Source organism: Actinocorallia herbida, assembly GCF_003751225.1.
GTDB lineage: Bacteria > Actinomycetota > Actinomycetes > Streptosporangiales > Streptosporangiaceae > Actinocorallia > Actinocorallia herbida.
The window spans coordinates 4,759,699-4,873,134 of sequence record NZ_RJKE01000001.1 but is presented as its reverse complement, the minus strand read 5'-3'; the positions used below and the strand labels follow the sequence as shown (position 1 = coordinate 4,873,134).

109 protein-coding genes (2 of these 109 cut by a window edge) are annotated in these 113,436 nt (G+C 71.7%); 52 read left to right on the top strand and 57 right to left on the bottom strand.

Translation table 11 applies throughout. From position 1 onward, the window contains the following. From EDD29_RS22445 to EDD29_RS22430, 4 genes are all read left to right on the top strand, one after another. A protein-coding gene (locus tag EDD29_RS22445; protein WP_123666308.1) for a helix-turn-helix transcriptional regulator crosses the window boundary here: on the top strand, positions 1-204 show its 3' portion. It extends 2,559 nt beyond the left edge of the window; the window shows 204 of its 2,763 coding nt (coding positions 2,560-2,763); its start codon lies beyond the left edge, outside the window; the stop codon is at positions 202-204. A 329-nt stretch (positions 205-533) separates the two neighbouring features. Continuing rightward, on the top strand, positions 534-1,019 hold the full coding sequence (locus tag EDD29_RS22440) for an RICIN domain-containing protein (protein WP_170201511.1): 486 nt from the start codon (positions 534-536) through the stop codon (positions 1,017-1,019). Positions 1,020-1,207: 188 nt separating this feature from the next. Continuing rightward, entirely contained in the window at positions 1,208-1,753 is a 546-nt protein-coding gene (locus EDD29_RS22435; protein WP_148086054.1) for a hypothetical protein, read from the top strand. Positions 1,754-1,779: 26 nt separating this feature from the next. Continuing rightward, positions 1,780-2,604 carry a hypothetical protein gene (locus tag EDD29_RS22430; RefSeq protein ID WP_148086053.1) on the top strand — a complete coding sequence of 275 codons (825 nt, stop codon included), beginning with the start codon at positions 1,780-1,782 and terminating at the stop codon, positions 2,602-2,604. 52 nt (positions 2,605-2,656) lie between these two features. On the opposite strand, the gene EDD29_RS22425 is transcribed toward EDD29_RS22430, so the two are convergent. Together EDD29_RS22425 and EDD29_RS22420 are read right to left on the bottom strand one after the other, a co-directional pair. After that, the gene (locus tag EDD29_RS22425) at positions 2,657-3,487 is read right to left on the bottom strand and encodes an SAM-dependent methyltransferase (protein WP_123666304.1); all 831 of its coding nucleotides are present in this window, start codon (positions 3,485-3,487) and stop codon (positions 2,657-2,659) included. Positions 3,488-3,593: 106 nt separating this feature from the next. Further along, complete coding sequence (locus EDD29_RS22420; protein WP_123666303.1) at positions 3,594-3,953, bottom strand: DUF6578 domain-containing protein; 360 nt, start codon at positions 3,951-3,953, stop codon at positions 3,594-3,596. Between the two features lie 204 nt (positions 3,954-4,157). On the opposite strand from EDD29_RS22420, the gene EDD29_RS22415 reads away from it, so the two are divergent. Next, a complete protein-coding gene (locus EDD29_RS22415) occupies positions 4,158-4,637 on the top strand; it encodes a hypothetical protein (RefSeq protein WP_148086052.1) in 480 nt (159 codons plus the stop codon). On the opposite strand, the gene EDD29_RS22410 is transcribed toward EDD29_RS22415, so the two are convergent. The 4 genes from EDD29_RS22410 to EDD29_RS22395 form a co-directional block, all read right to left on the bottom strand. Next, the gene (locus EDD29_RS22410) at positions 4,627-5,430 is read right to left on the bottom strand and encodes an ABC transporter permease (protein ID WP_123666301.1); all 804 of its coding nucleotides are present in this window, start codon (positions 5,428-5,430) and stop codon (positions 4,627-4,629) included. The two genes, EDD29_RS22415 and EDD29_RS22410, sit on opposite strands and share 11 nt — an antisense overlap. Continuing rightward, positions 5,430-6,401, bottom strand: a complete 972-nt coding sequence (locus tag EDD29_RS22405; protein ID WP_123666300.1) for an ATP-binding cassette domain-containing protein — start codon at positions 6,399-6,401, stop codon at positions 5,430-5,432. Before EDD29_RS22405 ends, EDD29_RS22410 begins: the two co-directional genes overlap by 1 nt. Positions 6,402-6,497: 96 nt before the next feature. Further along, the gene (locus tag EDD29_RS22400; RefSeq protein ID WP_123666299.1) at positions 6,498-6,872 is read right to left on the bottom strand and encodes a DUF1048 domain-containing protein; all 375 of its coding nucleotides are present in this window, start codon (positions 6,870-6,872) and stop codon (positions 6,498-6,500) included. A gap of 2 nt (positions 6,873-6,874) precedes the next feature. Continuing rightward, positions 6,875-7,204, bottom strand: coding sequence for a PadR family transcriptional regulator (locus EDD29_RS22395; RefSeq protein ID WP_123666298.1), 330 nt, complete (start codon positions 7,202-7,204; stop codon positions 6,875-6,877). Positions 7,205-7,383: 179 nt separating this feature from the next. Between EDD29_RS22395 and EDD29_RS22390 the strand changes: the two genes are divergently transcribed. Then, a complete protein-coding gene (locus tag EDD29_RS22390; RefSeq protein WP_123666297.1) occupies positions 7,384-8,010 on the top strand; it encodes a TetR/AcrR family transcriptional regulator in 627 nt (208 codons plus the stop codon). Positions 8,011-8,023: 13 nt separating this feature from the next. Here the strand turns inward: EDD29_RS22390 and EDD29_RS22385 are convergent, their stop codons facing one another. Then, entirely contained in the window at positions 8,024-8,824 is an 801-nt protein-coding gene (locus EDD29_RS22385) for an SDR family NAD(P)-dependent oxidoreductase (protein ID WP_123670619.1), read from the bottom strand. Between the two features lie 110 nt (positions 8,825-8,934). Further along, complete coding sequence (locus EDD29_RS22380) at positions 8,935-9,477, bottom strand: TetR/AcrR family transcriptional regulator (protein ID WP_211359837.1); 543 nt, start codon at positions 9,475-9,477, stop codon at positions 8,935-8,937. Between the two features lie 133 nt (positions 9,478-9,610). On the opposite strand from EDD29_RS22380, the gene EDD29_RS22375 reads away from it, so the two are divergent. The 4 genes from EDD29_RS22375 (at position 9,611) to EDD29_RS22360 (ending at position 14,650) form a co-directional block, all read left to right on the top strand. Further along, on the top strand, positions 9,611-11,053 hold the full coding sequence (locus EDD29_RS22375; RefSeq protein ID WP_123666296.1) for an aldehyde dehydrogenase: 1,443 nt from the start codon (positions 9,611-9,613) through the stop codon (positions 11,051-11,053). 100 nt (positions 11,054-11,153) lie between these two features. Then, complete coding sequence (locus EDD29_RS22370; RefSeq protein WP_123666295.1) at positions 11,154-12,680, top strand: MDR family MFS transporter; 1,527 nt, start codon at positions 11,154-11,156, stop codon at positions 12,678-12,680. 147 nt (positions 12,681-12,827) lie between these two features. Beyond that, positions 12,828-13,415, top strand: coding sequence for a TetR/AcrR family transcriptional regulator (locus tag EDD29_RS22365; protein ID WP_170201510.1), 588 nt, complete (start codon positions 12,828-12,830; stop codon positions 13,413-13,415). Then, positions 13,412-14,650 (top strand): cytochrome P450, encoded by a 1,239-nt coding sequence (locus EDD29_RS22360; protein WP_123666293.1) that lies wholly within the window; start codon positions 13,412-13,414, stop codon positions 14,648-14,650. The genes EDD29_RS22365 and EDD29_RS22360 overlap by 4 nt, the downstream gene beginning before the upstream one ends. Positions 14,651-14,683: 33 nt before the next feature. Here EDD29_RS22360 and EDD29_RS22355 read toward each other — a convergent pair whose 3' ends face one another. The 5 genes from EDD29_RS22355 to EDD29_RS22335 all read right to left on the bottom strand — a co-directional run bounded on the left by EDD29_RS22355 (position 14,684) and on the right by EDD29_RS22335 (position 18,779). Then, positions 14,684-14,878, bottom strand: coding sequence for a helix-turn-helix transcriptional regulator (locus EDD29_RS22355; RefSeq protein ID WP_123666292.1), 195 nt, complete (start codon positions 14,876-14,878; stop codon positions 14,684-14,686). Next, positions 14,875-15,273: a hypothetical protein gene (locus EDD29_RS22350; protein WP_123666291.1), complete on the bottom strand. Its 399-nt coding sequence runs from the start codon at positions 15,271-15,273 to the stop codon at positions 14,875-14,877. Before EDD29_RS22350 ends, EDD29_RS22355 begins: the two co-directional genes overlap by 4 nt. 99 nt (positions 15,274-15,372) lie before the next feature. Then, entirely contained in the window at positions 15,373-16,152 is a 780-nt protein-coding gene (locus EDD29_RS22345; RefSeq protein WP_123666290.1) for a hypothetical protein, read from the bottom strand. A 357-nt stretch (positions 16,153-16,509) separates the two neighbouring features. Next, on the bottom strand, positions 16,510-16,683 hold the full coding sequence (locus EDD29_RS22340) for a CstA-like transporter-associated (seleno)protein (RefSeq protein WP_123666289.1): 174 nt from the start codon (positions 16,681-16,683) through the stop codon (positions 16,510-16,512). Further along, positions 16,680-18,779, bottom strand: coding sequence for a carbon starvation CstA family protein (locus EDD29_RS22335; RefSeq protein ID WP_246052930.1), 2,100 nt, complete (start codon positions 18,777-18,779; stop codon positions 16,680-16,682). The genes EDD29_RS22340 and EDD29_RS22335 overlap by 4 nt, the downstream gene beginning before the upstream one ends. A 184-nt stretch (positions 18,780-18,963) precedes the next feature. On the opposite strand from EDD29_RS22335, the gene EDD29_RS22330 reads away from it, so the two are divergent. Next, the gene (locus tag EDD29_RS22330) at positions 18,964-19,467 is read left to right on the top strand and encodes a SigE family RNA polymerase sigma factor (protein WP_123666287.1); all 504 of its coding nucleotides are present in this window, start codon (positions 18,964-18,966) and stop codon (positions 19,465-19,467) included. A gap of 1 nt (position 19,468) precedes the next feature. After that, positions 19,469-20,506 (top strand): hypothetical protein, encoded by a 1,038-nt coding sequence (locus EDD29_RS22325; RefSeq protein ID WP_123666286.1) that lies wholly within the window; start codon positions 19,469-19,471, stop codon positions 20,504-20,506. A gap of 74 nt (positions 20,507-20,580) precedes the next feature. Here EDD29_RS22325 and EDD29_RS22320 read toward each other — a convergent pair whose 3' ends face one another. Both EDD29_RS22320 and EDD29_RS22315 read right to left on the bottom strand, forming a co-directional pair. Beyond that, the gene (locus tag EDD29_RS22320; RefSeq protein ID WP_211359836.1) at positions 20,581-21,783 is read right to left on the bottom strand and encodes an MFS transporter; all 1,203 of its coding nucleotides are present in this window, start codon (positions 21,781-21,783) and stop codon (positions 20,581-20,583) included. A gap of 76 nt (positions 21,784-21,859) precedes the next feature. Beyond that, positions 21,860-22,348 carry an RrF2 family transcriptional regulator gene (locus tag EDD29_RS22315; RefSeq protein WP_123666284.1) on the bottom strand — a complete coding sequence of 163 codons (489 nt, stop codon included), beginning with the start codon at positions 22,346-22,348 and terminating at the stop codon, positions 21,860-21,862. Between the two features lie 106 nt (positions 22,349-22,454). Between EDD29_RS22315 and EDD29_RS22310 the strand changes: the two genes are divergently transcribed. Next, a complete protein-coding gene (locus EDD29_RS22310; protein ID WP_246052928.1) occupies positions 22,455-23,672 on the top strand; it encodes a sulfite oxidase in 1,218 nt (405 codons plus the stop codon). 43 nt (positions 23,673-23,715) lie between these two features. Here EDD29_RS22310 and EDD29_RS22305 read toward each other — a convergent pair whose 3' ends face one another. Then, complete coding sequence (locus EDD29_RS22305; RefSeq protein WP_211359835.1) at positions 23,716-24,735, bottom strand: Lrp/AsnC family transcriptional regulator; 1,020 nt, start codon at positions 24,733-24,735, stop codon at positions 23,716-23,718. Between the two features lie 134 nt (positions 24,736-24,869). Between EDD29_RS22305 and EDD29_RS22300 the strand changes: the two genes are divergently transcribed. From EDD29_RS22300 to EDD29_RS22290, 3 genes are read left to right on the top strand one after another with little or no spacing between them, the layout of a single operon-like run. Beyond that, the gene (locus EDD29_RS22300; RefSeq protein WP_123666282.1) at positions 24,870-26,228 is read left to right on the top strand and encodes a type III PLP-dependent enzyme domain-containing protein; all 1,359 of its coding nucleotides are present in this window, start codon (positions 24,870-24,872) and stop codon (positions 26,226-26,228) included. After that, complete coding sequence (locus tag EDD29_RS22295) at positions 26,219-27,625, top strand: Na+/H+ antiporter NhaC family protein (RefSeq protein WP_123666281.1); 1,407 nt, start codon at positions 26,219-26,221, stop codon at positions 27,623-27,625. Before EDD29_RS22300 ends, EDD29_RS22295 begins: the two co-directional genes overlap by 10 nt. Before the next feature lie 17 nt (positions 27,626-27,642). Continuing rightward, entirely contained in the window at positions 27,643-29,202 is a 1,560-nt protein-coding gene (locus tag EDD29_RS22290) for an N-acyl-D-amino-acid deacylase family protein (RefSeq protein ID WP_123666280.1), read from the top strand. 116 nt (positions 29,203-29,318) lie between these two features. On the opposite strand, the gene EDD29_RS22285 is transcribed toward EDD29_RS22290, so the two are convergent. After that, a complete protein-coding gene (locus tag EDD29_RS22285) occupies positions 29,319-29,534 on the bottom strand; it encodes an MFS transporter (protein ID WP_211359834.1) in 216 nt (71 codons plus the stop codon). Positions 29,535-29,571: 37 nt separating this feature from the next. On the opposite strand from EDD29_RS22285, the gene EDD29_RS48005 reads away from it, so the two are divergent. Further along, positions 29,572-30,165, top strand: coding sequence for a pentapeptide repeat-containing protein (locus EDD29_RS48005; protein ID WP_211360327.1), 594 nt, complete (start codon positions 29,572-29,574; stop codon positions 30,163-30,165). A 198-nt stretch (positions 30,166-30,363) separates the two neighbouring features. On the opposite strand, the gene EDD29_RS22270 is transcribed toward EDD29_RS48005, so the two are convergent. Then, positions 30,364-30,579: a hypothetical protein gene (locus tag EDD29_RS22270; protein WP_211359833.1), complete on the bottom strand. Its 216-nt coding sequence runs from the start codon at positions 30,577-30,579 to the stop codon at positions 30,364-30,366. 193 nt (positions 30,580-30,772) lie between these two features. On the opposite strand from EDD29_RS22270, the gene EDD29_RS22265 reads away from it, so the two are divergent. The 4 genes from EDD29_RS22265 to EDD29_RS22255 all read left to right on the top strand — a co-directional run bounded on the left by EDD29_RS22265 (position 30,773) and on the right by EDD29_RS22255 (position 33,714). Then, a complete protein-coding gene (locus tag EDD29_RS22265) occupies positions 30,773-31,696 on the top strand; it encodes a hypothetical protein (protein ID WP_148086051.1) in 924 nt (307 codons plus the stop codon). Between the two features lie 12 nt (positions 31,697-31,708). Next, entirely contained in the window at positions 31,709-32,548 is an 840-nt protein-coding gene (locus EDD29_RS22260) for a recombinase family protein (protein WP_211359832.1), read from the top strand. A gap of 284 nt (positions 32,549-32,832) precedes the next feature. After that, positions 32,833-33,024, top strand: coding sequence for a hypothetical protein (locus EDD29_RS44965; RefSeq protein WP_148086050.1), 192 nt, complete (start codon positions 32,833-32,835; stop codon positions 33,022-33,024). 3 nt (positions 33,025-33,027) lie between these two features. Beyond that, positions 33,028-33,714, top strand: a complete 687-nt coding sequence (locus tag EDD29_RS22255; RefSeq protein ID WP_123666276.1) for a Crp/Fnr family transcriptional regulator — start codon at positions 33,028-33,030, stop codon at positions 33,712-33,714. Positions 33,715-34,148: 434 nt separating this feature from the next. Here the strand turns inward: EDD29_RS22255 and EDD29_RS22250 are convergent, their stop codons facing one another. Beyond that, a complete protein-coding gene (locus EDD29_RS22250) occupies positions 34,149-34,667 on the bottom strand; it encodes a hypothetical protein (protein WP_123666275.1) in 519 nt (172 codons plus the stop codon). An 87-nt stretch (positions 34,668-34,754) separates the two neighbouring features. Continuing rightward, the gene (locus tag EDD29_RS22245; protein ID WP_123666274.1) at positions 34,755-35,348 is read right to left on the bottom strand and encodes a TetR/AcrR family transcriptional regulator; all 594 of its coding nucleotides are present in this window, start codon (positions 35,346-35,348) and stop codon (positions 34,755-34,757) included. Positions 35,349-35,435: 87 nt separating this feature from the next. On the opposite strand from EDD29_RS22245, the gene EDD29_RS22240 reads away from it, so the two are divergent. Beyond that, positions 35,436-36,560 (top strand): alkane 1-monooxygenase, encoded by a 1,125-nt coding sequence (locus EDD29_RS22240; protein WP_123666273.1) that lies wholly within the window; start codon positions 35,436-35,438, stop codon positions 36,558-36,560. Between the two features lie 33 nt (positions 36,561-36,593). Here the strand turns inward: EDD29_RS22240 and EDD29_RS22235 are convergent, their stop codons facing one another. From EDD29_RS22235 to EDD29_RS22225, 3 genes are read right to left on the bottom strand one after another with little or no spacing between them, the layout of a single operon-like run. After that, a complete protein-coding gene (locus EDD29_RS22235) occupies positions 36,594-37,388 on the bottom strand; it encodes a hypothetical protein (protein ID WP_123666272.1) in 795 nt (264 codons plus the stop codon). Beyond that, a complete protein-coding gene (locus EDD29_RS22230; RefSeq protein WP_123666271.1) occupies positions 37,385-37,948 on the bottom strand; it encodes a hypothetical protein in 564 nt (187 codons plus the stop codon). Before EDD29_RS22230 ends, EDD29_RS22235 begins: the two co-directional genes overlap by 4 nt. Continuing rightward, positions 37,935-38,729: a hypothetical protein gene (locus EDD29_RS22225; protein WP_123666270.1), complete on the bottom strand. Its 795-nt coding sequence runs from the start codon at positions 38,727-38,729 to the stop codon at positions 37,935-37,937. The genes EDD29_RS22230 and EDD29_RS22225 overlap by 14 nt, the downstream gene beginning before the upstream one ends. Before the next feature lie 150 nt (positions 38,730-38,879). On the opposite strand from EDD29_RS22225, the gene EDD29_RS44960 reads away from it, so the two are divergent. Further along, positions 38,880-39,206 (top strand): hypothetical protein, encoded by a 327-nt coding sequence (locus tag EDD29_RS44960; protein WP_148086049.1) that lies wholly within the window; start codon positions 38,880-38,882, stop codon positions 39,204-39,206. 2 nt (positions 39,207-39,208) lie between these two features. Then, entirely contained in the window at positions 39,209-40,369 is a 1,161-nt protein-coding gene (locus EDD29_RS22220) for a radical SAM protein (RefSeq protein WP_170201509.1), read from the top strand. A 49-nt stretch (positions 40,370-40,418) separates the two neighbouring features. Here the strand turns inward: EDD29_RS22220 and EDD29_RS22215 are convergent, their stop codons facing one another. From EDD29_RS22215 to EDD29_RS22195, 5 genes are all read right to left on the bottom strand, one after another. Next, positions 40,419-41,894 (bottom strand): APC family permease, encoded by a 1,476-nt coding sequence (locus tag EDD29_RS22215; protein WP_123666268.1) that lies wholly within the window; start codon positions 41,892-41,894, stop codon positions 40,419-40,421. Positions 41,895-42,016: 122 nt separating this feature from the next. Continuing rightward, positions 42,017-42,631, bottom strand: a complete 615-nt coding sequence (locus EDD29_RS22210) for a TetR/AcrR family transcriptional regulator (protein ID WP_123666267.1) — start codon at positions 42,629-42,631, stop codon at positions 42,017-42,019. A gap of 138 nt (positions 42,632-42,769) precedes the next feature. After that, entirely contained in the window at positions 42,770-43,606 is an 837-nt protein-coding gene (locus EDD29_RS22205; protein ID WP_123666266.1) for an NAD(P)H-binding protein, read from the bottom strand. A gap of 27 nt (positions 43,607-43,633) precedes the next feature. Continuing rightward, on the bottom strand, positions 43,634-44,527 hold the full coding sequence (locus EDD29_RS22200; RefSeq protein WP_123666265.1) for an RNA polymerase sigma-70 factor: 894 nt from the start codon (positions 44,525-44,527) through the stop codon (positions 43,634-43,636). Positions 44,528-44,560: 33 nt separating this feature from the next. After that, on the bottom strand, positions 44,561-45,766 hold the full coding sequence (locus EDD29_RS22195) for an NAD(P)/FAD-dependent oxidoreductase (RefSeq protein WP_123666264.1): 1,206 nt from the start codon (positions 45,764-45,766) through the stop codon (positions 44,561-44,563). Between the two features lie 232 nt (positions 45,767-45,998). Here EDD29_RS22195 and EDD29_RS22190 point away from each other — a divergent pair, with 232 nt between their 5' ends. The 9 genes from EDD29_RS22190 (at position 45,999) to EDD29_RS22150 (ending at position 55,830) form a co-directional block, all read left to right on the top strand. Continuing rightward, positions 45,999-47,291, top strand: coding sequence for a flavin-containing monooxygenase (locus EDD29_RS22190; protein WP_123666263.1), 1,293 nt, complete (start codon positions 45,999-46,001; stop codon positions 47,289-47,291). Next, entirely contained in the window at positions 47,288-47,728 is a 441-nt protein-coding gene (locus tag EDD29_RS22185) for a RidA family protein (RefSeq protein WP_246052926.1), read from the top strand. The genes EDD29_RS22190 and EDD29_RS22185 overlap by 4 nt, the downstream gene beginning before the upstream one ends. Further along, positions 47,725-48,393: a DUF1028 domain-containing protein gene (locus EDD29_RS22180; protein ID WP_123666262.1), complete on the top strand. Its 669-nt coding sequence runs from the start codon at positions 47,725-47,727 to the stop codon at positions 48,391-48,393. The genes EDD29_RS22185 and EDD29_RS22180 overlap by 4 nt, the downstream gene beginning before the upstream one ends. Then, positions 48,393-49,529, top strand: a complete 1,137-nt coding sequence (locus tag EDD29_RS22175) for a M20 family metallopeptidase (protein ID WP_123666261.1) — start codon at positions 48,393-48,395, stop codon at positions 49,527-49,529. The genes EDD29_RS22180 and EDD29_RS22175 overlap by 1 nt, the downstream gene beginning before the upstream one ends. Positions 49,530-49,649: 120 nt before the next feature. Beyond that, on the top strand, positions 49,650-50,597 hold the full coding sequence (locus tag EDD29_RS22170) for a LysR family transcriptional regulator (protein ID WP_123666260.1): 948 nt from the start codon (positions 49,650-49,652) through the stop codon (positions 50,595-50,597). Positions 50,598-50,794: 197 nt separating this feature from the next. Beyond that, positions 50,795-52,198 (top strand): purine-cytosine permease family protein, encoded by a 1,404-nt coding sequence (locus EDD29_RS22165; protein ID WP_123666259.1) that lies wholly within the window; start codon positions 50,795-50,797, stop codon positions 52,196-52,198. Beyond that, entirely contained in the window at positions 52,195-53,685 is a 1,491-nt protein-coding gene (locus tag EDD29_RS22160) for an aldehyde dehydrogenase (RefSeq protein ID WP_123666258.1), read from the top strand. Before EDD29_RS22165 ends, EDD29_RS22160 begins: the two co-directional genes overlap by 4 nt. Next, the gene (locus EDD29_RS22155) at positions 53,678-55,249 is read left to right on the top strand and encodes a GMC family oxidoreductase (protein WP_123666257.1); all 1,572 of its coding nucleotides are present in this window, start codon (positions 53,678-53,680) and stop codon (positions 55,247-55,249) included. The genes EDD29_RS22160 and EDD29_RS22155 overlap by 8 nt, the downstream gene beginning before the upstream one ends. Positions 55,250-55,551: 302 nt before the next feature. Continuing rightward, complete coding sequence (locus EDD29_RS22150; RefSeq protein WP_123666256.1) at positions 55,552-55,830, top strand: hypothetical protein; 279 nt, start codon at positions 55,552-55,554, stop codon at positions 55,828-55,830. Between the two features lie 87 nt (positions 55,831-55,917). Here EDD29_RS22150 and EDD29_RS22145 read toward each other — a convergent pair whose 3' ends face one another. The 4 genes from EDD29_RS22145 to EDD29_RS22130 all read right to left on the bottom strand — a co-directional run bounded on the left by EDD29_RS22145 (position 55,918) and on the right by EDD29_RS22130 (position 60,539). Further along, positions 55,918-57,894, bottom strand: coding sequence for a hypothetical protein (locus EDD29_RS22145; protein ID WP_123666255.1), 1,977 nt, complete (start codon positions 57,892-57,894; stop codon positions 55,918-55,920). A 67-nt stretch (positions 57,895-57,961) separates the two neighbouring features. Continuing rightward, positions 57,962-58,648: a DUF2306 domain-containing protein gene (locus EDD29_RS22140; RefSeq protein ID WP_123666254.1), complete on the bottom strand. Its 687-nt coding sequence runs from the start codon at positions 58,646-58,648 to the stop codon at positions 57,962-57,964. 101 nt (positions 58,649-58,749) lie between these two features. Next, the gene (locus EDD29_RS22135) at positions 58,750-59,412 is read right to left on the bottom strand and encodes a response regulator (protein ID WP_123666253.1); all 663 of its coding nucleotides are present in this window, start codon (positions 59,410-59,412) and stop codon (positions 58,750-58,752) included. Beyond that, positions 59,409-60,539 carry a sensor histidine kinase gene (locus EDD29_RS22130; protein ID WP_246052924.1) on the bottom strand — a complete coding sequence of 377 codons (1,131 nt, stop codon included), beginning with the start codon at positions 60,537-60,539 and terminating at the stop codon, positions 59,409-59,411. The genes EDD29_RS22135 and EDD29_RS22130 overlap by 4 nt, the downstream gene beginning before the upstream one ends. Before the next feature lie 225 nt (positions 60,540-60,764). Here EDD29_RS22130 and EDD29_RS22125 point away from each other — a divergent pair, with 225 nt between their 5' ends. Then, a complete protein-coding gene (locus EDD29_RS22125; RefSeq protein WP_123666251.1) occupies positions 60,765-61,178 on the top strand; it encodes a nuclear transport factor 2 family protein in 414 nt (137 codons plus the stop codon). A 194-nt stretch (positions 61,179-61,372) separates the two neighbouring features. Here EDD29_RS22125 and EDD29_RS22120 read toward each other — a convergent pair whose 3' ends face one another. Then, positions 61,373-62,116 carry a VOC family protein gene (locus EDD29_RS22120; RefSeq protein ID WP_425454982.1) on the bottom strand — a complete coding sequence of 248 codons (744 nt, stop codon included), beginning with the start codon at positions 62,114-62,116 and terminating at the stop codon, positions 61,373-61,375. 316 nt (positions 62,117-62,432) lie between these two features. Between EDD29_RS22120 and EDD29_RS22115 the strand changes: the two genes are divergently transcribed. From EDD29_RS22115 to EDD29_RS22100, 4 genes are all read left to right on the top strand, one after another. After that, positions 62,433-64,388, top strand: a complete 1,956-nt coding sequence (locus tag EDD29_RS22115; RefSeq protein ID WP_123666250.1) for a primary-amine oxidase — start codon at positions 62,433-62,435, stop codon at positions 64,386-64,388. A gap of 40 nt (positions 64,389-64,428) precedes the next feature. Beyond that, the gene (locus tag EDD29_RS22110; RefSeq protein WP_123666249.1) at positions 64,429-66,072 is read left to right on the top strand and encodes an amidohydrolase; all 1,644 of its coding nucleotides are present in this window, start codon (positions 64,429-64,431) and stop codon (positions 66,070-66,072) included. 68 nt (positions 66,073-66,140) lie between these two features. Beyond that, positions 66,141-66,623 (top strand): hypothetical protein, encoded by a 483-nt coding sequence (locus EDD29_RS47760; RefSeq protein ID WP_123666248.1) that lies wholly within the window; start codon positions 66,141-66,143, stop codon positions 66,621-66,623. 25 nt (positions 66,624-66,648) lie between these two features. Beyond that, complete coding sequence (locus EDD29_RS22100) at positions 66,649-67,047, top strand: VOC family protein (protein WP_123666247.1); 399 nt, start codon at positions 66,649-66,651, stop codon at positions 67,045-67,047. Between the two features lie 213 nt (positions 67,048-67,260). Here EDD29_RS22100 and EDD29_RS22095 read toward each other — a convergent pair whose 3' ends face one another. Further along, positions 67,261-68,286, bottom strand: coding sequence for an alcohol dehydrogenase catalytic domain-containing protein (locus tag EDD29_RS22095; protein WP_123666246.1), 1,026 nt, complete (start codon positions 68,284-68,286; stop codon positions 67,261-67,263). Positions 68,287-68,762: 476 nt separating this feature from the next. Here EDD29_RS22095 and EDD29_RS22090 point away from each other — a divergent pair, with 476 nt between their 5' ends. Both EDD29_RS22090 and EDD29_RS22085 read left to right on the top strand, forming a co-directional pair. Further along, positions 68,763-70,223 carry a flavin-containing monooxygenase gene (locus EDD29_RS22090; protein WP_211359830.1) on the top strand — a complete coding sequence of 487 codons (1,461 nt, stop codon included), beginning with the start codon at positions 68,763-68,765 and terminating at the stop codon, positions 70,221-70,223. A gap of 4 nt (positions 70,224-70,227) precedes the next feature. After that, complete coding sequence (locus EDD29_RS22085) at positions 70,228-70,806, top strand: TetR/AcrR family transcriptional regulator (RefSeq protein ID WP_123666245.1); 579 nt, start codon at positions 70,228-70,230, stop codon at positions 70,804-70,806. Positions 70,807-70,827: 21 nt separating this feature from the next. Here EDD29_RS22085 and EDD29_RS22080 read toward each other — a convergent pair whose 3' ends face one another. From EDD29_RS22080 to EDD29_RS22065, 4 genes are all read right to left on the bottom strand, one after another. Next, positions 70,828-71,430 carry a TetR/AcrR family transcriptional regulator gene (locus EDD29_RS22080; protein ID WP_170201508.1) on the bottom strand — a complete coding sequence of 201 codons (603 nt, stop codon included), beginning with the start codon at positions 71,428-71,430 and terminating at the stop codon, positions 70,828-70,830. 144 nt (positions 71,431-71,574) lie between these two features. Further along, the gene (locus EDD29_RS22075; protein ID WP_123666243.1) at positions 71,575-72,390 is read right to left on the bottom strand and encodes a crotonase/enoyl-CoA hydratase family protein; all 816 of its coding nucleotides are present in this window, start codon (positions 72,388-72,390) and stop codon (positions 71,575-71,577) included. Beyond that, on the bottom strand, positions 72,383-73,990 hold the full coding sequence (locus EDD29_RS22070) for a class I adenylate-forming enzyme family protein (protein WP_123666242.1): 1,608 nt from the start codon (positions 73,988-73,990) through the stop codon (positions 72,383-72,385). Before EDD29_RS22070 ends, EDD29_RS22075 begins: the two co-directional genes overlap by 8 nt. Before the next feature lie 78 nt (positions 73,991-74,068). Then, the gene (locus EDD29_RS22065; RefSeq protein WP_148086048.1) at positions 74,069-74,659 is read right to left on the bottom strand and encodes a TetR/AcrR family transcriptional regulator; all 591 of its coding nucleotides are present in this window, start codon (positions 74,657-74,659) and stop codon (positions 74,069-74,071) included. Positions 74,660-74,686: 27 nt separating this feature from the next. Here EDD29_RS22065 and EDD29_RS22060 point away from each other — a divergent pair, with 27 nt between their 5' ends. The 3 genes from EDD29_RS22060 to EDD29_RS22050 all read left to right on the top strand — a co-directional run bounded on the left by EDD29_RS22060 (position 74,687) and on the right by EDD29_RS22050 (position 79,449). Beyond that, the gene (locus tag EDD29_RS22060; RefSeq protein WP_211359829.1) at positions 74,687-77,086 is read left to right on the top strand and encodes a PEP/pyruvate-binding domain-containing protein; all 2,400 of its coding nucleotides are present in this window, start codon (positions 74,687-74,689) and stop codon (positions 77,084-77,086) included. Between the two features lie 90 nt (positions 77,087-77,176). Further along, entirely contained in the window at positions 77,177-77,860 is a 684-nt protein-coding gene (locus EDD29_RS22055; protein ID WP_123666239.1) for a hypothetical protein, read from the top strand. Positions 77,861-78,195: 335 nt separating this feature from the next. Continuing rightward, positions 78,196-79,449, top strand: coding sequence for a PAS domain-containing sensor histidine kinase (locus EDD29_RS22050; RefSeq protein WP_170201506.1), 1,254 nt, complete (start codon positions 78,196-78,198; stop codon positions 79,447-79,449). On the opposite strand, the gene EDD29_RS22045 is transcribed toward EDD29_RS22050, so the two are convergent. Beyond that, positions 79,430-79,732: a DUF1905 domain-containing protein gene (locus EDD29_RS22045; RefSeq protein ID WP_123666237.1), complete on the bottom strand. Its 303-nt coding sequence runs from the start codon at positions 79,730-79,732 to the stop codon at positions 79,430-79,432. The two genes, EDD29_RS22050 and EDD29_RS22045, sit on opposite strands and share 20 nt — an antisense overlap. 40 nt (positions 79,733-79,772) lie before the next feature. Beyond that, positions 79,773-80,168 (bottom strand): DUF5997 family protein, encoded by a 396-nt coding sequence (locus EDD29_RS22040; protein WP_123666236.1) that lies wholly within the window; start codon positions 80,166-80,168, stop codon positions 79,773-79,775. A gap of 54 nt (positions 80,169-80,222) precedes the next feature. On the opposite strand from EDD29_RS22040, the gene EDD29_RS22035 reads away from it, so the two are divergent. The 3 genes from EDD29_RS22035 (at position 80,223) to EDD29_RS22025 (ending at position 82,716) form a co-directional block, all read left to right on the top strand. Continuing rightward, positions 80,223-80,888, top strand: a complete 666-nt coding sequence (locus EDD29_RS22035; protein WP_246052922.1) for a LysR family substrate-binding domain-containing protein — start codon at positions 80,223-80,225, stop codon at positions 80,886-80,888. Between the two features lie 119 nt (positions 80,889-81,007). After that, the gene (gdhA, locus tag EDD29_RS22030) at positions 81,008-82,354 is read left to right on the top strand and encodes an NADP-specific glutamate dehydrogenase (RefSeq protein WP_123666235.1); all 1,347 of its coding nucleotides are present in this window, start codon (positions 81,008-81,010) and stop codon (positions 82,352-82,354) included. Positions 82,355-82,503: 149 nt separating this feature from the next. After that, positions 82,504-82,716: a hypothetical protein gene (locus tag EDD29_RS22025; protein ID WP_123666234.1), complete on the top strand. Its 213-nt coding sequence runs from the start codon at positions 82,504-82,506 to the stop codon at positions 82,714-82,716. 61 nt (positions 82,717-82,777) lie between these two features. Here EDD29_RS22025 and EDD29_RS22020 read toward each other — a convergent pair whose 3' ends face one another. From EDD29_RS22020 to EDD29_RS21965, 12 genes are all read right to left on the bottom strand, one after another. Then, positions 82,778-83,266, bottom strand: coding sequence for a hypothetical protein (locus EDD29_RS22020; protein ID WP_123666233.1), 489 nt, complete (start codon positions 83,264-83,266; stop codon positions 82,778-82,780). A gap of 97 nt (positions 83,267-83,363) precedes the next feature. Beyond that, a complete protein-coding gene (locus EDD29_RS22015) occupies positions 83,364-84,131 on the bottom strand; it encodes a dienelactone hydrolase family protein (RefSeq protein ID WP_123666232.1) in 768 nt (255 codons plus the stop codon). Positions 84,132-84,272: 141 nt separating this feature from the next. Further along, positions 84,273-84,791 (bottom strand): pentapeptide repeat-containing protein, encoded by a 519-nt coding sequence (locus EDD29_RS22010; protein ID WP_123666231.1) that lies wholly within the window; start codon positions 84,789-84,791, stop codon positions 84,273-84,275. 39 nt (positions 84,792-84,830) lie between these two features. Further along, complete coding sequence (locus tag EDD29_RS22005) at positions 84,831-86,549, bottom strand: cation:proton antiporter (RefSeq protein ID WP_123666230.1); 1,719 nt, start codon at positions 86,547-86,549, stop codon at positions 84,831-84,833. A 223-nt stretch (positions 86,550-86,772) separates the two neighbouring features. Beyond that, the gene (locus EDD29_RS22000) at positions 86,773-87,387 is read right to left on the bottom strand and encodes a hypothetical protein (protein ID WP_148086047.1); all 615 of its coding nucleotides are present in this window, start codon (positions 87,385-87,387) and stop codon (positions 86,773-86,775) included. 179 nt (positions 87,388-87,566) lie between these two features. Next, positions 87,567-89,243 carry an alanine racemase gene (locus tag EDD29_RS21995; RefSeq protein ID WP_123666228.1) on the bottom strand — a complete coding sequence of 559 codons (1,677 nt, stop codon included), beginning with the start codon at positions 89,241-89,243 and terminating at the stop codon, positions 87,567-87,569. 90 nt (positions 89,244-89,333) lie between these two features. Continuing rightward, the gene (locus tag EDD29_RS21990) at positions 89,334-90,044 is read right to left on the bottom strand and encodes a hypothetical protein (protein WP_123666227.1); all 711 of its coding nucleotides are present in this window, start codon (positions 90,042-90,044) and stop codon (positions 89,334-89,336) included. A gap of 173 nt (positions 90,045-90,217) precedes the next feature. Continuing rightward, on the bottom strand, positions 90,218-90,862 hold the full coding sequence (locus EDD29_RS21985) for a response regulator (protein WP_123670613.1): 645 nt from the start codon (positions 90,860-90,862) through the stop codon (positions 90,218-90,220). A gap of 69 nt (positions 90,863-90,931) precedes the next feature. Next, positions 90,932-92,170, bottom strand: coding sequence for a sensor histidine kinase (locus EDD29_RS21980; RefSeq protein ID WP_123666226.1), 1,239 nt, complete (start codon positions 92,168-92,170; stop codon positions 90,932-90,934). A gap of 219 nt (positions 92,171-92,389) precedes the next feature. Further along, complete coding sequence (locus EDD29_RS21975; RefSeq protein WP_246052920.1) at positions 92,390-93,391, bottom strand: fatty acid desaturase family protein; 1,002 nt, start codon at positions 93,389-93,391, stop codon at positions 92,390-92,392. A 214-nt stretch (positions 93,392-93,605) separates the two neighbouring features. After that, positions 93,606-94,352, bottom strand: a complete 747-nt coding sequence (locus EDD29_RS21970; protein ID WP_123666225.1) for a hypothetical protein — start codon at positions 94,350-94,352, stop codon at positions 93,606-93,608. A 203-nt stretch (positions 94,353-94,555) separates the two neighbouring features. Next, the gene (locus tag EDD29_RS21965; protein WP_123666224.1) at positions 94,556-94,969 is read right to left on the bottom strand and encodes a PaaI family thioesterase; all 414 of its coding nucleotides are present in this window, start codon (positions 94,967-94,969) and stop codon (positions 94,556-94,558) included. A 76-nt stretch (positions 94,970-95,045) separates the two neighbouring features. Between EDD29_RS21965 and EDD29_RS21960 the strand changes: the two genes are divergently transcribed. After that, positions 95,046-95,474 (top strand): MarR family winged helix-turn-helix transcriptional regulator, encoded by a 429-nt coding sequence (locus EDD29_RS21960; RefSeq protein WP_123666223.1) that lies wholly within the window; start codon positions 95,046-95,048, stop codon positions 95,472-95,474. A 318-nt stretch (positions 95,475-95,792) separates the two neighbouring features. Here the strand turns inward: EDD29_RS21960 and EDD29_RS21955 are convergent, their stop codons facing one another. Continuing rightward, the gene (locus EDD29_RS21955) at positions 95,793-96,359 is read right to left on the bottom strand and encodes a CGNR zinc finger domain-containing protein (protein WP_123666222.1); all 567 of its coding nucleotides are present in this window, start codon (positions 96,357-96,359) and stop codon (positions 95,793-95,795) included. A gap of 138 nt (positions 96,360-96,497) precedes the next feature. Between EDD29_RS21955 and EDD29_RS21950 the strand changes: the two genes are divergently transcribed. Then, positions 96,498-96,926, top strand: a complete 429-nt coding sequence (locus tag EDD29_RS21950; protein WP_123666221.1) for a hypothetical protein — start codon at positions 96,498-96,500, stop codon at positions 96,924-96,926. Positions 96,927-97,100: 174 nt separating this feature from the next. Here the strand turns inward: EDD29_RS21950 and EDD29_RS21945 are convergent, their stop codons facing one another. The 3 genes from EDD29_RS21945 to EDD29_RS21935 all read right to left on the bottom strand — a co-directional run bounded on the left by EDD29_RS21945 (position 97,101) and on the right by EDD29_RS21935 (position 100,453). Further along, a complete protein-coding gene (locus EDD29_RS21945) occupies positions 97,101-97,901 on the bottom strand; it encodes a hypothetical protein (RefSeq protein ID WP_123666220.1) in 801 nt (266 codons plus the stop codon). A 345-nt stretch (positions 97,902-98,246) separates the two neighbouring features. Further along, on the bottom strand, positions 98,247-98,852 hold the full coding sequence (locus tag EDD29_RS21940; RefSeq protein WP_123666219.1) for a hypothetical protein: 606 nt from the start codon (positions 98,850-98,852) through the stop codon (positions 98,247-98,249). A gap of 404 nt (positions 98,853-99,256) precedes the next feature. Beyond that, positions 99,257-100,453 (bottom strand): glycoside hydrolase family 26 protein, encoded by a 1,197-nt coding sequence (locus EDD29_RS21935; RefSeq protein ID WP_148086046.1) that lies wholly within the window; start codon positions 100,451-100,453, stop codon positions 99,257-99,259. 410 nt (positions 100,454-100,863) lie between these two features. On the opposite strand from EDD29_RS21935, the gene EDD29_RS21930 reads away from it, so the two are divergent. Next, positions 100,864-103,311 (top strand): lamin tail domain-containing protein, encoded by a 2,448-nt coding sequence (locus EDD29_RS21930; protein WP_246052918.1) that lies wholly within the window; start codon positions 100,864-100,866, stop codon positions 103,309-103,311. 100 nt (positions 103,312-103,411) lie between these two features. On the opposite strand, the gene EDD29_RS21925 is transcribed toward EDD29_RS21930, so the two are convergent. After that, positions 103,412-104,197, bottom strand: a complete 786-nt coding sequence (locus EDD29_RS21925; protein ID WP_123666216.1) for a serine hydrolase domain-containing protein — start codon at positions 104,195-104,197, stop codon at positions 103,412-103,414. A gap of 799 nt (positions 104,198-104,996) precedes the next feature. On the opposite strand from EDD29_RS21925, the gene EDD29_RS21920 reads away from it, so the two are divergent. The 3 genes in view from EDD29_RS21920 to EDD29_RS21910 are tightly spaced (at most 17 nt apart) and all read left to right on the top strand, a layout consistent with a single transcriptional unit that may run on beyond the window. Then, on the top strand, positions 104,997-112,946 hold the full coding sequence (locus EDD29_RS21920) for an Ig-like domain-containing protein (RefSeq protein WP_123666215.1): 7,950 nt from the start codon (positions 104,997-104,999) through the stop codon (positions 112,944-112,946). After that, complete coding sequence (locus EDD29_RS21915) at positions 112,943-113,374, top strand: hypothetical protein (RefSeq protein ID WP_123666214.1); 432 nt, start codon at positions 112,943-112,945, stop codon at positions 113,372-113,374. The genes EDD29_RS21920 and EDD29_RS21915 overlap by 4 nt, the downstream gene beginning before the upstream one ends. A 17-nt stretch (positions 113,375-113,391) precedes the next feature. Then, positions 113,392-113,436 carry the 5' portion of a hypothetical protein gene (locus tag EDD29_RS21910; protein WP_123666213.1) on the top strand. 279 nt of this gene lie beyond the right edge of the window, so only the first 45 of its 324 coding nucleotides appear in the window; its start codon is at positions 113,392-113,394; its stop codon lies off the right edge, out of view.

Genomic DNA, 113,436 nt, shown 5'->3' with positions numbered 1-113,436 from the left:
CAGCGCACCGTCGACCTCCGCGAGGCCCTCACCGCCCAGGAGACCCAGATCGCCCGCCTCGCCGCCGACGGCAAGACCAACTCCGAGATCGGCGCCGAACTCTTCATCAGCCCCCGCACCGTCGAATGGCACCTCCACAAGGTCTTCACCAAACTCGAAGTCAACTCCCGCAACAAACTGCGCAACGCCCTGACCCCCACCTGAGCATCCTTCACGCCGGATCTCGTCCTGCTCACCGTGGTCCTGCCCCATCCGGAGCGGGACGGCGACCACCGCACCGACGACCGCCTCGCCCTGATCCCGTCCCTGCGCGCCCCGCGCCGACCGTCGGCGGCGCCGCGAAACGGTCCCAAGACCCGTGTCCCGGTCGCCTGGGGACGAGAGCCCTGGCCGGAGAGGCGGGCGCTCCGCCGGACCGGGACCTGGCACCCTGGCAGGCCGCTTCCGCCCCTCATTAGCCTTTCGCCATCTGAGGAAATGGGGAAGGAACAATGGCCGCAAGGCGCAATTCTCGGCGTTCGATCGTGCGACGCGTGCTGCTCGTCCTCTCGATGGTCGTCGGCACTCTGACGGTGTTCTCCGCGACGAGCACACCGGCTTCCGCCGAGGCCGCGTACAACTTCGTGATCAAGAATTACGCGACCGGAGACTGCCTCGTCCGCCCCCAGAAAGTGAGCGACCACGTCTACCTCGCCCCTTGCAGCGGCAGCCCCAACGAGCGCTGGGGCTCGAGGTGCAGCGACTGGCTCTGTTACGGCATGCAGTTCTACAACCTTGCCAACGGCAAGTGCCTGACCGGCGCGAGCCCGGCGCCCGGCGCCTCCGTGGGTCTGTTCACCTGCTCGACCCTCGGCGCCAGGGAGGTCTGGTGGGGCCAGGTGTCCGACACCCTCCAGGCCTTCCGCTTCGCGAACTCCCACCAGAGCGACCAGTGCCTGGCACAGATCAGCAGCGCCAACGTCGCCCTCGAACCCTGCAGCCTCTCCACCACCCAGTTCTGGACCATTCTCTTCCCCTAGGCCCTCGCATCTCGTTGACGGATAACGGGAGCCCGCCTGGTCGGCCGACGGGCTCGGAGGCGGGACGCGTTCGGGCAGGCATGGCGTCCCCCCTCCAGGTCGTTCGGGTGGTCTTGGCATACTGGATCTTGGTGTGTTCGTCGGGATCGGGGGGTCCGGTGAATTCGGCTCGGTGTGTGCTGCTCGCCTTGGTGTTCCTGATCGCGGCGTGCGGTGGTGAGAGCGGGCTCGGCGATCAGCTGCCGACGGGCGACACCTCCGTCGGGGGAGAGAGGGGTCCGATCTATCAGGCCCTGCGGGCGAAGAACTGCGACAGGGCGCAAGAGTTGTTGGACGCCGCCGATGAGGACTTCCCCAACAAGGACCTGTACCTGGCCGGGATCGCGAACTGCAAGGGGAACCGCAAGAAGGCCAGGGCGTACATGAAGAAGTACCGGGAGCAGCACGATATGCCGGGTGCTCCGGAGGGCAGTCCTGTCCCGACGGACTCCGGCAATCCTTCCGAACAGTTCGGCGACGTCTGGTACGAGTGCTATCTGATCAAGGAAGTAGAGGGGGGATCGGCCGAGGAGTGTGCTGAGCCTCCGCCGGAGACGAGTCCCGGGAGAGACGAGAAGACGTCGCCGGAGAAAGGGACGCGTTCGGCCGAGCCGACGCGGACCGAGGAGCCGACGACGATGGATCCGTCTCCGGAGCCGGACTCGTCCCCGCCGCCCGAGCCTCAGCCGTCCTGATGGGCGACGAAGGGCCGGAAGGCTCGATGACGCGCTGGCTCCTCGCCTTGGTGGGCAACGCGACGATGATCACGGCGCTGCTGGTGTACTTCGGCTGGCAGCGCAACGAAGCGATGTACAAGGCGCTCGGTTTCGACGAGAGCATCCTCGGCCTGTCCACCCGGGACTACCTGCTGCGCAGCATCAATCCCGCCCTGACGCTGGTGCTGATCATCGGCATGGGCGGTCTGCTCTTCCTCGGCCTGGACCGCTGGTCGAGCCGCGCGCTCGGCGCTCCGGGCAGCCGACGGGCCCGGCTCGCCCTGGCCCTGTGCTGCGCGGCCGTGCTGATCGTCGTCGCCTCCCGGCTCGTCAGGCGCGTTCCCGTTCTCTCGGACGGCACCCTGGTATACGCGCTCTTTCCTCTGGGCCTGGGCCTCGGGGTGTTCATGGTGTTCTGTGCCGCCCGCCCCTACCTGGCCGCCGAGGACGCCCACCTCGTTCCTCCCGCCTTCTTCGTCTGGCTCATCGTCGCCGCGACACTGTTCTGGGCGACGTCCAACTACGCGGCGGCCGAAGGCCGTGCCGCCGCCGCCGACGTGGAGCCCGGAAGCCTGACCGGCGTCACCGTCTACAGCCCTTACCGCCTTGAGCTGGGCGCCGACGAGGTCGCCGAGAAGGTCCTCGAATCGGAGCCCACCACCGCAAAGGAACCCCGCGCCTACCTCTACCGCTACACCGGGCTCCGTCTCCTGGAGCGCATCGGCGACCGCTACTTCCTCATCTCCGATGCCTGGATCTTCAACGACCGGCAGACCCTCACCGTCCTGTCCGACGAGGATCCCATTCGCCTGGAGTTCACCCCCCGCTGACGGCGGAGTTCGCCCCACGGGGAAGCCGTCCGCCTTCCTCGGGCCCCGGCGGTCAGGGCTTGCGGGCCACGCCGCCGACGGACCAGGAGGCGTCGGGGTGGGGAGTGGAGCCGGCGAGGTGGGGGCGCCACTGGGAGAGGGGGACGACGCCGGGGTCGATGAGGTCGAGTCCGTCGAAGTAGCGGGCGACCTCGGTGCCGCTGCGGACCTGGTTGCGGCGTCCGTCGAGCAGGCCGTCCCGGTTGAAGAGTTCGATCATGTCCGAGGTGGTGGCCTCGCAGGGATCGCGCACGACGTGCGCGATCACCAGGTGGCCGCCCGGAGCCAGCCGGTCGGCGAGGCGCGCGGCGACCGAGGCCGCCACCTCGTCGGAGTAGACGGCGAGGACCGCGCGCACGACGAACGCCGTCGGCCGCCGCAGGTCGAGGAAACCGGCCAGGTCGGGGTGGTCGAGCATCGCGTCGGGGTCGCGGGGATCGGCCCGCAGGACGCGCACGACGGGGCGGCCCGCCAGGGAGCGTTTGCCGTCGTTGGCCACGATCGCCTGCCCGTAGAGCGCCGCGACGGGATCCTCGTCCACGCACACCACGCGGCCCGGCACGCCGAGCCCTTCGAGTACCTGGTGGATGCTCCCGTGGACGGGCAGACCGCACCCCACGTCCACGAACTGGTCGACGCCCTGGCCCACGAGATATGCGACGGCCCGGTGCAGGAACCCGTTCAGCTCCGCGGTCATCAGCGGCACCTCGGGCATGATCGCCAGGAGTTCGTCACCCAGGGCCCGGTCGACGGCGAAGTTGTCCTTCCCGCCCACCAGATAGTCCATGACCCGCGCGAAGTTCGGCACCGTCGGGTCGATGGGACCGGGTACGCGCTCACTCATCTCGGCATCGTAGACCGAACCGCCCCGACATACCGCGCATCCTGCACAGACGGTCGTCGACCCCCGCCCACCGGCCCCCAGCAGCGGGCACTCGCCGCCACCTGGGTCATGCGGTCAGGCGGATGAGGTAACCGGTGAAGCGGTCCTGCCGGGCGGCGGGGGCCGACTCGAAGCGCCGTGCCTTGGGGATCGGGGTGCGGGTGGCGGAGCCGGCGACGGGCACGAACGTCCTGCCGCCGGGTGCCTCGGGGGCGAAGCGGACGTGGACGGCGTCGATCGCGCGCACGGTCCCGGTCACCTCGCTCGTCGCCGCGACCTCGTGGTGGTCCTCGTATGCGTCCGCGTCAAGGCCCGGATACACCTCGTACCTCCCCATGGCGAGCGTCCAGGTGACCCGGTCGCCCACCTGGAAAGGCTCCCCGCAGCACTCCATCTGCCAGTCGTCCATCCACACGTCGACTTCCATCCACGGATTCTCCCACGCACGCCGTCGCGGCGCCCCGGAGCCTCCGTGACGATCCCGGCACCGGCCGGGTCCTGTGCGGGTGGGTCGCGTATCGGGGCCGTAGGAAATCGGGGGTTCGGTGTCGCGGGGGTGTCAAGGGACGGGTTTCGGCGTCGGATGCGGAGTTGTCTTGGCGGTGCCGGTCGAGGGGAGAGGGTGGTGCCGATGTCGAGCAGGACGCCGTGGTGGGGGGAGTGCCCGCCGGGATTCGCGTTCGCCGCGGGTTGTGCGGCGGCGGTCGGCGGGTGCCTTCTCGCCGCGGTCCTCGATCGGACGCCCGACGGAAGGCTCGTCGTGCTGGCGCTCTGCCTCGGGGGCACCGCCGCGGCCGTCCGCCACCTTCCGGCCCTCCTCGCGACGGCCGTGGTCGGCTGGCTCTGCCACCTGGGGTTCCTCGTGGAGACGGGCGGCGAACTGGTCTGGCACGGGGGTGTGGACGGGTGGCGGCTCGGCGTGCTGGTCGCGGCCGTCGTCCTCGGGTCCGCGCCGTGGCTGATCGCGAACGCGGCCCGCTCCACGAGGTCGTTCCGGGCGGGCACGGGGGAACCCGACGCCGCCGAAGGCGTGCCCGGCCCGTCGAAGGCGCCCCTCCGGCGCTGGTCGGCGGAGGGGCGCCTCGGCGGTGGGCCGGTGGTCAGGCGCTGACGGCCTTCTTGTAGAGGCGGGTCGCGAGGGGGACGAACAGGAGGAGCATGACGGCGATCCAGAGCAGGGACGCCGGGACGGCGTGCCGAAGGGGCCAGGCGTCGGACGTCCGCGCCGCGGCGCCGGTGTTGCCGAAGAGTTCGCGGGCGGCCTGGGTGAAGGTGGAGACGGGGTTCCACTCCGCGACGACGCGCAGTGGCGCGGGGAGGCCGGCGCTGTCGATGAAGGCGCTGGAGACGAAGACCAGGGGGAGCGAGACCAGGTTGGCGATGCTGCTGAAGCTCTCGGGGGTGCGCAGGACCAGCGCCACGGTCGCGCTGAGCCAGGAGAAGGCGTAGGCGAAGAGCAGCAGGAGGACGAAGCCGAGGACGGCCTCCAGGGGAGAGGTGTGCACTCGCCATCCGACGACCAGGCCCATCACCGCCATGACGGTGAGGCTCGCGAGGTTCAGCAGCAGATCGCCGGCGGTCTGGCCGATCAACACCGCGGACGGGGCCATGGGCAGCGAGCGGAAGCGGTCGAAGATCCCCTTCTGCAGGTCGAGGGTGAGGGTGTACCCGGTGATCTGGGCGCTGATGATGACGGCCTGGACGAAGATGCCCGGGAGCAGGTACTCACGGTAGGAGACGCCCGGGACGTCGATGGCGCTGCCGAAGACGTAGGCGAACAGCAGCACGAGCACGACGGGCAGCGTGATGGTGCCGACGAGGACCTCCGGGGACCGCCGGATCTTCAGGGTGTTGCGCTTGGTGATGGTCCAGCCGTCGACGATCGGGAGGGCGAGCGCGTTCATCAGGAGGCCTCCTTGACCTGTGGGGCGGCGCCGGACGTCCGATGTCCGGTCAGGGTGAGGTAGACGTCGTCGAGGGTGGGCCGCCGCAGCCCGGCGTCCCGCACGCGGACCCCGGCGTCGGCCAGCCGGCCGAGGATCAGGCGGAGCGACTCGGGGCCGTCGGTGACCGAGATGACGAGCTTCAACGACTCGGGCACGGTCCGGAGGGTGCCGACGGGGAACCGTTCGAGGGCCTGCCGCGCGGTGTCCAGGTCGGCGGCGCCGGCCACGGTCAGCTCGATGCGGTTGCCGCCGACCTGGTCCTTGAGCTCGTCGGGGGTGCCACCGGCGATGGCCCGGCCTTGGTCGACGACCAGGACGCGGTCGGCCAGGTGGTCGGCCTCCTCCATGTACTGGGTGGTGAGCAGGAGGGTGGTGCCGCCGGAGACGAGTTCGGAGATGGTGTCCCACAGTGCAGCCCGCGCTCTCGGGTCCAGGCCGGTGGTCGGTTCGTCCAGGAACAGGACGGGCGGGTCGGCGACCAGCGCGCCCGCGAGGTCGATGCGGCGGCGCATGCCTCCGGAGTAGCCCTTGACGGGGCGGTCGGCGGCCTCGGTGAGGTCGAACCGCTCCAGCAGTTCGCTCGCGCGGGCCTTACTGCGCCTGGCGCCCAGGTGGTACAGGCGGCCGACCATCTCCAGGTTCTCCGCGCCCGTCAGATGCTCGTCGACCGCCGCGTACTGGCCGGACAGGCCGATGCGCGAGCGCAGCCGGGCGGCGTCGCGGACGACGTCGCATCCGGCGACGGTGGCGCGGCCCGCGTCGGGTCGCAGCAGGGTCGTCAGGACCCTGACGGTCGTGGTCTTCCCCGCGCCGTTCGGGCCGAGCAGGGCCAGCACCGTGCCTTGCGGGACGGCGAAGCTCAGCCCGTCGAGGGCGTTCACCTCGCCGTACCTCTTGACCAGTCCTTCGGCCGTGATCGCGTCACTCATGGGGGCTCCCTGCTGTGATGGGGGGTCGCTGTGATGGGGGGGTCGGAGACGGAGCCCGCCGCGGCGTCGCCGGTCTCGGGCCGTGTTCGTCGGGTTCTACTTCTGGGGGTCTTCGCCGGCCGCGGCCGCGATGGCGTCGGTCAGGCGCTTGCGCGCACGGGCGGGGGCGTAGCCGCCCTCCGTGTAGTTCCTGGCGAACGCCTCGACGAACTCGACGGGGTCCTCGCCGACGATCGCGCGGATCGGCGTGTCGTCTGCCGCGGCCTGCTCGAACAGGTCGGCGAGGTCCTCGAACGTCGCGGCGTTGCGGTCGGCGTCGGTCGGCACGAAGTGCATCAGGTAGCGCTCGATCGCGTCGACCGCCGCGCGGTGGTTCTCGGGAAGCTGCTCCTTGCGGGCCTTGTACGCCCTCCAGCGCTTCTTGGGGCCGATCACCTTGGCGATGAAGCCGCTCTTCTCGGCATCGGACATGGTCACTCGCCTCCTTCGCGGAGCTGTTCGAGCCGTGCTGTGAGGAAGCTCCAGGTCCTCCAGAACTCTTCGAGGGATTCCCGTCCCTGGGCGTTGAGGGAGTACACCTTGCGCGGCGGACCCTTCTCAGAGGGGACCTTCGCCACGTCGACGAAGCCGCGCTGCTCGATCCTGACCAGCAGGGCGTAGATGGTGCCCTCGGCGATGTCGGAGAAGCCCTGATCGCGCAGCGACGCGGTGATCTCGTAGCCGTAAGCGGGCCGCCCGGACAGGATCGCCAGGACGATGCCCTCCAGCGTGCCTTTGAGCATCTCCGTCAGCTGTTTGCCCATGGCGCACCTCCCTTCTAGCTATTCGGTGTTGCTGACTACCGGTACATAGTAACAATGAATACCGGTACTTAGCAACACCGAATAATGCCGCCGCCGTGGCCCGGCCGGAGCGGCTCGGGGCGTGCGGGCGGCCGGTCCGAGAGATGGGCCGGTGTCCAACGGCCCGTATGATGCGGCGCATGAGCGCTGTACAGCCCGGTCGTCGGCGCAACGCCGCGGCGACCCGGGAGGCGATCCTCGACGCCGCGGTCGTCGAGTTCACCGAGCAGGGGTACGCACGGGCCGGCGTGCGGCAGATCGCCGAGCGGGCCGGCGTGACGGCGATGATGATCAATCGCTACTTCGGCCAGAAGGAGGGCCTCTTCGCCGAAGCCGTCGACCGGTCCTTCGCCCCGCCGACCGTCGTCGGCGACGACCGCCGCGACCTGGCGCGCGACATCGCGCGGCGGCTCGCCGCGCGCACCGCCCCCGGCGCCGAGCGGCTCGACCCGTTCCTGCTCATGCTCCGCTCGGCCGCCGATCCCGAGGCCGCGGCGATCCTCCGGCGGGGGGTCGAGACCCACGTGGGCGCCCGGCTCACCGGGCTGCTCGACGGACCCGACGCGGAGGTCCGCGCCGAGCTCATGCTCGCGCTCGCCGCCGGGACCTGGCTGCTGCGCTCGGTGGTGGGCACCGGCGCCCTCGCCGACGCCGACGCCGACCTGCTGGCCGACCTGCTGGCCGACATGCTCGAACCGGTGGGCCGGGGAACCGGCGCCGCCCCGGACGACCGCGACGACGGCGTCCGGGGCGGCACGGCGGAGTAGCGGCGCCCGGCCATCAGAAGGCCGAGCGGACCGTCCCGCCGTCCACGCGGATCGTCGCTCCGCTGATGTACTGCGCGTGGTCGCCGCACAGGTACGCGACCGCCGCGGCGATCTCGTCCGGCTCGCCGAACCGTTCCTGGTCGTTGGGCACCAGGGCCTCCACGGCGTTGCGGTGCACCTCCTCCCAGGTCCGCCCCCATCCGCGGGCGGGGGCGAGCTCCATGACGAGCTCCTGCACCGCCTCGACGACGATCGCGCCGGGCGAGACGACGTTCGAGGTGACGCCGGTGCCCTTGAGTTCGCGGGCGAGCGACACCGCGAGGTTGTGCCGGGCCGCCAGCGTCGCGTTGTACTGCGGGTGGGTGTTCATCGGCTGGGAGGCGAGGCCGCCGCCGATGGTGACGACCCTGCCCCAGCCGCGCTCGCGCATCGCCGGGACGAGGAGCCGGATCATCCGGACGCCCGAGACGACGTTGATGTCGTAGGCGTCACGCCACTCGTCGGGCGTCGCCTCGGTCCACGTCAGATGCCGGTAGAAGCCCGCGTTGTTGACGAGGATGTCGATGGGACCGTGCGCGGTCGCCGCGCGTGCCGCCTCCGCGGCCCCCTCGTCGTTCGCCAGGTCGCCCAGTGCGATGTCGGCGACCCCGCCCGCCGCGCGGATCTCCCGCGCGGTCCTTTCCGCCCGGTCCCGGTCCCGCCCGTGGACGACGACGGCCGCCCCTTCGGCGGCCAGCATCTTCGCCGTCGCCGCGCCGAGCCCGGAGGTGGACCCGGTGACCAGGGCCCGCTTGTCGGTGAGCTTGAGATCCATCTTGTGCTTCTTCCCACGGATTCCGTCCGCGCCCTGATCGGCGCGGGCGGGTTTCATCCATAAGTATACAGCTGTAGACAAATCGGCCGGATTCCGGGCGGCGAGTCCGGTCAGATGCGGCCGAGACCGTGGAGCAGGGTCTCCACCACGATGTCGGCTGCCGGGCCGGGGTCGAGGTCGGGCATCCGCCGGGCCACCAGGTGCATCAGTTCGGGCAGCAGTGTCGCGGCCCAGCCGTCGGGGAGGCCGGCGCGCAGTAGGCCCTCGTCCTCGGCCCGGCGCAGGAAGGCGTCGACCTCGGCGACCGACGCGTCGCGCCGGGTGCGGCTGGCATCGTCGGCGAGCATGCGGGCGAGGTCGACGGGCCAGGTGCGGTTCACGTCGATGACGTTCTCGACGTAGCGGTGCAGTGCGACCGGGACGGGGGCCTCGCGCAGGCGGGCGTCGGCGATGGCCCGCTCGACGGCGTCCAGCCGGGCCTCGTAGATGGCGGACAGCAGCTCCTCCCGGGAGGAGAAGCGCCGGTAGACGGTGCGCCGGTCGACGCCGGCCTCGGCGGCGATGGCGGCGATGCTCACGCCCGGATCCGCGGCCAGCATGCGGGCCCCGGTGGTGAGGACGGTCTGGATGTTGCGTGCGGCGTCTGCTCTCACAGGCGACAGCCTACCCGCAAGTGCTGCTCGATCGAGTCTCATGGTGTTGTCATCGTCACATGAATGTGTCATCAAGGAATCTAAGTGCTACCTTGATGAGACAGATAGCCGAACGATCTGAACGGGACAGCACATGATCACCTATGACCGGCTCTTCATCGCGGGGACCTGGACCGAACCGAGTGACGCGGACCTGCTGGACATCCGGTCGCCGCACGACGGCACGCTGCTCGGCCGGGCCGCCCAAGCCGGGACCGCGGACGTCGACCGCGCGATCGCCGCCGCCCGCGCCTCCTTCGACGAGGGCGTCTGGCGGGAGACCCCGCCCTTGGAGCGCGTCGTGGTCCTGCGGCGCTTCAACGCGCTGCGCGAGCGGAACGCGGACCGGATCGCCGGGCTGATCGCCGCGGAGAACGGCTCGGCGGGATGGTTCACCCGCGCCGGCCAGCCCGGCCTGACCCGGCAGGCCGAGGCCTACCTCAAGGCGGCGGAGGAGTTCGCCTGGGAGCAGACCCTGATCCCGTCGGATCCGGCCTCGACGGTGCGCAGCGTCGTCCGCCGCGAGGCGATCGGCGTCGTCGCCGCCGTGATCCCGTGGAACTCGCCCTTCTCCTCCGCGACGTCGAAGATCATTCCGGCGCTGCTCGCCGGCAACTCGGTGGTCCTGAAGGTCTCCCCGGAGAACTCCCTGAGCATGGGGCTTCTCGCCGAACTCGTGGCGGAGGCGGGCCTGCCGGAAGGCGTGATCAGCGTGCTGCCCGCGGACCGGGAGGTCAGCGAGTACCTGATCGCCCACCCGGACGTCGACAAGATCGCCTTCACCGGCTCGACCCGTGCGGGCCGGCGCGTCGCCGCGATCGCCGGCGAGCAGCTCAAGCGGGTCAGCCTGGAGCTGGGGGGCAAGTCCGCCGCCGTCATCCTCCCCGACGCCGACCTCCACGCGGCGGTGCAGGGGCTGAAGTTCGCCGCCCTCCTCAACAACGGTGAGTCCTGCATCGCGCAGACCCGCATCCTGGCCCCGCGCGACCGCTACGAAGAGGTGGTCGCCGAGCTCAAGACGCTCGTCGCCTCCCTCAAGGTCGGCGATCCCCGCGATCCGGACACCTTCATCGGCCCGATGATCCGCCCCGACCAGCAGCAGCGGGTGCGCGAGTACATCGAGATCGGCATCGAGGAAGGGGCCCGCCTCGTCACCGGCGGACCCCAGATCCCGGAGGGGCTGGAGAAGGGCAACTACGTCACGCCGACCCTCTTCGCCGACGTCGACACCTCGATGCGCATCGCCCAGGAGGAGATCTTCGGCCCGGTCCTCGTCGTGATCGCCTACGACGACGAGGACGACGCCGTCCGCATCGCCAACGACTCCGAGTACGGCCTGTCCGGCGGAGTCTGGTCCGCCGACGAGGAGCACGCCCTCGACGTGGCCCGGCGCATCCGTACCGGCACGGTCACCGTCAACGGCGCGTCCGTCGGCTTCGACGGGCCCTTCGGCGGCGTCAAGGCCAGCGGCATCGGCCGCGAATACGGCGCCGTCGGCCTCGGCGGCTACACCGAGTACAAGACGATCACCGTCTGATCCGCGCTCCGCCTCCGGCATCCCGGGACGACCTCCCCCACCCGCCGCGCGAGCCCGGCCGGCCCGCCCGCACGGGACCCCCGAAAGGACGGCTTTCCCCATGTTCAAGACCCGACGCTCCCCGGAACCCGAGGCCCGCGGCGTCGCCGCCGCCATGACCGCGCTGGTCCTCGTGGTGCTGCTCGCCACCCTCGACCAGACCATCGTCGCGACCGCCCTGCCGCGCATCGCCGCGGACCTCGACGGTTTCGACGGCATCGCCTGGATCAGCGCCGCCTACCTGCTCGCCTCGACCGCGGTCACCCCGCTGTGGGGCAAGCTCGGCGACATGTTCGGCCGCAAGACCCTCTACCTGGTCTCCACCACGGTCTTCCTCATCGCGTCCGCGGCCTGCGGCCTGGCGCAGGGTCTGCCGGAGCTCATCGGCGCCCGCGTCCTGCAGGGGCTGGGCGGCGGCGGCATGATCGTCCTCACCTTCGCCCTGGTCGGCGACATCGTGGCCGCGGAGGAACGCGGCCGCTACCAGGCGATGTTCGGATCCGTGTACGGCGTGGCGAGCATCGTCGGCCCGCTGCTCGGCGGGGTGTTCACCGATCGGCTCTCCTGGCGCTGGGCCTTCCTGGTCAACCTTCCCGTCGGCGTCATCGCCCTCGTCATCGCCGTCCGCGTCCTCCCCGCCGCCGGCGGCGGCGTCAAGGCCCGCATCGACTACGCGGGCGCCACGGTGCTCGCCGCGATCGCCACCGGCCTCGTGCTGGTCACCTCCTTCGGCGGCCGCTGGGGCTGGGGCTCGCCCGCCATCGTGGGCCTGGTCCTCGCCACCGTCGCGCTCGCCGCGCTTCTGGTGCCCGTCGAGCGGCGCGCCGCCGCGCCGGTCCTGCCGATCGCCCTGCTGAGCTCCCGCACCGTGGTCTTCTCCGCGCTGATCGGCTTCGTCGCCAACGCCGCGATGTTCAGCGTCCTGGTGTACCTGCCCACCTACCTGCAGATCGTCGACGGCGTCTCGGCGACCCTCTCCGGCGTCCACATGCTGCCGCTGGTCGCGGGTCTCGTCCTCAGCCAGTCCCTGGCAGGGCGCTGGGCGGCGCAGGTCGAACGGCTGCGGCCGATCCTGGTCTCCGGGCTGCTGATCAACCTCGCCGGGCTGCTCCTGCTGTCGACCCTCGGCGCCGCCACCGGAACCGTCGTCCTGGGCGGCTACTTCCTGCTCACCGGCATCGGCATCGGCATGGTCCCCATGGTCGTGCTGACCGCGGTCCAGAACTCCGTGCCCGCCGCCGACATCGGCGCCGCGAGCGCCGTGGTCACCTTCGCCCGGTCCATCGGCGCGGCCTTCGGCGTCGCAGTCTTCGGGGCGCTGCTCACCAGCGGCTTCGCCGCCCGCACCGCGGACCTGCCCCGCCTCGGCGGCTTCGACCCGGCCCGCCCGGAGTCCATCGCCCGGCTCTCCGCCGACGCCCGAGCCGTCGCCCTCGACGCGTTCGCCCACGCCACCGGCGCCGGCTTCCTCTGGCTGGCCCCTGCCCTCGCCGCGGGCACCGTCCTCGCCCTGCTCCTCAAGCGCCCCCGCCCCGCCCCCGCCCAGGAGCCGACCCGCCCGGCCGAGGCCCGCCCGGCCGTCTCCTGACGACGACGCCCCGGGCTCCCGGTTCGCGGAAACACCCGGTCCAGCGACCTGCTGGGCCGGGATCCTCGCGATTTTCAAAGAGACGCTTGCGTCTATTTGGAGGGAGGCGTACCGTCGGGTCATCCAAGTGATTGATTGGAGAACCCGGTGGCCGATGGGACGCGTACGCGGATCCTGGATGAGGCGCTTCGGCTGTTCGCCGAGCGCGGCTACGCCGGGACGTCCGTCGCGGCGATCGAGGCGGCCGCCGGACTGTCACCTCACTCCGGCTCCCTTTACACGCATTTCGGGTCCAAGGAACAGGTGATGGCCGCGGCGGTCGAGCGCGCCATCGCCACCGCGGAGAGGGGCTTCGCGCTCGCTCCGATGCTCTCCCTGGGCAATCTGGAGGCCGAGCTGACGCTTCTGGCGCGCGGCTCGCTGCTGCTGCTGAACGACTGGCGCGACCTGATCCGGGTGATGGCCAAGGAGTGCGAGCAGTTCCCGGCCGTGATGGAGGACGCCCGCGAACGCTTGTTCGCCCGGTCGCACGAGTTCCTCGCCGGCTGGCTGGCGGGAAAGGCGCCCGGGCCCGGCCCGGACTTCGAGGCCGTCACCACGATCTGGCTCGGCGCCATCGAGAACTACTGGATCGTCACGCACATCCACGGCGCTCGGCCGTTCGGCATGGACGACGACCGCTATGTACGGCAATGGGTTTCCACGCTGATGACCGCGATCGGAGCACCGCCATGACCGCGTTCGATCTGAACGACCCCGACTTCATCGCCAATCCCTACCCCGTCTACGCCTGGCTCCGCGACGTCGCGCCCGTCCACTACGGCACCACCAACGACCTCTGGCTCGTCAGCCGGCACGACGACGTCCTGGCCGTGCTCCGCGACGCGCGGCGCTTCTCCTCCGACCTCGGGAACGCCGACGACAACCCGTTCAACCCGGCGCTGCGGTCCCCGCGCGCACTCTCCCGGCTGCTCGACCGCCTCCCGCCCGCCCGGACCCTGCTGACCAGCGACCCGCCGGACCACACCCAGCTGCGCCGCAAGGTCGCCAAGGCCTTCACCCCGCGCCGGATCGCCGCACTGGAACCCCGCATCAGGCAGATCGCCGAACAGCTCGTCGACGACCTCGACGGCGACCTCGTGCGCGACCTGGCCTCCCCGCTGCCGACCATCGTCATCGCCGAGATGATGGGCATTCCCGCCGCCCGCCGCGACGACTTCAAACGCTGGTCGGACGAGCTCGTCGACGGTCTGCTCACCGGCGGCAGCAGGCTCAAGATGGCGAGAAGCGCGATCGCCATCTCCTGGTTCTTCGCGCGGACCGTCCGTAGCAGGCGACGCAGTCCGGGCGACGACCTCATCAGCCTCCTCACCACCCGCGACCAGGACGGCGACGCCCTCACCCTCGGCGAGCTCGTCAACTTCTGCATCCTGCTGCTCGTCGCCGGCAACGAGACCACCACCAACCTGATCTCCAACGCCATGCTCGCCCTGTTCGACCGCCCCGACCTGTGGCGCAGGCTCGGCGAGGACCCCGGCCTCGCCTCCGCCGCGGTGGAGGAGACCCTGCGCTACGACGGTCCGGCCCAGGGACTGCTCCGCATCACCACCACCGAGGTGGTGATCGGCGACGTCACGATCCCGCAGGGCGCGCGCGTCCTGCCCCTGCTCGGCGCGGCCAACCGCGACCCCCGCCACTGGGCCGACCCCGACGCCTTCCGCCTCGACCGCCCCTCCAACGACCACATCGCGTTCGGCTCGGGCATCCACTACTGCATCGGCACCGCCCTGGCCCGCCTCGAAGCCCGCGTCACCCTCGAGACCCTCGCCCGCCGCCACCCCCACCTGGCCCCCGCCGGCCCCCCGACCCGCATCCAGAGCCCGGTACTCCGCGGCCTGCGCACCCTCCCCGTCACCGTCCGGCCCGCCACCGTCCCCGCGCACCCGGTCGCGACGGCCCAGCCCGGCTGACCCGGTCCCGCGAAGGGCGAGCGGGCCCGCGCGTCACTGCTCGTCGAGGAAGAGTTCTTCGATCGTCAGGGCGAAGAGCCGGGCGAGGCGGAAGGCGAGGGGAAGGCTGGGGTCGAACTTCCCCGTCTCGATGGCGTTGATCGTCTGCCTGGACACGGCGGCCCGCTGGGCCAGCTCGGCCTGCGTCCAACCGCGTTCGGCGCGAAGGTCCGTGATGCGGTTCCTCATCGGTAGCGGATCTTACCGATGAGGAACGAGATCAAGAAGACGGCTCCCATGAGCGCGGGAAGGACGGCGACGTCGACGCCGCGGGCGACGAGGCCCGCGGTGTCGGCGACGATGTAGGCGAATCCGACGACCCACGCCACGCCGAGGGTGATCGCCAGCGCGTCCTGCAGGAGCTTGCGCTGCAGTTCGTCGACGGTGTGCAGAAAGCGCGTGAAGACGACGATCCAGCCGATGCCGACGGCGAGATTGACGGCGACGGCGGCCCAGCTCGTCACGTGCGCAGGCGGGTCCCACAGGAGCCGGGGGCCGAACTTGGCGAGGGCGAGGCTCGCCGCCCAGGCGCACGTCCAGAGCGCGAGCCGGGCGGTCGCCTTGATCTCGTTGAGTACTTGCACGGGTGCCTCCGCCGACGCGATGTCAAGTGTGCTTGACACGGTAGGCACCGCCTCTCGGTGGTGTCAAGCGTGCTTGACATCGAGCGGTACCGGTCCGGCTCACCAGCCGCCTTCGAGGAAGGCGAGGAAGGCGGGGGACGGATCGGCGGCGGTGCCCGTGTTGGCGACGGCGACGACGACCAGGGCCGCCGCCAGGAGAGCCGCGAGGATCCCGAAGGTTCCGAGCACGCGCCTGGCCGATCGAGCCGAGCGCTCGGTGCGCGCCGTCGCGCGCCACAGCAGGGCGCCGCCGAGGAGGAGGGCCGCCGCGACGACGGCGGCGATCACCGCCATCACCGCGTGGTAGCGGGCGAAGTCCTCGATCATCAGGTCCAGGGCGGGCGGGTGGGGTCCGCCCGGCGCCGCGGCCAGGTTCCGCCGGGCCTCGGCGAGCGTCCCGTCGGCCGGCAGCATCGGCAGCAGCGACGCGAAAGGCGTGATCGCGCCCTGGACGTTGGCCATGACCGTCACCAGTGCGAACACCGCGAGCCCGGCGGCGGCGCCGCCACCCGAGGCGAGCGCCGCTCGCCGCCCCCTTCCGGATCCGCCGCTTCGCGCGTACGCCCTCCAGAGCCGGACGGCGAGCAGGCCGAACACGGCGAGGAGCATGCCCGCGAGCGCCGCCTTGGCCACGTGATACCGCGCCCAGTACTCGATGACGCTCGCCAGCCCCGCCGCCGGCTCCCGTCGCCCGGACGCCCAGTACCCGTCGAACGACGCCGACATCGCCTCGACGAGTTCCGCCCGCCCCCCGAACCCGGTCCCCGTCCCCACCCCGGCCAGGACCCGGGGCGCGACGACGAACGCCCACGCCGACGCCACCGCCACAAGCGCGAGCACCCAGGGGCGTCCCGCGGACCGTGCCGAAGCCACTCGACCCGACATCGAACCTCCACTGTGCGAACCATGACCTCAGCGGATCCTCCCGCCCACCCGCCCGCTCGCACATCGCCGCAGAAAACGATCCGGGCCTGGTTCCCGAGCATGACCCGTCCCGCCCCCCTCACCCCCGGCGCCTACCCGCCCGCCCCGGCCGGACGTCCGGGCGGCATCCGACGGCCTAGGACGCGGCGCCATGGAGATGGGGATGACCGGGTTCGGGAGCTCGTGCGGCGGTTCGTTGCGGTAGGGATGGGGGGATGGGACGACGCGGCCTTCGAGCGCCGCCTGGTGGCCCGCGACCGCGTCGGGGGCGCGTCAGCAGCAGCCGGAGGGCGGGCGGGAGTCGCTGCGGAGGTGCCAGAAGCGCTTCTCCGACAGGACGGGCTCGTCGGGGTGGGCGGCGGCGCGGTGTTCCAGGTAGTGCTCGTAGGCGCGGTCGCCGGTGAACTCGCGGAGCAGACGCCAGAAGGTGCGGAGCTGGGGCGTCACGGGGCGGTCTTCATGTGTTCGCGTTCGGTGCGGGTGGGGAGCAGGCCGGAGGGGGCCCACAGGTCGGAGGCGACATAGGGGTCCTCGGTCGTCGTCGTGGTGCGGCGGCGCAGCGCGGTGAGCCAGACCCGGACGGCGTCGGCGAGGACGACGATGACGACGAGGGCGAAGAAGGCCGCGAGGACGCCGTCGACCGTGGAGTTCAGGACGACCTGTTCCATCGCGTCGACGGACCCGGCGCTGCCGAGCGAGGTCTTCCCCGCGTCGAGCGCGTCCTGGTAGAGGTCGCGCTGGGCGAAGAAGCCGATCCGCGGGTCGCCGGACAGGACCTTCTGCCAGACCGCGGTGAGCGTCACCGCGACGTCCCAGGCGAGCGGGACCAGCGTCACCCACGCGTGCCGGGCGCGGCCCGACTTGATGAGCAGTGTCGTGCAGACGATCAGGGCGATCGCGGCGAGCAGCTGGTTGGCGATGCCGAACAGGGGGAACAGCTGGTTGATGCCGCCGAGGGGGTCCTTGACGCCCGCCCACAGGAACCAGCCCCAGGCGGCGACGACGACCGCGCTCGACAGGTACACCCCGGGCTTCCAGCTCACGTCGCCGAACCTCCGCCACACGTTGCCCACGGTGTCCTGGAGCATGAACCTGCCGATGCGGGTGCCCGCGTCGACCGTCGTCAGGATGAACAGGGCCTCGAACATCACCGCGAAGTGGTACCAGAACGCCTTGGCGCCGCCGACCGAGGCGAAGATGTCCGCGATCCCGACCGCGAGGGTGGGCGCGCCGCCCGTCCGGGCGACGAGGGTCGTCTCGCCGACGGACTCCGCGGCCCGCGCCAGCTGCTCGGGGGAGATGGTGAACCCGACGCCCGCGACGGCCTGGGACGCCGACTCCAGGGTGGGCCCGAGGACCGAGGCGGGCATGTTCATCGCGAAGTACAGCCCAGGGTCGATGACGCACGCGGCGATGAGCGCCATCACCGCGACGAAGGACTCGGTGAGCATGCCGCCGTATCCGATGACCCGGACCTGGGACTCCTTCTCCAGGAGCTTCGGGGTGGTGCCGCTGGAGACCAGCGCGTGGAAGCCCGACAGCGCGCCGCACGCGATGGTGATGAAGACGAACGGGAACAGCGCCCCGGCGACGACAGGGCCGTCACCCGTCCGGGCGAAGGACGTGAACGCCTCGGTGCGCAGATCCGGCAGGGCCACGAGGATGCCCGCCGCGAGCATCGCGACGACGCCGATCTTCATGAACGCGCTGAGGTAGTCGCGGGGCGCGAGCAGCATCCAGACCGGCAGCACCGACGCGACGAACCCGTACCCGACGAGGGCGAACGTCAGCGTCTCGGGCGACCAGGTGAACGCGTCGGCCCAACGGGAGTCGGCCACCAGGCTCCCGGCGGCCACCGCCAGGACGAGCAGGACCGCGCCGAAGGCGGAGGCCCGCAGGACCCGGCCGTAGCGCAGGTACCGCAGGTAGAAGCCCATGAGCAGGGCGATGGGGATCGTCATCGTGATGGAGAAGGCGCCCCAGGGGGAGTGCGCGAGGGCGTTCACGACGACGAGGGCCAGCACCGCCAGCAGGATGACCATGATGGACAGGGCGCCGACGAGCGCGGCGACGCCCCCGACGGGCCCGATCTCGTCCTTGGCCATCTGGCCGAGGCTGCGCCCGCCGCGCCGCATCGAGAAGAACAGCACCACGAGGTCCTGGACGGCACCGGCGAAGACGACCCCGACGATGATCCACAGCGTCCCGGGCAGATACCCCCACTGCGCGGCGAGGACCGGCCCGACCAGCGGCCCCGCCCCCGCGATGGCCGCGAAGTGGTGGCCGAACAGCACCCGCCGGTCGGTCGGGTGGAAGTCGATCCCGTTGTTCTTCGACTCGGCGGGCGTGGCCCGGGTGTCGTCCGGCCGCAGCACCCGATAGGTGACGAACCGGGCATAAAACCGATAGGCGATCGCGTACGACGCGAGCGCCGCGAACAGGATCCAGGCCGCGGACACCCGCTCCCCCCGCGCGACCGCGAGCACCGTCCACGCCAGCGCCCCGCCCGCCCCGACCAGAACCCAGACGGCCTTCTCCCGCACCACGAACCTCCCCCGAGCCTGCCACCGCCCGCCATGACATCACACGAAGCGACATCGCGATCACGGATCGAGAAGGTTGGCCAAGCCCGCCCCGGACGACGCGCCGTCCCCGTCCGGTCCGGGCAACCTTTCGGCGGACCTCGGCTGTCTTTAGTCACGGAGTCCTGAGGAAGGCGGCTGACAGATGCGGGAACCCCCCGAATACGCGACCTACGTACGGGCGCGTTCGCCAAGGCTGCTGCACATCGCGTACCTGCTCTGCCGAGACCGGGCGCTGGCCGAGGACCTGCTCCAGACGGCCCTGGCGAAAGCCTGGACGGCCTGGCGGCGGATCGAGAACGACCCCGATCCGTACGTCTACCGGATCATGGTCAACACGCACAGTTCCTGGACCCGGCGGCGCTGGCGGGGCGAGATCCCCGTGGCCGAGCCGCTTCCGTTCACGCAGTCGCCGGACACGACGGGCGACGCCGACGACCGGGCGTTCCTCTGGGCCGCGCTCGGCCGGCTGCCCCGGGGCCAGCGGACCGTGCTGGTGCTCCGCTTCTTCGAGGATCTGACCGAAGCCCAGGTCGCGGGCATCCTCGGCTGCTCGGCCGGAACCGTGAAGAGCCAGGCCAGCAAGGCCCTCGCCAAGCTCCGGATCGACCCGGAGATCGTCGAGACCGTCGCGAACAGGAGCCTTTGAGATGTCACCCAGCATGCGGGATCTCCGCGCGGTCATGGAGGACGCGGGGGACGGGATGGACCATCCCGCCGACCGTCTCGACCTGGTCCGGCGACGAGTCGGGCGCAGTCGCCGTCGCCGTCTGGCGGCAGGGGCCGCCGCGGTCGCCCTCGGCGTCGGCGCCGTGTTCGCGTTCCTGCCCTCTTCCGAGGGGACGACGTCGCAGTTCGTCCAGCCGGGCCCGACCCCGCCGCTGAGCGGCCGCCCCGTCACCGGTCTTCCCGAGAGCGCGGAGGGCATGAGGCTGGTGACCGCCGTCAAGTACGACGTGCTCAACCGGCCCGCGCACCTGACGTTCACCCCGACCGGCCCGACCTCGCTGATCATCTTCCGCTGCGACCAGCCGGGCGCGGTCTACCAGCGGGGAGTCGGCGCGGTGGGGTGCGGCTCCCCTCCGACGCCCGACACGCCCCCGACCGAGCCCAACGGCGGCTCCAGCTACCACGACACCACGGCCGGAGTGCCCGTCTCGATGGATCTGTTCGCCACCGGAGAGGGTGTCAGGTCCGATATCTCCGACGCGGACTCCGCCGACCGCTACCTGGCGGGAGCCGCGCGGGAGAACGGGGGCTGGACCGTGGCGGTCTACAGCGGGACCTGCACCAGCCCGCACTGTCAGTCCGTTGAGGAGTTCAAGGAGCACCCCGGTCCGCGGGAGCCCGAGGACCCCGCCGCGGGCCGGGAACCGCTCTCGACGCGCACCGGCACCGCCGACTCCCGCCGAACCCCGGTGCGGACGGAGGGCCACGGCGTCGACCTCCACCTGGTCTGCGCCGAAGGCGCCGCCTGGGCCGTCACCTGGCTCGACGGCAGGATCTCCCGGCCGATCCCGTGCGAGGCGGCCGAATCGTCCGGCGTCCACTGGTCGGCGGGACCCGGGCGGCTGGAGATCGCGGTCTTCCCGGCTTCAGCGAACCCGACCGCGAACAAGGCCGCGATCGCACGCCTGATGAAGCACCCCGACCCGATGGGCGCGTGGACCCTCAAGGTCTACGAATGATCCCCTGACCTTCACCTGGGCTTGGGACGGCGCCCGCGCACCCGGCGGCGCCGTCCCGGCGTTCGCCACCGCGCTCACCCGTGGTGCTTGGTCTTCTGTAGGTGGAGCAGGGCGAGGAGGGCGAGGAGGGCGGCGGCGGCGGTCGCCCAGGGCACTCCCGCGGGCAGGATGAGGCCTCCGAGGAGGGTGCCGAGGCCGATGCCGAGGTAGATCGCGGAGGCGTTGAGGCCGACGACGAGGGGTGTCTCGTGCGGGGCCAGGGCGATGAGGCGATGCTGTTGCGGCGGGGTCTGGCACCAGCTGCTCGCGCCCCAGACCAGCATGAGCAGACCGGTGAGGGCGGGCCACTCGGTCCCGGTCGCGGCGGCCCAGGAGAGGACTCCGAGTCCTGCCGCCATGGCGAGGTATCCGGCGGTGAGGACGTGGATCGAGCTCCACCGATCGGTGGCGAAGCCGGCCGCGAGGTTGCCGATCACCGCGCCCAGCCCGTAGAGGAACAGCATCCAGACGATCATCGACGGCGAGGTGCCCACGGCGCCGAGGACCGGCACGCTGTACGCGTAGACGACGTAGCTCGCCGCCATGCCGAAGACGGTCAACGGCAGCACGGCCGGCACGCCGGGACGGCGCAGCACGGCGAGTCGAGCACGCAGCGGAGTCCGCGGACTCCCCGGCAGGCTCGGCATGCTCAGGCGCAGCGCGACGGCGACGGCGAGGCAGACCGCGCCGACCAGGCCCAGGGCGGCCTGCCAGCCCATGGCTCGTGCGGCGAGGCCGCCCAGCGGGATGCCCAGCGCCGTCGCGGCGGTCAGGCCGCCGATCACCACTGCCAGTGCGCGCGCCCGTTCCTGCGGTCTGACGAGTGCCGCGGCCACCGCGCCGGCCGCCGGTGTGTACGCGGCCGCGCCGAACGCCGCGATGACCCGCGAGCCCAGGAAGAAGGCGAAGTCCGGCGCGACCGCCGAGCCCACGTTGGCCAGGCCGAGGACGACGAGCGCCGAGACGAGCAGGAGGCGCCGCGGAACGTGCGCGGTCGCCGTCGCGAGGGTCGGCGAGAGCACGGCGTACGCGACCGCGAACACGGTGATCGACTGTCCGGCCGCGCTCGGTGTGACGTGAAGGGAACTCGCGATTGAGGGCAGGAAGCCGGCCGTGACGAAGGCGTCGGTGCCGACCGCGAACGTGCCGAGCGCGAGCACCGCCGTCGATGACAGCCCGCGGACGCCCTGGCCGTCGGCCTCGGTCGGCGAGCTATTCGGGATATTTTTCATCCTCATTCAGGTCCTGTGTTCGGTCGTTTCGGCGCAGTGGTCTCTCGGCAGGCGCGCCTGCCGGCGTTCGGTGTGCGCCCGGTCAGGGCAGCGGCCGGCTCATCTCCCGGTAACGCCGCCTGGTGCGCTCCGCGCTCGCCTCGGGGCTGGCCGACATCAGGTCGGCGATCGTCTGCGCCGCGAGCTCCCGGCGCCACGCGAGTTCGGCGCGCAGCATCGCGGCGGACACGCCGCAGGGCCGGCGGAACTCGTCACCGCCGCCGAGACCGCCCACCCCGCTCTGCCGGATCTCCGTGCAGCGGAACAACTCGTCGGCGCCTTCGAGGGCGGTGACGACGTCCATCAGCGTGATGCTCTCCGGCCTGCGCGCGAGAGCGAAACCACCCTGGACCCCCGGCGTGGATTCGAGGATCCCCGCCCGGGTCAGTGCCTGAAGCTGCTTCTTGAGGTACTCCGTCGGCACGTCGAACCACGCGGCCAGCCTGCCGGTCGACACCGGCCCTTCTCCTTCGAGCCACGCGAGCGTCAGGCAGCAGTGCACTCCCCACTCGACCCCGGAGCTCATTCTCATAACCAGGATATTAGATGTCCCGATTGGCGATGGCAACCCGGGTGCAAACCGATTTAATCGACCTTATTGGTTGACATCTGTCCCGCCGGTGCTCATGATCGCGGGCATGGACCTGACCGATGAGGGTGTGTACGAACGGGTGCGGGCCGGGCAGTTCGCGGAACTGTCGCGGCGCGGGATGCTGAAGGGGTCGGTCGCCTCGGCGGCCGCGCTGACGGCGGTCGGCGGCACGGCGACGGCGGCACGGGCCGACGGGCCGATCGTGAAGCCGCTGCCGCCCGAATGGTTCACGGCGTTCGGCACCAACGCCGAGATGAAGTGGGACGCCGTGCGCGGACTCGGCTTCCTCACCCCGAACGAGCGCTTCTTCGTCCGCAACCACGTCTCGACCCCGCTCATCGACGCGGCGGCGTGGCGGCTGCGGATCTGGGGCAGCGGCGTCCGGACCCCGCTCGAGCTGGGCCTGGCCGAGCTGCGCGCGCTCAAGGGCGAGTCTCTCGTCGCCTCGATCGAGTGCACCGGCAACGGCCGCAGCTTCTACACCTCCCAGCAGGGCCAGACCGTCTCCGGCACCGGGTGGAAGCTCGGCGCGGTCGGGGTGGCGCGCTGGCGCGGCGTCCGGCTCTCGACGCTGCTGCGCCGGGCCGGGCTCACCCACGACGCGGTCGACGTGCTGCCCTCCGGCCTCGACCCCGACTACATCGACAAGGGCGTGAACCTCGGCAAGGTCCGCCGTCCGCTCTCGGTGCAGAAGGCGCTGAAGGACGTCCTGGTCGCGTACGAGATGAACGGGCAGCCGCTGCCTCCGGACCATGGGTTCCCCGTGCGGCTCGTCGTGCCCGGCTGGGTCGGCAGCGCGTCGATCAAGTGGCTCGGCGACCTCCAGGTCGCGAACGAGCCGCTGTTCTCGCCCTGGAACACGAGCTTCTACCGGATGTTCGGCGAGACCTACCCGCCCGAGGGCAGCGCCCCGCTCACCGTGATGAACGTCAAGAGCGCGTTCGAACTGCCGTGGAACGCGACCCTGACCGCGGGCCGCACCGAGGTGCTGCACGGCAGGTCCTGGTCCGGCGCGGGCCGCATCGCCCGGGTCGAGATCAGCGTCGACGGAGCCACCTGGGAGCGGGCCGAACTCGAACGGTCCCACAGCTCCGCCGCCTGGCAGCGGTGGCGTTTCCGCTGGCGCCGCCCCGCCGCCGGCGCCTACGCCCTGCGCGCCCGCGCCACCGACGAGCACGGCAACGTCCAGCCCGACGTCAGCCCGCACAACACCCTCGGCTACCAGTTCGGCGCCGTGGTCCGCCACCCCGTCACCGTCGCCTGACCGGGCGCCCGCGCCGGCCGGGGAGGCCCCGGCCGGCGCGGCGTCACCAGGTGAGCGGGCCGGTGTTGGGCGGGGTGGCGCCGACGGCGCGGCCGTCGGGGTCCAGGAGGCGGCCCATCTGCTTGAGGGTGCGCAGGCACACCGCCCGGTCGGCGAGGACGGCGCCGGGGGCGCGTTCGGTCAGCTGGGCCTCCAGGCGGGGCAGGTCCTCCACGCTGCGGAGCCAGACCACGAGCAGGAGGTTGCGCGGTCCGGTCAGGGCGCAGGCCGAGCGCACATCGGGCAGGGTGGCCAGCGCGCGCCCCGCGGAGTCGAGGTCGCGAGGGGCGGCGGAGGCGCGCAGCACCGCGGTCACGGGCCAGCCCGTGACCGACTGGGCCACCTCGCAGCGCGGCCGGAGCATGCCGGTGGCCAGAAGGCGCTTCAGGCGGCGGCGCGCGGTCGGCTCGCTGATCGACGCCCGGTCGGCCAGGGCGGCGTAGGTCATCCGGCCGTCCTCGTGCAGCAGCCGGTACAGCTCGCGGTCGATCTCGTCGACGGCGACGGGCGTGGGCGGGGCGGCGGGGGAGGGGGACCCGAGTGCCTGCCGCTGGGACGGCTCCAGGCTCCGCAGCCGCCACCGGCTCGCCTCGCCGTACGCGGCGGTGCGCAACTCCGCGCGGACCGACCGCACTCCGGGCAGCGGTTCGACGAGGTGCTCCAGGGCCCCGGCGAGTTCCGCGGGGGACAGCAGCCCGAGCACGACGAGCAGGGCGTGCTCGCCGGTCAGCCGGTAGACGTAGCGGACCTCCGCGCGGGCCGACAGGGCCACCGCGACGGGCTCGGCCGCGCCCGGCTCGCAGGAGATCTCGACGTACGCCATGCAGTAGCCGCCGTGGAGGGCGGGCCCCAGCACGCAGGTCACCCAGGCGAGGCCCGCGCGGTGCAGCCGGTCCCAGCGGCGGGCCGCCGTGGACGGGTCGACGCCCAGGGCGCGGCCGAGGGCCGACCAGTCGGCGCGGGGCGTCACCTGGAGCGCGTTGATCAGGGCGAGGTCGATCTCGTCGACGGATTCCGGCGGCACGGACCCACTGTGACAGAGCCGTATCGGGAAAGTGAAGCCGGAGATTGCGGATCCCTGCATTTTCGCCGACCAATCCCCGACCGGGTCGAGTCTTGCGCGCAATCGCACAAGCAACGCCGAGGGAGCGCACCACCGTGCAGGCCACCACCGCCGTCCCCCATCCCGCGACCGACCCGAGCCGCCGGGACCGCGTCCTGCGGGCGGCCGTCCGGGCCGGGCTCATCGGGCCCGACCATCCCACCGCGGGTTTCCTCGACGTCGACGGCCTGCTCACCACGGTCGCCGATCTCAAGGCCGCCTTCGGCGACGCCCCGGTCCTGCACGCCTTCGCCGCCAAGTCGACCCCGCTCGTTCCGGTCCTGCGGCTCCTGGCCGAGGCCGGGCTCGGCTGTGAGGTCGCCAGCCCCGGCGAACTCGCCCTGGCCGTCGCCGCGGGATTCGCCCCCGACCGGATCGTGCTGGACTCGCCCGTCAAGACCCGCGCGGAACTGGCCCGCGCCCTCGCCCTCGGCGTCGCGATCAACGCCGACAACCTCGCCGAACTGGCCCGCGTCGACGCGCTGCTGACCGCCGTCCCGTCGGCCTCGGTGCTCGGCCTGCGCCTCAACCCGCAGGTCGGCGCGGGCACGATCGCCGCGATGAGCACGGCGTCGCGGACGTCCAAGTTCGGCGTCCCGATGACCGACCCCGGCGCCCGCCAGGCCGTCATCGACGCCTTCGACGCCTACCCGTGGCTCACCCGGCTGCACGTCCACGTCGGCTCCCAGGGCTGCCCGCCCGAGCTGATCACCGCGGGCGTCGGCGCGGCCTACGACCTGGCCGAGGAGATCAACGCCCGCGCCGGGACCCGCCGCGTCACCGGCCTCGACATCGGCGGCGGCCTGCCCGTCGACTTCGACGGCGACACGATGTCCCCGTCGCACGCCGACTACGTCTCCTGGCTGCGCGAAGCCGTCCCAGGGCTGTTCGACGGGCGCTACGAGCTCGTCACGGAGTTCGGCAGGTCCGTCACCGCGAAGAACGGCTTCACCGCCGCCGTCGTGGAGTACGTCAAGGACGTCGGGGGACGCCGGATCGCCCTCACCCACGCGGGCGCCCACCTCGCGACCCGCACCGTCTTCATGCCCGACTCGTGGCCGCTGCGGGTCGCGGCCTACACCGCGGAAGGGCTTCCCAAGGGCACCGCGGAGCTGCCCCACGACGTCGCCGGGCCCTGCTGTTTCGCCGGTGACGTCGTCGCCAGGGACCGGCCGCTGCCAGAGCTCGCACCGGGGGACCTGATCACCCTGCTGGACACCGGCGGCTACGCCTTCACCGCCCACTGGTCCTACAACAACGTCACCCGGCCCGCCGTCCACGGGTTCACCACCGCGGGCGGCGAGGTCCGGTTCACCACGATCCGCGCCGAACAGACGACCGCCGAGATCCTCGCCGAATCCGGTGCCGACCTTGCCGACGACCTGCTCGCCCTGGAGGCCGCCCCGTGGCGCTGACCCTCGCCCCTCCCCCCACCGTCCGCGGCAGGGTCCAGCTCGGCGTGTCCGCCGTGCTGCTCGCGGTGTCCTTCGCCGCGGGCCTGACGGCCGAGGCGCCCACCGCCTGGGGGCTGCTGCCCATCGGCGTGTACGCCGCGCTGGCCATCGGCGGCCTGAACCTGGTCGGGGCGACCTTCGTCGCGCTCCTCAGCGGGCTCCTCCTCGCCCGGCCCGCGCCCGTCGACGCCGCCACCACGCTGCTCGGCGCGTTCGGCGACTCGGTGTTCTTCATCGGCGTCCTGTGCGCGCTGGGGTCGGCGCTCGGCGAGATCCTGCGCCGCACCGGCGGGGCCGCCCTGCTCGTCCGGCGGGTCCTGCGGATGTTCCCGGCCGACGGCCGGTCGGCGATCGCGCTGGGCGTCATGACGTCCGCGCTGGTCCTGGTCTTCGCGCTCGGCACGCTCGCCGGAGCGCTGGCCGTCATCGCGCCCCTCGTCGTGCCGGTGGCCGCGCGCGCCGGGCTCACCCGCTCCACCACCGCCACCGCGCTGCTCCTCGGCGCGGGCGCCGGCCTGGCCACCGCGCCGTTCTCCCCCGCGAACATCGCGATCTTCGACGCGACCGGCATCTCCTACCCGCTGTTCCTCCTGGTGTGCGGGCTGCCGCTGGCGCTCCTGTCGTACCTGGTCGCCTTCCTCGTCCTGCCCCGGATCCAGCGCGCGAGCGCCCGCGACGACGGCGACCGCTACGCCGAGGCCGACGGGACCGGGGAGGCCGAAGGGGAGGCCCTGCCCGCCACCGCGGGGCGCGCGGCCGTCGCGTTCGCCGCGGCACTGGCCGTCGCCGTCCTGGCCGCCTCCATCACCCGGGCGGGGGCGCTGTTCCCGATCGTCGCGCTGCCGGTCATGACGATCGTCACCGCGCTCGCGGCCCGCATGCCCGCGCGTGAGGCCCTGGCGGGGTTCTGGGACGGCTTCCGGCGCGTGCTGGCGATCGTCGCGCTGTTCTGGATGCTGGCCGTCCTGTTCGACCTCGTCACCGTCCTGGACCCGTACGCGATCCTGATGGACGACCTGAGCGGCTCCCTCGCCGGACTGTCCGCGTATGCCTTCGCCCTGGCCGTCGCGCTCCTCGGCTGGGTCGCCGTGCCCGGCGCGACCGCCGCCCAGATCGTGCTCATCCACCAGATCTTCGGCCCGCTGGGCGACGCCGTCGGGCTGTCGGCCCCGGCCTGGGCGGTGGTCTACCTGTGGGGGTCGAAGGCCGACACCTACGGGCCGTTCCCGAACCCGAACATGGTCGTCGCGCTCGGCGTCGCCCAGGGGATTCGCCTGCGCACCCTGCTGCTCGTCGGCTGGGCCGTCCTCGTCCCCGGAGCCGTGATGTACGCGGCGATCCTCACCCTGCTGACCTGAACCACGGAAAGAACCCCATGCGCTTCGATCTTCTCGTCCGCGGCGGCACCGTCATCGACGGCACCGGCGGGCCCGCCCGCCGCGCCGACGTCGGCGTCGACGGTGACACCATCGCCTTCGTCGGCGAGGCCACCGCCGACGCCACCGCCGGCCGCGAACTCGACGCCCGCGGCCGGGTCGTCACGCCGGGCTTCATCGACCTGCACTCGCACGCCGACTTCACCCTCGAGGTGTTCCCGGCCGCGCCAGGCGCGCTGCACCAGGGCGTCACCACGCTCGTCACCGGGAACTGCGGCCAGTCGCCGTTCCCGTCCGGGCACCGCACCGGCACCGACACCGTGCCGACCGGGGTCGGGTATCCGGACTTCGCCGCCTACGCCGCGCACCTCGAACGCGCCGAGCCCGCCGTCAACCTCGCGGCCCTCGTCGGGCACGGGTCGCTGCGCGCGACCGTCATCGGGTCGGCGCAGCGCGCGGCCACGGGCGCGGAGATCGACGCGATGCGCACGCTCCTCGCCGAAGCCGCCCGGCAGGGCGTGTTCGGGCTGTCCACCGGGCTCATCTACGCGCCCGGCTCCTACGCCGACGCCGACGAGATCGTCGCCCTCGCGAAGGTCGCCCGTGAGCACGGCCTGCTGTACGCCACCCACATGCGCGACGAGGGGGACGGGCTCCTCGACTCCATCACCGAGGCGCTCGACACGGCCCGGCGCAGCGGCGTCCGCCTCCAGATCTCCCACCTCAAGGCCGTCGGACCCGCCAACCACGGCAAGGTCGGCGACGCCCTGGAGCTGATCGAGCGGGCGCGCGCCGAAGGTGTCGACGTCGCGACCGACGTCTACCCCTACACGGCCTCCTCCACCCGGCTCACCGCCCGCCTGCCCACCTGGGCGATGGACGGCGGGCCGGACGCCCTCCTGGAACGCCTGGCCGACCCCGCGGCGCGGGCGCGGATCGCCGACGACGTGCGCGCCCGCTTCGGCCGCACCCTCCTGCCCGACGGCATCGTCATCGCCGCGCTCCCAGAAGGCCCCTACCGGGACCGTACGGGCGAGTCCATCGCGCGGATCGCGGCGGACGAGGGCGTCGACCCCGCCGAGGCGATGCTCCGCGTCCTGGAGTCCCACCGGGCCCTGGTGTTCATCGTGGACCACTCGATGCACGAGGACGACGTCGAACTGGCCCTCGCCCACCCGGGCAGCGCGGTCGCGAGCGACGGCTGGGACCTCGACACCTCCGCGGGCGGCCACCCCCACCCGCGCCACTACGGCACCTTCGCCCGGGCCCTCTCCTACTACACCCGCGAACTCGCCGCCTTCGGCCTCCCCGACGCGATCCGCAAGATGACCTCCCTGCCCGCCGACCGCCTCGGCCTCACCGACCGCGGCCGCCTCACCGAAGGCCGAGCCGCCGACCTCGTCGTCTTCGACCCCGCCACCGTCACCGACAACGCCACCTACGCCGCCCCCCTCGCCTACGCCTCCGGCATCGACCACGTCCTCGTCAACGGCCGCCCCGCCCTCCTGGACGGCACCCCCACCGGCCTCCGCCCCGGCCGAGTCCTCCGCCACCCCTGACCACCCTGCCCCCGGGCCGTGGACCCGCGGGTCCGGCACTCGCAGGCGGCCCTCCACTCGGGTCGGTGCGACGGCGATGACGGCTCGGGCGGGCACCCGGGCCTCCGCCCCGGCACCTACGACGTCCCCTTGGCCGTATGCCCCCGCGCGGTGGGCGGGGCCGCCCGGCCCGCCCACAGCACCCCGCGCGCCGACACCGCGTCCACGACAAGGCCGCCGACCAGCGCGCCGAGCCCGATCGACAGGTTGAACACCGACACCCACAGCGCCGAGGCCGCCTCGACGGCCCGCGGCGCGACCCTGATCATCCAGGTCTGCAGGCCCACCGACACCCCGCCGTAGGCCAGACCCCAGACCAGCAGCAGGACGATCCCGCCGACCGGACTCCGGCCCAGCAGCCTCTACCGAACCTTCACCGACAAGCACACGCTCTTCCTGCGCGCCCTCGACCACTACCGGGCCACGGAGTCCGCCCAGGCCCGCGCCCTCCTCGACCGCATCGACGATCCCGTCCGCGACACCCTGCGCGACCGGCTGCTCTGGCTCGTCACCTACCCGGTCCCCGCCGGCGACGGCTCCGACGCTTCCGCCGACGCCCGCGTACCCCGCACCGTTCCAAGCGAAGAAGAGGACGTCGCCCCGCCCGGCCCACGACGCTTTCGTCCTGATCTCCAAGACGCCCTCACCATCATCGGCCGCGTTAGCACAGACCACGACACCGATCCCATCAACCTGCTTGGCGCGAACCTGAACGGCGCGGACCTACACGACGCAGAGCTACGCGGCGCAGACCTGAGCAACGCGGATCTACATGCGGCAGAGCTGCGCGGCACGAACTTGCGCGGAACGGACCTGAGCGGGGTTGCCGTGACCGTGGAGCAGGTCCAGGAGCGTGGTGCCATCACTGACGAGGGGACCCGGTTCAGCCCGCCGGCGAAGGGCTCTGAGGAGTCCTCGCCGTGATCACATGATGCCGGTACTACCCGGTGTGGTGGATCACCGCCGGCTCACCCGCCGGCCTGGAGTCCGGGCTCGCCGATCTTGCCGCCGAGCTCCAGCCCGATGCCTCCCCGGCACCGAGGCTCAAGCAGGGACGAAGCCGTTTCATAGGCCGTCTCATCCATGTGGGGCGACGACGCGGACCTATGAAACACCGAGCTCTCAGCGATCAGTGTCGTTGCCGATGATCTGGTGGAGCAGGCTGATCGTTCCCGCGGCGGCGGCGCCCGCAGTCAGGAGTGCTTCGGGCAGCGCGCCGCCTGCCCAGACGGCCAGCGCGCCGGCCGTGCCGCCGACGATAAGCGCCAAGCCGAGGATCAACGCGGCACGGACGGTGAGCAACGGTTCGGCAGGGCGGCGGGGCATCGTCTTCTCCATGGGGCAGATGGGCCGGTCCGGGGATGTCCCGGCCGGGTTACCTCCAGGAAGCCACTTCGGTTGAGGTTGCGCCCCGCTGCAACCGAGAGAACCGTTGCGCCACGTACCGCAACGGTTTCCCGGCGACATGGCCGCCGAACGCTGTACGGGCCCCGATGATGGCCACATGGGAGATACCCCCACGCAGGAGCAAGTGGATCGGATCATCAAGTTCCTCGCCAAGCGTCAAGAGGAAGCGGAGCACGCGAGGCTCGCGGAAGAGGAGCGTCGCAAGCGCGGGAAGCAGGACGGCGCCTTTGCCGAACTGGAAGGGCGAGGGCGTGCGGAGGTGCAGAACCGGCCCGAGGTGAAGACGTGGTCGGCCGCCCTGAGGGAACTGTTCGACTCGACCGGCATCTCCCCGGGCCTGTTCTGCCTGACCAAGGGCGTGGACAAGGGCAGCTTGTCCCGGTACTTGAACGGCAAGCGGGTCCCCAAGACCCAGCGGCTGCTGGACGATCTGTTCGCGCTTCGCGACGCGGCGGGCACCCCCGTCCCCAAAGCCGTGCGTGAACAGCTCCTTCAACTTCACCGTGATGCACTAGGTGCTGCCCATCCACACGAATACCGGGTCCTGAAAGTCCGGGAGGAACTCGCGGAGGCCGCGGACCAGCTCCGCGCCACCCGCCAGCACGCTCAGCACCTCCAGGAACAGCTCGACGGCCTCAACGCGCGTCTTGACGAGCACCATGGCCGCTTGGCCTTGCTCTCAGCCGAGAACGACAGGATCCGCGCCGAACAGGACGACTACACGGCCGGCCTCCAGACCGAGATCGAAGAGCTCACCAGGCAGCTCACCCAAGCCCGGCGCGAGCGCGACGAGGCGCGGGCCCGCTGCGACGAACTCACCGAGCACCTCCAAGCGCTCGACCCTGAAGACGACGATCCCGAGAACACCGGCGATCCGAACCATCCCACGGGCAAGCCGGAGCACGCCGAGCTACTCGCCCGGATCGAAAACCTCGAAAAACTGCTCGACAAAGCTCTTTACCAGCGCGACGAAGCATTCCGAACGCTCAATCATTACCTTTCTCCCCGAGAAACGGGTCACGTCCCATCTAATGAAACACACTCATGAAACAATGGGTGCGTGAGCATCCCCGACTTCCGTCTCGTTGAGGCCCACGACTGCTCCATGTCCATCTGCGCGGCCCCGGCAGGGCCACTGTGCAGAACCGGCGAGGGCAAGGTCGCCGTCCAGTACTACACCGCCCGGTTCCGGCTCGTGCCGTCGCTCGCCAAGGTCCTCACCATCGTCCCGCCCGAGCGGCGCCCGGGATCGGTGCGGGAGGGGCTGCCGCGCCCCGCGGCCGCCGACGCCGCGCCGTCGGGGAAGGCGAGGATCGGCTACGCACGCGCGAGCACGGCTCGCCGGTCCTACGACGCCCAGCTCGACTCCCTGGCCGCTGCCGGGGTGAGCAGGGTGTTCGCCGAGAAGGTGTCCACCCGCCAGGCCCACCGGCCCGAGCTCGACAAGGCCATCGCCTTTGGGATGGACATGCGCAAGACGGTCCTGGAGGTCACCCTCGTCGCCCACGAGCACAAGCGCCTCGGCCGCGGCAAGACCGTCGGCGGCGGCGCCGTCACCGACCCCGACATGCTCGCCATGGCCCTCCTACACCGCACCCACGGCCTGTCACTGCGCGAGTCCGCCGCCAAGCTCGTCATCACCACCGGCGCCAAGTCGGGCAAGCACCCCTTCGCCCCACCGTCATGCGGATGCTCCGCGACCACGACCGCGACCACGACGACGACGCCCTCCAGGCCGGCAAGGAGCTGTGAGACACCGTGCAGGGGTGCCGGGGTGCAGCTGGTTGCGGCCTGGATGTGTGTCACGATTAGCACACTCGGCCCTGCCGGAAAGATGTTTTATGGGCTGACAGCGTTCGGTCTCTACCAGGGGTTCGGCGCTGACGGCGGTTGGGGATGAGGCTCTCGGAGGTCGAAGCCCGGGAGTCCCCCCAACCGCCCGTTCCTTCTCGTTGAGCGCATGCGTAGCGTTCCGTCTCCTGTATTCCACCAATACCTTTGTTGGACGCTGTCCAATGCCGGTGCCTCTGGATTTCACGACGATCGTCTCTTAGTGCCGTGCTCAATCTCGCTTCGTGGCGAGGGGTACCGGGGCTTCGACAGCTTCACTTCCCGGCATCCCAGGGCTTCGCGGGCGCGAGAGCGTCCGAACCCCTGGTAGATCCGGAAGGAATTCCCCCACCGATGCCCAACGCTGCTGGGCCCGACCCTGCTGTGGTCATGGCCGGCGCGCTCGTCACGCTCGCGTTCTTCATGCTGGTCGCCTTCATCGCCCGCGAGTACAAGCACCACCCCGGCAAAGCCGTGGCCGTGCTCACCGCCGTCGCGACCGTCCTCATCGCTTTCCCCGCGATTCTCTACGCCCTCTACGGGTAAGCCGTGGCCATCGAAACCATCCGCTCGGTCTTTTGGAGCTCGCTCGAGGAGCCAGCCCGGCACACCCTCGTGCAGACAGGCCGGATACGGTCGTTCGCCGTTGAGGACGTTCTGGTGCGGCAGGGCTCACAAAGCGACCACGTACCGGTCATCCGATCCGGATGGACCAAGTCCAGCGCGGTCGACGAGCGAGGCCGTGAACTCGTCGTGGCCGTTTTCGGGCCGGGCGACATCGTCGGCGAGGTCAGCCTCATCACTGAGGCCGCCGAGCCCACCACGGTGACCGCACTGCACCCCGTCTCCGCCTTGGCGGTTCCCCGGCCCCGGTTCGAAGCCGTCCTCGAAGAACACACGGCCATCTGGAGAGCGCTGTACCGAGCCGTCCACGGCCGGCTCAGCGGGATCGAGGGCCGCATCATGGGCCTCCATGGAGACAGCGGACGCATCAGACTCGGTCGCCTCCTCCTGACCCTGGCAGCAGAATCCGGCGTCGCGGACGAGGGCGGCGGAATCCGGATTCCTCCCCTGAGCCAGGCCGAACTCGCCGCATGCATCGACTCCTCCCGCGAGACCGTCGCCCGCGCCCTACGTGACTATCGCGTCCGCGGATACATCAAAACCCGTTCGCGCCACACGACCGTCCTCGACGCTGAAGGCCTTGAGGACCACATCAAGAAGATCGAGTGGTAGCCAGACCGAGTGGAGCGGAGGCGGGTCGGCCACCGCCAGGGCCTCGCGTCCTCACCGACGCGGGGTTTGAGCAGCAATGGAACGGCCGGCCATGATAAGGAGCCCGGTGGGTGCCTCTTATCGTGGCTGGCCGTTCTGACGCGGTGGCCGGGGCCGGGGTCAGCCGGATGAGGTTCGTGGCGCTGGCGCGGCTGCCTGCGGACGACGAACTCCCAGGTTCGGGGTGGCAGACCAGGTCGGCCCAGGCGAAGCGGCGGGTGCGGACCAGGCCCGCAGCCTCCGAACGTGGCCCCGGCCGCCAGGTAGCTGTGGGTGACGGGGGTGACTGTGTGTGGTTCGCAGAAGGTTCCTCAGGGTGACCTGGCGGTCGTTCGGCTTCCTCGGTTGCTCTGGCCCTTGGGTTCGGAGGGTCAACGCGGGGATTCGTGCGGTTCTCAGCCGCTGGGGTGAGGGGTCTGCTGCTGTCTGACCTGGGCAAGGCATGCGCCGTGGACGATCTTTGTCAACTCCTCTGGAGTGCGGCAGTGGTCGCAGGTCCATTCGTAGTCGAGGCCGTTGGCGGCGCCCAGCGGTTGATCGAGGTAGTCCCTAGCGGGGTGTGCGTTCTCGATGAGCTCGGCGACCTTGAAGATCAACTCTCGGGCGCTGATCTTGTCGGCCAGGTGAAGCCGTGCCAGATCCCGATAGACGATCGTGACGGCATCGGAGATCTCATGTGGGACCGCAGTCCGGGTGTCGGCGAGTGCGGCAGGCAGGAGGTCTCTGACTTCATGAGGATCGGACCCATCCATCCCGGCCAAGATCGCGAGGGCTTCCCCGTCCATCCCGTCGGCGATCCAATGAGCGGCCCAGAACGGCACTCGCTCCGTCGCGAGATCTCCGATCTTGAACCAAGCGGCGACGAGAACCGGGGGTGGTATTTGGTCGCCGGGGCCGTAGTGCGGGATTCTCATCCCTCCATCATGACGGTGTTGACCAAGAGATTATTTGTCGGCGCGACCCCGCCGTGCGGCTGGCGGGAGACGGTGCTCGCGGGCCGGTCAGGCTTCGGGGAGGCGGGCGATGCGGACGACGGCGAGGGCGATGCGGGCCGCGGTGGTGTCGGGGGCCGCGACCGGCTGGACGATGTGGCTGACGGTGAGGCGGACGGCGGCCTCTACGGCCATCTCCCGGTCGGCCGCGGCGACCTGCGGCCAGGCGTCGGCGGAATAGGCGTCGAGCATCGCGGTCGCGGAGTCGATGAGCGGCTCGGAGCGGGTGGTCAGGTGCGCCAGCAGAGCCTCGTCGCCGCCGCGTGCGCTGGTGAGGATCGCCTTGAGCAGCGGGTTGTCCGCGGCGGCGACGAGCGTGTAGGCGACGGCGGCGGTGAAGGCGGCGCGGGCGTCGGCGCGGTGCGCGTCGAGGTTCTCCGCGACGCCCTCCAGGAACCGTTCTACCTCGCGCATGACGAGGGCCTGGCCGATGGCGTCCTTGGCGCCGAACTCGGTGTAGACGGTCTGCCGACTGACGCCCGCGGTGGTGGCGATGTGCGACATCCGCAGCCTGTCCCAGCCGTTGCCGGTTACCAGCGCATAGGCGGCGTCGAGCAGCCGGTCCTTGAGCAGTGACCGCACCGACGCCCTGTACTCCGTCACATCACCACCCTAGTGGGCATTGACACTTGATGGGCAAAGTGTCTAACTTCTGGACAGATCTATTAGAAAATGTCCAGTGGAGGTCCGATGGGCTGGGTGGATCCGAAGAAGTACCTGTGGCTGCTCGGGCTGTTCGTCCCGTCGTTCCCGTTCCTCGCCTGGGGGCTCGCCGAGGCGACCGGGTCCGGCTTCTTCTGGTGGTCCGGGCCGGTCTTCCTGTTCGGCCTGTTCCCGGTGCTCGACCAGCTCATCGGCAAGGACGCCGCCAACCCGCCGGACAGCGCCATCGCCGCGCTGGAGGAGCAGCGGTACTACCGCTGGTGCACCTACCTGTACCTGCCGCTCCAGTACGCCGGGCTGATCGCGGGGTGCTGGCTGTGGGCGCACGGCGGCCTGTCGGTGGCCGACAAGCTGGGCCTGGCCCTCACCCTCGGCGCGGTGGGCGGCATCGGCATCAACACGGCGCACGAACTCGGCCACAAGACGGAGGCGCACGAGCGCCGGCTGGCGAAGGTCGCGCTCGCCCAGACCGCGTACGGGCACTTCTTCATCGAGCACAACCGCGGCCACCACCGCCGCGTCGCGACCCCCGAGGACCCGGCCAGCGCGCGGCTCGGCGAGACCTTCTGGCACTTCTTCCCGCGCAGCGTGTGGGGCTCCCTGAGGTCCGGCTGGCATCTGGAGAAGGCCCGCCTCGCCCGCACGGGCAAGGGCCCGTGGCGGGCGTCCAACGAGGTGCTGAACGCCTGGGCGCTGACGTTCGCGCTGTTCGGCGCGCTGCTCGCCGGGTTCGGCCCGGAGATCCTGCCCTACCTGCTGATCCAGGCGGTGTTCGGATTCTCGCTGCTCGAAGTCGTCAACTACCTGGAGCACTACGGGCTGCTGCGGCAGCGCACCGCGTCCGGCCGGTACGAGCGCTGCGCTCCGCGCCACTCGTGGAACAGCAACAACGTCGCCTCCAACCTGCTGCTCTACCACCTCCAGCGGCACAGCGACCACCACGCCAACCCCACCCGCCGCTACCAGGCCCTGCGCCACTTCGACGAGGCGCCCGAGCTCCCGTCCGGCTACGCCACGATGATCGTCCTGGCCTACCTGCCCCCGCTGTGGCGGCACGTCATGGACGAGCGGGTCCTCGCCCACTATGACGGCGACCTCACCCGCACTAACCTCCACCCCTCCGCCCGCGCCCGCTACGGCGCGGCCGGGTGAGGCGCGCCCGCCCGTGCCCGGCTCCCGGTCCGATCAACGCGGGGGCGGCATGACCAGGGTGTAGGCGGCGACCGGGTAGGCGGCGGCGAAGGTGAGGAAGAAGTTGTTGAGGCCCATCGCCGCCGCGACACCGAAGTGGAACACCAGGCCCGCGACGAGGAAGGCCAGCGTCAACTCGCGGATCCCGAGGAGGGTGACGGGGAAGGAGACCTCCATCAGCATGACGCCCCACCCCAGCGCGAGGGTCGCGACACCATGGCGGCTCACGAGGCGGCCGAGCGCCGGGGTGCCGTAGCGGTCGGTCGTCAGGATGCCGCGAAGGGCCCGCCCCGACCTCCAGTCCGCTCCCGCCAGTTTGGCGGCGCCGGCGATGAAGAAGGAGAGGACGAGCTGCCCGGTGATCAGCCACTGCCCCGCGCCGCGGACCGCGCCTGCCGGGCCCGCGGCCAGGGCCGTGCCCACGGAGACGATGATGAGCATCTGATCGGCGCCGTCGGCGCCGTAGCCGCAGCGCAGCAGGAAGAAGGCGAGCAGGCAGGCGTTGGCGGCGAGGAGCACGGCCACGGCGCCGGTCGGCAGGACGGGTGCGGCGGCGAGCCCGAGCGCCGCCGCGACACGCAGGAGAATGCAGAGGCGGACCAGGGCGTACGACCCCGCGACGCGCATCGGCGCACCGCCCGGCCCGGCCCACTGGAGGCCGACGATGGCCGCCGACATGATCCCGTGGTCGGCGAAGGCCGCGCGGTTCCACCAGTCCTCGAGCGCGCGGATCAGGCCGGCCGAGCCCACGAGGACCGCGGAGGCGCAGAGCGCGAACTGAAAGGTCATCTCCCCGCGCTGGAATCCTCGGCCTCGAGGACGTGGAAGCCGGAGACGAAGACCACGGCCATCCTCTGCTCGTGCCGATTGTGCCGGACCAGCGCGAATTGCCGGGCCTCGACGCCGGGGCCGATACCGAATCCGGCGACGTGGTTCAGCAGAAGCAGGTACGGGACGTTCAACGACAGATCCTGCGGCCGGGTGCCGGGCCCGGCTGATCTGGCCGCCGCGATCAGACCGTTCGACGCGTCGGACACGGCCTTGAAAGAACGGGCGTCCGGATTGAACAACGGGCGGAGAACCGAGGGACGACGGGACCCCGGATTCGTGTCACGCCAGACGGACAGCCCGCCGTTCCCTATTCGGTCACGGAAAAGCAGGCTGACGTCGCTGTGCACCGGATCCGGTGCGAAGAACGACCAGCGGGGGATCAGCGCCAGCAGCCGGCGGAGAACGAAGACCCGCAGGAGAAGGCTCTCACCATGGGGCAGGTTGGCGATGACCGTCAGAAGGATCCAGGCGCCCACTCCGGCGACGGCGGCCGGGCCGGCCAGGTCACCGGCCCGCACGGCGGAGTCTGCTCTGCGTCATGAGGTCCAGGCGCGCCCGCACGAGTTCGCGGACCGACGCCTCGGGCGAGATGAGCTCGCCCTCGATGAGCTCCTGGAGCGCGTCGAGGTTCTCCGGCCCGCAGGTCCTGGTCTGGACCGCGTGCTTGGCCTCGCGCTCGACGATGCGCGCGATCTCCTCCATGGTCTTGGTCTCGGACGCCGTGATCGTGCCCAGGTTCACCTCGGCCAGTTCCGCCGGCAGGCGCTCCAGCATCGCCTGCTCGAGCTCGGTCAGCACCGGCCTGCGGCGGTACGCCTGGTAGGCCAGCTCCTGCTCGGCCAGCTCCTCGGTGCCGTACTCGACGACGGAGAAGGCGTCGTCGTCCAGCGCCCCTCCGGTCCACGACAGGACGACGGACCCGAGGAGCTCCCCTTCGGGAAGGACGCGGTTCCCGGCGATGGTCCGGCCCGCATAACGCACGTCGAAGACCGTGCCGGCCGCGTGGACGCTCGACCGCGCGGCGTCGTCCGATTCCGGCAGGGCGCCACGGGCCTCGTCGGCCCTGACGCGCACCGCGGCGAGCCCGGCGCCGTCGTTCAGGGCGAGCGCCGCGCCGAGTTCGGCGAGCACCTGCGGGTCGCGGGCGAAGAACACGGTGATCGTGCCGGGGGGAGGCGTCAGGTCGGCGTCGGATTCGACCACGTCCTCGGCGACGTCCGCGATCGCCAGCGGTCCCGGTCGCAGGAACCGCTCGAACAGCGAGTCCCGCAACTGCTCTTGGTTCAGGGGTTCGGTCATCGTCGGTCTCCGTGCGGGGAATGACATGCGACGCTGATACGTCCCACAGGATGCATCCGGAGATTCGCACCGTCAATGCCCCGACGAAATGGGCATCGGCGGAAAGTTGTTTCCTTGCGGGCCGGATGTGTCAAAGCGTACTTTGGAGCCATGCCAGAAGAGAATCCTGATTCGGTCGTCTCCAAAATACTGCGCAGTGCCGTCCAGAAGGCGATCGCCTCCGGCGGCAGTCCCGAGGCCATCCGCGATGCGCTCGGGCTGGGCGACGCCACCAATATCCTGCACGTCCAGAACAACACCCTGCGGGTTGAAATAAACTCCCCGGGGGGAATTGCGGCTTTTGTTCAGGAGAGCGGGCCCACCTGGGTCCAGTACATCGACCACCGTCCGCACACCGAGTGGGAGGACGTGATCGAGCCCGTCGAATTCGATCCGGCAATTCCCGTCGACATCGAGATCCCGGGCCGCCAGGGCTGAACGTGAGCCCGTCTTTGGCCGCGCGCGCCGACTGGTCGACGACCTGGGTGGTGAAGACCTCCAAGTTCTGCAACCTTCGCTGCGCCTACTGCTACGAATGGGACGACCTGGCCGACCGCGCCCGGATGTCCCGGAGTACCTTCCTCCGGCTGCTCGACGCCGTCGCGAGCCAGCACGAACTGGTCCGCGACTCGGGCCGGACCCCGCGAACCTCGGTCGTCCTCCACGGCGGCGAACCCCTGTCCCTTCCCCTCGCCGAGCTGGAGTGGCTCTGCGCGAGCTTCACCGACCGGTTCGGAGGTTCGGACGAGTACCGGCTCGGCCTCCAGACCAACCTGTTCCGGCTCTCCGACGCGCACCTCACGCTGCTGCGCCGGCACCGGATCAGCGTGGGCGTCTCGTTCGACGCGGTGCCGGGCGTCCGGGTCTCGGCGGGCGGCCGGGAGACCGAGGACCGCGTGGTCGCCAACATGGCCCGCCTCGCCGAGGCCCGCGTCCCCTTCGGGATGATCACCGTGCTGGCCGCGCACACCGCCCCGCACGTGGCCGCGCTGTACGCGTGGGTCAAGCGGCAGGGCCTCGCCTGGCGGATACTCCCGCTGTTCGACGGGCCCGCCACCCGCGATTCCGCGGCCTTCGACCTCGACCGCGCCGCCCTCGTCTCGGCGCTGTGCGCGGCCTTCGACCTCTGGTTCGACGACGGCGCGGTGCATCCCGTGGACCCGTTCACCGAACTGCTCTCGGTCGCCGTCAGGCATCTCGCGGGTTTCCGGCCCCGCCTCTACGACCGGGCGCGGGACGGCGACGGCGTCTTCGTCGTCGATCTCGACGGCGGCCTCTACCGCGTCGTCGACGGCTACGATGCCGGTCTGGCACTCGGTGGCGTCGCCCTCCAGTCGCTGCCCGAGATCCTGGCGTCCCCCGCCTACCGGCGCTCCCTCGACCGCGACGGCGAGGCGCGCGCACTGCACTGCGCCGGCTGCGAGTTCGCGGGCCCCTGCTCGGGCTGGCCGGTCTTCGAAGCCCGCCATCGCCCCGAGCCCGACACCCGCTGCTTCACCGCCCACCCTCTCCTCACCCACATTCAGCGCAGACTCGTCTCGGCCGGCTACGACACCGCCCGTCTGCTGCAGATGACCGACACCCTCATCGGCGTCCCCTGACCGGCGGCGCCCGTGCCGGGATCGCGCGGGCGCCGGCCGGGGCGGCGGGTCAGCGGCGGCGGGTGCCGGTGAAGTGGCCGAGAAGGCCGAGGACCAGGAGCAGGGCGACGGTGCCCAGGGTGAAGGACTCGAAGGTCAGGCGGGAGACGCCCCAGCTGTCGGCGAAGTCGTAGGACTCGCCGAAGAGGGATTCCAGGGTGCCGGGGAAGAGGGCGACCCAGCTGCCCAGGGCGATCCAGGCGAGGACGACGGCGCAGCAGGCGGTCATGGCGGGGGCGCGGTACGGGCGGGGCGTGTCGGGATGGGTGCGGCGGAGCCGGGCGGCGGCCGGGATGATCACCAGGTAGGACATGAGAAGGGTGGTGATCGCGACGGTCAGGACGACGCCGAAGACCGAGGCGCTGGTGCCGTCGACGAGCTGCATGGCCGCGAGGAGGAAGACGGTCGCGGTGACGCCGGACAGGATGTTGACCCGGACCGGCGTGCCCAGGCGCGGGTGGAACGCGCCGAGCCTCCGGCTGAAGAAGCCCCCGTCGGCGGCGGCCATGGCCTGCATCCGGTCGGAGACGATCATCCAGGCGCTGCCCTGGTTGAGCAGGGCGAACACGAACACGACCGCGGTGACGGTGAGGAGCCCGTCGGCGGCCCCTCCGTACAGGGAGAAGACCGTCTGCACCGCGTCGAAGAAGCCGCCGAGCCCGGTGACCTCCTCGGCGGGGGTGACCGCGATGATGGCGAAGACGGGCAGCAGGTAGCACAGGACGGCGATGCCGGCGGACCTGCCGACGGCGCCCGGGACGTCGCGCTGCGGGTCGCGCATCTCCTCGCCCGCGCCGTTGGGCGCCTCGAAGCCGACGTAGGCGAACAGCAGGATGGGCACGACCGCCAGGAACCCGCCGATCGTGGGCGTGAAGCGGGCGTCCTCGAGTCCGGCGAATCCGTGCTGCGCCCCGTAGGCCAGGGCGGTGCCGACGAAGACCACGACCACGGCGATCTTCGCGACCGCGCCCGCGATGGTGATCCACTTGCCGGTGCGGAGACTGACGATCGCGGTGAGGATGGTCAGCCAGACGAACCCGAGCTTGAAGACGTAGTCGGCGACGGTGCCGCTGCCGAGGTGGAAGACGAACCCGTCCCAGGTGTCGGCGGCCAGGAAGACCAGCGAGCCGCCGATCCACACGGGGTTGGTGACCCAGTAGAACAGGGTCGTGACGGACGCGGCGAGCTTGCCGAAGGCGAGCTTGACCCAGACGTAGGGGCCGCCCTCCTGCGGGAACGCCGAGCCGAGTTCGGCGAAGATCAGCGCGTAGGGGACGAGGAAGACCACGGCGAGGACGGCGGTCCACGTGAACGCCTCGCCCCCGTTGACGGAGATCACGCCGAGCGTGTCCAGGGAGATGACGGCGGCGACGGCCAGGGCGACGATGTCGAGCCGCCGCAGGGTCTTGGGCAGGCCGACGGCCTGCTCCGAAGCCTCTGATCTTGCCTGGTCCGGCCGGGTGCGGTCTTGAGGTGATGCGGTCATGGGGGTCTCCGATTCTTTGACCCGAGATTCAAACTACGGAGAATCACCCCTGTCAACAGTTGGTTGTTACAGACGCGTAAATCTGAACCTTTCATCGAAGAATCGGCCCTCTCGGGCCCGGGTCACAGGTCCGCGCACCCGGTGACGAGCCGGGCGTGCGCGAGGATGAGGCGCCGTGCCTCCTCCGGCCTGAGGCCGGCGTTGCGGCTGACGATGTGCAGGCCGTGGCCGTCCTCCAGGGCCACCATGTTCCGCGCGAGATCCCCGGCCGGTCCGACGAGGGTGAAGGCGCCTGTCGCGGCGCCGACCTCCAGGACCAGCGCGTACAGGCCGACCTCCCGCGCGAACAGGGACTCCATGAGGGTGGCGTGTCCCGGGCTGCGGTCGGCGCGGCGGTGCAGCTCGTACAGCAGCCCGTGCAGGGTGTCCTCCGGCCCGGCCGGCAGCCCGCTGTCGATCAGCGCCCGCAGGCGGCGCACCGGTTCGGCCGACTCCGCGTCGGTCGCCTTCTGCCGGGCCGTCAGGAAGTCCTCCACCGCGCCCCGGTGCACCTCGAGCACCAGGTCGTCGAGCTCGGGGTAGTAGTACAGGACCGACCCCGCCGACATGCCCGCCTCGGCCGCGATGTCCTTGATCCGCAGGCCCTCCAGCCCCCGCTCGGCGATCGCTCGCCCTGCCGCCGTCACCAGCGCCTCGCGCCGCGCCGTCTGGTTCTTCGGCCTGCCCGCTCTGCTCATCCCCGAATTCTCTGGCACCGTGCGCAGGCGGGGCAACGCGCCCCCCGCCCGGCCATCGGCGAGTCGCACTCCCTTCTTTGACTACTCGTTCAAGGAGGCTGCGGGTGCGGAGGACGTCGCGGCGATGGCCGGCGCTGTTCAGGGGGCGAACGCCACGGCGTTGTCCCGCGCCCAGGCGGCGAAGGTGAGGGCGGGGCGGCCCAGGAGGCGTGCGACGGTGTCGGTCGTGGGACCCGGGTCGCGGGCGTAGTCGGCCAGGGAGCCGAGCAGGCGGGCGGGGACCTCCTCGGGCAGCCCTTGGGCGAGCATGCCCTGGCGCACCTGCTCGGGCGGGAGTTCCTGGAAGGAGAGCCGCCGGCCGAGGGCGTCGCCGAGCAGCCGGACCTTCTCGTGCTGGTCGAGGGACACCGGGCCGGTCAGGGTGTGCACGGCGCCGGAGGCGAGGCGGCCCTGGAGGGCCGCGGCGGCGACCTCGGCGATGTCGGTCTCGTGAAGGGGGGAGGTGGCCGCCTCGCCGTAGGCGCCGCGCACGATGTCGCCCGCCTTGAGCTGGGGCGCCCAGGCCAGGGAGTTCGCGGCGAAGTCGGCGAGGCGCAGCACCGTCCAGTCCAGGCCGGACGCGGTGACCAGCTCCTCGGCGCGCCGGAACCCGTCGGCGAAGCGGGCTTCCCCCGCCGGGTGCGCCACGGTGGTCGCCGAGAGCAGCACGACGCGCCGCACGCCCTGCCCGGCGGCGATCTCGAGCAGGTCGCCGAGGCCGGGGCCGGTGGCGCGCGGGCTGATCTGCAGCGCCCGCGCGCCCTTCAGAGCCGCCTCGATCCATCGCGGCTCGAACAGGTCGCCGGTGGCGGCGGTGACGCCGTCGGGGAGCGGAGTTCCGCCGCGGGTGGCGGCCGTGACGGCCGCGCCCTCCCGCAGCAGGAGATCGATCGTGCGGCGCCCCACGACGCCGTTCGCACCGGTGATCAGGATCATCGTCGTTCCTTCGTCTCGGACCGTCGGTCAGTGGAGGGTGAGGGGGGTGGAGGAGGTCAGGCGGGAGAGCTTCTCGGGGTTGCGGACGTAGTAGAGGCCCGCGATGCGGCCCCCTTCGAGGCGCATCGCCATGACGCCGTCGACTTCGCCGTCCAGCAGGATCAGCAGTGCCGGGGCGCCGTTGATGACGGCGGGCTCGCAGGTGATCGAGGTCGCGAAGCCGACTGAGCCGATGAAGGCGAAGCGGGAGACCTTCGCGGCCCCGACGACGGGGCGCAGCGCCGCCCGCTTCACGCCGCCGCCGTCGCTGACCAGGACGACGTCGGGCGCGAGGACGTCGAGGAGGCGCTGCGGGTCCCGGGATTCGAGGGCCTGCTGGAACGAGGCGACGACCGCCCGGGTCTCGCGGGCCGACACCGTCATGCGGGGGCGGCGGGCGTCGACGTGCTTGCGGGCGCGGTGCGCGATCTGGCGGACCGCCGCCGGCGTCTTGCCGACCGCCTCCGCGATCTCGTCGTAGCCGACGTCGAAGACCTCGCGCAGCACGAACACCGCGCGCTCGACCGGCGCGAGGGTCTCCAGGACGAGCATCAGCGCCATCGACACGCTCTCGGCGAGTTCGACGTCCTCGGCCACGTCCGGGGTGGTGAGCAGCGGTTCGGGCAGCCACGGCCCCACATAGGCCTCCCTGCGGCGCTGCACCGACCGCAGCCGGTTGAGGGCCTGGCGCGTCGTCACCCGGACGAGATAGGCGCGCGGCTCCTCCACGTGCGCGAGGTCCACGTCGGCCCAGCGCAGCCAGGTCTCCTGCAGGACGTCCTCGGCGTCGGCGGCCGAGCCGAGCATCTCGTAGGCGACGGTGAACAGGAGGTTCCGATGGGCGACGAACGCCTCGGTCGCCGGGTCCGTTTCTTCTGCCATGTCTGGATCTTCCTCCGAGTGCCTTCCGTCCGCCTAGCGTGCGTGCTCGGCCACGGCGGGCGCCGCGTCGGGCAGGGTCGCCAGCAGCCGGTCGCGGTGGTCGCCGCCCGAGACGCGGTGCAGCTTGTACGAGCCGGGCTCGTGCGCCTCGCCCGCGAGGTGCTCGATGATGCCCTTGCAGATGAACTCCTTGAGCTTCGCGCCGGGCCGTCCGCCGATGTGGAACCCCACCGCGACGTCGTGCTTTCGGGCGAACTGGAAGATCCCGGCGCGGCGGCCGAGGCTGATGCACTGCCCGGCGAACACCTGGTTGAGGGTCTCGGGGGTCTCGCCCTCGATCCTGCTGAGGATCGTGTCGGCGGCGCGGGCGCCCAGGGGGATCGCGGCCTGGCAGCTCATCCGCAGCGGCAGGTCCGACGGCGCGGCCGAGTCTCCGGCCGCGACGATGCGCGGGTCGTCCAGGCTCGTCAGGGTCTCGTCGGTGCGCAGGCGGCCTTCGGCGTCGGTGCGCAGCCCGCTGCGCGCCGCGAGGTCGGGCACGGCGAACCCGGCGGTCCAGATGGTGACCTCGCTCGGCAGGGTGCGGCCGTCGGCGAGCCGTACGCTGTCGGCGGTCACGGCGACCGCCTTCGCGCCGGGCCCCTCCAGGACGCGCACGCCGAGCTTCGCCATCCGCCGGGCGACCGAGCGCCGCCCCCTCGCGTGCAGGTACGGACCGAGCACCTTGCCGCACACCAGGGTCACCGCGCGGCCCGTCTCGGCGAGTTCCGCGGCGGTCTCGATGCCGGTCGGCCCGCCTCCGACGACGGTCACCGCGGCCCCGGCGGGCGCGGCGTCGAGGGCCGCGCGGAGCCGCTCGGCCTCCTCCAGCCCGGCGATCGGGTGGGCGAACTCGGCGGCCCCGGGCACCGCGGGGGCGGCGGCGCGGCTGCCGACGGCGTAGACCAGGTGGTCGTAGCCGACCGTGCCGCCCGACGCCAGGTGGACGACGCGGTCCCCGGCGTCGATCCGGTCGACGGTCTCGACCATCAGCCGGACCCCTTCGGCCAGGACGTCGCGGAAACCGGCGATCGCGTCGTCGGTGCCGCCGGCCAGCTGGTGCAGCCGAATCCGCTCGACGAACACCGGCCGCGGGTTGATCATCGTCACGGTCACGCCCGCGTGCCGGGTCAGCCGGTTCGCCGCCATGACCCCGGCGTATCCGCCACCGACCACGACGACCTCGATGCGCTGGCTCATGATGTCTCCTTCGTTCTCGGGTGTTCGGGCACAGGACACCGCCCGCCCGCCCCCTGTGACAGGTTGTGAGCCAGATCACCTTCGCCCAGGCCGACGACGGCGTCATCAACGAATCAGATGACCGACTCCAACAACATCTGTTGGACAGAATGCAGGCCGTGGAACGAGGATCTGCGTGCGGGCCGCCGGATCGAGAACGGGGTGGCGGGCCGCACGGAGTGGAGGTCGAAAGGTGAGTCGGGAAGTCGAAGTCCTCGTCGTCGGGGCGGGACAGGCCGGTGTCGCGATGAGCGAGCACCTGTCAGAGCACGGGGTGCCGCACCTGGTGCTGGAGCGGAGCCGCATCGCCGAGCGCTGGCGCTCGGAGCGGTGGGACTCCCTCGTGGCGAACGGACCGGCCTGGCACGACCGTTTCCCCGGCATGGAGTTCCCCGGCCTCGACCCTTCGGGCTTCGCGTCCAAGGAGCAGGTCGCCGAGTACTTCGCCGCGTACGCGCAGAAGATCAACGCGCCGATCGAGTGCGGCGTCGAGGTGACCTCGGTGCGCAGGAACGAGGGCAGGCCCGGCTTCCGGGTGGAGACCTCGCACGGCCCGATCGAGGCGCGCTTCGTCGTCGCCGCCACCGGACCGTTCCAGAAGCCGGTGATCCCGCCGATCGTCCCCGACGGCGCGGTGCCCCACCAGATCCACTCCAGCTCCTACCGCAACCCGGACCGACTGCCCGAGGGCGCGGTCCTCGTGGTCGGCTCCGGCTCGTCCGGCGTGCAGATCGCCGAGGAGATCCAGCGGTCCGGCCGGCAGGTCTACCTCTCCGTCGGCCCGCACGACCGGCCCCCGCGCAGCTACCGCGGGCGCGACTTCTGCTGGTGGCTCGGCGTGCTCGGCATGTGGGACGCCGAGACCCCGCCGCAGGGCGCGGAACACGTCACCATCGCGGTGAGCGGGGCGCGCGGCGGGCACACCGTCGACTTCCGCGACCTGGCCTCCCTCGGCGTCCACCTGGTGGGCCGGACCGACTCCTTCGCCGACGGCGTCGTCGGCTTCGCGCAGGACCTCGCCCGCAACGTCGCGAACGGCGACGCCAACCTCATGGCCCTGCTCGACGAGGCCGACGCCTACGTCACCCGCAACGGCCTCGACCTCCCCGAGGAGCCCGAGGCCCGCGTGCTCGGGCCGGACCCGGAGTGCGTGACCGACCCGCTCCGCGAGCTCGACCTCGCCGCCGCCGGAGTCACCACGATCATCTGGGCGACCGGCTTCGCCACCGACTACGGCTGGGTCCAGGTCGACGCGTTCGACGAGAACGGCAGGCCGAAGCACCGGCGCGGCGTCTCCACCGAGCCGGGCGTCTACTTCCTCGGACTGCCGTGGCTGTCCCGCCGCGGTTCGAGCTTCATCTGGGGCGTCTGGCACGACGCCAGGCACGTCGCCGACCACATCGGGATCCAGCGCGGATACCGAGCCCACGACGAGAGCGCGGGCGCGGCCCGCCCGGCCGAGACCCTGCTGGAGGCAGCACAGTGAACGACCCCATCGTGGCCGGCGGACACACCCGGATCCGCCCGTTCAACACCCGCGACACCTACCCCGAGCAGAACCTCGACAACGACCTGTGCCAGGCCGTCGTCGCCGGGAACACCGTGTACGTGCGGGGCCAGATCGGGCAGGACCTCGACACCAGCGAGTCGGTCGGCGTCGGCGACGTGCGGGCCCAGACGGAGCGGGCGATGGCCAACATCGACATGCTCCTGCGCGAGGCGGGCGCCCGGATGGAGCACCTGGTCAAGCTGACGATCTACCTCGTGGACCCGCGCTACCGCGAGACCGTCTACCGGACGATCGGCCGCTGGACCAAGGGCGTCCACCCGATCTCCACCGGCCTCGTGGTGTCCGCGCTCGCCCGGCCGGAATGGCTCGTCGAGATCGACGCCATCGCGGTGATCCCGGAGGACGCGCGGTGACGTTCTCCGTACTGGCCACCGATGGCGACGGCGCCGTCGGCATGGCCGTCACCTCCTCCAGCCCGGCCGTCGCGGCACGCTGCGTCCACCTGCGGGCCGGGGTCGGCGGCGCCGCCTCGCAGAACGTGACCGACCCGCGCCTCGGCACCGAGATCCTCGACGCGCTGGAGAACGGCCTCGGCGCGCAGGAGGCCCTGGACGAGGTCGTCCGGCGGCACCGCCTGACCGAGCACCGCCAGCTCACCGTCCTCGGCCTGAACGGAGAGGCCGCGGCGTTCTCCGGTGCCAAGGCGCTCGGCGTGCACCACCACCGGACGGGCTCCGGCGTGGTCGCCGCGGGCAACATGCTCGCCGGGACCGGGGTGATCGACGCGGTCGTCACCGCCTTCGAGGGATCCTCCGGCGAGCTGGAGGACAGGCTCCTGGCCGCCCTCACCGCCGGCCTGGCGGCCGGGGGAGAGGCGGGCCCGATCCACTCGGCCGGTCTCGCGGTCGTCCGCGAGGTCGCGTGGCGGGAGACCGACCTGCGCGTCGACTGGAGCGAGGACCCGATCGGGGACCTGCGCGAGCTGCTCAAGGTGTGGCTGCCCCAGCGCGACGACTACGTGACGCGCGGCCTGAACCCGGAAGCCGCCCCGTCCTACGGCGTCCCCGGAGACGAGTGATGATCGACGCCAAGGGCCACGCCGCCCGGACCGTCACGGCGGACGCCGGTCGGCTGATCGAGCTGTCCGAGCTGCTGCACGCCAACCCCGAGACGGCGTGGGAGGAGCACAGGTCGGCGGCCTGGGTCGCCGACGCGCTCGCCGAAGCGGGCTTCGCCGTCACCCCCGCCTACCTCGGGCTGGACACCGCGTTCCTCGCGACGTACGGCAGCGGCCCCTTCCGGCTCGGCCTGTGCGCCGAATACGACGCCCTGCCCGGCCTCGGGCACGCCTGCGGCCACAACCTGATCTCCGCGATCACGGTCGGCGCGGCCCGCGCCCTCGCTCCGCTGGCCGACGCCGCCGGACTGACGATCGAGGTCTACGGGACGCCCGCGGAAGAGGGCGGCGGCGGCAAGATCGAACTGCTGGAGCGCGGCGCGTTCGCCGGGCTCGACCTGGCGATGATGGCGCACCCCGCCCCCGTCGACGTGGCCGAGGCCGAGCCGTTCGCGGTGTCGCACTCCCACGTCACCTACCGGGGCAAGGCGGCGCACGCGGCCGCCTACCCCGAGCAGGGCGTCAACGCCGCCGACGCGTTCACCGTCGCCCAGGTCGCGCTCGGCCTGCTGCGCCAGCAGCTCCCGCACTCGGTGCGCGTCCACGGCATCATGACGCGGGGCGGCGAGGCCCCGAACGCGATCCCGGCCCGCACCGAGGGCCGCTGGTACGTCCGCGCCGAGAGCCTCGACCAGCTCGCCGCGACCGAGGAGCGGGTGTGGCGGTGCTTCCAGGCGGGGGCGCTGGCCACCGGCTGCGAGCTCGACATCGCCCCGGAGAGCAAGCCCTACGCGGAGTTCCGCACCGACGCCCGGGCGCTGCGCGCCTACATCGGCAACGCCGAGAGCCTGGGCCGCGTCTTCGACCGCGACTCGCCGGCCCGCCGGATGAACCGGGCCTCGACCGACATGGGGAACGTCTCCCAGCTGGTCCCCGCGATCCACCCGTATGTGGGCATCGCCTCGCTCCCCGCCCTGAACCACCAGCCGGAGTTCGCCGCCCACTGCGTCGGCGGAGACGCCGAGAAGGCCGTCCTGGACGCCGCGACGGCCCTGGCCTGGACGGCCCTGGACGTCGCCGCGGACTCCGCCCCGTGACCGGAGCGGCCCCGGAACGCCGACCGTGGCCGCCCCCGACCACCGCCCATGATCGTCAAAGGCGCCGATCATGGGCGGCCGCGTGCCGAGCATCGCCTTCGAGCGGGCAGGATTGGCAGCGTGAAAGCTCCTTCGTTCACTCTGGTGCAGCTGCGCTACTTCGCCGCGGCGGCCGAGCTGGGCAGCATGACGGCCGCGGCGCGCGAGCTCGTCGTCTCCCAGTCCGCCGTCTCGACCGCCGTCGCGCAGCTGGAGAAGGAGCTCGGCGTCCAGCTGCTGCTGCGCCACCACGCCCGCGGCCTGGCGCTGACGCCCGCAGGACGGGCCTTCTACGCCAAGCTCCGGGAGTTTCTCGCGCACAGCCAGGAACTCGCGGACACCGCGGCGAACGCGGGCCGGGAGCTGGTCGGCACCCTCGTCGTGGGCTGTTTCGACACCCTCGCCCCGTTCTGGCTGCCGCATCTCGTCACCAGGTACGCCGAGCACCACCCCGAGGTGAGCGTCGAGGTGCTCGAGGCCGAGCATGCCGTCCTCAAGCAGAGCCTCCGCTCCGGGCAGTGCGAGATCGCCCTGATGTACTCCTATGACCTTGATGAGGACTTCCAGGCCGTCCGGGTGGGATCGGCGCCCCCGTACGTGCTGCTGCCGCCCGGCCACCTTCTGGCGAACCGGACCGGGATCCATCTCGCCGAGCTGGCCGATGATCCCGTCGTGATGCTGGATCTGCCCCATACCTCCGGCTATTTCCACTCGCTCTTCCGGGAGGTCGGCGTCGAGCCCCGGGTACGGCACCGCACCGCGGGCTACGAGACGGTGCGCTCGATGGTCGCGGCGGGCCTCGGGTACGCGGTCCTGAACCAGCGCCCGGCCCATGACCACACCTACGGGGGCGGGACCGTGGTGGCCGTGGCCCTGGCCGATGATCTTCCGGCCCTCGACGTCGTCGCCGTGCGGATGCGCCAGGCCAGGCCGACGCGCAAGGCCGAGGCCTTCGGGCAGGTCTGCCGGGAGGTGGGCGAGCTGCTTTCCGGGAGGTCCTTGCGAGAATCAGATGCAGGTCATCGCTAACGCGGATGGCCCGTCATCGGAACGCCACGGACGAGGCCCGTGGCGTTCGTTCTGTTAACGCGGTGTTTCCTGGACGGTGGGAGGTAACTCACATGTTTCTGCATCTGTTTTTCTGATGTAGATGCCCAATTTCTCATGCTCGACAGATTGTCGCTGGTGGCAGAGTGTTTACGGTGTCACCGTGCACGAGGAGAACTATGAACACTCAGGCGCCCAAAGATGAGGCACTGGAGATCCGGACGATCGAGCAGATCCCGCTGAACGAGCGGCACGGCCGGGCGTCCCAGCTGTTCACCATCTGGTTCGGGTCGAACATCATGCTCCTGACGATCGCGACCGGCCTGCTGGCCACCCTCGTCTTCGGGCTGTCGATCTCGTGGGCCATCGCCGCGCTCGTGCTCGGCAACCTCGTCGGCGGCGTCGTCATGGCGCTGCACGCGGCGCAGGGCCCGCAGATGGGCGTGCCGCAGATGCTCCAGACCAGGGCCCAGTTCGGCTCCCGGGGCTCGCTGCTCGTCGTGGTCATCGTCGTCGCCATGTACACGGCCTTCTTCGCCTCGAACATGGTGCTCGGCGGCCAGGGTCTGGCGAACCTGACCGGGCTGAACGAGACCCTGTGCATCGTCGTCATCGGGGCGATCTCCACGGCGGGCGCGATCTTCGGCTACAAGGCCATCCACGCCATGGCCGGCGTGATGTCCGTGGTGGCCGGGGCCATGCTCGTCCTGGCGTTCGTCATGCTCCTGGTCTTCGTCGACGTCCCGACGGGCACCTGGTCGGCCGGCGGCTTCAGCTGGGCCGGCTTCATGGGCACCGTCTCCCTGGCCGCCCTCTGGCAGATCGCCTACGCCCCCTACGTCTCGGACTACACCCGCTACATGCCGCGCGACACCGGCGTGCGGGCCGCCTTCTGGGCGACGTACTGGGGCTGCGTCCTGGGCTCGATCATCCCGATGATCTTCGGCACCGTCCTCGGCGCCGCCTTCCCCGACCTCGACACCGTCACCGCCGTCCGCGAGGGCGCCGGAGGCGCGGGCGCGATCGTGCTCCTGGTCTTCGTCGTGGGCATCGGCACGACCAACGCCATGAACCTCTACTGCGGGACGCTGTCGGTGCTGACCATCGGCCAGACGCTGCGGCCCAAGTGGGAACCCCGGTCCGGCTCCCGGACCGTCGTCGCGCTCGTCCTGTTCGCGATCGGCCTCGGCCTCGCCCAGGTCGGCAAGGGCGACTTCCTCACGAACTTCGTGAACTTCATGCTGCTCCTGCTCTGCGCGCTGGTGCCCTGGACCGCCGTGAACCTGGTGGACTACTACCTCATCCGCCACGGCGACTACGACATCACCGCCCTGTTCCGCGCCGACGGCGGCATCTACGGCACCTACAACGTCCCGGCGATCGGCTGCTACATCATCGGCATCCTCGTGCAGATCCCGTTCCTGTCGAACGCGCTGTACGTCGGGCCGGTGGCCGAGGCGCTCAACGGCGTCGACGTCTCGTGGATCGTGGGGCTGGCCGTGATCAGCCCGCTCTACTACTTCTGGAGCCGGGCCGCGCGTCCCGCGACGGTCTCCGGTGTCGTGGGGGTCGAGGCGGCATGACCGAGAAGAACCGAGAAGACTGGATCGAGCTCGCGCGGGAGATCACGCCGACGACCACCGCGTGGATCGACGGGCCCGTGGCGTCCCGGTCGGGGGCCACCCGGGCGACCGTGAACCCCGCCACCGGGGCCGTCCTCGCCGAGGTGGCCGAGTGCGACGAACACGATGTCGACGCCGCCGTCACGACGGCCCGGCGCGCCTTCGACGCCGGAGGCTGGGCCACCGCCTCGCCCCGCGAGCGGGCGGCGGGCCTGCACCGGATCGCGCAGCGGATCGAGGACGGCCTCGACGAACTCGCCCTCCTGGACAGCCTCGACGCGGGCAAACGGATCGTCGACACCCGCGCGATCGACGCCCCCGGCTCGGCCGCGATCCTGCGCTGGTACGCCGAGTCCCTGGACAAGGTCTACGGCGAGGTCGCGCCCACGTCGGCCGCCGATCTCGCGGTCGTGACCCGGGAGCCGCTCGGCGTCGTCGCCGCGGTCGTGCCGTGGAACTACCCGCTGGAGATGGCGATCTGGAAGCTCGCCCCGGCGCTCGCCGCGGGCAACAGCGTGATCCTCAAGCCGTCCGAGGACTCCCCGCTCTCGGCGCTCCGCCTGGCCGAACTCGCCGCCGAGGCGGGGCTGCCGGAGGGCGTCCTCTCGGTCGTGCCGGGTGCGGGACCGGTGGTCGGGCAGGCTCTCGGTCGGCACCACGACGTGGACGCGGTGACCTTCACCGGATCCACCGAGACGGCCCGGCTCTTCCAGGTGTACGCCGGACAGTCGAACCTCAAGCAGGTCTGGCCCGAGGCCGGAGGCAAGAGCGCGGTCGTCGTGCTGGACGACGTCGCCGATCTGGATCTCGTGGCCGACGGCGTCGCGGCGGGGATCTTCACCAACACCGGCCAGGTCTGCTCGGCCACGTCCCGGCTCGTCGTGCAGCGCGGCGTCGCGGACGCGCTGATCGAGAAGGTGGTCGCGCGGGCGAACGCGATCACCGTCGGTGACCCGCTCGACCCGGCGACCGGCATGGGCCCCGTGGTGAGCGAGCGCCAGGCGGCCCGCGTCCTGTCACTGATGGAGACCGGCGCCGCCGAGGCGCGGGAGGTCCACGGGGGAGGGCTGGTGCCGGGCATGCCCGCGCCGACCTATGTCCGCCCCCAGGTGCTCCTCGGCGTCGACCCGGCGGCCCGCATCGCGCAGACCGAGGTGTTCGGCCCGGTCCTGACCGTCCACGTCGTGGACACGGTCGACGAGGCCGTCGCCGTCGCCAACGGCACCCCGTACGCCCTGGCGGCCGGCCTGTGGACCGACGGCCTGACCCGCGCCCATTCCGTCGCCCGCCGCCTGCGCGCCGGCACGGTCTCGGTGAACTGCGTCGACGCCCTGGACGTCGCCACCCCCTTTGGCGGCTTCCGCGGGTCCGGTTACGGCCGCGACCTCTCGCTGCACGCCCTGGACAAGTTCACCGGCCTCAAGACCACCTGGATCCACCATGGCTGACACCTACGACCACCTCGTCGTCGGCGGCGGCACCGCGGGCTCCCTGCTGGCCACCCGCCTCGCCGAACAGGGCCGCGACGTCGCCCTGATCGAATGGGGCCCGTCCGACGCCGCCGAGCCCCGCGCCCGCGACCTGCGCCGCTGGGCCGAGATGCTGGAAGGCGAGTACGACCTCGACTACCGCACCGAGCCGAACCTGCGCGGCAACTCCCACATCCGCCTGGCCCGCCTGCGGATCCTGGGCGGCTGCTCCACCGCCAACACGATGATCTCCTGGCTGCCGCCGCGCGGCGACCTGGAGGAGTGGGTGCAGCTCGGCGCCGAGGGCTGGGACCCGGACACGATCCTGCCCCTCTACGAGCGGTTGCGCACCCCGATCCAGCCGGTGGCCGAGGAGGACCGCAACCCCTACGTCGCCGACGTCGTGGCGAGCGCCGCCACCGCGCTGGGCCTGCCCGTGCAGGACCGCTGGAACGACGGCCGCATCGACGCCTCCCCGAACGGGACGGGCTTCTTCGAGGTCGGGTACACCCCGGAGACCAACCTCCGGGCGTCGACCTCGATCCACTACGTCCACGCCGCGCAGGCGTCGGGCGGCGGCCCGAAGATCCTGACCGGGCTGCGCGCGCTGCGGGTCCTGTTCGAGCACGGCCCCGACGGGCCTCGCGCGGTGGGAGTCCGCGTCCGCTCCGGCGACGGCTCCGAGCACGACCTCCACGCCGCGGTCGAGGTCATCCTGTGCGCCGGCGCCATCGACACCCCGCGCCTGCTCCAGCTCTCGGGCGTGGGCCCCCGCCGGACGCTCCACGCCGCGGGCGTCCCCGTGGTCCACGATCTCCCCGGCGTGGGCGAGAACCTTCAGGACCACGTCGAAGGCCTGGTCGTCTGGGAGGCCGAGCGGACCCCGCCGACCACCTGCGCCAGCGGCTGGGACGCCGGCGCCATGCTCAGCCTCGACGAGACCGGCGACCCGGGACCGGGCGACGGCCGCCCCGACGTCCTCATGCACTTCCCCGTGGAACCCTGGGCGGTCCACGCCGAACGCCACCTGGCGGAGACCGGTGCCCCCTCCATGCCCGCCGCCACGTTGGCGATCGCCCCCAACGTCGCCCGCCCCCACAGCCGGGGCCGCGTCTGGATCCGCTCCTCCGACCCCGACGCCCCTCCGGCCATCGACTTCCGTTCCTTCACCGACCCGGAAGGCCACGACGAGGCGATGCTCCTCGCAGGCATCCGCCTGGCCCGCCGCATCGCCACCGCCGAGCCCATGAAGTCCTGGGTCGGCCGCGAAGTCTTCCCCGGCCCGGAGATCACCTCCGACGAGGACCTCTCCGCGGTCGCCCGCGCCACCCACCAGACCGTCTACCACCCCTCCGGCACCTGCCGTATCGGCCCGTCCGGAGACCCGGCGGCCGTCGTGGCGCCCGACCTACGAGTCCACGGCATCAAGGGCCTCCGCATCGCCGACGCCTCCGTCTTCCCCACCCTCACCTCGGTCAACCCGGTGGTAACGGTCATGCTCGTGGCCGAACGAGCCGCCGCCCTCATCGCCGCCGACCACTGAGGACCACCTGATCCGCCCTGGTCTGTCGGGTGGCCGACACCGCCCACCCGACAGACCGTCGCTTCCACAGACGCCGACACGGGCGCCGTCGAGCACGGTTCGTTCTCGGGGGTCGGCCTACCTGGCCGGGTTCTCCGGAGCCCTCGGACACCGCCTGACCCGACGACGAGGACAGCGGATCGGCCCCTACGAGCTCCGCGGCCCCGACCGCATGCTCCTTCCTCGCCACCGTCGGACGCGAACGCCGACCCCGTTCCGGAACGAGGACGCGCCCGGTCGGACGGAGGAGTACCTGCTGAGCGGTGCAGATCGTCGAATTCCCGGCCTGCGACGTCGCCTTCGGCCTGCCTTGGCTTGCTGGCGGGGAGCATCTCACCGTCACCGTCTCCCTGGCAGTCTTCGGGGGCTCTGGACCGAAGTGCGAGGATCACCGCGAACCGGGCCCTGACGCCAGGTCTGGCAGCGAACGGTGCCGTTCGGTGATGGTCGCGAGTGAGGCGGCCGTCGGAGGTGAGGTCGAATGCGCCCGGGGCGGTCTCCCAGCGGCGGCCGCCGAAGTGGGCACCCAGGACGACGGCTGAGTGCGGCTCCCGGACGCGCTCTGCGCTTCGGGGAGGGGCTGCGCACTCCCTCGCTGCTCCGCTCCGGCCTCTCCGGGGCGGACGGGGTCAGCCTCCGGCGGGGGCGGTGCAGGGTGCGGCGTCGCAGACGTCGACGATCTGGCCGGTCTTGAGGAAGGTCGCCGCCTGGAGGCGGGCGGCGGGAGACCTGCGCGGGTCGGAGTGGGGATCCCGGCCCTCGGTGGGCGGGGTGTTGGTGAGCGGCCCGTAGGGGGTGCCGCTGTCCCAGACGACCAGGGCCGAGCCGTCGTACGGGTAGCGGTCGATGGGCGGAACGTCCCAGTACGGAATGGTGTCGGGGTGGCGGCCGGGGGCTACCGCGGGCTGGTGGACGCGGGCTCCGATCGTGCGGGCCAGGACGTCGGCGGTGAGGGGGGAGACCTGGTGGTCGCCGAAGGCGACGTGCAGCAGGACGCGGTGGTCGGGGGTGCCCGGAAGCGGGTCGGTGGTGAGGTGCTGGGCGTAGCCGTCGGTCTCGCCGCGGTCCCAGAGCATCTGGGCCAGGGCGAGGAGGAGCTGCCGGTCGAGTGCGTCGGGGTAGGCGAGGTTCATGACGACGGCGTACTGGCTGAAGTCGACGCTGCGGTTGAGGAGCGTGCTGTAGTTCATGCCGGGGACGCCGAGCACGGCACGGCGGATGTCGGTGGAGACGGCGGTGAGCGCGCCGCCCATGATCCCGCCCTGGCTGTTGCCGTAGTAGCCCAGGCCGTGCGAGACGTCGATGACGGGAGTGCCGTCGGCGTTCTGGAAGGCTCGGTGCTTCGGCAGCCCGGTGGTCATGGCGCGGCCCAGCCAGAGCTGGTCGAGGAAGCCCTGCTGCATCCGGTCGGCCATGGACGGGAAGTTGCTGAAGTCGGCGAGGGAGACGACGGCGTTCGCGATGTCGTCCTTCGACATGCCCGCCCATTTGGTGGCGCAGAAGACGACGCCGTGCTCGGCGGCGAACGCCTTGACCGCGCCGGAGCCGACCTCCTCCTCGCTGCCCAGTAGCCCGTGCCCGTACAGCGCGGCCTGCCCCGGCGTCGTGAGCGCGCTCCGGGGGATCTCGCATTGGAACGCGGCGACCTGGACGTTGCCGGGGAGCCGTGACGGGAGCCCGTCCGGGCCGTACCGGAAACGGGATCCGGGCGGTCCGCCGTAGACGTTCAGGTAGCTGGGAACGGCCATCTGGCCGCGCACCCTGCGGGCGATCGGGTCGGTTTCGGGGTTGTCGACGACGTCGGTGACGAGGAACGCCGGGCTCCTGCCGCCCAGGTTCGCGAAGGCGTCGTCCCTGATGTGCAGCATCCGCTCGGACAGGCCGCGCGCACTGGCGATGGTGAAGTCCCAGGCCAGGTAGAGCCCGTCGGTGCCGATGCCGTGCCATCCCAGGTCGCCGATGACCCTCTTGGCCGCGCGCTGGCGCGCGTACAGGGGATCGCCGTCCGGGAGCGTCGGCCCGAGCAGCGTCCGGAAGACGTCGGTGGGCTCGATCGTCGCTCCGGAGGAGTCCTTCAGACCGCGCAAGGCCACCGCGTACCGGTGGCCCTCCAGGAAGTTGCGCGCCGGGCGGATGATGAGGGCCCGCCGGTCGGGCGAGCCGGCGGCGTTCGCGTCCAGTTCGGCGAAGTACGGCCAGCGCTCGCCCGTGACGGTGTCCACGACGGCGATCGGCGCGTCGTCGCGCAGCGAACGCGCCAGGTCGGTGACGGGGGCCGCGCCCGTCGCGCCGAGGTCCAGCCCCGGTACGTGGGCGAGCAGCATCGAGCCGGGGGAGAAGCCGTCGTTGCGATTCCACCCGGTGGGGTCCACGTGCTTGCCCAGCCGGTTGCGGGGGGTGGCGGAGCGGGCCAGGTCCACCCGCAGCCCGGTCGCGGTGCTCGCGTCCGGCACGGTGTACCAGTCGTTCGGGAACGGCAGGAGGCAGGCCGCCGGATCCACCGGATCGCAGACGGCCGGGTCCCCTGCGGGCGCGGCGGCGGCCGCGGGCGGAACCAGAACGCTCGCCGCGACGAGAACGAGCACAGCGGCGCCCCGTCCGAACACCTGCCACCTCCGTACCGTGAGACTCCTTCATGTGCTGTCCGCACCATCCCCCCGGCCGACGACGCGGTCAAGGCCCAGAAGCGCGGGCGGGGATCCGGAGCCGCCGTGGCCTCTCCCCGGTCCGGATGATCCATTCGGCGACGAGGACGTTGATGAGCCAGGCGGCGGCCATCAGGACGGCCTTGTCCGGCCGGCCGGGCGGGCCGGCGGTGAGGATCCAGGGGAGCTGGGTGAGGGCCTGGGTGCCCGCGCCCATGCCGAGGGCGTAGGCGCGGATCATCCAGGCGCGGTGCCGGGCGAAGTCCCGGCGGCGGATCGCGGCGAAGCCGAGGACGATCGACGCGGCCATGGCGGAGCCGACCACGAGGCGGATGCCGCTCAGGAGGTCGCCGACATCGTCCGGGCGGGGGTAGAAGAGGGTCATCCAGAGAGCGGAGAGCGCCACGACGAGGCCGCAGACGATGAGGACCCGGCCGGCCTTGCGGTGCCAGGCGGGGTTGCGGCGGCGGAAGCCGGGGGCGAACTGGAACGCGCCCAGCACGCCGTAGACGATGACGCCGACGATGTGCGCGACCACGGGCACGGGGGAGGCGAAGAACCGGGCGTTCGAGGGAGTGATCTCGACGCCGACGGCCAGTTGCGTCAGCCGGACGATCCCGGCCACCACCGGGATCGCGATGAGCAGGATCAGCGCGGCGGGTACGAGCCGATCCGCTCGCGTGGACGGGGGCCGTCCCCCCTTGATTTCGGTCATGCCCCGATCGTCGCCGCCGAGGGGGCCGCGGCGGATCGGCTGAAGAGCCTGAACCGGACCGGCCGATCGCCCGAGGGGCGGTCGTACTTTCGGCCGATGGGTCAGCGGGACCTTCCGCGCCCGACCCGGTGGGTCTCGTAGGCCCAGATCGCGATCTCGACCCGGTTGCGGGCGCCGAGCTTGGCCATCAGGTTGGTGAGGTGCGTCTTGACGGTGCTGAGCGTGATGTACAGCTCGTCGGCTATCTCATTGTTGGTCCGTCCGCGCGCCACCGCGGCGAGGACCTGTTCCTCCCGGTGGGTGAGCTCCTCGACGGGCGGCGCCGGCGGCGGCCCGGTGTTGGCGAACGCCGTCAGCAGCCGAGCGGTGATCTTCGGGGTGATGAGCGCGTCGCCGGCCGCGGCGGCTCTGAGGGCCTGGGCGAGCAGCTCGGGACCGGCGTCCTTGAGCAGGAAACCCCGTGCGCCCGCCCTGAGCGCGGCGTACACGTACTCGTCGAGGTCGAACGTGGTGATGACGACGACGGCGAGCGGATCGGCGACGCCAGGTCCGGCGAGGGCGCGGGTGGCCTCGATGCCGTCCATGCCGGGCATCCGGATGTCGATCAGGCACACGTTCGGACGGAGCCGCCTGGCGAGCTCGACGGCCCGCCCGCCGTCCGCGGCCTCGCCGACGACCTCGATGCCGGGCTGGGCGTCGAGGATCATCCGGAGCCCCGTGCGCACGATCTCCTGGTCGTCGGCGAGGACCACCCGCAGGCTCACTTGGCCCATCCCGCCCTGGGCAGCACCGCGGTGACGGTCCAGCCCCGCTCGGGATCCGGTCCTGCCGTGCACGTCCCGCCGAGGAGCTGCGCGCGTTCGATCATCCCGATGAGCCCGTACCCCGGCGACGTGCTCGGCCGGATCAGTCCGGTGTCGCCGTCGTCGCTGACCCGCAGCCGCACCAGCGCGTCATCGGCGGCGACGCGGACCGAGACGCGGGTGGCATGGCGGGCGTGCCTCCGCGCGTTGGTGACCGACTCCTGCGCCAGGCGGTAGACGGCCGCCGCGACCGACGGGGTCAGCTCGTCCACGTCCCCGGAGATCTCCACCTCCACGGCGGGCCCCGTCCGCGATGGGTCGGCGAGCCGTGCGAGATCGGTGACGCGCGGGCTCGGCGACAGCTCGGCTGGAAGGTCGCGCCGGAGCACCCGGACCATCGCGCGCATCTCGGCGAGGGTGCGCGAGGCCTCGCTCTCGATCACACGGAGCGCGTCCGTCGCGGCCGCCGGGTCTGCCGGGGCCATCGCCAGCCCCGCCTGGGCGCGGATCGCGATCGCCGAGACATGGTGGGCCACGGTGTCGTGCAGATCACGGGCCAGCCCCTCCCGCTCCAGCATCTTGACCTGGTCGAACTCGCGCGCCCGAGCCCGCGCCCGGTACCGCAGCGCCCCGCCGAGCGCCATCGCCGCGGACAGGACGGCGAGCGCGCCGACGAGGTCTCCGGCACTCTCCTCACCGGTGACGAGGACCTTGCCGAACACGATCACCAGGCCGATCGCGGCCTCGCGCCCCGACCCCCACCGGAACAGCGCGTACGGCAGGAGCACCAGGAACACCATCGTGTGCAGCCCCGGTGGCTCCCCGCTCGTCAGCAGCGCCGCGAGCCCGCACGCCCCGAACGCGACCGCGACCATCGCCAGGGGCCGGGTCCTGCGCCACAGCAGCGTCGGCACCAACCCGACGGTCAGCACCACCGAGAACACCCGCCACGGCACCTCCGGCCGCAGCACCCCCTCGATCACCGCGATGGGCGCCGACAACCCCACCAGCCACCAATCCCGCCACACCCGCACCGGCGCCAGCCCCGGGCGCGCCTCATCCCACACCGAACGCAAAAGAACGGCCACCGCCCCATCGTACGAGCCCCCCGCCCCCACCGACTCGACCGAAAGTACGAGACCACCCCATCCTTCGACCCGCTGCGCCGAACCCGCACTCCGCCCGCCTTCCAAGCGATGCCGCAGGCGCGCGAAGGCCTGTTCATGGCGATCTCCACATACCGTTGGCACGGCCAACGAATCCATGTACAGTCGACTGTGGAAACGTTAGTCACACTAACAAAAGGGGACGCCGTGCTCACGGATGCTCTGATCGCCGACCGCATCGAGATCGCCGACCTGTTCACCCGCTTCGCGCTCCTGCTCGATGAGGGGCGGTGGGAGGACGCGGGGACCGTGTTCGCCGAGGATGTGGCGGTGCACTCGCCGCGCGGGGGCGAACTCCGCGGTCTCGACAAGGTCGTCGGGTTCATGCGGCGGAGTGATGTCGAGGGGCGGTACACCCAGCACACGACCACCGATCTGCTGGTGGACGTCGAGGGAGACCGGGCGGCCGCCTCGGCGAACTCGATCGTGCGCTACTACCGCGAGGGCCAGGCCCCCCACTTCACCGGCGGTCTGCGCGTCATCACCACCGCGGTGCGGACGCCGGCGGGCTGGCGGTTCGGCGACGTGCGGATCGCGCCCGTCTGGACGAGCGGGGACTGAGCCGGTCGCCGGAGTATCGGGTCGCCTTGCGCCCTCTTCGGGAAGGGCGCAAGGCGAGGCGGATCGGCTCGTCACCGCGCTGGCGTGAGCGAGATGTCGGCCTTCTCGCCCGCGCGGCGGTATCCGATCGAGGCGTAGGTCCGTGCGCTGTCCGGGTCGGCCGGGTCCGGCCAGGCTTCGAGGTGGGATGTTCGTCAGGCCGGAGGCAGCCATTGGGGGAGTCCGGCGAGGTGACCGAGTTCCGATTCGACGCGGTGCCTGTCGTCGGGGCCGAGGTACAAGGCGTGCAGGTCGGTGAGCCAGGGGTCGGTGGCCTCGCCGAGGATCGTGGCCAGGTCGATGAGGTGGCACAGCACGATGGCCCGTTCGGCCGCCGGGGCGTCCGCGCCGTGCCTGCGGATCGCGGACTTGAGGGCGCGGAACGCCTGGAGGTCGTCGTTCTTGAACTCGCGCAGGATCCTGGCGTTGTCGAGCGCCTTGGCCAGGCCCGTCAGCTTCTTCGAGCCGCCGTACTCGACCTCGGCGGGCTCGTCGCGCTGGATGAAGATGATCGAGTTCCCGGACGGATCGTAGAGCGTGAACCGGGACGCGCCGGGCCGGTGGCGGGTGATCCGCGGAAGCCCGGAACCCAGCACCTTCCCGTACGTCCGGCGCATCGCCGCGACGAACGCCGCATGGTAGGGCGCCACGGCGTCGACCAGGACCAGGCAGCCCCCGGACGTCCCCCGGGAGGGATCCAGGCCCTCCGGTGCCGGGCCGAAGTGCAGCTGGAACCCGCTCCACCGCACCACCAGATACACGTAGGGCCTGTTCTGCTTGTAGGTCGTCTCGAACCCCAGCGCCTCGTAGAACCCCACGGTCTCCTCCACCGACGCGCACGGCATCAACGGCACCGTCGTCTCGTTCGGCCGAACTTCCGGCTCACTCAAGCCGTCCACCTCCCGGTCATCCCGGCGAATATCGCACCCTCCGGCGAAGCCCGCATATGGATCGTTCCAAAGGTGCCGGCCCTCAGGGGGTGGCAGGGGTGGACGCCGGTGGAGGCCCTCGTCGCCGGATTCTTAATGATGATCGTCAGTGAACCGGGCACGGGCGCATGTTAAAGCTCTGTTACCAGGGCTTGCGTTGTTCGTCCTGGGTCGGCATTCTTTGAGTTGTACATCAAAGAACTACTTTGGTCGGGGTCGGCTCCCGGGCCGCGCGGACGTCCGTGGCGGGGGCCTTCAGACCGACCACGCTTCGCCGGAGGGCCCGATGAACCACCCGCTCGACCGCCTCAGCCGCGAGGAGATCGCCCGTAACCGGGAGTTGATCGATGACGCCGGCCTCGTGACGGCGCACACGCGGTTCGCGCTGGTGGCGCTGCACGAGCCCGCGAAGGACGATGTGCTGGCGTGGCGGGCCGGTGATCCCGTCGAACGGCGGGTGCGGTCGCTTCTGCTCGATCGCGCGAGCGGCGCGGTGCGGGAGACCGTGGTGTCGATCACCGGCGGCGAGGTGGTCGCACAGCGGGTCGTGGACGTCGTCGAGGAGGGGCAGCCGCCGATCCTCCTCGAGGAGTTCGCGCTGGTCGAGGAGATCCTGTGGAAGGACCCGGCCTGGGCTGCGGCCATGGCGCGGCGCGGCATCGAGGACCCCGAGCGCGTCCGGGTGTCGGCGCTGAGCGCCGGCTGCTTCGACATCCCGGGTGAGGAGGGGCTGCGCCTCGTCCGCTGCCTCGCCTTCCTCCAGAAGGGCCCCGAGGACAACATCTGGGCGCACCCGATCGACGGCGTCGTGGCCTACGTCGACCTGATCGCCGGACGGGTCCACGACCTCATCGACGAGGGCCCCGTCCCGATCCCGGAGACCTCCCACGACTACCACCTCGACGACCCGGCCCGCCCGCCGAGGACGACCCAGAAGCCGATCGTGATCACCCAGCCCGAAGGGCCCAGCTTCACCGTCGACGGCGATGTGGTCACCTGGGAGAAGTGGCGTTTCCGCGTCGGGTTCAACCCCGTCGAAGGCCTCACCCTGCACGAGATCGGCTTCCAGGACGGCGAGGGGATCCGCCCGATCGTCTACCGGGCGTCCGTCGCCGAGATGGTCGTCCCCTACGGCGACCCCGGCCCGATCCGCTTCTGGCAGAACTACTTCGACGCCGGCGAGTACTCGCTCGGCAAGGAGGCCAACTCCCTCACCCTCGGCTGCGACTGCCTGGGCGAGATCCACTACCTCGACGCCGTCCTGCACGACGACGACGGCAACCCGCGCACGATCAAGAACGCGATCTGCATGCACGAGGAGGACGCCGGCGTCCTCTGGAAGCACACCGACGGCTACAACGGCAGCGTGTCCACCCGCCGTCAGCGCCGCATGGTCGTCTCGTTCTTCATCACCGTCGGCAACTATGACTACGGCTTCTACTGGTACCTGTACCTCGACGGCACGATCGAGCTGGAGTGCAAGGCGACCGGCATCGTGTTCGCCTCCGCCTACCCCGGCCCGCTCCCCGACGGCTCGGAGTACCCGTGGGCCGGCGAGATCGCCCCCGGCATCGGCGCCCCCTACCACCAGCACCTGTTCTCCGCCCGCCTCGACATGATGGTCGACGGGGTCGCGAACGCCGTCGACGAGATCGACGTCCGCCGCGTCCCGATGGGCCCGCGGAACCCGTACGGCAACGGCTTCACCCGCCAGGCGACGCGCCTGCGCACCGAGTCCGAGGCCGCCCGCCTCGCCGACGGCCGGGTCGGCCGGGTCTGGCGGATCAGCAACCCCGGCTCGCGGAACGCCCTGGGGCAGCCCGTCTCCTACACCCTCCACCCCGAGGGCCTGCCCACCCTCCTCGCCGACGACGAGTCCTCGATCGCCCGGCGCGCGGCGTTCACCCGCAAGCACCTGTGGGTCACCGCCTACGCCGAGGACGAGCGGTTCCCGTCGGGCGAGTTCGTCAACCAGAACGACGGACGCACCGGAATCGACACCTGGATCAAGGCCGACCGGGACATCGACGGCGCCGACATCGTCGTCTGGCACACGTTCGGCCTCACTCACTTCCCGCGCCCCGAGGACTGGCCGATCATGCCGGTCGACCACACCGGATTCGTCCTGAAGCCGACCGGTTTCTTCGACGCCAACCCGGCGCTCGACACCCCGGCCCCTCGCGCCGCCCACGCGGCGGACGCGGCCCCGGGCGGATCCTGCTGCGGCTCGGGCGCCGAGTGAATCGCGTGAGGCGCATCCTGGAAGTGGAGAGGACACCGGTATGAGCGGCGCACACCCCGACCTGATCGTGGTCAACGCGCAGGTCCACACGGACGGCCCCGGCATCACGTCGGTGGCCGTCACGGACGGGCGGATCAGCGCCCTGTCCCGCGAGCCGCTGCCCGCGGGGCCGCGCACCGAGGTCGTCGACGCGGGCGGGGCGACCCTCCTGCCCGGCTTCACCGACGCCCACGTGCACCCGCTCGCGGCCGGGGCACAGCTGCTCACCTGCGACCTGGCCCGGCTCCCGCACTCGCCGGACCGGTACCGCGAGACGATCCGCGCCTACGCCGAGGCTCATCCCGACCAGGAGTGGATCAGCGGCAACGGCTGGTACGGGGACACCTTCCCCGGCGGCCTGCCCGACCGGCGCTTCCTCGACGAGATCGTCCCCGACCGTCCGGCGGTCTTCTTCAGCCACGACGGCCACGGCGTCTGGGTGAACAGCCGCGCCCTGGAACGCGCCGGGATCGACGACAGAACGCCCGATCCCGCCAACGGCAGGATTAACCGGGACGCAGACGGCGTCGCCACGGGCGTCCTGGTGGAACGCGCCGGAGACCTGGTCAGCGACCTCCTGCCCCCGCTCACCGAGGCCTTCCTGGAGCGGGCCTTCCTCGCCGCGCAGCGCCACCTGCACGCGGTCGGCGTCACCGGCTGGCAGGACGCGTGCCTCGGCCCGCTGTTCGGCATGCCCGACCCGCTGCCCCTCTACCGCCGCCTCGCCGCGGACGGACGGCTCACCGCCCGCGTGGTCGGCGCGCTCTGGTGGGAGGCGGGCGACGGCCTCGCCCAGCTCGACTCGATCGAGGAACGCCGCGCCACGAGCACCATCGGACGCTTCCGCGCGACGACCGTCAAGGTGATGCAGGACGGCGTCTGCGAGAACTGCACCGGCGCGATGCTCGCCCCCTACTCGGGCGGCGGCCACCACGGGACCGCCTCGGGCCTGTCCTTCATCGACCCCGCCGAACTCGCCGGGATCTGCCGGGAACTCGACGGCCGCGGCTTCCAGATCCACCTGCACGCCGTAGGCGACCGGGCCGTCCGAGAGTGCCTGGACGCCCTCGAAGCCGCGCACCGTGAAGGCGACCTCCGCCACCAGATCGCCCATCTCGACGTCGTCGACCCCGCCGACGTGCCCCGGTTCGCCGAGCTCGGCGTGATCGCCAACATCCAGGCGCTGTGGGCCCGCCGCGACAAGGAGATCGTGGAACGCAAGCTCCCGCTCCTCGGCCCGGAACGCGAGCCCATGCACTTCCCCTTCGGCGCCCTGCACCGGGCGGGCGCTCGGCTGGCGATGGGCAGCGACTGGCCGGTCACCGACCCGAACCCGCTCTGGGCGATCCACACCGCGGCGACCCGCCTCGGCGTCCCGGAGGACCCGCACTCCGTCGGCGAAGGGGTGTTCACCGAGCCGTTGGAGGCCCGCCAGGCGATCGACTTCCGCGTCGCCCTCGACGCCTACACGGCGGGCTCCGCCTACGCCAACCACGCCGAGCACGAACTGGGCTCGATCAAGCCCGGCCACAAGGCCGACCTGGCGCTCCTGGACCGTCCGATCCTGGACGGCGGCGCGGGCGCGACGGCCGCCCGGACGGTCCTCACCCTGGTCGACGGGCGGCCGGTGCACGACGCGCGCTGAAGGACCGGCGGGCGCGCACCGCGCCCGCCGCCGCCACGCCCCGGGCCCGCGAAAGAAGAGACCGCACCTTGCACTTCGCACTCTCCCTGATCGGCTGCCTCCTGGCCCTGGCCCCCGCCTTCCTGCCTTCCACGGCCAAGGGCGACCGCTGGCCCCACGTCGCCATGGCACTCGGCATGGCGACGGCGCACCTGGGCACGCCGACGGCCCTCCTCCCCTGGACGGGCGTCCTGATCCTGCTCGCCGCCGGCTGGTCCTGCGGCTCGCCCGGCCGCCGCGCCCTGAACGGCAGGCACACCACCGACCTCGTCCTCATGGCCGTCCTCCTCACCCTGACCACCCTCGGCACCCACAGATCCCCCGTCACCACCGCCGCGACCCACCACCACACCGACCTCCTCGCCCCTCTCGCGCTCCTCCTGGCCACCACCTGGACCCTCACCCGCCTCGCCACCGCCACAGCCGGACTCCTTACCCCCCACCCCCGCGGCACCCACCTGTGCGCCGCCGGTATGGCCGGCTCCATGGCCCTCATGGCCGCCGCCCACTGAGCGTGGAACCGCTACCCTGCTCCGGGTGCATCTGGATCTGGTGACGCTCATCGTCGACGACTACGACCCGGCCATCGCGTTCTTCACCGAGGTGCTGGGGTTCGAGCTGGCCGAGGACGTACCGTCCCGGACCAACGACGGCCGTCCCAAACGGTGGGTGGTGGTCCGTCCGCCCGCGGCCCGCACCGGCTTCGTCCTGGCGCGGGCCGACGGCCCCCGGCAGGTCGCGGCGATCGGGGCCCAGGCGGCTGGACGCGTGACGTTCTTTCTGCGGGTCGACGACTTCGCGGCGGTCCACGCCCGGCTGTCCGGCGCGGGGGTGGTCTTCCGCGCGGAGCCGCGTGACGAGGCCTACGGCCGGATCGCGGTGTTCACCGACCCGTGGGGCAACCCCTGGGACCTCCTCGGCCCCACCCCGCCCTGACGCCAGGCGGCGGCCTCAGGGCTCGGTGGGCGGGACCGGGACGAGGGTGCCGTAGAGGGAGCTTCGGACCCGGGTTCCCCGGTTCGCACCGCCTGGGGAAGGTCCGGGGAATCGGAAGGGACGACGAGGGGGTCGGTCAGCCGGTAGCGGGGGTTCCGGTGCACGACCGTGCCCCGGCGGAGCGCGGCGCATCTCCGCCGGGGGCCCGGCCGGTCACGGGAGCAGCTTCACCTTCATGCAGTCCGGGGTGCGGGCGGCCACGGCGGCGTACGCGGCGGCGGCGTCGTCCAGGCGGAACTCGTGGGTGAAGATCCCGGTGGTGTCGAGGCGGCCGTGCCGGACGAGGGGGACCAGGTCGGTCCAGGTCCGGTGCACCGGGGCGGTCGTCATCGCGAGGGTGACGCTGCGGAACACGCCCATGAGGATCGGGAGCGGGTAGGGGGCGAGGTCGTGGACGCCGACGACGGAGACGGTGCCGCCCGCGCGGACCGTCGCGAAGGCGGTGTCGAGGCTGGTGTCCTTGGCGACCGCGTCGATGACGGCGTCGGCGCCGCGCCCGTCGGTGAGGTCGAGGATCGCCGCGGTGACGTCCTCGGCGGCGACGCCGACGGCGCCGGAGTCCTCGGCGCGGGCGCGCCGGCCGGGGACGGGGTCGACGGCCAGGACCCGGCCCGCGCCCAGGAGGAACGCCGACCTGACCGCGCACTGGCCGACCGCGCCCAGCCCCAGGACGACGGCGGTGCCGCCCGGCGCGAGCCCGGCGCGCTGGGCCGCGACCCAGCCGGTGCCGAGGTTGTCGGTGAGCAGGAGGGCGGCCTCGTCGTCGACGCCGTCGGGCACCGCGAGGAGGTTGAAGTCCGCGGCGGGCACGGCCAGCAGGTCGCTCTGCGCGCCGCCGAGCTCGCCCGCGCCGAACACCTTCCCGCCCGCGACGCAGGTGACGGGGTCGCCGTCCGCGCAGCCGACGCAGTCGCCGCACCCGGCGACGGAGGCGACCAGCACGCGCTGCCCCGGCCGGAACCGGCGGACCTCGGCGCCGACCTCGACGACGCGTCCCACCGCCTCGTGCCCGGCGGCGACCGGGAACAGCGGCAGGTCACCGTCGTAGAAGTGCAGGTCCGAGCCGCAGATCGCCGAGGTCTCCACCTCGACGATCGCGCCCGCGGGCCCGGGGAGCACGGGATCCGCGACGGTGTGGACCTCGACCTTGCCCGGCTCGGTGACGACGACTGTGCGCATGCGCTCGAACGTAGGGACCTGGACAGTTCCGCACAAGTGCCTAGTATCGGCCGCATGCGGAATCCTCACAGTGGTGCTCCGTTCACAGCCGCCGAGTTCGACGACGCGACCGTCGCGGCGTACCTCAGGGACGTCTCCATCCCCACGCTGCTGCTCTCGTGCGTCCACATGAGCGGCGACCCGGGCCTCCTGGACGGGCCGCTCCGGCCGCAGGGCCTCTTCCTCAACGAGGTGCAGGGCTACATGAGCGAGGAGGACAAGGAGGCCGCACGGGCGTTCGCGCTCGACGTGATCCGGGCCTGGCGCGACCGGGGCTGCCCCGAGCCCGAGCCGATCCCGGCCGACTTGCTCAAGCGGATGATGGACTGGATCGTCTGTGCGGAGGTCGCCGCCGAGTACGTCCCGATGATGCTGGAGGAGATGGAGCTCGACGGCCGGGACCGCCGCGCCGCCGGCGTCTCCCCGGCGGCCGCGGCATGTCCGGCCTGCTCGCCGCGATCCGGTTGCAGGAGTCCGGGTTCCCCTACGTGGTCGTGGAGAAGAACGCGGGCGTCGGCGGCACCTGGTGGGAGAACACCTACCCGGGCGCCCGCGTCGACGTGGGCAACCACTTCTACTGCTACAGCTCCGAGCCCAGCGACCACTGGACGGAGTACTTCGCCCGGCAGCCCGAGCTCCAGGCCTACTTCCAGCGCGTGCTGGACGAGCACGGCATCGGCGGGCACGTCCGCTGGAAGACCGAGGTGCTCGGCGCCACCTGGGACGAGGCGGCCGGAACCTGGTCCGTCGAGCTCGACTCCGGCGAGTTCCTCACCGCCCGGGCCGTCATCAGCGCGGTCGGGCAGCTCAACCGCCCGTTCGTGCCGGAGGTCCCCGGGGAGTTCGCCGGGCCGTCGTTCCACACCGCCCGCTGGGACCACGCCGTCGACCTCGCAGGCAAGGACGTCGTCATGGTCGGCGCCGGCGCGACGGGCTTCCAGGTGGCCCCGGCGATCGCGGACACCGTCGGCAGCCTGACGGTCATCCAGCGCACCGCCCAGTGGATGTTCCCGAACCCGAACTATCACGAGGCAGTGGGGCCCGGTGTCCGGTGGGCGCTGCGGCACCTGCCGTTCTACGGCCGCTGGTTCCGGTTCCTGATCTTCTGGCCGGGCTGCGACACCGGGCTCGCGGCCGCGCGCGTCGACGACGCCTGGGGGCCGCAGCACCGGTCCGTCAGCGAGGCCAACGACTTCGCCCGGGTGATGTTCACCGACTGGATCACCGGCCAGGTCGGGCATGATCCGGAACTCGTGGCGAAGGTCGTTCCCGACTATCCGCCGACGGCCAAGCGCACCCTCCAGGACAACGGAAGCTGGCTGCGCGCCCTGACCCGGCCGAACGTCGCGCTGGTCAGGGCCGGGGTCGACCGGCTGGAGCCGGACGGCGTCGTCGACGGGACCGGCGTGAAGCACCCCGCTGACGTGGTCGTGTGGGCGACCGGTTTCCGGGTGAACGACATGCTGCTCCCGCTCCGGATCCGCGGCCGCGACGGGAAGGACCTGCGCGAGGAGTGGGGCACCAGGCCGCGCGCCTACCTCGGCATGACCGTGCCCGGGTTCCCGAACTTCTTCATGATGTACGGGCCGGGCACGAACCTGGCCAGCAGCGGCAGCCTGATCTTCCACTCTGAGTGCGAGATCCGCTACATCGTCCGGTGCCTGCGGCACCTCGCGGACGGCGGTCATGCCGCGCTGGAGCCCAGGCCCGACAAGTACGACGACTGGTACGGCCGCAGCCAGGCGGAGCTGAGGTCGATGGTGTGGTCCTCGCCCCACGTCGAGCACAATTTCTTCAAGAACGCCGACGGCGAGGTGCACTCCCTCAGCCCATGGCGCCTCGTCGACTTCTGGACCTGGACCCGGGAACCGGACTTCGCGGACTTCGTGATCAGGTGATCCCATGACCGACGGCCCGCGACCGGCCCGCGAGCGGATCCTCGACGCCGCCGAGGCCAGCCTGCGCGCCCACGGCATCCGGATGACGACCATGACCGGGGTGGCCCGCGCCGCCGGCGTCGGCCGCTCCGGTCTGTACTGGCACTATCCCGACAAGGCGGCCCTCGTCTCCGCCGCCCTGATCCGCCGCGACGCGGAGTTCTGGACCCGGGCCGACGACCGGGTGCGCGGCCGCCGCGGTCTGGCCGCCAAGGTCGCCGAGGCCGTCGCCATCGCCCGCACCTCCCCGTGGGGCCCGCTCGCCACCGAGCTCCGGGACCGCGAGCCCGATCAGTTCGCCCAGGTCGTCGGCGCCTACGTCCACGACGTCATCCCCGGCACCGTCGGGTTCTGGCACGCTCACCTCGCCGATGCCGTCCGCGCCGGTGAGGTCCGCGCCGACCTCGAGCTCCGCTCCGCCGCCGAGTTCGTCCTCCGCCAGGTCATCTCCCTGGCCGCCATCCCCGGCGACGCCGTCGACATCGACGACCCCGCCTCCGTTCGCCGATACCTGGAGACCTACCTCATCCCCGCCTTGTCCTGAACCCCGCGCCCGGTGGGGAGGTCAGGGCGTTTCGGGGAGGGCGGTGTCGCGTTCGATGCCTTCGACGAGGTAGCGGAGGTGGAGCTTGAAGAGATGGTCGGACTCGGCTTCGGACATCGCGGGGGCGTCGCCGGTGGTGCGGCGGGTGGTGCCGCCTCTGCCTTCGAAGCGGCCCGGTTCGACCAGGGTGCCGGCGACGGCGGTCCATACGACGAGGCGGCAGGCGCGGGTGGCGGCGTCCGGGGAGAAGTCCGCCGCGCGCAGCGCCGCGTGGAGCGGTCTGGACACCTCGACGTAGGGGGAGGTGCGGTGGCCGAGGAGGCGGAGCAGGTCGGTGGTGGCCAGGAGGCGGTCGCGCAGGGCCGTCGCCCACCGGAGGGCGTAGTCCTGCCAGGGCTCATCGGGGTCCTGGTCGGGGACGGCGCCGGCGAGGAGGTGGCACGACATGGCGTCCAGGAGGGACTCCTTGTTGCCGACCCGGCTGTACAGCGGTACCGGGGAGACGCCGAGGCGGGCGGCGACCGTCCGCATGCTGACGGCGTCCAGCCCCTGCTCGCCGAGGATCTCCACCGCGGCCTGGACGATCTCGGCGGCGTCCAGGTCGAACGCGGGCCGTCCGGGCACGGTCAGTCCCCTTCCCCGTGCGGGGCGGCACCGCCGCCGCGTTCCAGCGCCATCGGTCTCCCTCGTCTCCCTTCGGTGGCCCGCTTTCGCGCTCGGCCCCGCCGGTGACCACGGTAGTTCACCGGCGAGGCCGCGGCCGCCGCGCTACTCGCCGGTGAAGACGGGCTCGCGCTTCTCCAGGAACGCCCGCGGGCCCTCGGCGGCGTCCTTGGACTGCATGACGGCGCCGCCCAGGGGCGTCTCGATCGCGAAGGCGTCCTCCTCGGACAGGCTCTCGGTCTGCCGCAGCGTGGCGAGGACGGCCCGCACGGCCAGGGGGCCGTTGCGCGCGATGCGGTCGGCGATCTCCCTGGCCTTGGCGAGGGCCTGGCCGTCGGGCACGACGTGGTTGATCAGGCCGAGTTCATGGGCGCGGCGGGCCGTCAGATCCTCTCCGGCCAGCAGCATCTCGGCGGCCACGGCGTAGCCCATCTGGCGGCGCAGGCGCACCGCGGAACCGGCCATCGGGAACAGCCCGCGCTGCACCTCGGTGACGCCGAAGACGGCGCTCTCCCCGGCGACGCGGATGTCGGTGCCCTGGAGGATCTCGGTGCCCCCGGCGCGGCAGAAGCCCTCGGCGGCCAGGATGACGGGCTTGGTGGGCCGGTAGGTCTTGAGGTAGGCGTGCAGGGAGATGCCGGGCTCGTCCTGCAACCGGATGATCCACTCGTTGTCCCGCACGCGCTCGCGGAGGCGGAGGATCTCGCGCAGGTCCATGCCGGCGCAGAAGGTGTCGCCCTTGCCGGTGAGGACGGCGACCCGCAGCGAGTCGTCCCGGTCGAGCCGGACCCAGGCGTCGTAGAGGCGGCAGAGGACTTCGGCGTTGGTGGCGTTGCGCTTCTCCGGCCGGTTGATGGTGACGGTCAGCACGGCGCCGTCGGCCTCGACGAGGACGAGCGGGGCGGAGGTGGGTTCAGGCATCTGCGTCGGTCTCCTTGGCGAGTTCGTCGGCCAGGTCGCGGAGCTTGTTCTTGGCGACCTTCTCCAGGGTGGCGCGGGGGAAGTCGGCGACGACGTGCACGGCCCTGGGCACCTTGAAGTCGGCGAGCGCGTCCGCGCAGCGCGCGATGAGGGCCGCCCCGAACTCGGCGTCGTCGCCCTGCGCGGCGGGACCCCGGACGACGAAGGCCACCGGCACCTCGTCGAGCATCGGGTGCGACCGGCCCACGACGGCGATGTCGGAGACGCCCGGCACCTGCCGGCAGACGTCCTCGACCTCGCGGGCCGAGACGTTCTCGCCGCCGACCTTCAGCAGGTCGGCGTCCCGCTCGCAGTACATCAGGCTGCCGCCGTCGGACCAGCGGACGATGTCGCCCGTCTTGAACCAGCCGTCGGCGGTGAAGCTCTTGGCCATGGCCTCGGGGTTGTCGTGGTACTCCAGGAAGAGCTGGATGCCCCGGGTGCCCCGCACCCACAGCTCGCCGGCCTGGTCCTCGGCGCAGGGCTCGCCCGTCTCCCGGTCCACGATGAGCATCTCGTAGCCGGGCGTGGGCCGGCCCATGGAACGGGGGATCGGCGGCAGGCCGAGGCCGGCCGTCGTCGCGTGGATCACCGTCTCGGTCATGCCGTAGGCGGGGACGACGCGGAAACCCAGGACGGCTTCGAGTTCCGGCACGATCAGCCCGAACACACCGGCCTTCAGCCTGTGCTCCGGGACGGGCCCGCTGAGGACCGCGTTGATGACGAACGGGAGCAGCGAGATGTGCGTGACCCCGTGGCCGGTGACCACCTCCCAGAAGCGCGAGGAGGAGAACTTCGGCTGGAGCACCACGGTTCCGCCGACGCCCAGGGTCGTCCACAGCGCCCAGCTCTGGGAGTTGACGTGGAAGAACGGGAGATAGATCAGGTAGGTGTCGTCGCCCGTCATCCCGATGTTGGCGGGCCCGATCCGGGCGGCCCACAGCGCGTTGGCATGGGTGTGCACCACGGCCTTGGGCCGCGAGGTGGTGCCGGAGGTGAACAGGATGCCCGCGGGGGCCAGGGGCTCTGGCTCACGGTCGGGGAGCGCGTCCGCGTCGCCGTAGAGTGCGTCGAAGGAACCGAGGCCGTGGCCCGCCTCCTGCGCCGTCGGCTCCTCGCCGCCGTTGTCCCGCGTGACGGCGACCCAGGGGAGGTCGGGAGCGGCCTCCCGCACCACGGCGGCGTACCGGGGCTGGGTGATCGCCCCGACGCAGCCGGTCTTGCCCACGAAGAACTCGACCTCGCTCGCGGCGCTGCGGGTGTTCGTGGTGACCGCGACGGCGCCCAGGGTGGCGCAGGCGTACCAGGCCAGCACCATCTCCGGGCAGTTGTCGGCGTGCAGGAGCACCTTGTCGCCCTTGCCCACGCCGCGCCCGGCCAGCCCGGCGGCCAGGCCGCGCACGTCGGCCCAGAACTCGGCATAGGTCCAGGTCCGGCCTTCCCCGTGGCGGGGCTCCCAGATGAGGAGTGCCTTGTCGGGCTGCCGCTCGGCCCAGCTTCGCAGCAGCCAGGGGATGTCCTGGCCCGCGAACTGCAAGGCGGCCGATTGCGCTTCATCCATGCGATTTCCCCTCGAGCCGGGCGGGTGCGCAGGAAAAATAACACTGTAATCATGGTGTGATCAATACTCCGGGCGCCGTCAGGGCGCCGGCGCGGGGCGCACGCCGTGGAGGAGCACGCGGGTCGTCCGGTCGATCCAGTCCGGGCCGAGGGCGTCGGGGCCCCTGGTCAGGGTCGCGACGAGGACCGTGCCGATGACGAGTTCCAGCAGGACGAGCGTGTCGACCCCGGGGTCGAGGTCGCCGCGCGCGACGGCCGCGGCGAGGTCGGCGTCAAGGCCGCGCCATCCCCCGGCGGAGAACCGTTCGAGCAGCCGCAGGTGGATGTCCGGGTCGGTCGCGGCCTCGGCGATCAGGCCGGGGACGGCCGCGCGGGCCAGGGGAGTGGTCAGGAGCTCCGCGGTCCGCCGCACCAGCTCGCGCAGGTCCCCGGCGAACGAGCCGGTCCGGGCGGAGCCGCCGGTGGCGGTGTCGCGGAAGGCCGCCTCGTGGACCAGATGGGCCTTGCTCGGCCACCGCCGGTAGACCGCGGGCCGGGACGTGCCCGCGCGGTCGGCGATGGCGGCCACGGTCAGGTCGGCGTAACCGACCTCCGCCAGCAGTTCGGCCGTGGCGTCCAGGACCGCGCCGTGGATACGGGCGTCCCGCGGTCTTCCTTGGGCATTGCTCATTTTCGAGCAAAGTGTAACGTAACTGCCGTGAAGCCTGAGCGGAGCCGCCTCGTGGAGCTGTCGGACATCGTCGACGCAAGGTACGGAGGCAAGGCCCTGGGCCTCGCCGAGCTCGCCGCGGCGGGATTCGCGGTGCCCGCGGCGTTCGTCATCGCGGACGCCGACGCGGCCGGGCTCCCGGACGGGCTGGAGGCCCGACATGCCCGGCTGGCCGACTCGGCGCGCACGGTCGCGGTGCGCTCCTCGGCGGCGGGCGAGGACGGCGCCGAGAACTCCTTCGCCGGCCAGTACGCGTCGGTCCTGGGTGTGGCCGGGTACGACGGGCTCCTCGCCGCGATCGGACACTGCGTGGCCTCGGCGTCCTCCGAACGCGCGACCGCCTACCGGTCGGCCGCGGGGGTCTCCGGCGCCATGCACCTCGTCGTCCAGGAGATGGTGGACGCGCGCGCCGCCGGGGTCGTGTTCACCGCGGACCCGGCGAGCGGCCGCCGCGACCTCTGCGTCGTCGACGCGGTGCCCGGCCTGGGGGAGTCGCTGGTCGACGGTTCCGCGAGCTCCGACCACTACGAGGTGGACCGCGCCGGCCGGATCGTCGACCGGCAGACGGCGCAGAGCCCGGCGCTCACCGACGCCGAGGTGGCGGCCGTCGTGGCGGGCGCCCGCGCGGCGGAGGCCCGCTGGGGCAGGCCCCTCGACCTCGAATGGGCGATCGACCGGACGGGCGAGATCCGCTGGCTCCAGGCGCGGCCGATCACCGCGCTCCCCGGCGACCTGAACGCGATGGACAGCCTGGTGGCGGGCGAGGACCACGTCTACACCCGGTGCAACATCGGCGAGATGATGCCCGGCGCGTTCTGCCCGCTCACCGCGTCCGTCAGCGGGCAGGCGATCGAGTACGCGATGCAGCTGGTCCAGATCGCGGGAGGGGTCCAGGACGCCTACCGGGAGGACCGCTGGCTGCAACTGGGCTACTTCTCCGGCCACCTGTTCCTCAACATGACCGAGGGGACGGCCCTGAGCTCGGGGATCCTGGGCAACTCCCTGGAGCAGTACTCGCTGTCGATCGCGGGCCGGGTCGTGCCGGAGCTGGTGCCGAAGCCGCCGAAGCCGTTCGCCCGGCGGCTGGTCAACACCGTCCGGCTGACCGCCTTCGCGCTGTCGGCGGGCCGGGCGATCCGCCGTCTCGACCGCGACCTGGCCCGCTTCGCGACGCCGTCCGCCGGGTCGCCGGCCGGCCTGCTCGCCGAACTGGACGCGGCGATCGAGCTCTACAACGAGGCGACGCTCACCCACGTCCGGTCCTCCGCGAGGTCCGCCGTCGCGGCGAACATGCTGGAGCAGACGATGGTGCGCGAGGCGGTCAAGGCCGGCGGAAGCCAGGACGACGGCCGGTCCAGGGCCTCCGCGCTGCTGGCCGGCGCCACCGAGGTGGAAAGCGCCGTCATGCTGGCGCAGTTGGACGACGTCGTGGGTCGGCTGGCCGCGGACCCGTCGGAAGCCTCGGCGTTCCTCACGGCGGACCCTGCCGAGGCCGTCACCCGGTTGGCCGGGGACGGCGGTCCGATCGGCCGCACGTTCCAGGAGTTCCTGGCCCGCCACGGCCACCGGGGCTACCGGGAGCTGTGCGTGCGCGACCCGTCGTGGGGCGACGACCCGGACGGCCTCGGCACGATCATGCAGGCCATGCTCCGGGCCCGCCGCGACACCGGTGACGCCGTCCGCCCGGCGCGTGAGCCGGTGCGGGAGGGTGTGCCCGGGGCCGTGCGGGTGATGGCCGGGCTGGCGCGGGCCGGGGCGCGTGGCCGAGAGGCGACCAAGTCGCGCATGGTGCTCGTCGCGCACCGGCTCGGCCGCGGGTACCGCCTGCTGGGCGAGCAGCTCGCTGCGGCGGGACGCCTGCCCGACGCCGACCTCGTGTTCTTTCTCGACCGGTCGGAGCTGCCCGCCCTCGTCGGCGACGGCGATCTCGGCGACCTGGTCGAGCAGGCGGAGTCACGCAGGGCGGCGCTGGCGTTCCAGGCCCGGCTGGAGTTCCCGGACGTCTGCGTCGGCAGGCCCGTGCCGGCCCGGCCGCAGGCCCCGGAGGCGAGCGCGGACGGGGTGATCACCGGCCGTCCCGCGTGCGGGGGCGTCGCGGAGGGCGTCGTCCGGGTCGCGACGACCATCGCGCAGGCCCGTGACCTCCGCCCCGGCGAGATCCTCGTCGCGCCCGTCACGGACGTCGGCTGGACGCCGTACTTCACCCTGATCGCCGCGCTCGTCACCGATGTCGGCAGCTCGGTCTCGCACGGCGCCGTCGTCGCCCGCGAGTACGGCCTGCCCTGCGTGGTCAACACCCAGGGCGCCACCCTCATGCTCCGCACCGGCGACCGCGTCCGGGTCGATGGCGACCGCGGCACCGTGACCCTCCTGGCCCCCGTCCCCTGAAGCTGCGAAAGCTCCCGCGTACCGAACGTCGGGTCCGCTCTTTCCGGGATATCCCGAAGTTCGCGACGCCGGCCGCACTACCTTGGGCGCATGATCGAAGGGGTGCGGAGTCTGCGGCGGGGCCAGGTCACCGAGGCGGAGGCACGGGCCGCGGTCCGGCTGTTCCATGAACCGCACAAGGCGAAGGCGGTGGACGGCGCCCTCGACGACATCGAGGACTACGAGACCGATGTGCTGGTCGCGGACGGGGACCTGCACGTTCCCGGTGACCTCGATCTCACCGACGAGGGCGCCTACCTCCTGATCGTGCACGGGGATCTCATCGTCGACGGCTGTTACGGAGACGGCGACGATCCGGAGTCGTTCCTGCTGGTCACCGGCGGCATGCGGGCCCGGGACGTGGTCACCGCCGGTTGGCTGGAGGTCCACGGAGACCTGCGCACCGGGCGGCTCATCGGCGACTACAACGACTGCTCGGCCTTGATCGGCGGCGACGTCCACGCGGACCTCTTCTACGGCGAGGAGCACTGGTTCACCGTCGAGGGCCGGGTCCACGCGAACGTCGTCGTGGGCACCCCGCGCATGTCGGCGAACCGCCCCGCCGGCCTGCCGCTCGACGATGTCCGGCTCCTCGACCACTTCGACCGCGACCTCCTGCGCGTCCTCGACGACACCGCCGAAGACGGCACCCCGCTGGTGGACGTGGACGGCTTCCGCGACTTCCACGCGCTCAAGCGCCGCGTCCGCGCCGGCCTCCCCCTCCGCCCCCCCTGACCCGCCTCCCAAGGTCCCTGGCTCGGCGGCCCCGTAGGAGCCTTACTGCGTAAAGGCGTCGGTTCGGGCCGAGCCCGAGAAGACCTCGGAAGCGCGGCGGACTGAGGCTCATCATCGGCCCGGCGGAAGATGTCCAAATCTTGGGTGATCATCGGGCAAATCATGACGGGGGCGTGTTTGTCGGCGGCGGTGGTCGAGCACACTGTGCTCGTCCGGACCTCTGCCCGGCCTGACCCGGGCGGTGCCGTCCTATGCGCCGCCATCGCAGGGCGAGGCCTTCGGGGATGACGCGGCGGCTCGCTTCCTCCCCGCACACGACGGCAGAGGGAGTGCCGATGGACGAGGTCGATTTCCGGTCCTGGTTCGACAGGGCCCCGGTCGCGTTGGCGGTGCTGTCGCCCGACCTGACCTTCGCCGCCGTGAACCGCGACTACGAGCTGCTCCTCGGCCGGACCCGCGAGCAATGCGTGGGCCGCAACCTCTTCGACGTCTTCCCGGGCGGGTCCTGGAAAGAGGGTGCGGAGACGATGCGGGCGTGCTTCGAGCGGCTGCTGGCCGGGGACGAGGACGCGGCGGACGTCGTGGTGCTGCAACGCTACGACGTCGAAGTACCGGGCTTTCCGGGAACCTCCGAGGAGCGGTACTGGAGCGTGGCCTGCCGCACCCTGCGGGAGGCCGGCGGCCCGGTCCACGGTCTGGTCCTGCGGGTGGAGGAGGTCACCTCGGTCGTCGAACGGATCCGGGAGGAAGGGCGGGCGCCGGTCTTCGACGAGGGGCTGACCCGTGCGGCCGCGATCGAGGCCCAGCTGTTCTTCCAGACCGGGCGGCTCCAGGACGTCAACCAGCGGCTGCGCAGCTCCGAGGCCAGGGAGCGCAGGATCGCCGAGGGGCTGCGGGAGATGGTCCGGCGGCAGCGCCAGGTCGTCGTCGACACCTCACACGATCTGCGCGGCCCGATCACCGGCCTGCAGATCAGGCTGGCGGAGGCGCTCCAGGACCCTGACGCGGACCCCCGCGAGATCCTGCGGGCCGCGTTGCAGGACGCCGAGCGGCTCGGCGACATCATCGGCGAACTGCTGGAGCTGGCCCGCCTGGAGGCGGGGGCGCCCGCGCCGACCGAGCCGGTCGACCTGGCCCAGCTGACCCGGAGCGAGCTGGCCCGCCGCTCTTTCACGATCACCACGTCGACGAGTCTGGGCAGCGGGATCGTGGTGGACGCCTCGCCGATCCGGCTGGCCCGTCTCCTGGCCAATCTGCTGGCCAACGCGGAACGGCACGCCGGTTCGCACCTCGAGGTGCGGCTCGGCGCCACCGACGGGCGGGCGGTGCTGGAGGTCGTCGACGACGGTCCCGGCATCCCCGACGCCGACAAGGAGCGGATCTTCACCCGCTTCTTCCGCCGCTCCGACGCGCGGTCCTCAGACCCGGGCGGCAGCGGCCTGGGCCTGCCGATCGCCCGCCAGATCGCCGAGGCCCACGGCGGCACCCTGCACGCCGCCGACCGCACCGACGGCCTGCCGGGCGCCCGTATGGTCCTGCGCCTGCCGCTCCGCCCGAGCCGACCGGGTCTCAGGGATCGAGGACGGTGAGGGTGACGGTGGCGGGGTCGCCGGGGGTCAGGTCCTCGGCGGTGCGGACGGCGCGCTTGACGGGGAGGACGTAGGTTCCGCGCGCCTTGTCGGGGAAGATCGAGGTGGTCCAGGTGGTTCCGCCGATCGCCGCGCGCACCCGGAGCGCGCCGAAGCCCGGCGACGGCGGGCGCGGCCGGTCGAGGAGGTCGGCGGACACCTCGGCGGGCAGGCTGACGAACGTCCAGGTGTCGGACCGCCGGGCCTCCCAGATCCACAGCTCGGCCGTGAAGACGACCTTCACAAGGCCGTCCTCTCGTTGCCCGGCCTCAGATAGGGCGGCTTCACTTCGTGGAGCGGGCCTTGGCGTTCTGCTGCTTGAGGCGGACGGTCTCGTGCCGGACCTCGTTCAGGTTGTTCTGCTCTTTGCGCAGCCACTCGGGCTTCTCGGCCTTCAGGGCCTCGATCTCGGCGGTGGTGAGGGGGCCCGTGATGCCGCCGCGGGCCAGGCCCGAGGTGGAGATGCTGAGCTTGGCGGCGACGACCTGCTTGGGGTGGGGGCCTTCGCGGCGCAGGTCGGTGAGCCAGGCCGGCGGGTCGGCCTGGAGCGCGTTCAGCTCGTCCCGGGACACCACGCCTTCCTGGAACTCGGCGGGCGCTGCCGACAGCAGGATCCCCAGCTTCTTGGCCGCGGTCGCGGGCTTCATGGTCTGCGGGGTCTTCGCCCTGGACGTGCTCATGGGTCAAGGGTAGCCAGTGCGAGAGGGCCGTCAGAACGCCACTAGGCTGGGGAGGTGACTGAGGGTGAATTCCGGCTGGCCTACGCGCTGGGGGTGACGCCCGCGAAATGGGCAGGTGTCTGGGCCGAGCGGGTGCGTGAGGTGCCGCTCCGGCTGATCCAGGTGCCCGCCGCCGAGGCCGTTCCCCTCCTGCGGGGCGGCGGCGCGGACGCCGCGTTCGTGCGGCTGCCCATCGACCGGGAGGCCCTGCACGTCATCCCGCTCTATGTGGAGGCGACCGTCGTCGTGGTGCCGAAGGAGCACGCGGTGGCCGCGGTCGACGAGGTGGCGCTCGCCGATCTCGCCGACGAGGACGTCTTCGCGCCGCTCGACGACGTCCTGGACTGGGCCGATCGCCCAGGGCGGCCCGCCTTCACCCGCCCCGAGATCACCGAGGACGCGATCGAGCTCGTGGCGTCGGAGGCCGGCGTGCTGCTGCTCCCGCAGTCCCTGGCCCGCCTCCACCACCGCAAGGACGTCACCTACCGGACCGTGACGGACGCCCCCCGGTCCCAGATCGGCCTGGCCTGGCCCGCGGACGTGACGACGGATCTCATGGAGGAGCTGATCGGCATCGTCCGCGGCCGCACCGCCAACAGCTCCCGCGGCCGCGCCCCCCAGAAGCCCGCCCTTAAGAAGACCCCGCAGAAGCGCGCCGCTCCCAGACCCCGGCGCCGCTGAGCGGCCCCGGGAGGCCGCCCGCCGACCCGGTGGGTCCGTGTTCGGGACACGGGGCGGGGGCGCCTCGGCAGGGGTGGGCGGAGTCGTAAGGTGGGGCGGCAAAAGGCGCGACCTGGGGGATGATCTTGCACGAGAAGTTGTCGTTGATCTATGACAGTGTGCTGCGGCGGAACGCCGGGGAGATGGAGTTCCATCAGGCCGTGCGGGAGGTGCTCGAGAGCATCGGTCCGGTGCTCGGCAAGCATCCGGAGTACGCCGAGTCCAAGATCATCGAGAGGATCTGCGAGCCCGAGCGTCAGATCATCTTCCGGGTGCCGTGGGTCGACGACCGGGGCGAGGTGCAGATCAACCGCGGCTTCCGGGTGGAGTTCAACAGCGCGCTGGGGCCGTACAAGGGCGGGCTGCGGTTCCACCCGTCGGTCTACCTGGGGATCGTGAAGTTCCTGGGCTTCGAGCAGATCTTCAAGAACAGCCTGACGGGTCTGCCCATCGGCGGCGGAAAGGGCGGCTCGGACTTCGATCCGAAGGGCCGCTCCGACCGCGAGGTGATGAACTTCTGCCAGAGCTTCATGACCGAGCTCTACCGGCACATCGGTGAGCACACCGACGTGCCCGCGGGCGACATCGGGGTGGGCGGCCGGGAGATCGGCTACCTGTTCGGCCAGTACAAGCGCATTACGAACCGCTACGAATCCGGCGTTCTCACCGGCAAGGGGCTCGTCTACGGCGGCGCTCAGGTGCGTACGGAGGCCACCGGCTACGGCTGTGCGTTCTTCGTCCAGGAGATGCTGAAGGCCCGCGGCACGTCGTTCGACGGCAAGCGGGTCGTGGTCTCCGGCTCCGGCAACGTGGCGATCTACACGATCGAGAAGGTCCAGCAGCTCGGCGGCCTCGTCGTGGCCTGCTCCGACTCCTCCGGCCACGTGATCGACGAGAAGGGCGTCGACCTGGATCTGCTCAAGCAGGTCAAGCAGGTCGAGCGGGCCAGGCTCGACGTTTACGCCGCACGCCGCGGCGGCCAGGCCGTCTTCGTTCCCGGCCGCAGCGTCTGGGAGGTGCCCTGCGAGGTCGCGATGCCGTCCGCCACCCAGAACGAGATCACGGGCGCGGACGCCGCCTTCCTCGTCGCGGGCGGCTGCGTCGCCGTGGGGGAGGGGGCCAACATGCCGACCACGCCCGAGGGCATCAAGATCTTCCTGGACGCGGGCGTCGCGTTCGCCCCGGGCAAGGCCGCCAACGCGGGCGGCGTGGCCACCAGCGCGCTGGAGATGCAGCAGAACGCCAGCCGCGACTCGTGGACGTTCGAGTACTCCGAACGCCGCCTCCAGGAGATCATGCAGGACATCCACACCCGCTGCCTCCAGACCGCCGACGAATACGGCATGCCCGGCAACTACGTGGCAAGCGCCAACATCGACGGCTTCCGCAAGGTCGCCGATGCGATGCTGGCCCTGGGCGTGATCTGAGGAATCTGCCACAGCGCACCGATGAGCGGTCTTCCGGGTGCCGCCGACGAGCCGGGGTGGGTGGCGGCCTGGGCCGGGGGACCGGGGACGGGCGCGGGTCGGCAACGTCGCGGAGTTCAACGGGACCGTCGGAGCGCCCGACGGGCGCGATGGAGGTCGAGGGGACGAGCTACCAGGGCGTCACGGTCGGACCCGGCGCGCTGCCCGAGCGCCTCGCCGCGACCGCGGCGCGCTTCGGCGCCGCGGTGGGCCGGGCCCTGGCCGACGAGGGCCACCGCGGCGGGTTCGACGTCGACGTCGTCGCCGATGGGGCCGGCAGGCTCGCGCCGACCGAGACCGACCTCCGGCTGACCGGCCGGTAGGAGTTGTCCTGCGGCCACCGCGCCAGCAGCAGCCAGGCGACGGACAGGTGGGCGAGGAAGGTCAGCGCTGTGGGAACAGCCACCACCAGGGCGACGGGATGCCCGTGGTGTCGGTCGAGTGCCGCCACAGCACTTCGGTCAGCACGAACGCGAGGACGGCGACGGGCACCGCGAGCAGCAGCATCCCGCGGGTGAGCCGCTCGGGGCCCGGATCGGAGTGCTCGGCGAAGGGCGGCGTGCGGGTCGGCCCGCCCTTGCCATAGGAGCGCCGTCCGGTCACCGGCCGCGGCAGCCGCGCGGGATCCACCTTCCCGTCCTCGCCGCGGGGCACCGCCCGGACGGGGACGAACGCGCGGGGCGTGCGGCGGGCGATGGCCCGGGGCGCGGCGAGGAAGGCCCCCAGATCCGCGGCCTCGACCTTCCCGTCGGCCACCACGTGCGCGACGAGCGCGTGCCCCCCGTACCCCATGGAGATCCGCACGACCGCGCAGTCCCGCACCCTCGGATGGAGCAGCAGCCCGGCCGGCGCCTCGGTGGAGGAGAACGGCACGGGTGCGAAGTCGGACGCTCGGCTAAGCCGACTCCGGTCCACCGCAGGGTGTCCGGACATGAATCGATGGGCGATTTCGGCCGCCGCACCCGTCGCTCTATCGGGTGAAGACCTCTTCGAGGAAGGACGTCAGGGCCCGCCAGCTGCGGCGGTCGGCGACCTCCCGGTAGGCGGGGGTCTCCGGGAGGGTGAAGGAGTGCGGGGCGCCGGAGTAGACGGTGATCTGCCAGTCGAGGTCGGGGCGGGTGCGGAGTTCGTCGGCGAAGGCGGTGACGGCGGCGTCGGGCACGACCGGGTCCGCGCCGCCGGTGAGGATCAGGAGCGAGCCCTTGACGCGGGTCACGTCGGCGGGGTCGTGCGGCTGGAGGCCGCCGTGGAACGACACCGTGCCGGCCAGGTCGGCGCCGGTCCTGGCGAACTCCAGGGCCGCGCTGCCGCCGAAGCAGTAACCGATGACGACGATGCGGGTCTCGTCCACGCGCGGGTCGGCGGCGACCACGTCGTAGGCGGCTCGGACCCGCTCGCGCAGCAGCGGGAGGTCGCCGTAGTAGCGTCCCGCCTCCGCGGCGGCCTCCTTCTGGTCGTCGAAGCGGCGGCCGGTGCCGTACAGGTCGGCGGCGAAGGCGAAGTAGCCCAGCCGCGCCAGCATCTGGGCGCGGGCGCGCGGGTACTCGCGCAGGCCCGTCCAGTCGTGCAGGACGATGACGGCGGGCTTAGGGTCGGCGACCGCCGCGTCGTGCACGGCGTAACCCTCCAGGGTCTGCTCACGCTCGGCATAGGCGACGACCTCCGCTTCCAGGCGCGCGTCCGGCTCGAGCGGCACACGCGCCACGAGCCGCTGGTGGACGCCGGAGAACTCGGTCATGTCGGTGACTCCTGGGGAAGGCGGACGGTCCCCCGATCATCCCAGAGCCCGGCCGATCCGAGCGACGCCGGGAGTGCCGTCCGGCGTCATCGGCTTCCGCTCCGCCGTCGGCCACGTGAACGGCCCGTGGGGCGCGGCTCGTCACGGGTCGAAGAGCGCCCCCTGGACCAGCGGCGTGACGGTGCGCGCCCACTCGGCGCGGACGCCCGTGCCACGCAGGTCGGCGCCGGTCAGCCGCGCGTCGGAGAGGTTCGCGCCGGTCATCCGCGCGTCGCGCAGGACCGCCCGGGTGAGATCGGCTCGCGTGAGGTCGGCGTCGCGCAGGTCGGCGCCGGTCAGGTCGGCTTCGCACAGCTGTGCCCAGCACAGGTCGGCGCGGTGCAGCACGGCCCCGGCCAGGTCCGCCTCCGACGCCATCATGCCCTCGGCGCTCGCCCGGGTCAGGTTCGCGCCGCGGAGTTCCGCGCCCTCCAGGAACGTCCCGTACAGCGTCGCCTCGACGAGGTCCGCCCCGGTGAGGTCCGCGTGGGACAGGTCGGTGAACCTCAGTACCGCTCCGCGCATCCGTGCTCCGGCCAGCCGGAACCCGGACAGGCTCAGGCCGTCGAGGCGGGCCCCCGTCAGATCGAGAGGGTCACCGTGCTCGTCGGGTTCGGTCATGGCGCTCCTTCGCGGAGGCACCCCGTTGGGGGGAGGGGTTCAGGCCCGGGTGGTGGTGCGCTGTTCGATGGTGTCGAGGAGGTCCTCGACGTGCCGGTAGGTCTCGGAGCTGTACGCGCCGATGCCGCGTTCGGCGGAGAGGGCGTCGCGCATGGCGTCGAGGTAGCGGTGCTGAAGGATGAGGGTCTGTTCGAGTGCGCCGGGCTTGGGGGCGCTCGCCTGGTGGGCGCCGGTGAGGATGCGGGGGAGGATCCGCTCCTTCATCTGGGCGGTGAGCCGAGGGTCGATCCGCTCGCCGTCGATGGTCTGCTCCTCCAGCGGGCCGAGCGCGTCCACCGCGGATTCGCCGACCTGGCGCAGCAGCGCGTGGAACGCGTCCCGTCGCTCCTCGGGGCTCTCCGCGCGGAACCGCAGCCGGGTGATCACCGCGGGGAGGGTGAGACCGAAGGCGACGAGGGTGATGAGCGCGACGAAGAACGCGGCGAGGACGATCGTCGCCCGGTTGGGGGTGCCGACCGGGATGGTCTGCACGGCGGCGACCGTGACGACTCCGCGCATGCCCGCCCAGGCGAGGGCCAGGCTGCCGCGGGCGGTGATCGGCTCGCGCTCCTCGAACTCGACGTCGGCCTTGCCGCGTTCCAGCCGGCGGCGGGCGGCCGCCAGCCGGGCCTCCTCGCGCTCGTCGGCGGGCGTTCTGGCGTCCAGGCGCTCCTCGAACCGGTCGAGGCGCGCCCTCGCCTGCTCCCCCTTGTCGCCCGTGCCGAAGCGGGAGGTGAGCGCGGGCCACGCCAGCCCGAGGAAGCGCAGCGCGACGAGGAGGGCGACGACCACCGCGACGAGCCCCGTCATCCGTCCGAGGGTGGTCTCGCCGCGGGCCGCGTTGACGAACTCCGGCAGCTGGTAGCCCATCGCGAGGAAGACGGCGCTTTCGAGGATGAAGCTGATCGTCGTCCAGGTGGTGGTCTGGGTCTGCCGGTCCCTGGCGCTGAAGCGGCGGCTGCCCATCGTGCCGGTGACGAGGCCCGCGACGACCACCGCGAGCACGCCGGACGCCTCCACCTCCTCGGCCGGGAAGAAGGCGAGGAACGGGACCGCGAAGGAGATGGTGGTGTTGAGGACCGGGTCGTCGAGCCGCTCGCGCAGCCGGGCCGTCACCCATCCGGTGACCGACCCGATGACGGCGGCGCCGACGACCGCCCAGCCGAACTCCAGGACCGTGTGGCCGAGCGAGAACTCGCCGGTCACCGCGAGGGCGGCCAGCGCCGTGCGGAGCACGACCAGGGCGGACGCGTCGTTGACCAGGCTCTCGCCCTCCAGGACCACCATGAGGCGCGGCGGCAGCCCGACGCGGCGCCCGATCGCGGTCGCCGCGACCGCGTCGGTCGGGCTCACCACGGCGCCGAGCGCGACCGCGAGCGCGAAGGAGATGTCGGGGAACAGCAGGTGCACCACCGCGCCGATGACCAGCGCCGACACGATCACCATGGCGACCGAGAGCCAGGAGATGAGCCAGAAGTTCCGGCGGACGTCGATCACCGGGAGGTTCACCGCCGACGAGTACAGCAGCGGCGGCAGGACCCCGGCCAGCACCCATTCCGGTTCGAGGTGGATCACCGGCGTGCTCGGCAGATAACTGGCGGCGATACCGAGCCCGACGAGGAGCAACGGCGCCGCCACACCGGTGCGCCGGGCGAAGACGGACGCGGCGATCATGATCGCGAGTGCCGCACCGGCGATGAGGACGAACTGATGATCCACTATGCGAAGCCCATGGTGTCGGAGATCTCGGACGTCCGGAGCCGCGAGGGACCGGCCTCCCGTACGTGCGCTCGGACCGCGCCGGGCCACTGACCGCCTTCCCGACCCTAGCCCAATGACCTGCGCGTACCCCGGCCAGGTGTGCGGGTCCCGTCCTCCGCGTCCGTGACAGGACGTGCCGGGGGGACGCGCTCCGGTGGAACGCGTCCCCCCGTACCCTTGGTCAGATGGAGCCCTTCTCCCACCAGCCGCAGTCCCAGCGGACCTTGGAACCGCCTTCGCACATGCGGATGTCGTAGAACTTGCCGCCGTAGGTGCCGTTCACCGTGCCGAGGGCGGTGAGCCTGAGGTCCTCCACGGACGTCGTGACGCCCATGAGGGTCCAGCCCTGGTAATCGGCGTAGTCCCCGAGGGTCATCCCGGTGAACACGTCGAACGTCGTCGTCTGGTGCGTGTCATAGACCACGGGGACCATCACGATGTTGGTGGTCTTGAACGTGTCGGTCGTCCAGTTGTAGAGCTGGATGTCCATGGACGCCCGGCAGTTGGGCTTTCCCGAGCTCGTCTTGGGATAGCCCGGGAGCAGGTGTCCGTACACCCAGAGGGACGACTGCTTGGCGCCGCCGATCGTCGTGCCGCCGGCCGAGATGGTGAACTTGGCCTCGTAGGAGCACTGCCCCGACTTGACGCTGAACATCAGCCCGTTGTTGGAGCTCTGCAGCGTGTTCCAGCCGCCGATCTTGTAGATCCCGACCTCGGCCGACGCCGGACCGGCGAGGCCTAGCACCAGCAGTGCGGCGCTGAACAGGCTGCTCAACGCCATGATTGTGCGCTTCATGTTGCTCCCGTCGAAACGATCAAGATCAACGATCTTCCGCTCGGGCGGCGAACCGGCCGGGTGCCGGGTCTTGCTTCCAGGAGTCCGGCACATGTCGGACTCGCGCATGACGGCGAGCCAAGCGCGCGTCGGGGGCGGCCGGGAAGGACCTCCCGGGCGCCCTCGGGCGCGGCCACTGGTCACAGGATGGTGCGGCCCAGGGCGGACATGAGGAGGTCGCAGGCGAAGGGGACGGCGGTGGGGGTCAGGCCGGTGAACTCCAGGCCGAGGAGGCCCGGACGGGCGGCGACGGCCTCGGTGGCCTGGTGGGCCTCGCGTTCCGACAGGCCCTTGCCGGGGGTGTGGACCCCGGCCTCGCACAGGAGCAGGTATCCGCGGGTGCCGGCGGTCGCGGCGTCCAGGGCGCGGCGCATCACGTCCCGGATGCCGCGCGCGTCGACGTCGACGATGGTGGCGACGGACAGCGGGGTGCCGCGGACCAGGTCGGACGCCTCGCGCAGGCCGACCACCGCGATGTTCTCCGGCGCGAGGCGGGGCCGGAGCTCCAGGAGCCGCGCGAGGAGGCCGGCGTCCGCGGTGAGCCAGACCAGCCCGAGGGAGTCGCCCCCGGTGTCGGCGACCAGGCGGGCGGACGGGTGCTCGGTGAGCCGGGCGGGCATCCCGCCGGGGGAGGGCGCCAGGTTCAGGGCGGCGATCCGCGCGGCGGCCTTCGCCGCGACGGCCGCGGCCGCGAGGCCCGGGTCGACGTCCAGGGCGATCGAGCGGGGGCGGGGTGGAGGCTGGTCGAACATGGGGACCTTCCGCACGTACTCGCTGGTCATCGCCGCGAGCAGGGCCCCGTAGCCGAGGCGGAAGCGCAGCGTGTCGCCGACCGACGGCGGCGGCGCCATCTCCGTCACGTCGACGATCATGTGGTCGCTGGACGCGCCCAGCACCTCGACCCCCGCCTCGACCGGGTGCAGCACCGCGACGTCGACGTCCTCCCGCCCGACGTTGAGGATGCCGCGCAGCCGGTCGCCCCGATCGGGGAAGACCGGGCGGCCGCCGAACGCGTCGACGCCGGTCTCCCCGATCGGCACCGACGGTTTCACCTTCACCTCGAGGAGGTCGGCCTCCAGCGTGAACGCCGACCTGTCGAGTTCGTCCCACGGCTCGTCGAAGAACGTGTCCCGGCCGCCCTGCAGGATCGTCTCCCCGAGCCGCAGATTCGTGATCCCCGGCGGCATCCCGCCCGCCAGCAGGAACGGCAGGCTGCTGGAGTTCCCGCCCGTCACATGCGGCAGCTCCAGCCCGAACTCCGCCCGCACCCGCCGCGCGTACCCGGCGAGCCGCCCCATGTTCTCCGCAGACGGCAGCACCGCCCCGAAACACGTCAGGTTCGTGCCGAGCCCGACCAGCCGCACCCCGGGCCACACCACGATCCGGGCGACCGCGGGCATCAGCTCCGGCGGCCACACCCCCTCCCGCAGATCGCCCAGATCCACCATGAGGATCACCTCGTGGACGCGGGAGCGCCGCTCCGCCGCCCGCGAAAGCGCCTCGATCGTCTCCAGTTCGGAGTTCAGGCTGAGATCGGCCAGCCGGACCGTCTCGTCCGCCAGGTCCGGCGGCGGGCTGCGCAGCAGCAGCACCGGATCGCTGATCCCGGCCGCCCGCAGCCGCCGGATGTTCTCCAGCCGGGACTCGCCGATCCCGATGACGCCGCCGCGCAGCATCGCCCGCGCCACCTGCGGCATCCCGCAGGTCCCCTTCGTCACCCCGAAGACGCTGACGCCGTGGCGGGCGCACGCCGCGGTGACCGCCCGGGCGTTCCGCTCGATCACCCCGAGGTCGACGGTGACGCACGGTGCCGCCATGAGCCCCCCGATCCGACACACCGTAACCGTGAGATCACGATAACCGAGGGGCTCGGGACCGGGGTCAGGGGCGCGGCGGAGCGCTTCGGATCAGAACTTGTTGCGGTTGATGTAGACGATGCGGGAGGTGACGTTCCAGATGCCGGTCCACTTGAACTCGTAGCGCGGGACGCCGACGGACAGGTTGTACTTGGGGACCACGCCCTTGGGGACCTTCTGCGTGTAGACGGTGTCGACGACGCGGAGGCCGCCGGCCTTCGCGGACGTGTAGCGGGCGTACTTCGAGGAGTAGCTGCTGCGCTTGACCGTGTACCCCTTGCAGATCCTGGGGCTGACCGTGGCGCTGAAGAAGCCGACCTGCACCGCGACGTCGAACGTCTGGCTGCAGGTGCGGTTGGACTTGTGGGTCGGCGTGGCGGCGTAGACGTTGCTCCTGGCCCCGACGTTGGACTTGATGTTCTGGAACATCCGGGCGCCGGCCTTGGGGTCGCCGTCGCTGAACCTCCACTTCGACACGATCGAGACGGCCCAGTAGTCGTACCTGCGGTCGCTGTCGGCGATCCGGTACTTGTAGTAGCAGATGACGACGGTGCCGCGGGGCCGGTACGTGTAGGCGGAGGCGGACGACGGGCCGCCGCCCCACCACTTGTAGGGCGAACTCTGCGAGGTGCAGTCGCTCTTGTTGACCTTCGCCGAGACGGTGAAGCTGGCGGCGGAGGCCGAGGTGGAGGTCGCGACGACGGCGGTGGCGGCGGCCGCCGTGACGAGGGCGAGCTTGGCCGGGCGGGACGAGAAACGCAAAGGGCACTCCGATCGGGGAGGACCGGAGCAGCTTCCGGTCATGTACGGATGAGGCCGACTCTTGCGTGGCGAAAACTACCATGATCACAGATTCGTGATCTAGATGAGGAACCTCCCGTACATCGGAGGTTCATCGATCGTTGGGCAACCTCAGGGCGGCCAGGGGCCTCGGGTCAGCCCGCGATGCCGTTCTCGTAGGCGAAGACGACGGCCTGGGTGCGGTCGCGCAGATTGAGCTTGGTGAGCACATGGCCGACGTGCGTCTTGATCGTCTGCTCGGCGAGGAACAGCTCACCGGCGATCTCGGCGTTGGACAGGCCGCGTGCGATGAGGCGGAGCACGTCGAGCTCGCGCGGGGTGAGGGCGTCCGCGGCGCCGGTCCTGGGCCGCTCGTGGCGGCGGCGTCGGGCGAAGTCCTGGATCAGGCGGCGGGTCACCGACGGGGCGAGCAGCGCGTCGCCGGACGCCACCACCTTGACGGCGTGGATCAGGTCGTGCGCCGGGGCGTCCTTCAACAGGAAGCCGGACGCGCCCGCGCCCAGGGCCTCGTACACGTACTCGTCGAGGTCGAACGTGGTGAGGATGAGGACGCGAGGCCCGGTCTCGGAGGCGATCTGGGCCGTGGCGGCCAGCCCGTCCATCCGGGGCATCCGAATGTCCATGACCACCACGTCGGGCGCCAGCTCACTCGCCAGCTCCACGGCCTCCTGCCCGTCCCCCGCCTGCGCGACGACGGCGATGCCGGGATCGGAGTCCAGCAGCGTCGCCAGCCCGTCCCTGATCATCACCTGATCGTCAGCGATCACCACCCGGATCATGTCGGCCATCATAGGCTCGGCGAAGTGGAGACCCGCCTTCGGACGAGGAAAGGGAGGAATCCCCGCCGTTCAGGGTGAGGGAGGGGAGTCGAGGGGAAGCCCCGCGGAGACCGACCAGCCTCCTTCCGGGCGGGGGCCGGTCTTCAGGGAGCCGCCGAGCATGGCGACGCGTTCGCGCATGCCCAGGAGGCCGTGTCCGCCGTTGCCGGGTTGGGGCTCTTCCTTCGCGCCGTCGTCGCGGATCTCCAGACGGAGTTCGTGGGGGAGGTAGTGGACCTCGACCTCGACCGAGGAGCCCGGGGCGTACCTCGCGGCGTTGCTCAGCGCCTCCTGCACGATCCGGTAGGCCGAGAGGTCGACGGCGTCGGGCAGCGTCCGGTGGGCTCCCCTGACCTCGAGGGAGACGCGCAGGCCCTCGTGCGCGTCGAGCAGTTCGGGGATCCGGTCCGCGCCGGGCTGCGGGGCCCGCTCGGCGGCCTCCGATCCCGCGCGCAGCAGGCCGACCATCCGCCGGGTCTCGGTGAGCGCGCTGCGCGCCTCGTCCCGCAGCAGCGCGAACGTCTCGCGGGCGGGCTCGGGCAGGTCGTGGATCTTGTACGGGGCGGCCTCGGCCTGGAGCGCGATGACCGACATGTGGTGGGCGACGACGTCGTGCAGTTCCCGCGCGATCCGGGAGCGCTCCTCCAGGACCGCGTTGAGCGCCTGATCGCGGCGGTGCCGCTCGGCCTCGAGCGCCAGCCGCATCTCGGCGAGGTACCGGCCGCCGACCGCGTCGCCGAACACCAGCGCGAGCAGGACGAGCCCGATCAGGATCAGCCCGAACCACGACTCGAGCCTGCCGACCCACAGCGGGACCGCGACGATCACGAAGACGGTGACCAGCCCCGCGCCCAGTGGCTTGGGCCGGTCCGAGCTGGCGCCCACCGCGAACAGCACCCCGACGAGTGCCAGCAGCGACGTCACCGGCCAGGGCATGAACGTGTCGCCACCGCCCGCCACCGTGCCGCACAGCAGCCCCATCATGACGACCCGCCATGCGGGCACCGGCCAGCGCGGCGCGACCAGCAGCGGCAGGCACTGGAGTATGCCGAGCGGCCAGGCGAGGTCGGCCGAGACGCCGTGCAGGCCCGCGTACAGGGCGATCGACCCGCCGGTCAGCCCGATCGAGAGGGGCAGGACGGCGAGGATGATGGCGAGCCGGGCCCGCGGCTGGTCGGGCCAGCAGATGGAACGGTCGGGTCCGGACGGGGCGCGCAGCACGGCGATCACCGCGTTCAGGGGGCGGCCCAACACATGGTGCACGCTCATGGCCAAGAGGGTAGTGAGGGCGGAGGCTCCCTGTCGTGCCCCTTCGGGGAGAGCCGTCCTTCGGGTCCGAGGTATGACGTGGGCTCTGGCGGAGGCCATGAACCGCCTTCCGGAGATGTGCGGCGACGAGCCCGGTGCCCGGCCGTGACGCGGACCCGCCCCACGGCGCGCCGCGCCGTGAGGTGGGAGTTCGGGACGGGCGAGTCCCGGGACGTCAGGTCAGGCGACCGAGTCCAGGTGGCGGAGGGCGATCGCGTAGGACGTGATCAGAGAGGTCTCGGCGTAGGGGAGGCCGAGGGACTCGCAGTGGGCCCGGACGAGGGGCTGGGCCTTGCGCAGGGCGGGGCGGGGCAGGGCGGGGAACAGGTGGTGCTCGATCTGGTAGTTGAGGCCGCCGAGCATCCAGTCGGTGACGACCCCGCCGTGGATGTTGCGGGACGTGAGGACCTGCTTGCGCAGGTGGTCCCAGTCGTCGTCCGGTCCGGGCATCGGCATGCCCTTGTGGTTGGGCGCGAACGCGGCGCCCAGGTGCAGGCCGAACAGCCCCTGGTGGATCGCGATGAAGGCGAGGGCGACGGGCACGGGCAGCAGCAGGAACGCGGCGCCGAAGTACAGGAGGTGGTGCACGGCCAGGAGAAGCGCCTCGGTGCGGCGCTCGGCGGCGGGCCGCTGCCGCAGCGTCTGGACGCTGGACACCTGGAGGGCGATCCCTTCCAGCGTCGTGAGCGGGAAGAACAGCGCGGCCTGGTTGCGGGTCAGCCAGCCGATGACGCCGCTGGTCCGGCCGACGGCGTCTTCCTTGGTGAAGACGAGGGCGCCCGACTCGATGTCGGGGTCCTTGCCGATGTGGTTGGGGTGGGCGTGGTGGGCGTTGTGCTTGTGGTTCCACCAGCCGTGGCTGAGGCCGAGCATGAAGTTGCCGAGGAACAGGCCGAGCCGCCGGTTGCCGCGGGCCGTGGCGGCGATCTGCTTGTGGCCCGCGTCGTGCCCGAGGAAACCCATCCTGGCCGACAGCAGTGCGGCGGGTACCGCGAGCGGGAGCGCCCACCAGCCTCCGACGACCCCGGCGGCGGCCCAGACGGCGACGGTCGCCAGCGTGGTGAAGGCGATCGAGCGGGCGTAGTAGCCGGTGCGGCGTTCCATGAGCCCGCTCTCCCGGACCTGGCGGGCCAGCGGGGTGAAGTCGCTGCCGCTCCGCGGTGCTGCGAGGGTGTCGGTCAAGGTCTCTCCCGGGTCGTCGGTGCGTGCTCCCGACGTTAGGGACCGCGCCTCCGGTCCCGGATCACCCGCCCGAGCCACCCCCTTCCTGGCTCCCAGGTCTCTATCGCCGACCCACCCCACCCTGTAAGGACCACTTCGGCGGACGCGGGCGGAGGCGTTCCTCGCGCGGGGCGGCCCCCGGCGTCGCAGGACGCCGGGGGCCGCTCGGGGCGGGTCAGGAGGACAGGGCGGTGGCGGCGAGGGTGTTGGTGATGTTGCCGAAGGCGTAGTTCTTGGCCTGGAGGGCGGCGTCGATCGAGACCGCGTTGCTCCCGCTGGGGCTCGGCAGGCCGAGGAAGGAGTTGACGAGGGCGCTGAGGATCCCGCCCAGGCCGCAGCCGGTGGAGGCCGGGACGTTGAAGGTCTTCTCGGCGATCGTCGCGGAGACGTACGGGGTGCCGTTGCTCTGCTGCAGCTTGAGGCCGGACACCGTCGGCGTCAGGTTGATCGGGTCGCTGTCGCTGCCGAGGTAGCAGGAGCCGCCCAGCAGCGGGCCGGTGACGTGGATCTTGATGGGGATGGTCTTGGGGACGAGCCCGTCGACGACCAGCGGCCCGGCCTGCTGGATCTGGACCGAGAAGGCGCCGATGCCGGGGATGTCACCGCCGGGTGTGGACGAGCCGCTGCCGCCGCTGCCGGTCGCGGTGGCGATCTTCCCGTTGTGGATGCCGACGGCGGCGTTGAGCCGGATCGGGCCGCCGATGCTGATGTTGAGCCTGCTGCCGAGCTTGAACGAGCCGTTGGTCAGGACGACCGACACGCACTGCCAGAGCGCTTTCGTCGCGCCGGACGGCAGCGTCGGGCAGTTGGCGAAGTCGGCGGGACCGGGGGTGAACGTCGCGGCTTGGGCGCCGCCGGAGAAGGCGAGCACACAGGCCGCGGTGGCCGCTGTGAGAGAGGAGGCCTTACGAAGGCGTCTCATGGGCTGCTCCATGGGGGGTGGGAACGCCCGCGCCGTGAACCGGCGTGAGCCGCGTCAGCGTAGGGCGGCACGGAGCACGGCGGCTATGTCCGGCAGGCACATCCGAACCGGGGCGGAATCGCGCTCAAGTGACAGAGTTCTGCCCTGGTTCGTTCTGCCCTGGTTCCGCCAGGGCGGCCTGAGCGCCGGGACAGGTGACCCGCTCAGGCGAGAGACAGGACCGCGATGTCACCCTGGGCGACGGCGCACAGCACGGACGCGCCCCGCTCGTCGACGGTGAAGATCTCGCAGCGGCTGACGACCCGGCCCCGGCCCGCGCGCACGACCCTGCCCTCGGCGCGCAGTACCCCCGCGACGGCCGGGCGCAGGTAGTCGATGGTGAATCCCGAGGTGAGGACGTTGCCGCCGACGGAGGCCCCCGCGGCGAAGGTCAGCGCGTTGTCGGCCAGGTAGCCGAGCAGCCCTCCGTGGACGTAGCCGTTCTGCTGGCGCAGGTCGTCGCGGATGTCGAGTTCCAGCACCGCCTCGCCGTCGCCGAACGCGACGATCCGGGTGCCGACGAGCTTGCTGAAAGGCTGCGCGGCGAGCACTTCCTCGGCGAACGCCATCGGGTCCATGAGCCTGCCCTCCCTCTCACTTCACTAGTGAACTGAGGATAGGCGCCCCGGCCCGCCGTCTGTCAAGATTCCTGGCATGCCCGCATCGGACGACCGCCTGTACTTCCTGCTCCAGCGCGCCGCCCACCGGCTGCGCATCGACGCCGACCGGCTCTGCAAGGACGCCGCGGGGATCACCACCGCTCAGCTCGGGGCGCTGTTCGCGGTGCGGGACGATCCGGGCGTCACCCAGCAGGGCCTCGCCCGGGTCCTCGGCCTGCGCGAGTCCGCCGTCACCGCCCTCGTCGGCCGGCTCGACGCCGCGGGCCTGATCGCCCGCCGCCCGCATCCGGCCGAGCACAGAGCCGTCTCCCTGCACCTGACGACCCACGGCGCCGCCGCCCTGGAATCCGCACGTCCGGCGATCGACGGCTTCAACGCCGCCCTGCGCGCCCGGCTCGGCGACGCGGACTTCCTGCGCACCGCCGCCGCCCTGGCCCTCCTCGCCGAGGAGGACCCCGCGTGAACGGGCCGCGGGGGCGTCAGCCGTAGGCCGGATGCCCGGGGGCGAGGGACGGAGCGCGGCGAGGCCGAGGGGCGCGGCGGCGCTCCTGTCGGGTTCGGCGGCCGCGGGGGCGAGCAGGAAACCGACGCGGTCCCCGCGGCCGAAGCGGGCGATGATGCGCCGACGCCTTCCAAGGCGCCTTCTGGTGCGCGATCGCCGTCACCATCGCCGCTACGGTGCCCGCCCTCGCCCTCCCGGCGAAGAGGCCGACGAGCCGGGGCTCGGCCGAACGGTCCGTCGGGAGGGCCGAAGGCGCGCCTTCCGCGCCGTGAGCCGGGCTCAGGACGAGGTGGGGTCGTTGGCGGGGGCGGTGCCGTGGCGGGCGCGGAAGGCGGCGGCCTTGACGCGGTTGCCGCAGGTGCGCATGGCGCACCACTCGCGGCGGCGGCCCCGGGAGCGGTCGAGGTAGACCTGGGTGCACTCGGGGCGGCCGCACTCGCGCAGCAGCTGCGCCTCGTCGCCGCCGACGATCGCGACGGCCTCGCGGGCGAGGCTCGCCAGGCCCTGCGCGGCCGTGCCGGTGCGCAGCACCCCCGCGCCGCCGAGCGCGAGCCCGACGGGCAGGCACGCGGCCTGGTCGTTGACGACGGAGACCGCGGCGGACGGCAGTTGAACGCCGTCGATCCGGGCGGTGACGAGCGTGTAGATCGCCTCGCGCAGTTCCCGGGCGGAGGCGAGGTCCACCGCGTCCGCGCCCGAGGGCGCGGCGAGCAGGCCGGACTCGGTGAACCAGGCGTCGAGCAGCTCCGGCGTGCCGAGCTTCTCGGCGGGCGCGGCCCTGCGGCGCGCGCGCAGGGTGCCGGCGAAGTCGAGCGGAAGGGTCCCGCACGGGAAGGCGTGGTGCACGTAACCAGTCTGAGTGGTGATGCGGGCGAACGCAAGCCAAGTAACCGTCTTGACGGGTTACTGATCCGCCCGCTACCGTCGTAACCACTTGAACCGGTTACTTCCGATCCGGCCGGTTCACCTGAAAGGAGCCCGACCATGACCGTCGTCCGCCTCGACCTCACCTCCGCCCTCAGCGTCACCGAGCTCATGAACGTGCTGACCGACTTCGGCCCGGACCGCCCCGCGGCCTGGTCCACCATCGATGAAGCGCACTTCGAGGTGCACGGGCTCGGCGACACCTGGGCCGAGGTGACGGAAGGGACCGCGGCCGCCTGGGAGCGCGCCCGCTACGAGTGGGACACCGCACGCGGCCGGGTCGAGATCACCACGCACGACTCGAAGGTCTTCGGTCCCGGCGGCGGCTGGGTCTTCCAGCTCACCCCCGGTGCGGACGGCACCCGCGTCGACGTCGAACTGACCCGCGAGCCCCAGGGCTTCAAGCGCCGCGCGCTCGCCGCCCTCCTCCCCCTGGTCGCCCCGGCGTCCCTGCGCAAGTCGCTCGCCGGCCCCCTGCACGCCCGGTGACCCGACCGTCGCGGCGGCCCCGGTCCGCGGTGCGAACACCCCCGGACGCGTCCCCGTCGGCCTGCGCGATCGACCGCGCCCCGACGGGGAAGGAAGAGCGTTCCGCGCAGGTGCTCGTGATTCCCCGCGGCCGGGACCGACGCACCGGCCGGAACGGCAACCGTGCGGCTCGGGTCAGGGGGCGGGGGGCGCGGTGAGGCGGCCGGTGAAGAAGGCGGCGAGTGTCGTGTCGTCGCCGGGGTTCTGGGTGCTTCCCTTCAGGAGGGCGAGGGCGCCCTTGGCGAGGGTGTCGGCGAGGGCGTCGAGGTCGTGGCCGAATTCGGCGGGCCGGGCGAGGTAGCGCAGGGCGAGTCCTTCCTCGATCGCCGTCATGAGGGTGGCGAAGGTGCGGAGGGGGATCTCGGGCCGCAGCTCCAGGCCCATCGCGGCGATGACGCTGGCGTAGGCGCCGCTCCACCAGGTGGTGGCCGCCTCGTAGAAGCGGGCCAGCGACTCGTCGAACGCCTTCGGGACGGGGTGGCTCACGCAGATGAGGAGCTTGATGCGCAGGATCGGGGTGCCGAACACGGTGTCGAGGTCGGCGCGGGCGATCCGGAAGGCGGCGTCGCCGAAGTCCGGGACGGCCTCCACGACTCCGGGGGCCTCCTGCGACAGCTGCTGCTCGACCGCGTAGTGGGAGGGGTGCAGGGCCCAGGCGAACAGGTCGGCGTAGAAGTCCGGCATGCACTTCCAGCGGTACTCCATCACCGCCCGGGTCACCCGCCGGTCGCCCACCCGCTCGCGGTAGCGCTCCATGACGCTGTCCTGGCTGGGCCAGACCACGGCCAGCGGCATCTCCTGCGACTGCGGGCGGTCCTGGAACGCGGCGGTCACCGCCTCCAGCCCGGCCTCCAGCAGGAGGCGGGTCTTGTCGTCCGGAAGCGACGGACGGGGTTGGAGATGGCGCAGCGCGGAAAGCGGGTCGTCTTCGTCCATCGGACGATCATCACGTGCCGCACGGGCAACAAGCAAGATCGCTTGTTGCCGGGCGGTCCGGTGCTTCGCCAGAATCTTGCGGGACGGCGGGGGCGTCGTCGGTCCGCACACGGTGCTCGGGTGCCGGGTCCGCTCGGAGGCGGTGTCCCGGTGGGGGGCGGCGTCGGCCGGGATGCCCGCGAGGGCCCCGCCGGCGTGCCGGAGCCGTGCGCGGACATGAGGGTCCGACCACGGCGGCATCCGGCCGCCGTGGTCGCGCCCCCCGCCTGTGATCCCACCGCTGAGGGCCGCACGACCGTGAAGGTCGCGCGGCCCGGTGTTCGGTGGGGGATCGGTCTCCGCGGATCAGACCGCTGTGATCTGCGGGTGGCCGCCGGAGCCGTTCGAGACGATGAACGTGCCGGTCAGGTTCGCGACGTCGTTCTTCTTCACGAGCCCGAGGCAGCCCGCGGTCACACTGGTGACCGTCACGCCGGTCGCGCCGGTGGTGGTGAGCGCGCCGGTGGCGTTGGTGTAGCTGCCGTTGAGCGAGCCGCCGCCGGCCGTGAGCTTGCACAGACCGCCGAGGGCGGACGCGTTGACGGTGATGCCGGTGATGCTGCCCGGGGTGACCCCGCTGACGGTCGGGCCGGTGACGTTGATGGCGCTGCTGGCGACGTTCACCGTCAGGGTGAAGCTGATGCCGGCGCCGGTGCAGCTGCTCAGCGACAGGGAGCTGAGCGTGCCGACCGGGGTGTTGCTGCCGTTCGGCACGCTGCCCGTGCCGCTTCCGGAGGTGCAGGCGGCGGTGATGCCGGCGGTGACGTCCTGGAAGTTGATGTTGCCGGAGTTGACGGCGGTGACCGAGCCGCCGCCCGTGACCGACCACGACAGGGCGAGGGCGGGCGAGCTGAGGACGAGGGCGAGGGCGCCCGCGCCGGCGACGGTGGCCGCCGCAGCGATTCTGCGCATGGTGGAGTGACCTTTCACAGGGGGTGGGCGATGCGCGATCCATGACCGAGTGGTAATGGGTCGCCCAGCGCTGTAATCAGGTACTTACCGCGAGCGTAGATTTGAAATTAGGGGAGAACAAGGGCCGGGGCGGAAACCGGCCAGGCCTAAGTGAGGTCTTGTCAACAAATAGGTAAGGTGCGTGCTGATCTTTATCGCGCAAATAACGATCAGCGTCCCCGGGATTTTGATCACTCGCGTATTCTGATCACCCGAATCGGGGATTCCCTCGTCCGTCGTCCATGGGACGGGGTGCGGCGCCCCACCCGGAGTGTTTCGGGTGGGACGCCAGGTCCGGGCGTGCCGAATGCTCGCGCGGGGCCGTGTGCGCACGGCTCGAACTGTTCGTTCTCAGGGGATTTCTGCTACTTCACCTTGCGGGGGTCATAGCCGTAGGTGCCCTGCTTGATCCAGTACTTGAACGCCTTGAGGGACGCCTTGCTGGCCTCGATCCGGAAGTCGGTCTCGGTCGGCTTGTTGTAGTTGAACCACAGGAAGCCGATGACGTCCCGGCGGGCGGAGACGGCCTTCAGGAAGTTCTTGACGTCCCGCGCGCGGTACTTGCTCGGCTCCATGCCCATTTCGGGAATGAAGATCGGCTTCTTGGTGATCTTCTTGATCTCCTTGAGGGTCTTGACGAAGATGTCATTCCAGGAGGCGTACCATCCCTTCTTCGGATAGTAGTAGCCCACCGTGCCGGCCCAGTCGACATAGGCGTTGCCGGGGTAGAACTGCTTGAGCCGCACCTGCGGGCGCGCGCCGATCTGGTTGGTCTGCCACACCCAGATCGCGTTGGTGGCGCCGACCTGCTTGAAGATGTTGTGCATCCGCTTCCACGCGGCGCGGAACTGCGCCGGAGTGGTGCCGACCTGGCAGGCGTTCGACTCCGGCTTGGAGGTCGGCCCGCAGTGGCCCCACGGGTACCAGTCGCCGTTCATCTCGTGAAAGGGGCTGAACACGATCGGCACGTTCGCGGTCTTGACGCTCTGGGCCAGCGCGCGGATGTAGCCGTCCTCCTGACCCGCCGCGACCGAGGCGACGGTGGCGACCGCGGGATCGTGCGCCTCGAGCTCCAGTTGCGGGAAGGCGCCCGCGTTCCAGATCCTGCGCGCCCAGTTCGGGTCGACCGGGGCGCCCCAGCCGAAGAAGCTCTTGATCATGTTCGGCTTCATGCCGACCTTCTTGGCGAGCGCGTTGCGGTCCGCGATCTGGTTGCGCGCCTGGTCGGTGAAGACGCCGAAGATGTCACGCTTCGGATAGATGTACTTGGTGACCTTGACGACGCCGGGCGCGTTGTAGCGCTTGAAGTTCTTCGGCGCCGGGTTGTTGAAGACCTTTTTGGCCTTGCGGCCGGCGGCCTCGACGTCGACCGGGTCGACGCCGAGGGCGGCCTCCGGGTCGTCCGCCACGGGGTCGGCGCTCGAACCGCCGGCGGCGGCGGGGGCGGGCTCCTCGGCGTTGGCGTCACGGCCGCTGGCGTCGAGGTCCACGGTGTAGGTGGGCTTGTCCTGGGGGGCCGCCGTATCCGCGGCGGGCGAGGCGCAACCGGCTGCGAACACCACGGGAAGCGCGAGGGCAAGGAATGGTCGGAGAGTCGGCATGGCGATGCTGCTCCGGGGGTCGGTGATATGGACGGGCCCGGGGCCCGATGGGCGTTTTGATCCTTGCACAGCCCGCCCCGCCCTGCTGTGATCTTGATGAAATTTCCCCCATCGCCGTATTCCGGCGGTCGACGGCGCCGGGTCCGAGTCCCGCGACCACGGGCGTCCGGTCCGGCGTCCGCGCCGGGTCGCTTCGGGTGCCGGAGGCGGCGAAGGAGTATCCGGAGAAAGGCGGAAAGGGGGATTCCCGAATTCGGAAGAGGGAATACCTCGTTTCCTCAGTGAACATTTTGATAACACCACTGTGCAAAGTGGTCATACGTAGCATCATGCGCTGAGGGGACTTTTCACCGATCGAGGAGTGAGCTTCTGTGGCAACATCCCGGGTACGGCGCCTGATCACGGCGTCGAGCCTGCCGCTGGCGATGACGGCGGCACTCGCCGCGCTGCCGGGCGCCGCCGGCGCGCTGTCGACCGATGTGGTCATCTCCGCCGTGTACGGCGGGGGCGGCAACTCCGGCGCGGTCTTCAAGAACGACTACATCGAACTGGCGAACCTCACGGGCAGCCCGATCGACGTGTCCGGGTGGAGCGTCCAGTACGCCTCCGCCGCGGGCGCGGTGTTCCAGATGACCACGCTGACGGGCAGCATTCCGGCGAACGGCCGTTACCTCGTCCAGCAGGCCGCGGGGGCCGGAGGCACCGCAGCGCTGCCGACGCCCGACGCCTCGGGGAACATTCCCATGTCGGGGACCTCGGGCGTCGTCGCGCTGGTGACGACGCAGATCCCGCTGGTGGGCTGCGGCATCAGCTGCGCGGTCGCACCGAACGTCAAGGACCTGGTCGGCTACGGTGCGACCGCGAACGTCGAGACGCTCGCCGCGCCGGGTCTGACCAACACGACGGCCGCCGCCCGGAGCGGCACGCTCGCCGACACCGACAACAACTCGGTGGACTTCACCTCCGGGGTGCCCAAGGCCACGAACTCCGCGGGCGTCACCGTCTCGGCCGACGACCCGGGCGGTCCCGTCGACCCGACCCCCGGCTCCGTCCGCATCCACGACCTCCAGGGCGCCGGGCGGATCTCCCCGATCGTCGGACAGGCCGTGACGAACGTCCCGGGCATCGTCACGGCGGTCCGGGCGACGGGCAACTCGCGCGGCTTCTGGTTCCAGGACCCGTCCGCCGACGCCGACCCGCTCACCAGCGAGGGCGTGTTCGTCTTCACCGGCTCGACCTCGCCGACGGTCGTCGCCGGCGACTCGGTGCTGGTGACCGGCCGGGTCACCGAGTACCGGCCGACGGCCGGGGCGCAGAGTCTCACCGAGCTCGGCGGCGCCATCGCCGTCACCAGGCTCAGCTCCGGGAACGCGCTGCCCGCGCCCGTTCCGGTCGCGTTCCCGGACGCCTACACCAAGAGCGGCGCGCTGGAGGCGCAGCCGGTCGAGCCGTCGTCCTACGTGCTGGACTGGCTGGAGGTCCACGAGGGCATGCGGGTCACGCTCGCCCAGGACACCCGCCTGGTCAGCCCGGTCGACACCGAGTACGACGAGCTGTGGATCACCCTCAAGCCCGGACAGAACCCGTCGCCGCGCGGCGGCACCGTCTACAAGTCCTACGCCGACCCGAACAGCGGCCGGCTCATGATCGTCGACCTGAGCGGTGACGCGCCGGCCGCGAACGTCGGCTCGACGCTCGCCGCGGGCACGACCGGCCCGGTCGACTACCAGTCGTTCGGCGGCTACGTCGTGCAGGCCACCGAAGTGGGCGCGATCACCGAGGGCGGCCTCAAGCGGCAGAAGGTGACGAAGGCCAAGAGCCTCCTCGACCTGTCGATCGCGACCTACAACGTCGAGAACCTCGACGCCGCCGACCCGGACGCCAAGTTCACCCGCCTCGCCGGAGCCGTCGTCAAGAACCTCGGCTCGCCCGAGATCGTCGCCCTCGAGGAGATCCAGGACGACAACGGCCCGGTCAATGACGGCACGGTCACCGACGACCAGACCCTCACGAAGTTCACCGCGGCGATCAAGGCCGCGGGCGGCCCCGCGTACTCGTTCCGCTCCATCGACCCGAACGACGGCACGGACGGTGGCGAGCCCGGCGGCAACATCCGCCAGGCGTTCCTGTACAACGCCGCGAAGGTCCAGTTCGTGGACCGTCCCGGCGGGAACGCCGACACGGCCGTCACCGTCGTCAAGAAGTGGCCGTTCCTCGACCAGGTGGCGCTGTCGGTCTCGCCCGGCCGGATCGACCCGGCGAGCACCGCGTGGAACGCCAGCCGCAAGCCCCTCGTCGGGGAGTTCAGCTACCTCGGCCAGCCGCTGTTCGTGGTCGCCAACCACTTCAACTCCAAGGGCGGCGACTACCCGCTGTCCGCGGCGGTCCAGCCTCCCGTCCGGAGCTCGGAGACGCAGCGGCTCGAGCAGGCCGCGGAGGTCCGCGACTTCGTCAAGGAGCTCTCGGACAAGAGCAAGGGCAAGGCCAAGGTCGTGGTGCTGGGCGACCTGAACGACTACCCGTTCAGCCCCGTCCTCCAGACCGTCACCGGCGACGGCGCGCTGCTCAAGTCCCTGGTCGACACCCTGCCCGCCGATCAGCGCTACAACTACGTCTACGACGGCAACTCCCAGACCCTGGACCACGTCCTCCTCAGCCCGTCCATCAAGGGCTACGCCTACGGCATCGTCCATCTCAACGCCGAGTTCGCCGACCAGGCCAGCGACCACGACCCGCAGCTCCTCCGCCTCCTGGCGGGCTGCGACCTCCTGCCCTGGCTCCCGAACTGCAACCCCGGCACTCTCGTCACCGACGAGTGACCGCCTGACCGCCTGACCGCCTCGACCCGAGCGCCCGCCCTTCGAAGAAGGCCGGGCGCTCCGCCTTTCCCGGCCCGCCGCTCCGAGTCCGCGGCCTGTGCTAGGTGATCGCGCCGTAGGCGGCCAGGAGGCTCAGCGCTCTGGCGTGGCCCTCGTCCCAGAACACCTGGTTCATCACGTAGGACACGGTCATGCGATGGTCGAGGTCGACGAGGACCAGCGAACCGCCCCAGCCGCCCCAGGAACAGGTGCGGCCCTCGAGCCGGTAGCCCATGCCCCAGGTGATCGGTGTGCCGAGGACTCGGTCCTGCCCGTGGAACTGCGCCTCGAAGGCGCGCTCGCAGCCGGCGGCCGAGAGCAGGCGTACGCCGCCGACGGCGCCTCCGCACGCGAGCACCGACTGCACGGCGCCGGCGGAGCGGGCGTTGCCGAACCCGCCGACGGCGGGTAGCCCGGCGCGTCTCCAGGCGGAGGTGTTCGCGTCCGACACCCCGATCGGGAAACCCTCCGGCCGGTCCCCCTCGGGTGCGGCGAGCAGCGGGGCGACTCGGTGGTCGTGCTCGGGCGCGAGCCCGATGTGGAAGTCGGCGTCCAGCGGCCCGGCCACCTCCTCGGCGAAGAACCGTCCCAGGGTGCGTCCGGTGACCCGCCTGACGACCTCGCCCATCACGACACCGAAGGTGAGCGAGTGACAGCCGGCCCCGGTGCCCGGCTCCCACCGAGGAGCCTGCGCCGCCGCCAGGTCCGTGGTGCGCCGCCCGTCGTAGAGGTCCGCGGCCGTGACCGGCTCGTCCCAGGCCGGCAGCCCGGCGGTGTGCCCGAGAACGTGCCCTGAATCTCCGCCACCGGCGCAACGTACCCGGGCCCGCGCGGCTGAGCCACGCATTTTCGCCGTCCGGGAACCGCCACCGCCCGTGCGGCCCGAATGCCCGTGGGCCCGGGACGGGAGCCGTTCGCTTGATCACCGCTGCGGGCGTCGTCGGCCTTAAGGCGAACGATCTTGGCGCTCGGCCGGGAGCGGGTGGCGGAGAATTCCGCGCCCGGGCGCGGGCGCCGGTTTCGGGGCCGCGCGCGGCACTGACCTGCGCGGTCGGGTTCGACGGCGGGGCACCCAGGGAATTGCCGCAGTTCATCGCATGCGCCTTTGCCGGGCCATGTGAATGGCGGATGGTGGCAGATATATCGGTTCTCGCGAGAAACATTCGGGATTCGCAGAATTCTCTGTCAGAGTGTTCGAAAACGCGTAGTCAGGATGGTATCGGCAGGGTCCGCCGGAGTTTTTTCGATCACTTTCGGGTGGTCGGGTGGGGTGTGCGAGTGTTGCCGTTCCCTGCTTTACAAACCGAGACTTGCTGTCAACTCGTCGTGCTCGGTGCTGGAACGGGTGCTACGGGCACTCAATGCTGACTCTGGGTGCTGGTCGTGTGTGCTGATCGTGGTATTCGATTGCAGTTCGATAACGGGTCATTGTTTCCGTGATGTGTCGGGTGATTGCCGCGGTGATCGTGATCAGCGCTTTCTCGCCTGCGTTGGCCCAACGTTCACCGTCGCGGCGTGAGAAGTGGTGATTGCCCGATTCGAGGGCGGCATGTCAAGGTTCACCAGAATTCCTGGTTGGGACCGCCTGAGGTATTCCACGAGTCGGCCCGAATGGTGCCGCCTCGCCGAGCTGAGGATGAACCGACATGCGTCTGCGACGCCTCCTTGCCGTTCTCGTCTCGACGTTGCTGCTGGTCGTGGTGGGGATCCCCACCCAGTTCTCGGCGGCCTGGGCCGACGGACCGGTGCTCACCGTCGGAGGGTCCCCGCTCGCCGGGACCACCGTCACCTCGCCGTTCACGGTGACCGTGACGGATCCCGGGACCGTCGACGGCGCGGTCAAGTTCCTGCTGGACAACGTGTACCTGGGCCAGGACACGACGGCCCCGTACACCTGGTCCGTCACCGCGGCCGCCGGCGCCCACACGCTGAAGGCGCGCTGGGACAACGCCGCGGGCGCGCGCCAAGAACTCGAGGCCGCGTTCACCGTCGGGACCGGAGGGGGTGTCGATCCCACCCCCACCCCGACCCCCACCACGACGACCCCGCCCCCCGGCGCCACCCCGCAGGTGCAGGTCGGCGGCGCGAACCTCCAGGGCGCCACGGTGGCCCCGGGCACGTTCACCGCGACCCTCGTCGACGCCACGGTGGACGACGAGGTCAAGTTCCTGCTGGACAACGTGTACCTGGGCCAGGACACGACGGCCCCGTACACCTGGTCCGTCACCGCGGCCGCCGGCGCCCACACGCTGAAGGTCAAGTGGGACTCAGGGGGAGCGGCCCAGCAGATCGAGGCCGGATTCACCGCCGGAGACCCGGGCACCCCGACCCCGACCCCGACGCCCACCGCGGGGCCGAAGCTCTTCGCCGGGGGCGCCGACCTGAACGGCGCGACGGTCTCCTCGCCGGTCGCCGTGTCGGTCGTCGACCCGGGCACGGTGAGCGCCGCCGGCGTGACGTTCCTCCTCGACGACTCCTACATCGGCAAGGACACCACCGCGCCCTACGAGTGGACGGTCGTGGCCGCGGTCGGGGCCCGCAAGGTGAAGGCCAAGTGGCTCAACGGCGACGGCACCGAGGTGTCGGTCATCGCCAACTTCACGGTGGGCAGCGCCGCGAACCCGGCGCTGACGGCCGACGGCGCCCCGCTCGACGGCGCGACGAAGCCGCAGCCGTTCACCGCGGTCCTCACCGCCCCGGGCACCGTCGCGACCGCGGGCGTCACCTGGCTCATCGACAACTCCTACGTGGGCGTGGACGCCACCGCGCCCTACGAGTGGGCGGTCTCCCTCGCCAACGGCACCCACAAGATCAAGGCCCGCTGGACGAACGGGACGGCCTCCACCGTCGAGCTCGTCGCGAACTTCTACGTCGGCGAGCCCGGCACCGAGCCGGACCCTGACCCCGGCGGCGGCACCGGCGGTGAGCCGAACCCCGGCGGCACGGTCGAGCCGCCCGTCAACGTGGTGGAGCCCGGACCCGCGCTGACGAACCTCTGGGCCACCGAGGACAACCGGCGCAACCCCGTCCAGGGCCTGTACGACTGGTCCGACGCGGGTGTGGGCGGCGGCACCGTCCTCGCCGACGACGACCAGTACCTGCGCGCCGAGCCCGAGTGCCGGATCACCGCAGCGGAACTCGCCACGGACTACGACGTCGTCCCGAACGACGGCGGCGACGACACGACGGGCCTGCAGGGAGCCATCGACGACATCAAGGAGGACTGCTCGCCGACCGGCGAGTACACCAAGATGTCGATCATCCGGCTTCCCGCCGGAACCCTGAACGTCACCCGCCAGATCTCCGTAGACGCCGACTACCTGCGCATCCGCGGTCAGGGCCGCGACGAGGGCGGCACCCGGATCGTGTTCCGGCCCGACGCGAACACCCGCTACGACGCGATCGTCCCCAACGGCTCCCGCTGGGACCTGGAGAACATGGACGACCCCGAGGGCGACGGGCAGGGCGGCTGGATCTGGCCGGGCCGCGGCCTGTTCCGGGTGCAGTCCCGTGAGGTCCACGAGGACTACCTGGAGGAGTACGAGGCGGCCCCGGCCAACCGCAAGGACCTGTACGAGGGCACGGTCAACGTGCACTGGAAGTCCGGCGTGAAGGTCGGGCAGAAGGGCGCCGACACCGGCTACGCCGCGCGCAAGGGCGACACCACCGTCAAGGTCGCCACGACCGGCCCCGTCGACTTCGCCGAGCACTTCCGGATCGGCGGCATGGTCAACGTCCGGGTCGCCAACTCCAAGAAGTTCTACGAGGAGATGGAGACCCAGCCGACGGACTGGCCGATGGACAACCTCCACATGCGCCAGCAGATCTTCGTGGTGGTCGCCGGCGACCCCGACAACGGCGTGATCACGCTGGACCGGCCGCTGGAGTACGACGTCCCGATCGACTCGACCTCCGACGGCTCCACCGCGATCAGCAACAAGGTCAACTTCTCGAAGATCGCGCCGCTGGTCGACGCGGTGAACTGGGTCGGGTTCGAGAACTTCTCCTTCACCCAGGACATGCCGAACCTGAACAAGGCGGACGCGGCCTACAACTACGGCAACATGGCGCCGGAGTCGGCGATGCACGGCATCGTCTTCAAGTGGGCGTCGAACTCCTGGGTCAAGGGCATCCGGGCGGAGATGACGGGCTCGCACCCGATCGTCACCGAGGAGGCCGCCCACCTGTCGATCGTCGACAACGAGATGGACGGCTCCTGGAACAAGGGCAAGGGCGGCAACGGCTACTTCCGCGGCTCCCGCGTCTGGAGCTCCCTGTACGCCGGCAACACGACCCGCAACCTCCGCCACTTCACGTTCCAGTGGTCGGCCTCGGGGAACGTCGCCATCGGCAACAGCTTCGACTCCGACCTCAACCTGCACGGCGGCTACGAGCGCAACAACCTGTTCGAACTGAACGAGGTGTCGATCCCCTACGCCCACCGGTCGAACAACTGCCGGTCGAACTGCGGCGGCGAGGGCGGCGCGGCGGCAGACGACTCAGAGTGGTATCCGATCTGGTGGGCGGCGGGCAAGAAGGCCGTCAAGTGGTCGGGCTCGTCCGGCGAGAACAACGTCTTCTTCAACAACCACACGCTCAAGCAGGCCGGCGGCAACACGAGCGAGTTCGAGCCCTACTACGCCGAACGTGACAGGATCTACCAGTTCGGCACCGACGCCGACGGCGAGGGCTTCCAGCACCTCGAGCGCAACGGCGCCCCGATCGCGGACTGGGCGCACAACGAGACCTACGACTACACCGGCGGCGAGGGCGTCCTCGCGAACAAGACCTTCGCCGGACGGTCCCTGTTCCTGGAGTCCGTGACGCTCGACGGTTACGGCGGGCCCCACCCGCAGACCCTCAAGCAGTCACTCGGCTGCGTCTGCTGGGACGGGTCCGGGGTCCAGAACGCCGCCCTGGCGGCGGACCCGGTGAACACCGCGACCGGTTCGCTCATGGAGAACTTCGAGGACCTCTCCGTCGACGGCCCGGGCCGGAACCTGGACTGGCACCGCACCTACAACAGCCTCGACGACACCGACGGCCCCCTCTCGCAGGGATGGACGTTCAACTACAACTCGAGTCTCACCCCGCGGACGATCACGCCCGAGGACGGCTCACCGCCTTACGACGTGCTCGTCTTCCGCAACGGCTCGGGCGGCGAGGTCGCCTTCCGGCAGAACGCCGAGGGTGACTACGAGCCCGTCGACCCGGCGGTCACCGCCGTCCTGGCCGCGGTCCAAGGCGGCGGATGGCGGCTGGAGAACCTCCAAGGCGACGTCCTGGAGTACGGCGCGTCAGGGCAGCTCGTCCGTGACGAGGACGCCCAGGGCGACGGTGTCACGCTCGCCTACGCCGGAGGCCGCCTCAGTACCCTCACCGACGACCTCGGTCAGACCCTCACCCTGACCTGGGGCACCGGCGGCGCCGCCCTGAACAAGATCGTCGAGGTGGCGGCGGGCGACGGGCGCTCGATCTCCTTCGTCTACAACACCGTCGCCGGAGGCGCCCGCCTGACCTCCAGCACCGACGTGCGCGGCCAGACCACGACCTACTCCTACGACGCCGCCACGGGCTTCGTCAACAAGATCACCGACCCGCTCGGCAACGAGTCGGCCCGGACCGTCTACGACCCGGTCACCAAGCGCGCGACCGAGCAGCTGGACGCGACCGGCGCCAAGACCCTGTTCGCCTACGACCCCCTGGCCCAGACGACGACGGTGACGTTCCCCGACGGCACCAAGCGCAGGGACGTCTACCAGGGCAACGTCCTCGTCACCCAGGTAGGCGAGGACGGCCGTGCCACCGACGCCTACTACGGCCAGAACAACGAGGTCATCGCGAGCAACACCGCGGACCAGGGCCTGACCCGCTCGACCTACGACGACCGCGGCAACCTCCTGGAGCGGACGCTGCCCGCGGCTCCGGGCGAGACCGCCCCGTCGGAGAAGTGGACCTACGACGGCGCCAACCGGGTCACCGGCCACACCGACGCCCTCGGCAACACGACCGCCTACGACTACGACGGCCAGGGCAGGCTCGTCGAGACGACCGAACCGGGCGGCGCGACGACGACCCTCACCTACAACGCGCTCGGACAGGTCGCCACCACCACGGACCCGCTCGACCGCACGACCTCCTTCGAGTACAACGCGCTCGGCGACGTCGTCCGGGAGACGAGCCCCGAGGGCAACGTCACCACCTGGACCTACGACGCCGCGCACAACAGGCTCACCGAGACCGGCCCGCTCGGCAACGTCCAGGGCGCCGACCCCGCCGACCACACCACCACGTGGACCTATGACGCGGCGGGCAACGTCCTCACCGAGACCGACGCCCTCGGCGACACCACGACGAGCCTCTACGACGACGGCGGGCGCCTGGTGAAGAAGACCGCGCCCGACGGCGCGGAGACCTCCTACACCTACGACGAGAACGGTGACCTCCTCACCGAGACCGACCCGCTCGGCCGCGTCGTCACCCATGCCTACGACGCCGCCGGACGGGAGACCGGGGTCACCGCGCCCGACGGCGGCAGGACCACCTACACCTACGACGCCGCGGGCAGGGTCGAGACCGTCACCGGGCCCGTCGGCAACGCCACCGGGGCCTCCGCCGAGACCCGGCGGCTCGACACGGTGACCCTCGTCTACGACGCGGCGGGCCGGGTCGCCCAGACGCTGCGCCCCGACCCGGCGGCCCCGGCAGGGAACCTGGTCACCACCACCGAGTTCGACTTCAACGGCAGACCCGTCAAGACGACGGGTCCCGACGGCACGGAGACCACCACCACCTGGGACGCCGCGGGCAACCAGCTGTCTTCGGTCTCCCCGGCGAGCCGGACCACCGCTACCTACGACGCCGCGGGCCGCACGCTGACGACCGAGACCGACGGAGTCGAGGTCGCCTCCGTCTACGACGCGGCGGGCCAGCTGGTCAGCACCGAGACCGGCGAGGGCGCGGTCACCACGATGGCCTACGACCTCGACGGGCGGCTGACCTTCACCGTCGACCCGCTCGGCAACGTCTCCGGCGGCGACCCCGACGACCACCGCACCACCTACTCCTACGACCGCGCGGGACGGGAGACGAAGCAGACCGACCCGCTCGGCCAGGAGATCTCGACCACCTACGACGCGGTGGGCAGGACCGTCACCTCGACGGACCCGGCCGGAGGGGTCACCGCCTTCGAGTACGACGAGTCGGGGAACCTCACCAAGGTGACGACGCCCGCGGGAGCCGTCACGTCCTACACGTACGACCTGGCCGGGCAGCTGGTGAGCCTGACGAACCCCAAGGGCGGCGTCAAGGAGTTCACCTACACCGACGGCGGGCAGATCGAGAGCGAGTCCACCCCCGGCGACCGGACCACCGGCTACGCCTACGACGACGCGGGGCGCCTCCTGACGATCGATCTTCCGGACGGAGAGGTCGGCTACACCTACGACGCGCTCGGCCGGACGACCGCCGTCGACTACGACGACGACAGCGGCGACCTCGCCTACCGCTACGACCGCTCGGGCCGTCCGGTGGAGGTCACCAGGACGACCCAGGCGGGCGCGCAGAACGCGCTGTTCACCTACGACGCGGGCGGCCGGGTCACCGGCGTCACCCGCGGCGCCGACCAGTACGCCTACACGTGGGACGACGACGGCAGGCTCGCCCAGCGGACCCTCCCCGGCGGCCAGACCCAGACCTACACCTACGACGACGAGGGCTCGGTCGCCTCCACGACGCTCGGCGAGGGTCCCCGCGTCGACTACACCTACGACGCCGGCGGCCAGCTCACCACGGTCGCCCGCGCCGACGGGCCCGTCACCGAGCGGACCTTCGACGCGGTGGGTCAGCTGACCGGCCTGCGGCACAAGGCGGGCGGCACGACGCTCGTCGAGCAGGAGCTCGACTGGAACTCGCTCGGGCTGCCGGGCGAGGTCACCACCGAGCGCGGCCAGACCGCGACGACCACGTCGTACACCTACGACGCCGACGGGCGGCTCACCCGAGCCTGCGAGGCCGCCGCAGCGGCGTGCGGGACCTCGTCGCCCTACGCCGCCTACGAGTACGACCCGAACGGCAACCGCACCAAGTCCACCGAGTTCGACGGGACCCAGACCAAGACGGTCTTCACGTCCTACGACACCGACGACCGGCCGGTGCAGGACTCCGCGACGCAGGGCGGGCCCGCCGCGGCCAGCTACGTCTACGACGACAACGGCAACCTCCAGGAGCACCAGACGGCGGCCGGCACCCGGGTCTACGACTACGGCCTCGACGGGAACCTGCGCACCGCGACGCTCGAGGACGGCAGGATCGTCGGCTACGCCTACGACGAGGGAGGCAACCGCACCGCCCGCACCGTCAACGGCGCCGTCGACGCCACCTGGAAGTGGGACACCTACCGCGATCTTCCGATGCGGATCTCCGAGTCCGACGGGACCGGCGCGGAGGTCCACCGGTGGTGGGACGACCCGGTGAGCACCCTCGGTACCGCGCTCGCCGACACCGGCGCGGGCGCCGACCCCACCTGGCTGCTCGGCGACTTCCAGGGCACCGTCACCGACACCGCCGACGAGACCGCGCTGACCGGCACGGGCGTCTTCGGCCCCTACGGCGAGGAGAAGTCCCTCACCGGCGCCTACCCCGCCGGCAACCCGCTGCGATTCCACGGCCAGTACCGCGACTCGCTCACCGGCCTGTACGACCTGAGGGCCCGCGACTACGACGCGGTCACCGGTGCGTTCACCGGCCCGGACCCGGCGATGGCCGAGCAGAGCGGCCCGTTCGTCCAGGCCTACGCCTACGCGCTCAACCGGCCCACGGCCCTCACCGACCCGTCCGGGCGCAACCCGCTGCTCATCGCGGCGATCCTCCTCGGCCGGGCCGCGGGGCCGCTGCTGCTGCGGTGGGCGGTGCGCGTGGGCGGGCGGGTCCTCATGCGGGCGCTGATCAAGTACTACGGCCGCAAGGCGGTCAACGAGGCGCTGCGGATCATCCGGGAGGAGAGCCGGAACCCCACGGTCGCGGGCCCGAAGCCGGGACCGAACCCCGGCCCGGTCACCGACCCGGGCTCCATCGTCGCCGGGGCGGGGGGCGCCTCCGCCGCCGCGCAGGCCGCGTACCGGGCGCTGCTCAGGAAGATCCGGCGCGATTTCAAACGCCAGGACTGCCCGGACGACAGCGTGTGGGACCAGTCCGCCAAGGACCGGGGCTTCGACATCGAGGACGACCTCGGCGGCAACCTGCCGAACAACTACCCCGTCATCGACAAGTGGGACGCCAAGTCCGGCACGGCCACCAGCATCAAGAGCATCGACACCAGCAGGAAGACCTACCGGAACCTGCGCAACTTCAAGCGGGTCATCGAGAAGTACCTGAACACCGTGCGCAGGTTCCCGCGCAACGGCTACCGGGAGGACTACGGCGGCGTCACCATCCGCGCCGACCAGGTCAAGCGCCGGGTCCTTGCGCTCGCGCTGCCCAAGAAGTGCCGGACCGACTCCACCACCGCGGGCCACCGCAGGGTCGTCGGGGAGTCCTACGCCTACGGCCTCAAGCTCGACCCCAAGGTCAACATGAATGTGTACTACATCCCATGAGAGAGATCGAGATCATCCGCCGCCCCGACGGATACGTGCTCATTCCGCACGGCACGTCGGAGGAGGGGACCATCTACGCGGTGCCGCCGGCTACCAGGCTGGCGGGCGGCGCCGGTGCGAGGGAGGTCGGTGAAGCGGTGCTCGCGGTGCTCGAGGCCGCGGTCGGCGGCCTCCCGGAGCCGGGCCGGTGGGGCGCCGACGCGGCGCTCGCGGGGACGGGCTTCGCCTCTTGGGCGGAGCTGGCCCGGGACGCGCGCAAGGCGATCGTGTGCGAGGAGGAGAACGGATTCGTCCTGCTGGCGATGAAGAGCCTCGGCCGGGGCGCCTGGACCTCCCTGGACTCGGTGCCCCCGCTGGAGGTGCCCGCCACCACCGATCCCGAACGGATCGGCCGCGGCGTCCTCGACGTCCTCGACCTGGCCCGCTGAGCCCAAGGAGACCTCCGATGCGAAGTCCGGCGCTCCTCGCGCTGGCGGCCCTCGCCGCCGTG

What these genes read in the sequence shown, in the direction of transcription:
- EDD29_RS21915 (WP_123666214.1), top strand. Translation starts at nt 112,943, where the DNA reads ATGAGAGAGATCGAGATCATCCGCCGCCCCGACGGATACGTGCTCATT.
- EDD29_RS21920 (WP_123666215.1), top strand. Translation starts at nt 104,997, where the DNA reads ATGCGTCTGCGACGCCTCCTTGCCGTTCTCGTCTCGACGTTGCTGCTG.
- EDD29_RS22370 (WP_123666295.1), top strand. Translation starts at nt 11,154, where the DNA reads ATGTTCAAGACCCGACGCTCCCCGGAACCCGAGGCCCGCGGCGTCGCC.
- EDD29_RS22075 (WP_123666243.1), bottom strand. Translation starts at nt 72,390, where the DNA reads ATGCCTGAACCCACCTCCGCCCCGCTCGTCCTCGTCGAGGCCGACGGC.
- EDD29_RS22250 (WP_123666275.1), bottom strand. Translation starts at nt 34,667, where the DNA reads ATGAGAATCCCGCACTACGGCCCCGGCGACCAAATACCACCCCCGGTT.
- EDD29_RS21980 (WP_123666226.1), bottom strand. Translation starts at nt 92,170, where the DNA reads ATGAGCGTGCACCATGTGTTGGGCCGCCCCCTGAACGCGGTGATCGCC.
- EDD29_RS21940 (WP_123666219.1), bottom strand. Translation starts at nt 98,852, where the DNA reads ATGCGCAGAATCGCTGCGGCGGCCACCGTCGCCGGCGCGGGCGCCCTC.
- EDD29_RS22395 (WP_123666298.1), bottom strand. Translation starts at nt 7,204, where the DNA reads ATGGGCAAACAGCTGACGGAGATGCTCAAAGGCACGCTGGAGGGCATC.
- EDD29_RS22025 (WP_123666234.1), top strand. Translation starts at nt 82,504, where the DNA reads ATGGAGGTCGAGGGGACGAGCTACCAGGGCGTCACGGTCGGACCCGGC.
- EDD29_RS22215 (WP_123666268.1), bottom strand. Translation starts at nt 41,894, where the DNA reads ATGACCGCATCACCTCAAGACCGCACCCGGCCGGACCAGGCAAGATCA.
- EDD29_RS22270 (WP_211359833.1), bottom strand. Translation starts at nt 30,579, where the DNA reads ATGGAGAAGACGATGCCCCGCCGCCCTGCCGAACCGTTGCTCACCGTC.
- EDD29_RS22205 (WP_123666266.1), bottom strand. Translation starts at nt 43,606, where the DNA reads ATGATCCTGATCACCGGTGCGAACGGCGTCGTGGGGCGCCGCACGATC.
- EDD29_RS22330 (WP_123666287.1), top strand. Translation starts at nt 18,964, where the DNA reads ATGCGGGAACCCCCCGAATACGCGACCTACGTACGGGCGCGTTCGCCA.
- EDD29_RS22385 (WP_123670619.1), bottom strand. Translation starts at nt 8,824, where the DNA reads ATGGATCTCAAGCTCACCGACAAGCGGGCCCTGGTCACCGGGTCCACC.
- EDD29_RS22155 (WP_123666257.1), top strand. Translation starts at nt 53,678, where the DNA reads ATGGCTGACACCTACGACCACCTCGTCGTCGGCGGCGGCACCGCGGGC.
- EDD29_RS22065 (WP_148086048.1), bottom strand. Translation starts at nt 74,659, where the DNA reads ATGAGCAATGCCCAAGGAAGACCGCGGGACGCCCGTATCCACGGCGCG.
- EDD29_RS22420 (WP_123666303.1), bottom strand. Translation starts at nt 3,953, where the DNA reads ATGGAAGTCGACGTGTGGATGGACGACTGGCAGATGGAGTGCTGCGGG.
- EDD29_RS22415 (WP_148086052.1), top strand. Translation starts at nt 4,158, where the DNA reads ATGTCGAGCAGGACGCCGTGGTGGGGGGAGTGCCCGCCGGGATTCGCG.
- EDD29_RS21950 (WP_123666221.1), top strand. Translation starts at nt 96,498, where the DNA reads ATGACCGTCGTCCGCCTCGACCTCACCTCCGCCCTCAGCGTCACCGAG.
- EDD29_RS22315 (WP_123666284.1), bottom strand. Translation starts at nt 22,348, where the DNA reads ATGAGAATGAGCTCCGGGGTCGAGTGGGGAGTGCACTGCTGCCTGACG.
- EDD29_RS22140 (WP_123666254.1), bottom strand. Translation starts at nt 58,648, where the DNA reads ATGACCGAAATCAAGGGGGGACGGCCCCCGTCCACGCGAGCGGATCGG.
- EDD29_RS22010 (WP_123666231.1), bottom strand. Translation starts at nt 84,791, where the DNA reads ATGACCGAACCCGACGAGCACGGTGACCCTCTCGATCTGACGGGGGCC.
- EDD29_RS22430 (WP_148086053.1), top strand. Translation starts at nt 1,780, where the DNA reads ATGACGCGCTGGCTCCTCGCCTTGGTGGGCAACGCGACGATGATCACG.
- EDD29_RS22115 (WP_123666250.1), top strand. Translation starts at nt 62,433, where the DNA reads ATGAACCACCCGCTCGACCGCCTCAGCCGCGAGGAGATCGCCCGTAAC.
- EDD29_RS21945 (WP_123666220.1), bottom strand. Translation starts at nt 97,901, where the DNA reads ATGGACGAAGACGACCCGCTTTCCGCGCTGCGCCATCTCCAACCCCGT.
- EDD29_RS21970 (WP_123666225.1), bottom strand. Translation starts at nt 94,352, where the DNA reads ATGAGACGCCTTCGTAAGGCCTCCTCTCTCACAGCGGCCACCGCGGCC.
- EDD29_RS22375 (WP_123666296.1), top strand. Translation starts at nt 9,611, where the DNA reads ATGATCACCTATGACCGGCTCTTCATCGCGGGGACCTGGACCGAACCG.
- gdhA (WP_123666235.1), top strand. Translation starts at nt 81,008, where the DNA reads ATGATCTTGCACGAGAAGTTGTCGTTGATCTATGACAGTGTGCTGCGG.
- EDD29_RS22175 (WP_123666261.1), top strand. Translation starts at nt 48,393, where the DNA reads ATGATCGACGCCAAGGGCCACGCCGCCCGGACCGTCACGGCGGACGCC.
- EDD29_RS22410 (WP_123666301.1), bottom strand. Translation starts at nt 5,430, where the DNA reads ATGAACGCGCTCGCCCTCCCGATCGTCGACGGCTGGACCATCACCAAG.
- EDD29_RS22360 (WP_123666293.1), top strand. Translation starts at nt 13,412, where the DNA reads ATGACCGCGTTCGATCTGAACGACCCCGACTTCATCGCCAATCCCTAC.
- EDD29_RS21965 (WP_123666224.1), bottom strand. Translation starts at nt 94,969, where the DNA reads ATGGACCCGATGGCGTTCGCCGAGGAAGTGCTCGCCGCGCAGCCTTTC.
- EDD29_RS22055 (WP_123666239.1), top strand. Translation starts at nt 77,177, where the DNA reads ATGATCGAAGGGGTGCGGAGTCTGCGGCGGGGCCAGGTCACCGAGGCG.
- EDD29_RS22015 (WP_123666232.1), bottom strand. Translation starts at nt 84,131, where the DNA reads ATGACCGAGTTCTCCGGCGTCCACCAGCGGCTCGTGGCGCGTGTGCCG.
- EDD29_RS21995 (WP_123666228.1), bottom strand. Translation starts at nt 89,243, where the DNA reads ATGGCGGCACCGTGCGTCACCGTCGACCTCGGGGTGATCGAGCGGAAC.
- EDD29_RS22355 (WP_123666292.1), bottom strand. Translation starts at nt 14,878, where the DNA reads ATGAGGAACCGCATCACGGACCTTCGCGCCGAACGCGGTTGGACGCAG.
- EDD29_RS22200 (WP_123666265.1), bottom strand. Translation starts at nt 44,527, where the DNA reads ATGGCAGAAGAAACGGACCCGGCGACCGAGGCGTTCGTCGCCCATCGG.
- EDD29_RS22400 (WP_123666299.1), bottom strand. Translation starts at nt 6,872, where the DNA reads ATGTCCGATGCCGAGAAGAGCGGCTTCATCGCCAAGGTGATCGGCCCC.
- EDD29_RS22240 (WP_123666273.1), top strand. Translation starts at nt 35,436, where the DNA reads ATGGGCTGGGTGGATCCGAAGAAGTACCTGTGGCTGCTCGGGCTGTTC.
- EDD29_RS22425 (WP_123666304.1), bottom strand. Translation starts at nt 3,487, where the DNA reads ATGAGTGAGCGCGTACCCGGTCCCATCGACCCGACGGTGCCGAACTTC.
- EDD29_RS22405 (WP_123666300.1), bottom strand. Translation starts at nt 6,401, where the DNA reads ATGAGTGACGCGATCACGGCCGAAGGACTGGTCAAGAGGTACGGCGAG.
- EDD29_RS44965 (WP_148086050.1), top strand. Translation starts at nt 32,833, where the DNA reads ATGCCCAACGCTGCTGGGCCCGACCCTGCTGTGGTCATGGCCGGCGCG.
- EDD29_RS22070 (WP_123666242.1), bottom strand. Translation starts at nt 73,990, where the DNA reads ATGGATGAAGCGCAATCGGCCGCCTTGCAGTTCGCGGGCCAGGACATC.
- EDD29_RS21960 (WP_123666223.1), top strand. Translation starts at nt 95,046, where the DNA reads ATGCCCGCATCGGACGACCGCCTGTACTTCCTGCTCCAGCGCGCCGCC.
- EDD29_RS22290 (WP_123666280.1), top strand. Translation starts at nt 27,643, where the DNA reads ATGCGCTTCGATCTTCTCGTCCGCGGCGGCACCGTCATCGACGGCACC.
- EDD29_RS22310 (WP_246052928.1), top strand. Translation starts at nt 22,455, where the DNA reads ATGGACCTGACCGATGAGGGTGTGTACGAACGGGTGCGGGCCGGGCAG.
- EDD29_RS22195 (WP_123666264.1), bottom strand. Translation starts at nt 45,766, where the DNA reads ATGAGCCAGCGCATCGAGGTCGTCGTGGTCGGTGGCGGATACGCCGGG.
- EDD29_RS22040 (WP_123666236.1), bottom strand. Translation starts at nt 80,168, where the DNA reads ATGAGCACGTCCAGGGCGAAGACCCCGCAGACCATGAAGCCCGCGACC.
- EDD29_RS22000 (WP_148086047.1), bottom strand. Translation starts at nt 87,387, where the DNA reads ATGAAGCGCACAATCATGGCGTTGAGCAGCCTGTTCAGCGCCGCACTG.
- EDD29_RS22085 (WP_123666245.1), top strand. Translation starts at nt 70,228, where the DNA reads ATGACCGACGGCCCGCGACCGGCCCGCGAGCGGATCCTCGACGCCGCC.
- EDD29_RS22165 (WP_123666259.1), top strand. Translation starts at nt 50,795, where the DNA reads ATGAACACTCAGGCGCCCAAAGATGAGGCACTGGAGATCCGGACGATC.
- EDD29_RS22090 (WP_211359830.1), top strand. Translation starts at nt 68,763, where the DNA reads ATGTCCGGCCTGCTCGCCGCGATCCGGTTGCAGGAGTCCGGGTTCCCC.
- EDD29_RS22235 (WP_123666272.1), bottom strand. Translation starts at nt 37,388, where the DNA reads ATGACCTTTCAGTTCGCGCTCTGCGCCTCCGCGGTCCTCGTGGGCTCG.
- EDD29_RS22110 (WP_123666249.1), top strand. Translation starts at nt 64,429, where the DNA reads ATGAGCGGCGCACACCCCGACCTGATCGTGGTCAACGCGCAGGTCCAC.
- EDD29_RS22050 (WP_170201506.1), top strand. Translation starts at nt 78,196, where the DNA reads ATGGACGAGGTCGATTTCCGGTCCTGGTTCGACAGGGCCCCGGTCGCG.
- EDD29_RS22225 (WP_123666270.1), bottom strand. Translation starts at nt 38,729, where the DNA reads ATGACCGAACCCCTGAACCAAGAGCAGTTGCGGGACTCGCTGTTCGAG.
- EDD29_RS22095 (WP_123666246.1), bottom strand. Translation starts at nt 68,286, where the DNA reads ATGCGCACAGTCGTCGTCACCGAGCCGGGCAAGGTCGAGGTCCACACC.
- EDD29_RS21925 (WP_123666216.1), bottom strand. Translation starts at nt 104,197, where the DNA reads ATGCGTGGCTCAGCCGCGCGGGCCCGGGTACGTTGCGCCGGTGGCGGA.
- EDD29_RS22325 (WP_123666286.1), top strand. Translation starts at nt 19,469, where the DNA reads ATGTCACCCAGCATGCGGGATCTCCGCGCGGTCATGGAGGACGCGGGG.
- EDD29_RS21985 (WP_123670613.1), bottom strand. Translation starts at nt 90,862, where the DNA reads ATGATCCGGGTGGTGATCGCTGACGATCAGGTGATGATCAGGGACGGG.
- EDD29_RS22210 (WP_123666267.1), bottom strand. Translation starts at nt 42,631, where the DNA reads ATGAGCAGAGCGGGCAGGCCGAAGAACCAGACGGCGCGGCGCGAGGCG.
- EDD29_RS44960 (WP_148086049.1), top strand. Translation starts at nt 38,880, where the DNA reads ATGCCAGAAGAGAATCCTGATTCGGTCGTCTCCAAAATACTGCGCAGT.
- EDD29_RS22160 (WP_123666258.1), top strand. Translation starts at nt 52,195, where the DNA reads ATGACCGAGAAGAACCGAGAAGACTGGATCGAGCTCGCGCGGGAGATC.
- EDD29_RS22390 (WP_123666297.1), top strand. Translation starts at nt 7,384, where the DNA reads ATGAGCGCTGTACAGCCCGGTCGTCGGCGCAACGCCGCGGCGACCCGG.
- EDD29_RS22320 (WP_211359836.1), bottom strand. Translation starts at nt 21,783, where the DNA reads ATGAGGATGAAAAATATCCCGAATAGCTCGCCGACCGAGGCCGACGGC.